This is a genomic window from Amycolatopsis sp. A1MSW2902, from assembly GCF_017312175.1.
Taxonomy (GTDB): Bacteria; Actinomycetota; Actinomycetes; order Mycobacteriales; family Pseudonocardiaceae; genus Amycolatopsis; species Amycolatopsis nivea.
Genome location: NZ_QJPO01000001.1, coordinates 6,105,381 through 6,220,201, shown reverse-complemented (window position 1 = coordinate 6,220,201; position 114,821 = coordinate 6,105,381). Strand labels below are relative to the sequence as shown.

At 69.5% G+C, this 114,821-nt stretch carries 104 protein-coding genes and 1 other RNA gene (2 of these 105 cut by a window edge); 71 read left to right on the top strand and 34 right to left on the bottom strand.

The window, feature by feature from the left end; all coding sequences use genetic code 11:
* The 6 genes from DMP23_RS28535 to DMP23_RS28510 form a co-directional block, all read left to right on the top strand.
* Positions 1-111, top strand: partial view of a hypothetical protein gene (locus DMP23_RS28535; RefSeq protein WP_037815868.1) — the 3' portion only. Its footprint begins 75 nt before the window's first position; only the last 111 of its 186 coding nucleotides appear in the window; the start codon falls outside the window, past its left edge; the stop codon is at positions 109-111.
* Between the two features lie 22 nt (positions 112-133).
* Complete coding sequence (locus DMP23_RS28530; RefSeq protein ID WP_037353298.1) at positions 134-694, top strand: PH domain-containing protein; 561 nt, start codon at positions 134-136, stop codon at positions 692-694.
* A 66-nt stretch (positions 695-760) separates the two neighbouring features.
* Entirely contained in the window at positions 761-1,624 is an 864-nt protein-coding gene (locus tag DMP23_RS28525; RefSeq protein ID WP_443111294.1) for a PHP domain-containing protein, read from the top strand.
* 1 nt (position 1,625) lies between these two features.
* Positions 1,626-2,255 (top strand): MarC family protein, encoded by a 630-nt coding sequence (locus DMP23_RS28520; RefSeq protein WP_009072963.1) that lies wholly within the window; start codon positions 1,626-1,628, stop codon positions 2,253-2,255.
* 71 nt (positions 2,256-2,326) lie between these two features.
* Positions 2,327-3,175 (top strand): RecB family exonuclease, encoded by an 849-nt coding sequence (locus tag DMP23_RS28515; protein ID WP_134734517.1) that lies wholly within the window; start codon positions 2,327-2,329, stop codon positions 3,173-3,175.
* A gap of 446 nt (positions 3,176-3,621) precedes the next feature.
* Entirely contained in the window at positions 3,622-4,083 is a 462-nt protein-coding gene (locus DMP23_RS28510; RefSeq protein WP_337823076.1) for a hypothetical protein, read from the top strand.
* 6 nt (positions 4,084-4,089) lie between these two features.
* Here the strand turns inward: DMP23_RS28510 and DMP23_RS28505 are convergent, their stop codons facing one another.
* Positions 4,090-5,268, bottom strand: a complete 1,179-nt coding sequence (locus DMP23_RS28505; RefSeq protein ID WP_337823075.1) for an Rv3212 family protein — start codon at positions 5,266-5,268, stop codon at positions 4,090-4,092.
* 1,181 nt (positions 5,269-6,449) lie between these two features.
* Positions 6,450-8,048, bottom strand: a complete 1,599-nt coding sequence (locus DMP23_RS28500) for a DEAD/DEAH box helicase (protein WP_337824457.1) — start codon at positions 8,046-8,048, stop codon at positions 6,450-6,452.
* 501 nt (positions 8,049-8,549) lie between these two features.
* On the opposite strand from DMP23_RS28500, the gene DMP23_RS28495 reads away from it, so the two are divergent.
* Together DMP23_RS28495 and DMP23_RS28490 are read left to right on the top strand one after the other, a co-directional pair.
* A complete protein-coding gene (locus tag DMP23_RS28495) occupies positions 8,550-9,230 on the top strand; it encodes a ferritin-like fold-containing protein (protein ID WP_199817816.1) in 681 nt (226 codons plus the stop codon).
* A gap of 103 nt (positions 9,231-9,333) precedes the next feature.
* Positions 9,334-9,564: a DUF3107 domain-containing protein gene (locus DMP23_RS28490; protein ID WP_009072973.1), complete on the top strand. Its 231-nt coding sequence runs from the start codon at positions 9,334-9,336 to the stop codon at positions 9,562-9,564.
* A gap of 62 nt (positions 9,565-9,626) precedes the next feature.
* On the opposite strand, the gene DMP23_RS28485 is transcribed toward DMP23_RS28490, so the two are convergent.
* Together DMP23_RS28485 and DMP23_RS28480 are read right to left on the bottom strand one after the other, a co-directional pair.
* Positions 9,627-9,947: a DUF4873 domain-containing protein gene (locus DMP23_RS28485; protein ID WP_037815862.1), complete on the bottom strand. Its 321-nt coding sequence runs from the start codon at positions 9,945-9,947 to the stop codon at positions 9,627-9,629.
* Positions 9,948-9,961: 14 nt separating this feature from the next.
* On the bottom strand, positions 9,962-10,747 hold the full coding sequence (locus DMP23_RS28480; protein ID WP_037815860.1) for a TetR/AcrR family transcriptional regulator: 786 nt from the start codon (positions 10,745-10,747) through the stop codon (positions 9,962-9,964).
* A gap of 116 nt (positions 10,748-10,863) precedes the next feature.
* Between DMP23_RS28480 and DMP23_RS28475 the strand changes: the two genes are divergently transcribed.
* The 3 genes from DMP23_RS28475 (at position 10,864) to DMP23_RS28465 (ending at position 14,390) form a co-directional block, all read left to right on the top strand.
* Positions 10,864-11,772, top strand: coding sequence for an AurF N-oxygenase family protein (locus tag DMP23_RS28475; protein WP_037816391.1), 909 nt, complete (start codon positions 10,864-10,866; stop codon positions 11,770-11,772).
* Positions 11,773-11,806: 34 nt separating this feature from the next.
* Positions 11,807-12,709 (top strand): alpha/beta fold hydrolase, encoded by a 903-nt coding sequence (locus DMP23_RS28470; protein WP_037815858.1) that lies wholly within the window; start codon positions 11,807-11,809, stop codon positions 12,707-12,709.
* A 100-nt stretch (positions 12,710-12,809) separates the two neighbouring features.
* Positions 12,810-14,390 carry a hypothetical protein gene (locus DMP23_RS28465; protein WP_051729139.1) on the top strand — a complete coding sequence of 527 codons (1,581 nt, stop codon included), beginning with the start codon at positions 12,810-12,812 and terminating at the stop codon, positions 14,388-14,390.
* A 1-nt stretch (position 14,391) separates the two neighbouring features.
* Here DMP23_RS28465 and DMP23_RS28460 read toward each other — a convergent pair whose 3' ends face one another.
* Positions 14,392-15,066, bottom strand: coding sequence for an alpha/beta fold hydrolase (locus DMP23_RS28460; protein ID WP_337823074.1), 675 nt, complete (start codon positions 15,064-15,066; stop codon positions 14,392-14,394).
* 5 nt (positions 15,067-15,071) lie between these two features.
* On the bottom strand, positions 15,072-15,695 hold the full coding sequence (locus DMP23_RS28455; RefSeq protein ID WP_009072985.1) for a TetR/AcrR family transcriptional regulator: 624 nt from the start codon (positions 15,693-15,695) through the stop codon (positions 15,072-15,074).
* An 81-nt stretch (positions 15,696-15,776) separates the two neighbouring features.
* Between DMP23_RS28455 and DMP23_RS28450 the strand changes: the two genes are divergently transcribed.
* The 11 genes from DMP23_RS28450 to DMP23_RS28400 all read left to right on the top strand — a co-directional run bounded on the left by DMP23_RS28450 (position 15,777) and on the right by DMP23_RS28400 (position 30,139).
* A complete protein-coding gene (locus tag DMP23_RS28450; RefSeq protein WP_443111293.1) occupies positions 15,777-16,790 on the top strand; it encodes an alpha/beta hydrolase in 1,014 nt (337 codons plus the stop codon).
* An 80-nt stretch (positions 16,791-16,870) separates the two neighbouring features.
* On the top strand, positions 16,871-18,043 hold the full coding sequence (locus DMP23_RS28445; RefSeq protein WP_337823072.1) for a DUF3152 domain-containing protein: 1,173 nt from the start codon (positions 16,871-16,873) through the stop codon (positions 18,041-18,043).
* Positions 18,044-18,141: 98 nt separating this feature from the next.
* A complete protein-coding gene (moeZ, locus tag DMP23_RS28440; RefSeq protein ID WP_037816386.1) occupies positions 18,142-19,323 on the top strand; it encodes an adenylyltransferase/sulfurtransferase MoeZ in 1,182 nt (393 codons plus the stop codon).
* Positions 19,324-19,820: 497 nt separating this feature from the next.
* Entirely contained in the window at positions 19,821-20,618 is a 798-nt protein-coding gene (locus DMP23_RS28435) for a TIGR02569 family protein (protein WP_043836923.1), read from the top strand.
* A 115-nt stretch (positions 20,619-20,733) separates the two neighbouring features.
* Entirely contained in the window at positions 20,734-22,770 is a 2,037-nt protein-coding gene (locus tag DMP23_RS28430) for a molybdopterin oxidoreductase family protein (protein ID WP_337823071.1), read from the top strand.
* Positions 22,767-24,191 carry an FAD-dependent oxidoreductase gene (locus tag DMP23_RS28425; RefSeq protein ID WP_337823070.1) on the top strand — a complete coding sequence of 475 codons (1,425 nt, stop codon included), beginning with the start codon at positions 22,767-22,769 and terminating at the stop codon, positions 24,189-24,191. Before DMP23_RS28430 ends, DMP23_RS28425 begins: the two co-directional genes overlap by 4 nt.
* A 26-nt stretch (positions 24,192-24,217) precedes the next feature.
* A complete protein-coding gene (locus DMP23_RS28420) occupies positions 24,218-25,555 on the top strand; it encodes a nitrate/nitrite transporter (protein ID WP_240690911.1) in 1,338 nt (445 codons plus the stop codon).
* 1 nt (position 25,556) lies between these two features.
* On the top strand, positions 25,557-28,061 hold the full coding sequence (nirB, locus tag DMP23_RS28415) for a nitrite reductase large subunit NirB (RefSeq protein WP_337823069.1): 2,505 nt from the start codon (positions 25,557-25,559) through the stop codon (positions 28,059-28,061).
* Positions 28,058-28,390, top strand: a complete 333-nt coding sequence (gene nirD, locus DMP23_RS28410) for a nitrite reductase small subunit NirD (protein ID WP_370318216.1) — start codon at positions 28,058-28,060, stop codon at positions 28,388-28,390. Before nirB ends, nirD begins: the two co-directional genes overlap by 4 nt.
* The gene (locus tag DMP23_RS28405; RefSeq protein ID WP_337823068.1) at positions 28,387-29,514 is read left to right on the top strand and encodes a uroporphyrinogen-III synthase; all 1,128 of its coding nucleotides are present in this window, start codon (positions 28,387-28,389) and stop codon (positions 29,512-29,514) included. The genes nirD and DMP23_RS28405 overlap by 4 nt, the downstream gene beginning before the upstream one ends.
* Before the next feature lie 10 nt (positions 29,515-29,524).
* The gene (locus tag DMP23_RS28400) at positions 29,525-30,139 is read left to right on the top strand and encodes a formylglycine-generating enzyme family protein (RefSeq protein ID WP_337823067.1); all 615 of its coding nucleotides are present in this window, start codon (positions 29,525-29,527) and stop codon (positions 30,137-30,139) included.
* On the opposite strand, the gene DMP23_RS28395 is transcribed toward DMP23_RS28400, so the two are convergent.
* From DMP23_RS28395 to DMP23_RS28385, 3 genes are read right to left on the bottom strand one after another with little or no spacing between them, the layout of a single operon-like run.
* On the bottom strand, positions 30,136-31,086 hold the full coding sequence (locus tag DMP23_RS28395; RefSeq protein ID WP_337823066.1) for a squalene cyclase: 951 nt from the start codon (positions 31,084-31,086) through the stop codon (positions 30,136-30,138). The genes DMP23_RS28400 and DMP23_RS28395 overlap by 4 nt on opposite strands.
* Positions 31,087-31,108: 22 nt before the next feature.
* Positions 31,109-32,227, bottom strand: coding sequence for a DNA glycosylase AlkZ-like family protein (locus DMP23_RS28390; protein WP_337823065.1), 1,119 nt, complete (start codon positions 32,225-32,227; stop codon positions 31,109-31,111).
* A gap of 11 nt (positions 32,228-32,238) precedes the next feature.
* Positions 32,239-32,634, bottom strand: coding sequence for a DUF3224 domain-containing protein (locus DMP23_RS28385; RefSeq protein ID WP_037815834.1), 396 nt, complete (start codon positions 32,632-32,634; stop codon positions 32,239-32,241).
* Positions 32,635-32,696: 62 nt separating this feature from the next.
* Between DMP23_RS28385 and DMP23_RS28380 the strand changes: the two genes are divergently transcribed.
* On the top strand, positions 32,697-33,674 hold the full coding sequence (locus DMP23_RS28380; RefSeq protein ID WP_037815832.1) for a helix-turn-helix transcriptional regulator: 978 nt from the start codon (positions 32,697-32,699) through the stop codon (positions 33,672-33,674).
* A gap of 95 nt (positions 33,675-33,769) precedes the next feature.
* Complete coding sequence (locus tag DMP23_RS28375; RefSeq protein ID WP_337823064.1) at positions 33,770-34,576, top strand: uroporphyrinogen-III synthase; 807 nt, start codon at positions 33,770-33,772, stop codon at positions 34,574-34,576.
* Here DMP23_RS28375 and DMP23_RS28370 read toward each other — a convergent pair.
* A complete protein-coding gene (locus DMP23_RS28370) occupies positions 34,573-35,394 on the bottom strand; it encodes a siderophore-interacting protein (RefSeq protein WP_337823063.1) in 822 nt (273 codons plus the stop codon). The genes DMP23_RS28375 and DMP23_RS28370 overlap by 4 nt on opposite strands.
* Positions 35,395-35,754: 360 nt before the next feature.
* Complete coding sequence (locus DMP23_RS28365; protein WP_037815828.1) at positions 35,755-36,084, bottom strand: MGMT family protein; 330 nt, start codon at positions 36,082-36,084, stop codon at positions 35,755-35,757.
* Between the two features lie 116 nt (positions 36,085-36,200).
* On the opposite strand from DMP23_RS28365, the gene DMP23_RS28360 reads away from it, so the two are divergent.
* Together DMP23_RS28360 and DMP23_RS28355 are read left to right on the top strand one after the other, a co-directional pair.
* Positions 36,201-39,374 (top strand): PD-(D/E)XK nuclease family protein, encoded by a 3,174-nt coding sequence (locus DMP23_RS28360; protein ID WP_037815825.1) that lies wholly within the window; start codon positions 36,201-36,203, stop codon positions 39,372-39,374.
* A complete protein-coding gene (locus DMP23_RS28355; RefSeq protein WP_337823062.1) occupies positions 39,371-42,751 on the top strand; it encodes an ATP-dependent helicase in 3,381 nt (1,126 codons plus the stop codon). The genes DMP23_RS28360 and DMP23_RS28355 overlap by 4 nt, the downstream gene beginning before the upstream one ends.
* A 3-nt stretch (positions 42,752-42,754) precedes the next feature.
* Here the strand turns inward: DMP23_RS28355 and DMP23_RS28350 are convergent, their stop codons facing one another.
* Positions 42,755-43,138, bottom strand: a complete 384-nt coding sequence (locus DMP23_RS28350) for a DoxX family protein (protein WP_337823061.1) — start codon at positions 43,136-43,138, stop codon at positions 42,755-42,757.
* 106 nt (positions 43,139-43,244) lie between these two features.
* On the opposite strand from DMP23_RS28350, the gene DMP23_RS28345 reads away from it, so the two are divergent.
* Together DMP23_RS28345 and DMP23_RS28340 are read left to right on the top strand one after the other, a co-directional pair.
* A complete protein-coding gene (locus DMP23_RS28345; RefSeq protein WP_337823060.1) occupies positions 43,245-44,327 on the top strand; it encodes a potassium channel family protein in 1,083 nt (360 codons plus the stop codon).
* A 470-nt stretch (positions 44,328-44,797) separates the two neighbouring features.
* On the top strand, positions 44,798-45,217 hold the full coding sequence (locus DMP23_RS28340; RefSeq protein ID WP_337823059.1) for a hypothetical protein: 420 nt from the start codon (positions 44,798-44,800) through the stop codon (positions 45,215-45,217).
* 76 nt (positions 45,218-45,293) lie between these two features.
* Here the strand turns inward: DMP23_RS28340 and DMP23_RS28335 are convergent, their stop codons facing one another.
* Positions 45,294-46,481, bottom strand: a complete 1,188-nt coding sequence (locus tag DMP23_RS28335; protein ID WP_240691545.1) for a neutral zinc metallopeptidase — start codon at positions 46,479-46,481, stop codon at positions 45,294-45,296.
* A gap of 628 nt (positions 46,482-47,109) precedes the next feature.
* Between DMP23_RS28335 and DMP23_RS28330 the strand changes: the two genes are divergently transcribed.
* From DMP23_RS28330 to DMP23_RS28310, 5 genes are read left to right on the top strand one after another with little or no spacing between them, the layout of a single operon-like run.
* Complete coding sequence (locus tag DMP23_RS28330; protein WP_337823058.1) at positions 47,110-48,249, top strand: hypothetical protein; 1,140 nt, start codon at positions 47,110-47,112, stop codon at positions 48,247-48,249.
* Complete coding sequence (locus DMP23_RS28325; RefSeq protein WP_275294102.1) at positions 48,243-48,878, top strand: DUF4129 domain-containing protein; 636 nt, start codon at positions 48,243-48,245, stop codon at positions 48,876-48,878. The genes DMP23_RS28330 and DMP23_RS28325 overlap by 7 nt, the downstream gene beginning before the upstream one ends.
* Entirely contained in the window at positions 48,875-50,014 is a 1,140-nt protein-coding gene (locus tag DMP23_RS28320; protein WP_337823057.1) for a DUF4350 domain-containing protein, read from the top strand. Before DMP23_RS28325 ends, DMP23_RS28320 begins: the two co-directional genes overlap by 4 nt.
* Before the next feature lie 11 nt (positions 50,015-50,025).
* Complete coding sequence (locus DMP23_RS28315; protein ID WP_106961395.1) at positions 50,026-50,976, top strand: AAA family ATPase; 951 nt, start codon at positions 50,026-50,028, stop codon at positions 50,974-50,976.
* Positions 50,977-52,257 (top strand): DUF58 domain-containing protein, encoded by a 1,281-nt coding sequence (locus DMP23_RS28310; RefSeq protein ID WP_037815810.1) that lies wholly within the window; start codon positions 50,977-50,979, stop codon positions 52,255-52,257. It abuts the gene before it with no gap.
* Between the two features lie 57 nt (positions 52,258-52,314).
* On the opposite strand, the gene DMP23_RS28305 is transcribed toward DMP23_RS28310, so the two are convergent.
* Complete coding sequence (locus DMP23_RS28305; RefSeq protein ID WP_037815808.1) at positions 52,315-53,319, bottom strand: stage II sporulation protein M; 1,005 nt, start codon at positions 53,317-53,319, stop codon at positions 52,315-52,317.
* A 51-nt stretch (positions 53,320-53,370) separates the two neighbouring features.
* Here DMP23_RS28305 and DMP23_RS28300 point away from each other — a divergent pair, with 51 nt between their 5' ends.
* The 12 genes from DMP23_RS28300 to DMP23_RS28245 all read left to right on the top strand — a co-directional run bounded on the left by DMP23_RS28300 (position 53,371) and on the right by DMP23_RS28245 (position 67,577).
* A complete protein-coding gene (locus tag DMP23_RS28300) occupies positions 53,371-54,219 on the top strand; it encodes an RDD family protein (RefSeq protein WP_337823056.1) in 849 nt (282 codons plus the stop codon).
* Positions 54,220-54,223: 4 nt separating this feature from the next.
* Positions 54,224-55,327: a hypothetical protein gene (locus DMP23_RS28295; protein ID WP_337823055.1), complete on the top strand. Its 1,104-nt coding sequence runs from the start codon at positions 54,224-54,226 to the stop codon at positions 55,325-55,327.
* The gene (locus DMP23_RS28290; protein ID WP_337823054.1) at positions 55,324-56,844 is read left to right on the top strand and encodes a DUF2207 family protein; all 1,521 of its coding nucleotides are present in this window, start codon (positions 55,324-55,326) and stop codon (positions 56,842-56,844) included. Before DMP23_RS28295 ends, DMP23_RS28290 begins: the two co-directional genes overlap by 4 nt.
* Before the next feature lie 9 nt (positions 56,845-56,853).
* Positions 56,854-58,146, top strand: coding sequence for a M16 family metallopeptidase (locus DMP23_RS28285; RefSeq protein ID WP_037815800.1), 1,293 nt, complete (start codon positions 56,854-56,856; stop codon positions 58,144-58,146).
* Positions 58,143-59,534: a M16 family metallopeptidase gene (locus DMP23_RS28280; protein WP_043834951.1), complete on the top strand. Its 1,392-nt coding sequence runs from the start codon at positions 58,143-58,145 to the stop codon at positions 59,532-59,534. Before DMP23_RS28285 ends, DMP23_RS28280 begins: the two co-directional genes overlap by 4 nt.
* Positions 59,534-60,541, top strand: a complete 1,008-nt coding sequence (gene nudC / locus DMP23_RS28275; protein ID WP_337823053.1) for an NAD(+) diphosphatase — start codon at positions 59,534-59,536, stop codon at positions 60,539-60,541. Before DMP23_RS28280 ends, nudC begins: the two co-directional genes overlap by 1 nt.
* Positions 60,542-60,866: 325 nt before the next feature.
* Entirely contained in the window at positions 60,867-62,063 is a 1,197-nt protein-coding gene (locus tag DMP23_RS28270) for an ROK family transcriptional regulator (RefSeq protein ID WP_037816374.1), read from the top strand.
* A gap of 25 nt (positions 62,064-62,088) precedes the next feature.
* Positions 62,089-63,465, top strand: a complete 1,377-nt coding sequence (locus DMP23_RS28265) for an extracellular solute-binding protein (protein ID WP_037815792.1) — start codon at positions 62,089-62,091, stop codon at positions 63,463-63,465.
* Complete coding sequence (locus tag DMP23_RS28260; protein ID WP_037815791.1) at positions 63,462-64,451, top strand: carbohydrate ABC transporter permease; 990 nt, start codon at positions 63,462-63,464, stop codon at positions 64,449-64,451. Before DMP23_RS28265 ends, DMP23_RS28260 begins: the two co-directional genes overlap by 4 nt.
* Complete coding sequence (locus DMP23_RS28255; protein WP_037815788.1) at positions 64,448-65,338, top strand: carbohydrate ABC transporter permease; 891 nt, start codon at positions 64,448-64,450, stop codon at positions 65,336-65,338. The genes DMP23_RS28260 and DMP23_RS28255 overlap by 4 nt, the downstream gene beginning before the upstream one ends.
* A complete protein-coding gene (locus DMP23_RS28250) occupies positions 65,335-66,600 on the top strand; it encodes a 6-phospho-beta-glucosidase (RefSeq protein WP_337823052.1) in 1,266 nt (421 codons plus the stop codon). The genes DMP23_RS28255 and DMP23_RS28250 overlap by 4 nt, the downstream gene beginning before the upstream one ends.
* A complete protein-coding gene (locus DMP23_RS28245; protein WP_337823051.1) occupies positions 66,597-67,577 on the top strand; it encodes an N-acetylglucosamine kinase in 981 nt (326 codons plus the stop codon). Before DMP23_RS28250 ends, DMP23_RS28245 begins: the two co-directional genes overlap by 4 nt.
* A gap of 40 nt (positions 67,578-67,617) precedes the next feature.
* Here DMP23_RS28245 and DMP23_RS28240 read toward each other — a convergent pair whose 3' ends face one another.
* The 4 genes from DMP23_RS28240 to DMP23_RS28225 form a co-directional block, all read right to left on the bottom strand.
* Positions 67,618-68,127 (bottom strand): SRPBCC domain-containing protein, encoded by a 510-nt coding sequence (locus DMP23_RS28240; RefSeq protein ID WP_238608479.1) that lies wholly within the window; start codon positions 68,125-68,127, stop codon positions 67,618-67,620.
* Positions 68,124-68,465: an ArsR/SmtB family transcription factor gene (locus tag DMP23_RS28235; RefSeq protein ID WP_037816373.1), complete on the bottom strand. Its 342-nt coding sequence runs from the start codon at positions 68,463-68,465 to the stop codon at positions 68,124-68,126. The genes DMP23_RS28240 and DMP23_RS28235 overlap by 4 nt, the downstream gene beginning before the upstream one ends.
* Before the next feature lie 94 nt (positions 68,466-68,559).
* Positions 68,560-69,927 carry a GntT/GntP/DsdX family permease gene (locus DMP23_RS28230; protein WP_337823050.1) on the bottom strand — a complete coding sequence of 456 codons (1,368 nt, stop codon included), beginning with the start codon at positions 69,925-69,927 and terminating at the stop codon, positions 68,560-68,562.
* Positions 69,924-70,418 carry a gluconokinase gene (locus DMP23_RS28225; protein ID WP_337823049.1) on the bottom strand — a complete coding sequence of 165 codons (495 nt, stop codon included), beginning with the start codon at positions 70,416-70,418 and terminating at the stop codon, positions 69,924-69,926. Before DMP23_RS28225 ends, DMP23_RS28230 begins: the two co-directional genes overlap by 4 nt.
* A gap of 126 nt (positions 70,419-70,544) precedes the next feature.
* Here DMP23_RS28225 and DMP23_RS28220 point away from each other — a divergent pair, with 126 nt between their 5' ends.
* Both DMP23_RS28220 and DMP23_RS28215 read left to right on the top strand, forming a co-directional pair.
* On the top strand, positions 70,545-71,228 hold the full coding sequence (locus tag DMP23_RS28220) for a FadR/GntR family transcriptional regulator (protein ID WP_037815780.1): 684 nt from the start codon (positions 70,545-70,547) through the stop codon (positions 71,226-71,228).
* A gap of 25 nt (positions 71,229-71,253) precedes the next feature.
* Positions 71,254-72,153, top strand: a complete 900-nt coding sequence (locus DMP23_RS28215) for a cobalamin biosynthesis protein CobD/CbiB (protein ID WP_337823048.1) — start codon at positions 71,254-71,256, stop codon at positions 72,151-72,153.
* A 4-nt stretch (positions 72,154-72,157) separates the two neighbouring features.
* Here DMP23_RS28215 and DMP23_RS28210 read toward each other — a convergent pair whose 3' ends face one another.
* The 3 genes from DMP23_RS28210 to DMP23_RS28200 form a co-directional block, all read right to left on the bottom strand.
* On the bottom strand, positions 72,158-72,766 hold the full coding sequence (locus DMP23_RS28210) for an FMN-binding negative transcriptional regulator (protein WP_337823047.1): 609 nt from the start codon (positions 72,764-72,766) through the stop codon (positions 72,158-72,160).
* Between the two features lie 67 nt (positions 72,767-72,833).
* Entirely contained in the window at positions 72,834-73,664 is an 831-nt protein-coding gene (locus DMP23_RS28205; protein ID WP_037815776.1) for an SURF1 family cytochrome oxidase biogenesis protein, read from the bottom strand.
* Positions 73,665-73,712: 48 nt separating this feature from the next.
* Complete coding sequence (locus DMP23_RS28200; protein WP_275294095.1) at positions 73,713-74,174, bottom strand: low molecular weight protein-tyrosine-phosphatase; 462 nt, start codon at positions 74,172-74,174, stop codon at positions 73,713-73,715.
* Between the two features lie 40 nt (positions 74,175-74,214).
* Here DMP23_RS28200 and DMP23_RS28195 point away from each other — a divergent pair, with 40 nt between their 5' ends.
* The 4 genes from DMP23_RS28195 (at position 74,215) to DMP23_RS28180 (ending at position 78,855) form a co-directional block, all read left to right on the top strand.
* Entirely contained in the window at positions 74,215-75,033 is an 819-nt protein-coding gene (locus tag DMP23_RS28195; RefSeq protein WP_336160864.1) for a Nif3-like dinuclear metal center hexameric protein, read from the top strand.
* Between the two features lie 17 nt (positions 75,034-75,050).
* Positions 75,051-75,788, top strand: coding sequence for a zinc ribbon domain-containing protein (locus DMP23_RS28190; RefSeq protein ID WP_037815771.1), 738 nt, complete (start codon positions 75,051-75,053; stop codon positions 75,786-75,788).
* On the top strand, positions 75,785-76,927 hold the full coding sequence (locus DMP23_RS28185) for a bifunctional RNase H/acid phosphatase (RefSeq protein ID WP_336160867.1): 1,143 nt from the start codon (positions 75,785-75,787) through the stop codon (positions 76,925-76,927). Before DMP23_RS28190 ends, DMP23_RS28185 begins: the two co-directional genes overlap by 4 nt.
* A gap of 182 nt (positions 76,928-77,109) precedes the next feature.
* Positions 77,110-78,855 (top strand): hypothetical protein, encoded by a 1,746-nt coding sequence (locus tag DMP23_RS28180; protein WP_337823046.1) that lies wholly within the window; start codon positions 77,110-77,112, stop codon positions 78,853-78,855.
* A gap of 220 nt (positions 78,856-79,075) precedes the next feature.
* Here DMP23_RS28180 and DMP23_RS28175 read toward each other — a convergent pair whose 3' ends face one another.
* Both DMP23_RS28175 and sfnG read right to left on the bottom strand, forming a co-directional pair.
* Positions 79,076-80,254, bottom strand: coding sequence for an SLC13 family permease (locus DMP23_RS28175; protein ID WP_134733930.1), 1,179 nt, complete (start codon positions 80,252-80,254; stop codon positions 79,076-79,078).
* Between the two features lie 77 nt (positions 80,255-80,331).
* Positions 80,332-81,462 carry a dimethylsulfone monooxygenase SfnG gene (gene sfnG / locus DMP23_RS28170; protein WP_337823045.1) on the bottom strand — a complete coding sequence of 377 codons (1,131 nt, stop codon included), beginning with the start codon at positions 81,460-81,462 and terminating at the stop codon, positions 80,332-80,334.
* 109 nt (positions 81,463-81,571) lie between these two features.
* Between sfnG and rnpB the strand changes: the two genes are divergently transcribed.
* From rnpB to DMP23_RS28130, 8 genes are all read left to right on the top strand, one after another.
* Positions 81,572-81,964: RNase P RNA component class A (gene rnpB / locus DMP23_RS28165), an RNA gene on the top strand.
* 22 nt (positions 81,965-81,986) lie between these two features.
* Positions 81,987-82,844, top strand: coding sequence for an SCO6745 family protein (locus DMP23_RS28160; protein ID WP_337823044.1), 858 nt, complete (start codon positions 81,987-81,989; stop codon positions 82,842-82,844).
* A gap of 470 nt (positions 82,845-83,314) precedes the next feature.
* On the top strand, positions 83,315-83,581 hold the full coding sequence (locus DMP23_RS28155; RefSeq protein ID WP_037815757.1) for a hypothetical protein: 267 nt from the start codon (positions 83,315-83,317) through the stop codon (positions 83,579-83,581).
* Positions 83,582-83,593: 12 nt separating this feature from the next.
* Positions 83,594-84,082, top strand: coding sequence for a hypothetical protein (locus DMP23_RS28150; RefSeq protein ID WP_037815755.1), 489 nt, complete (start codon positions 83,594-83,596; stop codon positions 84,080-84,082).
* 3 nt (positions 84,083-84,085) lie between these two features.
* Entirely contained in the window at positions 84,086-87,043 is a 2,958-nt protein-coding gene (locus DMP23_RS28145) for an ATP-binding protein (RefSeq protein WP_043834917.1), read from the top strand.
* A gap of 46 nt (positions 87,044-87,089) precedes the next feature.
* Positions 87,090-89,168, top strand: coding sequence for a magnesium transporter (locus DMP23_RS28140; protein ID WP_337823043.1), 2,079 nt, complete (start codon positions 87,090-87,092; stop codon positions 89,166-89,168).
* A gap of 3 nt (positions 89,169-89,171) precedes the next feature.
* Positions 89,172-89,771 carry a hypothetical protein gene (locus DMP23_RS28135; RefSeq protein ID WP_337823042.1) on the top strand — a complete coding sequence of 200 codons (600 nt, stop codon included), beginning with the start codon at positions 89,172-89,174 and terminating at the stop codon, positions 89,769-89,771.
* 2 nt (positions 89,772-89,773) lie between these two features.
* Positions 89,774-90,772 (top strand): C40 family peptidase, encoded by a 999-nt coding sequence (locus tag DMP23_RS28130; RefSeq protein ID WP_337823041.1) that lies wholly within the window; start codon positions 89,774-89,776, stop codon positions 90,770-90,772.
* A 1,695-nt stretch (positions 90,773-92,467) separates the two neighbouring features.
* On the opposite strand, the gene DMP23_RS28125 is transcribed toward DMP23_RS28130, so the two are convergent.
* Entirely contained in the window at positions 92,468-92,770 is a 303-nt protein-coding gene (locus DMP23_RS28125) for a hypothetical protein (RefSeq protein WP_337823040.1), read from the bottom strand.
* A 116-nt stretch (positions 92,771-92,886) separates the two neighbouring features.
* On the opposite strand from DMP23_RS28125, the gene DMP23_RS28120 reads away from it, so the two are divergent.
* Together DMP23_RS28120 and DMP23_RS28115 are read left to right on the top strand one after the other, a co-directional pair.
* Positions 92,887-93,171 (top strand): hypothetical protein, encoded by a 285-nt coding sequence (locus tag DMP23_RS28120; protein ID WP_337823039.1) that lies wholly within the window; start codon positions 92,887-92,889, stop codon positions 93,169-93,171.
* Positions 93,172-93,195: 24 nt separating this feature from the next.
* On the top strand, positions 93,196-93,393 hold the full coding sequence (locus tag DMP23_RS28115) for a hypothetical protein (protein WP_037815747.1): 198 nt from the start codon (positions 93,196-93,198) through the stop codon (positions 93,391-93,393).
* Between the two features lie 259 nt (positions 93,394-93,652).
* Here DMP23_RS28115 and DMP23_RS28110 read toward each other — a convergent pair whose 3' ends face one another.
* From DMP23_RS28110 to DMP23_RS28100, 3 genes are read right to left on the bottom strand one after another with little or no spacing between them, the layout of a single operon-like run.
* The gene (locus tag DMP23_RS28110) at positions 93,653-94,447 is read right to left on the bottom strand and encodes a hypothetical protein (protein ID WP_337823038.1); all 795 of its coding nucleotides are present in this window, start codon (positions 94,445-94,447) and stop codon (positions 93,653-93,655) included.
* The gene (locus tag DMP23_RS28105) at positions 94,444-95,589 is read right to left on the bottom strand and encodes an SMI1/KNR4 family protein (protein ID WP_337823037.1); all 1,146 of its coding nucleotides are present in this window, start codon (positions 95,587-95,589) and stop codon (positions 94,444-94,446) included. Before DMP23_RS28105 ends, DMP23_RS28110 begins: the two co-directional genes overlap by 4 nt.
* A 58-nt stretch (positions 95,590-95,647) precedes the next feature.
* Positions 95,648-96,607, bottom strand: a complete 960-nt coding sequence (locus DMP23_RS28100; RefSeq protein WP_337823036.1) for an ATP-binding protein — start codon at positions 96,605-96,607, stop codon at positions 95,648-95,650.
* A 113-nt stretch (positions 96,608-96,720) separates the two neighbouring features.
* Between DMP23_RS28100 and DMP23_RS28095 the strand changes: the two genes are divergently transcribed.
* Both DMP23_RS28095 and DMP23_RS28090 read left to right on the top strand, forming a co-directional pair.
* Positions 96,721-98,139: an RNB domain-containing ribonuclease gene (locus DMP23_RS28095; RefSeq protein WP_443111292.1), complete on the top strand. Its 1,419-nt coding sequence runs from the start codon at positions 96,721-96,723 to the stop codon at positions 98,137-98,139.
* On the top strand, positions 98,136-98,900 hold the full coding sequence (locus DMP23_RS28090) for a helical backbone metal receptor (RefSeq protein WP_337823035.1): 765 nt from the start codon (positions 98,136-98,138) through the stop codon (positions 98,898-98,900). Before DMP23_RS28095 ends, DMP23_RS28090 begins: the two co-directional genes overlap by 4 nt.
* Here DMP23_RS28090 and DMP23_RS28085 read toward each other — a convergent pair.
* Both DMP23_RS28085 and gabT read right to left on the bottom strand, forming a co-directional pair.
* On the bottom strand, positions 98,881-100,308 hold the full coding sequence (locus DMP23_RS28085; protein WP_134733916.1) for an aldehyde dehydrogenase family protein: 1,428 nt from the start codon (positions 100,306-100,308) through the stop codon (positions 98,881-98,883). The genes DMP23_RS28090 and DMP23_RS28085 overlap by 20 nt on opposite strands.
* Complete coding sequence (gabT, locus tag DMP23_RS28080) at positions 100,305-101,660, bottom strand: 4-aminobutyrate--2-oxoglutarate transaminase (protein WP_337823034.1); 1,356 nt, start codon at positions 101,658-101,660, stop codon at positions 100,305-100,307. Before gabT ends, DMP23_RS28085 begins: the two co-directional genes overlap by 4 nt.
* Positions 101,661-101,799: 139 nt before the next feature.
* On the opposite strand from gabT, the gene DMP23_RS28075 reads away from it, so the two are divergent.
* Positions 101,800-103,218, top strand: a complete 1,419-nt coding sequence (locus DMP23_RS28075) for a PucR family transcriptional regulator (protein ID WP_337823033.1) — start codon at positions 101,800-101,802, stop codon at positions 103,216-103,218.
* Here the strand turns inward: DMP23_RS28075 and DMP23_RS28070 are convergent.
* Complete coding sequence (locus DMP23_RS28070; protein ID WP_037816366.1) at positions 103,208-103,948, bottom strand: cache domain-containing protein; 741 nt, start codon at positions 103,946-103,948, stop codon at positions 103,208-103,210. The genes DMP23_RS28075 and DMP23_RS28070 overlap by 11 nt on opposite strands.
* A gap of 32 nt (positions 103,949-103,980) precedes the next feature.
* Positions 103,981-104,724, bottom strand: coding sequence for a FadR/GntR family transcriptional regulator (locus DMP23_RS28065; RefSeq protein WP_037815737.1), 744 nt, complete (start codon positions 104,722-104,724; stop codon positions 103,981-103,983).
* A gap of 113 nt (positions 104,725-104,837) precedes the next feature.
* On the opposite strand from DMP23_RS28065, the gene DMP23_RS28060 reads away from it, so the two are divergent.
* The 5 genes from DMP23_RS28060 (at position 104,838) to DMP23_RS28040 (ending at position 110,423) form a co-directional block, all read left to right on the top strand.
* Positions 104,838-106,253 carry a gamma-aminobutyraldehyde dehydrogenase gene (locus tag DMP23_RS28060; protein WP_037815736.1) on the top strand — a complete coding sequence of 472 codons (1,416 nt, stop codon included), beginning with the start codon at positions 104,838-104,840 and terminating at the stop codon, positions 106,251-106,253.
* A 32-nt stretch (positions 106,254-106,285) separates the two neighbouring features.
* Positions 106,286-107,362, top strand: coding sequence for an ABC transporter ATP-binding protein (locus tag DMP23_RS28055; RefSeq protein ID WP_037815734.1), 1,077 nt, complete (start codon positions 106,286-106,288; stop codon positions 107,360-107,362).
* Between the two features lie 26 nt (positions 107,363-107,388).
* Positions 107,389-108,597 carry an ABC transporter substrate-binding protein gene (locus DMP23_RS28050; RefSeq protein WP_037815733.1) on the top strand — a complete coding sequence of 403 codons (1,209 nt, stop codon included), beginning with the start codon at positions 107,389-107,391 and terminating at the stop codon, positions 108,595-108,597.
* Between the two features lie 125 nt (positions 108,598-108,722).
* Positions 108,723-109,604: an ABC transporter permease gene (locus DMP23_RS28045; RefSeq protein ID WP_037815731.1), complete on the top strand. Its 882-nt coding sequence runs from the start codon at positions 108,723-108,725 to the stop codon at positions 109,602-109,604.
* Between the two features lie 15 nt (positions 109,605-109,619).
* Complete coding sequence (locus tag DMP23_RS28040; protein ID WP_240016164.1) at positions 109,620-110,423, top strand: ABC transporter permease; 804 nt, start codon at positions 109,620-109,622, stop codon at positions 110,421-110,423.
* A gap of 57 nt (positions 110,424-110,480) precedes the next feature.
* Here DMP23_RS28040 and pip read toward each other — a convergent pair whose 3' ends face one another.
* Together pip and DMP23_RS28030 are read right to left on the bottom strand one after the other, a co-directional pair.
* Positions 110,481-111,419, bottom strand: coding sequence for a prolyl aminopeptidase (gene pip / locus DMP23_RS28035; protein WP_337823032.1), 939 nt, complete (start codon positions 111,417-111,419; stop codon positions 110,481-110,483).
* Between the two features lie 96 nt (positions 111,420-111,515).
* Complete coding sequence (locus DMP23_RS28030; RefSeq protein ID WP_043834894.1) at positions 111,516-112,490, bottom strand: right-handed parallel beta-helix repeat-containing protein; 975 nt, start codon at positions 112,488-112,490, stop codon at positions 111,516-111,518.
* A gap of 234 nt (positions 112,491-112,724) precedes the next feature.
* Here DMP23_RS28030 and DMP23_RS28025 point away from each other — a divergent pair, with 234 nt between their 5' ends.
* Both DMP23_RS28025 and DMP23_RS28020 read left to right on the top strand, forming a co-directional pair.
* The gene (locus tag DMP23_RS28025) at positions 112,725-113,681 is read left to right on the top strand and encodes an undecaprenyl-diphosphate phosphatase (RefSeq protein WP_337823031.1); all 957 of its coding nucleotides are present in this window, start codon (positions 112,725-112,727) and stop codon (positions 113,679-113,681) included.
* A 16-nt stretch (positions 113,682-113,697) separates the two neighbouring features.
* Positions 113,698-114,636, top strand: a complete 939-nt coding sequence (locus DMP23_RS28020; protein ID WP_107051102.1) for a cytochrome c oxidase assembly protein — start codon at positions 113,698-113,700, stop codon at positions 114,634-114,636.
* 32 nt (positions 114,637-114,668) lie between these two features.
* Here DMP23_RS28020 and panB read toward each other — a convergent pair whose 3' ends face one another.
* A protein-coding gene (panB, locus tag DMP23_RS28015; protein WP_337823030.1) for a 3-methyl-2-oxobutanoate hydroxymethyltransferase crosses the window boundary here: on the bottom strand, positions 114,669-114,821 show its 3' portion. It continues 738 nt past the right edge of the window; 153 of the gene's 891 nt are visible here — the last part of the coding sequence; the start codon falls outside the window, past its right edge; its stop codon occupies positions 114,669-114,671.

Below are 114,821 nucleotides of genomic sequence, written 5' to 3'. Positions count from 1 at the left end.
TTCGTGATCGCTCAGCCGGGCCATGCTGCTGGTCTTGTCAGCAACATTGTGGACTTCCTCCGCAGCTCGGCCGAATCGGTGATCACGTTCGTCAGCAACATCTTCCACTGACGACAGGGGATACCCTCGAACCATGTTCGCGCCACGCGACCCTGACGAGTACCTTCTCGACACCGAGCGGCGGGTCATCCGGATCCGCCGCCACTGGGCGGTGCTCCTCTGGGACACGTTCGAGGCAGCCGCGCTGCTGATCGTGTGCGTGCTGGTGTCGTATCTGCTGCCGCCCTCGCTGTGGGTGGTGCAGAACATCCTCTGGTACGTCGCGCTGGCGGTGGTGCTGCGGTTCGCCTACGTGATCATCGAGTGGTGGGTCGAACGGCTGGTCGTCACCGACAAACGGTTCGTGATGACCACCGGCGTCTTCACCACCAAGGTGCTGATGATGCCGATCAGCAAGGTCACCGACCTCACCTACCAGCGTTCGGCCTGGGGCCGGATGCTGGGCTACGGCACGATGGTCGTCGAATCGGCGGGCCAGATCCAGGCGCTGAACCGGATCGACTACCTGCCGCGGCCCGAGGAGTTCTACGACACGATCTCCGAGCTCGTGTTCGGCGACAAGCAGAAGCAGGCCGAACGGTTCTCGATGATCAAGGCGCAGCGCGCGGCGCGGGGCAAGAAGCCGGTCGGCTGACCTCGGGGCGCGTCGGCCCTGGTCCCGGTGCCGAGGTGACGCAGCGCATCGTCGAGAATGGGTCCGATGCGCATCGACCTGCACGCCCACTCCACGGCCTCCGACGGTACCGACAGCCCTGCCGAGCTCGTCGGCGCTGCCGCGCGTGCCGGTCTCGACGTCGTCGCGATCACCGACCACGACACCACCGCGGGCTGGGAACCGGCCGCCGAGGCCCTGCCCGCCGGCCTGACGCTGGTGCCGGGCGCGGAACTGTCGACGGTCTCGATCGACCCGGACACCGGTTACGAAATCAGCGTGCACCTGCTCGCGTACCTCTTCGACCCGGCCGCGCCCGCGATCGTCGCGGAACAGACGCGGCTGCGGATCGAACGGCGCACCCGGTTGCGGCGGATGGCCGAGCGGATGGCCGCCGACGGCCTCCCGGTCGACGCCGACGAGATCCTGGGCCTGCTGCCGGCGGACTCGCCCGCGGGGCGGCCGCACCTCGCGCAGGCGCTCGTCCGCGCCGGGCTGGTCAGCTCCGTCGACGAGGCGTTCAGCGACTATCTGCACAGCCGTCGCGGCTATTACGTCGCGCGCCGCGACACTCCGGTCGAGGACGCGATCGACATGGTGACCGCGGCAGGCGGGGTTACCGTGATCGCGCACCCCTTCGCCTTCAGCCGCGGCGCGACGATCAGCGAGGACACCCTGCGTGACCTGGCGGCGCGCGGGCTGACCGGCGTCGAGGTCAACCATCCCAACCACGATCCGGCCACCCGGGCGCGCACCCGGGAACTGGCCGACGAGCTGGGCCTGGTCCGCACCGGGTCCAGCGATTACCACGGCACGAACAAGACCATCGGGCTCGGCCAGGAGACGACCGAACCGGACCAGCTGGAGGAATTGGTGGGGCGGGCGACCGGCTTCCAAGTGGTGAAAGGCTGAGATGGCCGTCTCGGATTTCTTCGACGCGAAGCTCTTCATGAGCGCGACGATCACCCTCGTCGTGATCATGGACCCGCCGGGCACCGTGCCGGTGTTCCTGAGCCTGGTCGGCCGCAAGCCGATGGCGACGCGGGTGAAAGCGGCCCGGCAGGCGGTGCTGGTGTCGCTGCTGGTCATCTCGCTGTTCGCGGTGGCCGGGCAGGCGATCCTGGCGTATCTGGGCATCGGCATCCCGGCACTGCAGGGCGCGGGCGGCTTGCTGCTGTTGCTGATCGCGCTGCAATTGCTCACCAGCAACGCGGGCAGCAACGAGCCCGAGGCGGCCGAGGACGTCAACGTCGCCCTCGTCCCGCTCGGCACGCCCCTGCTGGCCGGTCCGGGCGCGATCGCGGCGACCATCGTGTTCGTCCGGCAGGCCGACGGGCACCTCGGCGCGTACATCGCGCTGGCGCTCGCGATCGTGACCGTGCATTTCGTGCTGTACACCTGCATGCGGTTCTCCGGCGTGGTCATCCGGCTGATCAAGGAAAGCGGCATCACGCTGCTGGCGAAGATCGCCGGCCTGCTGCTCGCCGCGATCGCCGTCGAGCTGGTCGCGAATTCGGTGCAGGGCTTCATCGCGGGCGGCTAGCCCACGCCGGAAAGTGTCGGTGGTGGTGCGTAGCGTGGGCGTCGATGGAAGGGGGCGGCGTGAAAGAACAGATGGGGTTCGACTTCGGCGTCGAGCAACCGCAGCGGCTCACCAAGGTCTCGCCCGCGCGGCTGAGCACCTTTGACGATTGCCCGCGCCGGTACCGGCTGGCTTATCTCGACCGGCCGACACCGCAGCGCACCGGGCCGTGGGCGCACAGCACGCTGGGCGCGGTGGTGCACAACGCGTTGCGGGCGCTTTTCGACCTGCCAGTGGCGAAACGGACGCCGCAGCGCGGGATCGCGCTGGTGGCCGAGCACTGGAAAGACGCGGGTTTCGCCGACGACGAGCAGGCCGCGCGCTACCGTGCGCGCGCGAAGGGCTGGGTCGCGGAGTACGTGGAGGACAACGACGTCAGCGACGACCCGGTCGGCCTGGAACGCTGGGTGTCCGCCCCGGTCAGCACCACCGGCGGCCGCCCGACGATGATCATCGAAGGCCGAGCCGACCGGATCGACCAGCGCGGCGGCGAACTGGTGATCGTGGACTACAAAACCGGCCGCCGAGCCCCGGACGAACACGAGGCCCGCGCGTCGCAAGCGCTGGCGATGTACGCCGTGGCGGCCACGCGCACGTTGCGCATGCCGTGCACGAAGGTCGAGCTGCACCATTTGCCGTCCGGCACGATCGCCGCGGCGGAACACACGCCGGAAACCTTGAAGCGCCACCTGGAACGCGCCGAGGAGACCGCGGGGGATTTGCGGTTGGCAGCAGATACCCTTGACGCAGGCGGCGACGGAGACACGTTGTTCCCCGCCCGCCCCGACCGCCGCTGCGCATGGTGCGACTTCCGCCCGAGCTGCGTGGCGGGACAGCAGACCGCCCCTGCCGCGCAACCGTGGGATTTGCTTGCGCCGTAGGGGGTTTCCCGAGACGTGGATTGGACCCGAGGATCGTGGCGTCACCGGACATCGAAAAACCGTCCCGCGGCGGGGCTGGTGCTGCGCATGGTTGCGACGCTGGCCGGGGCCGTGGAGTCGCGGGTGATGGGTCGGTTCACGGCGTAGCAAGGAAGGATTCTGCTGCTGTGTCGACGAATCTTGCCGCGGGATCTGGCGGGGTTCGTGACGGTCGTCGTGTCAAGGACGCCAGCTCGCATGCGGTCAGCACGGCGGGGAACGGCCGTGCGGACACGCGCGGTGCCGCGATGTCGCATGGTGGAAGCGATAGCGCGGCATGGGGCAGCGGTGTTGCGGCGGAGGATGCTGCTCTGACTGGTTCTGAGGCGAAGCGGACTGCGATGGCGTCGCGGAGTTCAGCGGCGGAGGGTGCTGCTCTGGCTGGTTCTGAGGTGAAGCGGGCTGCGATGGCGTCGCGGAGTTCGGCGGCGGAGGACAGCGCCGGGTTCGAGGTTATCCATGACTCGACCGCCGCCGATGGTCTTGTGCCTGGCGAGGATGCGGTTATCCATGAATCACCCGCGCGCGACGACGCGACCGGCGAAGACGAAGCGCCAGCCAAGGCGGCACCCGAGCGCCATGAGTCGTCACGCAAGCCGCGTGGGCGGTGGTGGCGTGGGTTCACCGGGTCGGTCGCCGCGGGCCTGGCGGTCCTGGCCCTCGGGGTGCTCGTGGTCGGCGTGTTGTGCCTCGTCAACGGAGCACCCGGGCCGGGCCCGCTCAAGCTGGTCGGGCATCCCGTCGCCGCGGTGATTGCGCTTGTGCTGCAACGGGTTGCCGACCGTCGCGTCGGGAAATTGGCGGTCGGGGCGGGGGCCGGGGTGCTGGTCGTCGCGGGAGTTGCGTTCAGTCTGTTGTGGTGGTTCTGAGGGAAGTCAGCGCAGGGCGGCGAGGGTCGGGCCGCGTTGTTCCAGCAGTACCGGGCCTAGTGCGGTGAGGCGGACTGGGCCCGTGTAGGCACCGCGGTCGATGCCGACTGTGCGCAGCGTTGCGCCGTTCATTTCGTTCAGCACGGCCAGGCCGCCGCGGATAGGCACTACCAACTGGGTCGCGAAGGTGATTCCCGGGCCGAGCGTGCCGTCGAGGGTCCAGCGCGGAGACAGGTCGTCTCGGGACAGGGCAACGGTTTTGGAGCCGGTGTACCAGTAGATCCCCGCGGCGGTGCGGGTCGTCGCCTCGGTGCCGCCGACTGGGTCGTTTGCGGTGTCCGCATCGGGGAGATCCATGGGGTAGGCGGCTTTTTGCGAACCGTCCGCGCCGTACACGACGTACAGCTTCTGGTCGGGCAGCAGCACGCCGGTGAGGTCGCCCGACATCGCGATGACCCGGGCTCGTTTGCCGGCCAGCAGGGCGGTGTAGGTGACCTTCGGTTCGTCCTCGTGCTCGGCGGTCGCCTTGTAGACGGTCAGGCGGTCCGTGCGATCGCCGGGGCAGCGTTCGATCACGCCGATTTTGTCGGCACCCGCTGCTACCGTGCCGTAAGTGCAGTTGGGGCGGGGTTGTTTGTTCGCGTTTTGCAGGAAGGGGACTTTGCCGTACTCCATGCTCTTCACGAGATCGTCGCGCCACGTGTCGAGGAGATGTTTGCCGGTCGTCGTGACGTGGCTGCCGTCGTTGATCAGGCGGGTGCCCAGTTCGGCGTCGCCGTTGCGCTGAGCAGTGATGCGGCCGGTGGCGGGGTCGAGCTGCGTGACCTCGCTGCAGCCCATGGACTTGTGGTACACCGCGTTCACCCGGCCCCACGCAGTGTCCACAGTGCACAGTTGCAGGTTTTCACGGGTGTAGTGCCAGCGGATCTGCCCGGTGAGCGGATCACGGCCGGCGACCTCGCTGCCGTCCGCGGTGGTGACGGTGTCGGACTGTCCGATCGGGATCGGCGTCGCGGAACTCGGGGCCTGCCACAACTGTGTCATCGACCCAGGCACGGAGGTCGGCGGCGCGGGGAGGGCATGCGGCGGATCGGCCAGCGCGCGGCTGGTGTGCAGATTGTCGCTGTTCACCGCGACGATCGCGGTGACCACCGCGACCACGACCACGATCGCCCCCGCGATCACCCGGTCCCGCCCCCGATTCCACGGCGAGCGACGGGCTTTACCCGGCGGCGCAACGGAATCCGCGGCGGCGGGCTGGCGGGGGAGGAGGTTTTCGGAACCGTAGGACTCGGCGGAGGTGCTGCTGACCCCGACGGGTTCGTCGGTGACGCGCGCGATCGGGCCGGTTTGCTCCTCGGGAGTGACCGGGGGGATCGCGGCGTGGGCACCTGCGGGGGAAGCCTTTTCGTGCGCAGGCTCGATCGGCTGCCCGGATTGCGAGCCTGGTGTGGCGGGAGTGTCTCCGGCCGGGCGGGAGGCTCCTGCGGGGGGCTGGTGAGGCTCGGCGGGAGCTTCGTCGGCGGCGTGTGCGGCGGAGTTTCCGGCGTGCGAGCCAGGAACGGCTGATGCTGCGGGAGTGTTTCCAGCAGCGCTGGAGACTGCAGAGGACCTGCGGGGCTCAGCGGGAGCTTCCTCGGCGGAGTCTCCGGGCTGTGTGCCGGGAGCGGTCGGTGCTGCGGGAGTGTTTCCGGCGGTGCTGGAGGGCCGGTGGGGTTCGGCGGGAGCTTCGTTGGCGGCGTGTGCGGCGGAGTTTCCGGGCTGTGTGCCGGGAGCGGCCGGTGCCGCGGAAGCGTTCCCGGCGGTACTGGAGGGCCGTTGGGGTTCGGCGGAAGGTTCGTCGGCGGCGTGCGCGGCGGTGTCTCCGGGCTGCGTGCCGGGAACGGCCGATGCCGCGGAAGCGTTTCCGGCAGCACCGGAGGGTCGATGGGGCTCGGCGGAAGGTTCGTCGGCATCACGCGCGACGGAGTCTCCAGGCTGCGAGCCAGGAGCAGTCGATGCGGAAGCGCTTCCAGCAGCACCAGAAACCGCCCCGGTAGAGCCCGCAAACGGCTCCTCTGCCGCGGCGGAAGCACCGTCGGCAGCGGAAGCGGCCGACTCCCCGGCCTGCGACCCCGAAGCGTCCCCACCAAAACCAGCGCCCGCAACAGCGGAATCCCCAGACAACGAAACGCCCCGCTCAGCAGAAGGCACCCCGCCCACCCCAACAGGGCCCTCGTCCGGGACGTGCTCCCCGGCCGGATTATCCGGCTGGGGGCGTTCGTCGGGATTCGCGGGAGTGCCCGCTACGTTCGATCCGGGTTCGGGGGGCGTTTCGTCGGTGCCGTTCCCGTGGTCGTTCACGTAACTGACTCCCGGTGTGTCGCTCAGTCTGCCGACGCAGGTGTATCAGATGCGGACGGACGACGGCGACGGCGGCGGCGTGCCGGGCGGTCTCCGGTTTCTCCGGAGTCGGACGTCGTCGCGGGGGTGGCGTTGCCCGCGGAGGTCGCCGGGCCGGTCGCGTCTGCTCCCGAGCGGGTGCGGCGGCGGGTCCGGGGGCGGTCTTCCTGCTGGTCAGAGGCAGTCGACGCGGCGTCGGCGGCTTCGATGGCCGCGGCGGAGCGGGCGCCGCCTCGGGTTCGTTTGCGCGGGGCGCGGTTGCGCTTGCGCGGGGCTTCCTCTTCCGCGGCGGGCGAGGAAGGACCACTACCACCGCGACGGCCTCGGCGTTTGCCGCCCAGGTCCTCTTCCTTCTCGGCGGACAGGCCGGCTCGCGTGCGCTTCGACAGCGGCAGGCGGCCCTTCGTGCCCTCCGGAATGCCCAGGTCGCTGTACAGGTGCGGCGACGACGAGTACGTCTCCACCGGCTCTGCCAGGTCGAGGTTCAGCGTGTCCGAGATCAGCTTCCAGCGCGGTTCCTCGTCCCAGTCGACGAGCGTGACCGCGACACCGGTGCGGCCCGCGCGGCCGGTGCGGCCGATGCGGTGCACGTAGGTCTTCTCGTCCTCCGGGCACTGGTAGTTGATCACGTGCGTGACGTCGTCGATGTCGATGCCGCGCGCCGCGACGTCCGTGGCGACCAGGACGTCGACCTTGCCCGAGCGGAACGCGCGCAGTGCCTGCTCGCGGGCGCCCTGGCCGAGGTCGCCGTGCACCGCGGCCGCGGCGAAACCGCGTTCCACCAGGTCGTCGGCGATCTTCTGCGCGGTGCGCTTGGTGCGGCTGAAGATCATCGTGAGCCCGCGGCCCTCGGCCTGCAGCGCCCGCGCGATCAGCTCGGTCTTGTCCATCGAGTGCGCCCGGTAGACGAACTGCGAGGTGCGCTCGTGGATCGCGCCCGCGTCGTTCTCCTCGGCCCGGATGTGCGTGGGCTGGTTCAGGAACGTGCGCGCGAGCGTGATGATCGGGCCCGGCATCGTGGCGGAGAACAGCATCGTCTGCCGCTCGTCCGGCACCATCCGGAGGATCCGCTCGATGTCCGGCAGGAAGCCGAGGTCCAGCATCTCGTCGGCCTCGTCCAGGACGAGCCCGCGGATCTTGCCCAGCACCAGGTGCTGCTGCTCGGCGAGGTCGAGAAGCCGTCCCGGCGTGCCGATGACGACGTCGACGCCCTTGCGCAGCGCCTCGATCTGCGGCTCGTACGGCCGCCCGCCGTAGATCGCCAGCGTGCGGATGCCGAGGTGCTTCCCGGCTCCCTTCAGGTCGTTCGCGACCTGGATGCACAGCTCGCGCGTCGGCACCACGACCAGCACCTGCGGGGTGCCGTCGCCGGGCACCTGCACGCGGTGCAGCAGCGGGACGCCGAAGCCCAGCGTCTTGCCCATGCCGGTGCGGGCCTGGCCGATGAGGTCGTCGCCGGCCATGGCGAGCGGCAGGGTGAGCGCCTGGATGGCGAACGTGTGCACGATGCCCGCTTCGGCGAGCGCTTTGACGATTTCCGGCTTCACACCGAAGGACTCGAACGTCGGCGCCTCTTCGGTCACCGGGGCACCGGCCTGCAGCGGGTGCGACGTGTCCAGCGCGGCCGGTCCGTTTTCGCTGTGCTCGAGAGCGACAGCGGCGGTGGCCTGCGCGGTTTCGGTCTGTTCGGTTGTGGACTGTTCTGCGGTCAGGGTGATCGCCTCTCTCGTGACCAGCGCGCACAGGCCGGTTGTCACTCGACACTCGACCGGGGGCCTGACTCACGCCGCGGCCTCGTCTGCGGAGGCCTGTGGCGCCGGAGCCGCCCTCCCGGGAATGCCGCTAGGAGGCGTGCACGCACACTTGCGGCGAACCCCGGCCGCCCTGGTGGCACCGGCCGTTCGCCTGGTTCCCGCCGCTGTCGGGGCCCTCGAAAAAGGGCGGTCCGGCGCGGCGAAGCTCTGTTTATCCGACCCCACTGTACCTGGTCAGGTGTTTTCCGGGGAATACCGGGAGCGGGCGGCGCGGCGTGGGATCGGTCTCTTCGCGGCGCGGGCCTGCGGTTCGGCGATACCCTCGTCGCCGTGACCGACCCCGCCGAAGCCGCGCCCGCAACTTCCCCGCCCGCGATCAGCGAAGGCGTCGTCGACCTGCTCGGCGTGATCGCCTACCTCGAACTGTCCGCGTTCGACCGGATGGCCGAGGACGCCCGCAGCGCGCCGACGCTGGCCGGCCGCGCCGCGCTCGCCTCGATGGCTGCCGCCGAGATCGGGCACCTCGACCTGCTGACGAAGCATCTCGCGGCGAACGGCGTCGCGGTCGAGGACGCGATGGCCCCGTTCGTGTCGCAAGTGGACGCCTGGCACGGCTCCACCCGGCCGAAGTCGTGGCTGGAGTCGCTGGTCAAGGCGTATGTCGGGGACGGGCTCGCGGCCGATCTCTACCGCGAGATCGCGAACTGGCTCGATCCGGAGACCAAGGACCTGGTGCTGACCGTGCTCGCAGACACCGGGCACTCCGCGTTCGCCGAACGCGAAGTCGCCGCCGGGATCAAAGCCGATCCGAAGGCCCGCGACAAGCTCGCGCTGTGGGGCCGCCGGCTGCTCGGCGAGGCGCTCACCCAGGCCCAGTACGTGGTGGCCGAGCGCGATGGCCTGGCCGAACTGATCGTCGCCGGGTCCGGCGATCTCGCGGGAATCGGCGCGCTGTTCCGCCGGTTGCAGCAAGGGCACACCAAGCGCATGCAGGCGCTGGGGCTGGGCTGAGCGAGTGGTCGCGAATCACCTGCTGGTCGCGCGCCACCGCGGCGGCCCGCTTCGGTTAGCCTTGCCGGGCGTAGTCACAACGAGTTTCCAGCGGAGGTCCCACGTGGAGGTCAAGATCGGCATCAAGGACACGCCGCGCGAGCTGGTGGTGTCCAGTGGCCAGACTCCCGAAGAGGTGGAGAAGCTGGTCGCCGAGGCGCTGACGGCCGGTGACGGGCTCTTCCGCCTCAACGACGAGAAGGGCCGCAAGTACCTGGTCCCGTCCGACCGCATCGCGTACGTCGAGATCGCCCCGTCCGACGTCCGCAAGGTCGGGTTCGGCGTCGGCGACTGATTCAGCCGTACACGCGAAAGGCCGCTCCGGAGCACAGCTTCCGGAGCGGCCTTTTTCGTGGTTCAGGCTGTTGCTTCTTCGACCTCGGCCAGCGTTTTCGGGACCGAGAACGGGGGCGTGGACGTGCCGGTGAGCCGGTAGCGGCCCCACGGATCCGGATCGGACAGCTCGCCCTCGGCCGTGTGCTCGCCGACCCGCACCTCGCACGCCTTCTTGCGCCCGCCGACCGCCTCGGCCAGCTTCGGGTTCGCGGCGACGCGGCCGTACCAGTGGTAGTACCCGTCGATCGGCTGGAAATAGCCGCGCAGATCGAGGTCCGCGGCGATCTCCGTGCCGTCGACGACCAGCGTCGCCGAGCCCGTGTAGCCGTCTTCGTCGCTCATCCGGGGTCCTCTCGTCAGCCGGCCTCGTCGCCGGCGGCGGTGTCGTTCTCGGTGCGTCCGAGCTGGACGACCTTGTTCTCCTCGAGCGGCAGGTTCGGGTCGATCACCACGCCTTGCTGGCGGGTGAGCCCGTCGATCGCCGCCCAGATGATCTGGGTGAGGTACTCGACCACCGAATCGCGGCCCATCGAGCGCCGGTCCAGCCACCATTCGCCGGTGCTCTGGACCATGCCGACGATGCCGTGCGCCCACGGTTCGGCCGCGCCGGAGTCCATGTTGAACATCCGCATGTAGTCGCCGAGCAGGGCGGTCAGCGCGGTCGCGATGACCTCCTTGTCCTCCGCGACGACGTCCGAATCGGTGGTTTTGCCCGGCAGTCCGCCGTGTGCCAGCAAGCGGTACAGGTTCGGGTGCTCTTCGATGACGCCGAAGAACGCGTCGAGCGCCATCCGGATCCGCGGCACCGGCGCGAGTTCCGCGTTGATCGCCGGGATCAGCCGTTCGAAAAGGATCTCCGTGCCGCGCTGGCCGAGTGCGACGTACAGGTCGGCCTTGTCCTCGAAATGCCGGTACAGCACGGGTTTCGTGACGCCCGCTTCCGCGGCGACGTCCTCCATGCCGAGGTCTGGACCGTGCGCGTCGAGCGCGCGCAGGGCCGCTTCGACGAACTCCGCGCGACGGGCGATGCGGTGCTTGCGCCAGCGATCGCGGCGCGCGTCCCCGGTGCTCGTTTCGGTGTCGGCCGCCTGCTTGCCGGACTGCTTGCTGGAGCGCTTGACACGTTCGATCACGGCGGTCATGCTACCAGAGGTAACTGTTACCACGGGTTACATGTTCTGGAGCACAGAGCCCGGGGCAACAGGCGGGACGCGGCTTCTCGATTCAACGGCGAGTCAGGCGCTGGAAGGGGCTGATGATGACGCGGACGCTCAAGGTGACCGACCGGGAGGCGACGGCACAGCGGTTGCTGAAGTCGGCGGCGAACAAGTTCTACGACCCGGACGTCGACATCGACTGGGACGCGCCGCTGGTCGAGGGCAAGCGGTACATCCTGCCGGAGCGCTCGTCGCTCTACGGCACCCCGCTGTGGGACCGGCTGAGCCCGGAACAGCGGATCGAGCTGGGCAAGCACGAGATGGCCAGCATCGCGACCACCGGGCTGTGGTTCGAGATCCTCCTGATGCAGATGCTGCTCAAGGAGGTCTACGCACAGGACCCGACGACGGCGCACGCGCAGTTCGCGCTCACCGAGATCGCCGACGAGTGCAGGCACTCCACGATGTTCGCCCGGATGTCCGCGCGGATCGGCTGCCCGACCTACGGCCCGGTGCCGGTGCTGCGGCAGTTCGCGAAACTGATGCCGACCATCTCCTACGGCCCGGCGCGCTACGGCGCGATCCTGGTCGCCGAGGAGGTGCTCGACCGGCTGCAACGCGAGCAGATGAACGACGACCAGATCCAGCCGCTGGTCCGGATGGTCAACCGGATCCACGTGCTGGAGGAGGCGCGGCACGTCACCTTCGCCCGCGAGGAAGTCACCCGCGGGATGGCGAAACTCGGCCGCGCGGAGGTCGCCTACCAGCAGTTCAGCATCGCGCTGATCTCGTACTTCGTGACGCGGGCGTTCATCAACCCGAACGTCTACAAGGCGGTCGGGATCCGGCCGCGCGAGGGCGTCGAGACGGCGCTGAACAACCCGCACTGGCGCGCGACGATCGCATGGGCGGGGGAGAAGATCATGCCGTTCCTGCAGGAATCCGGTCTGGTCGGGTTGCCAGGGAAACCGTTCTGGCGCAAGTCTTTCCTGTTGCCGGAGGGCAAATGACTACCGCCGACGTACTTTTTCCCGCGGAGGCGAAATGACTACCGTAGAACGGCTGCGCAATCCGGCTCGTGAGCACCGGTTCGTGACCAGTGACGGCTGTGCGCTGCACGTGGAACTGAGCGGCCCGGCCGATGCCGCGGTGACGCTGGTGCTGGTGCACGGCTGGACGCAGGACCACCGCACGTGGGACGGCGTCATGGACCACCTCGGCCCCGGCGTCCGGACGCTGCGCTACGACCTGCGCGGGCACGGCGGTTCCGCGCCCGCGACCAAGGAAACCGGCACGATTCCGCGGCTGGCCGACGATCTGGCCGAGCTGATCGCCGCGCGCGTGCCGTCGGGTCCGCTGGTGCTCGCCGGGCATTCGATGGGCGGCATGACCATGATGGCGCTGGCCGAACGGCATCCGGAACTGGTCCGGGACCGGGTGGTCGGCGCGGCGTTCGTGGCGACGTCCTCGGGGCAGATGGACCGGATCACGTTGGGGCTGCCCGGTATGGCGGGCCAGTTCTCCGCACGGTTCGAGCGCAGGCTGGCGAAAGCGTTGTCGCACCGCAAGGGCGAGCGGCTGCCGTTGAGCCCGGCGATGGTGCGTTCGGGCGCGCGGTTCCTCGTGTTCGGGGAGCACCCGCGCCGCGCGGACCTGCGGCTGGTCGCGGATCAGCTGTTGTGCGCGCATCCGGCGAGCCTCGGCGCGTTCCAGGACGCGATTTCGACGCACGACCGCCGCGTCGCGCTGGCGACCTTGCGCGGTACGCCGTCCGTGGTGCTGGCGGGGGAGAAGGACCGGCTTTGCCCGCTGCCGCACGCGAAAGTGATCGCGGACGAGCTGCCGGACGCGGAGTTTGTCCGTTTTCCCGGCGCCGGGCACATGTTGCCGCAGGAGCGCGCGGGCGAGGTCGCGAAACGCATCGGGGCGCTGCTGCGGGTTTCGTGACCCTTCGCGTTCGCGCTCGTACCTGTCTGTCGGCTGTTCCCGGCCGCTCGGCGCTGTCACGCTGGGTGGCTGGGATGTCGCCGACAGACAGGACGGGTGCATGGGCCAGCCGCTGAGCGCGCACGTCAACCGCAGCCTGATGGCGATTTCCCGGCGGGCGGAGAGCGTGGACCGGCACACGCTGGCCAAGACCTTCGTGGTGGCAGGGTCGTTTTCGGCGATGTTGCATTCGGCTGACCACCAGATCTTTTACGGCCGCCGCGGCACCGGGAAAACGCACGCCTTGCTGTATCTGGCCGATCTGGTCGAGGAAACGCACGATGTCGCGGTGTACCTGGATCTCCGCACGATCGGGTCCACCAGCGGGCTGTATGCGAATCAGCAGCTGCCAGTGTCGCTTCGAGGCACGCAGCTGCTGGTCGACACGCTGGAAGCGGTGCACGAACAGCTGCTGACCACGGCGATCGAGACGCAGGTGTCCGATCAAGGAGGCTTGCTGCAGGGCCTCGACGAGCTGACCGAGGCGGCGACGACGGTCGAGGTCGTCGGCAATGTCGAGCGGGAGACGACCGTCGGCGGTTCAGCCGAGCAGGCGACCAGCGCAGGGGCTTCGGCGTCCTGGGGACCGGGCGGTCCGCGCGGTCGGGTGACGATGTCGGGCAGCAGCCGGCAATCGGTGACGGCTTCGGATCGCTTGCGGCGCACCGGAACCGAGCATCACCAGGTCATTTTCGGGCCGCTCAGCCGGGCGCTGGCCCGGGTCACGGCCGCGTTGGCGCCGGCCCGGCTGTGGCTGCTGCTGGACGAGTGGAGTTCGATTCCCCTTGAACTGCAACCGTTGCTGGCGGATCTGCTGCGCCGCAGCGTGCTGCCGACGCGCGGGACGACGGTCAAGATCGCGGCGATCGAACGCCGGTCCCGGTTCCGCGAACCGGGCCGCGACGGCGATTACGTCGGCATCGAGGTCGGCGCGGACGCGGCCTCCGCGGTCAGCTTCGACGACGTGCTGCTGTTCGACCACGGCCGGACCCAGTCGAGACAGTTTTTCGCCGAACTCTTCCTCAATCACGTACGACCGCGGATGCCGATGACCGACGACCCGGCGGAATTCGTGGCCACGGCGTTCAGCCGCACCGCGTTTCCCGAACTCGTGCGCGCGGCAGAGGGCGTGCCCCGCGACGCGATCAACATCGCCGCGTTGGCCGCGCAGCACGCGAATACCGCGACGATCGGGATCCGGCACGTCCGGCAGGCCGCGCAAGATTGGTACCTGCGCGACAAATACGCCGCCATCGCCGGGAACGAACCGGCCTTGACGACGCTTCGCTGGCTGGTGGACGAGGTCGTCGGCCGGCGCCGCTCGCGTACTTTCCTGCTCGAGCACGCCAGCGGCGCGCACGACGAGACCATGCGCGATCTGCACGACGCCCGGCTCGTTCACCTGGTGCGGCGCGGGATCGTCAACCGCAAGCGGCCGGGAACGCTCTACGACGGGTTCGCCATCGACTACGGCTGTTACGTCGCCTTGTTGCCAGACAGCGAACAACCGTCGCGGCGAAGCAAATCCGACGCCTGGCTGACCGATCCGCACGGCGCGCTGCCGGACCATCTCGAACAGCTGCTGGTCGAACTGCCCGGAGCGGCGAGATCGGTGCCCCGCCAGCGAAAACCGCGCGAATGAGCTAGCGGAGCCGTTCGAGCGCGGCGACGGTGGCCGGGACGTCTTCCCAGATCGGCGAGTGCCCGGTCTCGACGGTGACGAGTTCGCTGTCCGGCAGGTGGTCGACGAGGTGCTGGGCGTCCGCGAGCGTGCGGGCGCGGTCGCGGATTCCGTGCAGCACCGTGACCGGGCAGCGGATCGCCGCGAGCCGCGGCGTGAGGTCCAGATCCCGTTGGCTCGTCAGGACTTCCAGCGCGGCTTCGGCCGGGACGCGGGCGGCATAGTCGAGCAGCTGAGTGCGCAGATCCGGCGGCAACGGCGCGGCGAAGGACCGGTCGAGGACGGCCGCGTGCAGGCCGGGACCCCATTCGGTGGCGATCGTGGCGAGGATCCGGTCGACGTCGCCGTGGCCGCGCATGTGCGCGCCGGTGTTCGCGAGCAGCAGCGCGGAAACCAGGTCCGGCCGGGTGGCGGCGACCGTCGCCGCGACGCAGCCGCCCGTGGAGTGCCCGATCAGGGTGACCGGGCCGCCGTGCTGTTCGATCCGGTCGGCGACGCGCGCCGCGATGTCCTCGATCCGCCACGGACCCGGTGCGGTCATCCAGTCGACCGCGTCCAGTCCATTGGGCAGCGCGGCCGCCAGCGGTGCGTAGATCAGCGGGCTGCACAACGTGCCCGGCACCGCGACCACGTGCACGGGCGTCAGTTGTCCTTGAGCGGGAAACCGCCGCCGATGCCGCGCCAGGCGAGGTTCGCGGTGAGCGCCACCGCGTCCTCGCGGCTCATCGACTGGTTGTGCTGCAGCCAGTAGCGCGCGCTGACCTGGCTCATCCCGACCAGGCCGACCGCCAGCAGGCGGGCCTTCTCCTCGTCCAGCCCGGCGTCGGAGGTGATCGTCTCGGTGATGGCCTCGACGCTCGCCGAGGTCGCGCGGTCCACCGCCTCCTGCACGGCGGGCTCGCCGCGGAGGTCGGATTCGAAGACCATGCGGAACGCGCCGGCGTCGTTGTTCACGAAGTCGAAGAACGCCCCGACCGTGGCCGGGACGCGCTGGCGGTTGTCCGTGGTGGAGTTCAGCGCGCCCTGCACGCGGCCGACGAGGTCGTCGACGTGGCTTTCCAGCAGCGCGATGTACAGGTCGAGCTTGCCGGGGAAGTGCTGGTAGAGGACCGGTTTGCTGACCCCGGCCTCCTCGGCGATCTCGTCCATCGCCGCCGCGTGGTAGCCGTGCTCGGCGAAGACGCGCTGCGCGGCCGTCAGCAACTGGGCCCGGCGCTCCGTCCGGGGCAACCGGACGCCTCGTTGCAGTCGCGCCATCTCCGTCATTCTTCCTCCGTCCGCAGCCTTCGCCGGGCGGGTTCACCACCGCGTGAAGTGAATCTGACATTACCCGTGGGTACGCCCGAAATGCCAAGGGTCAGGCATCCTGGAACGGTGACCACCACGACCTCCCGCCCCACCGCCGCGGCGGCGGTCCGCCCGCCGGTGACCCAGGTGCCATTGTCGACTACTCCCCTTCCGCCGCTCGACGGGGCGCTGCCTGCCTGGCCGGGAACGGTCGAGGACGGCCTCCACATCCGGCACACGCCCGGTCCCGACGGCACGCCCGCGGTGTACGTGCACGGGCTCGGCGGGTCGTCCACGAACTGGACCGACCTCGCCGCGCTGCTTGCCCCGACCGCGGCCGGGCAGGCCGTTGACCTGCCCGGATTCGGCTATTCGGAGCCCGCGGAAGGATTCGCCTACAGCCTCGACGACCACGCCGACGTCATCGCGAGCAGGCTGGAACGGCTCGGCGAGCCGGTGCACCTGCTCGGCAACTCGATGGGCGGCGCGATCTCGCTGCTGGTCGCGGCGCGGCGGCCGGAGCTGGTGAGAACTCTCACCCTGATTTCCCCGGCGATGCCGGACCGCCGCCCGGACCCGCGCAGGCTGTCCGATCCGCTGATGGCGCTGGCCTACCTCCCGGTGGTCGGGGCGCGGGTGCGCCGCCGGATGGCCGGGATGACCGCCCGCGAACGCGCCGCGCAGGTCATCAAGCTGTGCTTCCACGATCCGTCCCGCTTCCCGGACGCCCGGCTGGACGAACTGGTCGAGGAGCACGCCGCGCGCGCCGGGTTCCCGTGGGCGCTGGCCGCGATGGAGCGCAGCACGTTCGGCATCTTCCGGCGCTGGACCGCGCTCGGCGCCGCGTCGCTGTGGTCGGTCGCCAAACAGGTCCAGGCCCCGACGCTGGTCGTCTGGGGACTCCACGACCGGGTGATCTCGGTCAAGCGCGCGCTGCGGACCGCGCAGACGATTCCGCACGCCCGGATGCTGGTCCTCCCGCGCACCGGACACGTTGCGCAGATGGAACGTCCGCAGGTGGTGGCCAAGGCCGTGCTGGGTCTGTGGGAGGGCGCGGACAAGGGCTCCTGGTAGCCCGGACGGGGGACCGCGGATCGCCGGGGAGCCCGCCAGTCGCTGCCGGGAACGTCGCCGTCGTGTGGCACCCTGGGTCGGTGGACCGGCTGAAGCAGGACGCGCGAGCGAAGGACCGGCGGGACCCGACCGCCGGGTCGGCCCGGCGTTCAGCGTCCTCGGGGTCGGCGGGCTCCGGCGATGCGGAGGCCGACTCTCCGCGCGTCGGCCAGTACCGGCCCGCGCGCAAGCCCGCCCAGCGCGTAGGCGACGACCGGTACCGGCCGGGCGGACGCCGCACCAGCGCCGAGCCGCTCGCCGCCTCCTGGAAACCCAAGGACGGCGGCTCCGAGAAGCGCCCGGCGCCGAAGAAGAAGCAGTCACCGTTCGCGCGGTTCGTGAAGACCTACGGCTGGCGCGTGTACGCGCTGCCGATCCTGGCCGTGATCACCGTGCTGGTCGCGGTCAACACCGCCTCCGGCCCGTCCGACGCCGGGGTCGCCGGCAGCAGCGGCGAGGTCGCGTCCGGCGACACGTCCTCCGGCGCGATCGACGGCAGCGGCGGCATCCCGGAGAACCCCGCGCAGCCGGTGAACCTCAACGTGCCCACCGCCGACCTGCCCGCAGGCGGACCGTTCACGCAGACCGGCAAAGGCACCTGGCACGTCGTGCCGGGGTCCAGCGACGTCGTGGGCAAGGGCGGGAAGCTCTACACCTACACCGTCGAGGTCGAGGACGGCATCGATCCGTCGAGCTATGCGGGCGACGACAGCTTCGGCACCGCGGTGCAGGGCATTCTGTCCGATCCGCGCAGCTGGACCTGGAACGGCGAGATCCGGTTGCAGCGGGTCGACGCGAGCTATCCGAACCCGAGTTTCCGGGTGAGCCTCACCACGCCGGACACCACGCACCGGCCGGACGCGTGCGGGTTCCAGATCAAATTCGAGGCCTCGTGCTACCGGCGGAGCATGGGCCGGGTGCTGATCAACCTGTCCCGGTGGGTGCGCGGCGCGAAGGTCTACATGTCCGACATGACCGGGTACCGGCAGTACGCGATCAACCACGAGGTCGGGCACGCGCTGGGCAACAATCACGTGGGCTGCCCCGGAAACGACCAGCCGGCTCCGGTGATGATGCAGCAGTCGTTCGGCGTCGCCGACGACTACGTCGCGATGCTCAACAACATCCCCGGCGGCGACAAGGGCAAGGTCGCGGCGGACCATCGCGTGTGCAAGCCGAACGCGTGGCCGAACCCGACCCCGCCGGGCCAGTAACAACGTCCCACGATCTGAGAGCAGGGAAGTCTCCCTTGCGGGCGGGCGTTGAACATACTGGGATCGACTACGCGACCCGCGCGAGTATGGAGGACCCGATGTCAGACACGGCACTGCCGCCGCTCGTCGAGCCGGCAGCCGAGCTCACCAAGGAAGAGGTGGCCCGGTACAGCCGTCACCTGATCATCCCGGACGTCGGGGTGGTCGGGCAGAAGCGGTTGAAGAACGCGAAGGTCCTGGTCATCGGTGCGGGCGGCCTCGGAAGTCCGGCGCTGCTGTACCTGGCGGCCGCCGGCGTGGGCACGCTCGGCATCATCGACTTCGACGTCGTCGACGAATCCAACCTGCAGCGCCAGGTGATCCACGGCCAGTCCGACCTCGGCAAGCTCAAGGCCGCGTCGGCGCAGGAATCGATCGCCGAGATCAACCCGCTGGTGAAGGTGCACCTGCACACCGAGCGCCTGGAATCGGCGAACGCGCTGGAGATCTTCAACCAGTACGACCTGATCCTCGACGGCACGGACAACTTCGCCACGCGCTACCTGGTCAACGACGCGGCGGTGCTGGCCGGCAAGCCGTACGTGTGGGGTTCGATCTTCCGGTTCGAAGGCCAGGTGAGCGTCTTCTGGGAGGACGCCCCGAACGGCAAGGGCCTCAACTACCGGGACCTCTACCCCGAGCCGCCGCCCCCCGGCATGGTCCCGTCCTGCTCCGAAGGCGGCGTACTGGGCGTGCTGTGCGCGTCGATCGGCTCGATCATGGTGACCGAGGCGATCAAGCTCATCACCGGCATCGGAGAGCCGCTCCTCGGGCGGTTGATCTCCTATGACGCGCTGGAGATGAAGTACCGCGAGGTCAAGATCCGCAAGGACCCGGAGACCCCGAAGATCACCGAACTGATCGACTACGAAGCCTTCTGCGGCGTCGTGTCGGACGAAGCCGCCTCGGCCGCCTCGGGCAGCACGCTGACCCCCGCGGAACTGAAGGCCAAGTTCGACGCGGGCGAGGACTTCGCCCTGATCGACGTCCGCGAACCGCACGAGTACGAGATCGTGAACATCAAGGGCGCCACGCTGATCCCGAAGGACCGCATCCTGTCCGGCGAGGCATTGGCAGAGCTGCCGCAGGACAAGCCCATCGTCCTGCACTGCAAGTCCGGCGCCCGCTCGGCCGAGGCATTGGCCGCGCTGCACGCAGCGGGCTTCAAGGACGCCACCCACCTAGGCGGCGGAGTCCTGGCCTGGGCACGGCAGATCGACCCGAGCCTGCCGACTTACTGAGCACTGTTTGGCCGTGAAGGGCTCCTTGAGGGACTTCGATTCCCTGAAGGAGCCCTTCACGGCTTTTTTGGTGACGTGAGGGCCACCCTGAGGAACTCTGATTCCGTGAGGGTTCCCCTCACGACCAGCCGACGGTCCGTGAGGGACCCCTTCACGGACCTGGATTCCCTCAAGGAGCCCTTCACGGCCCGCCCGCCCCGTGCCCGCTCGGGATGCGCCCCAATGCCACATTGGTTGCGTCCCACGCACCGAACGCCACATTGGGTGCGTCAGATGCACCCAATGCCACATTGGGGCGCTAGCCCCACACTGCGAGAAACCGCCGCCGGTGCACTCAACTGTCGGTGCACCCACACCACCCCAGACCGTCAGCACAATCAAGCTTCGGGGTGCCCCACCGCACTCCCCAAGGCAATGTCGCCGCCAGGCGACGAGCCGACAGAGGACCAGCGAGTCTCCCCAGGAAACGCCCCCACCCCGGGGTAACCTCCCCCTTTGTGCGGTCAACCCTCGAACGCCCCTCCGAACGCGTCTGCAACGCGTTCGGCAGCGACGCCGACGCCATCACCCTCCTCCCGGACTCCGAAACCTGGCACGCCGGCGACGTGGTCTTCAAACGCGTCACCGACCGCTCCCAAGCCCTCTGGACCGCCCGAGCCCTGGACTTCGCCGAGGACCCCGGCCTCCGCATCGCCAAACCGGTCCGCTCACGAGACGGCCGCTGGATCGTCGGGGACTGGTCAGCCTGGCGCTACCTCCCCGGCACCGCCGAACACCGCTGTGACGAAGCGGTTCTCGCCGCGGTACGCCTCCACCGGACCACCGCAGACCTCCCGAGGCCGGACTTCCTTTCCGCCCGCGACGACATCGACGCGGTAGCCGACCGGATCGCCTGGGAAGAACTAGACCGCCCCCTGTCGGAGGAAAAAGGCGGCCGCTGGTTCGAAATCCTCGCCCCGGCCCGCCGTCCGATCAAGCTCCCGCACCAGGTCGCGCACGGCGAACTCCTGGCCGGCCTGCTCTTCGACGGTGACGAAGCTCCCGGCGTGGTCGATTTCGTCCCGTACTACCGCCCAGGCGAATGGGGTGCCGCGATCGCCGCGGTCGACTCGCTGATCTGGGGCGGCGCGACCGGAGCTCTCCTGGAGCGCTGGGCCCACCTCCCCGAATGGCCCCAGCTCCTGCTGCGCGCCATTCTCTTCCGCCTCGCCTCGCACGCACTCGACCCCAGGTCCACGAACGCCGCGTTGGACGGCCTGCGCGCGGCGGCCCGCGAGGTCAGCGCGATCCTCTGACTCACTGCGCGCCTCCGCCATGACGGCGGGCAATGTCAACTGCCCGAAACATTCCGGCACGTCGAGGTAACACAGCGTCCTTACCGTCGGGTCATCGCCGACCCGAGGAGCGCCTGTGCCGCACGTCGACACACATTGCCCGTACTGCGCCCTGCAGTGCGGGATGCGCCTGGATGAGACCCGGGTCACCCCAAGGAACTTCCCGGTCAACGCGGGTGGCCTGTGCCAGAAAGGCTGGACCGCCGGCGCCCTGCTGGAATCCGGCGCACGCCTGACCTCGCCGCTGCTCCGCCGAGACGGCGAACTGCAGCCGGTTTCCTGGGGCGAGGCACTGGATTTCGTCGCGGACCGACTGCTTGCCTCGCGCCGCGAACACGGTGCGGATTCGGTCGCCGTGTTCGGCGGCGGCGGGCTTACGAACGAAAAGGCTTACCTGCTCGGGAAATTCGCCCGGGTCGCGCTCGGAACGTCGCAAATCGACTACAACGGCCGATTCTGCATGTCCTCCGCCGCCGCGGCCGGGATGCGCGCATTCGGAGTGGACCGCGGACTCCCGTTCCCGGTAACCGATCTTGCGAACGCGGACGTCGTCCTCCTCGCCGGGGCGAACCCGGCCGAGACGATGCCGCCATTCATGCAGCATCTGGAAAGCGCGGAACTGATCGTCATCGACCCGCGCCGCACGCCGACCGCCGAGCGGGCCGCGCTGCACCTCGCGCCAGCGCCAGGAACGGATCTCGCACTGGCGTTGGGAATTCTCCACGCGGTCGTCGCCGAAGGACACCTGGACAAGTCCTATGTGGATCTTCGGACGTCCGGGTTCGACGAAATGTGGCGCATCGCCGCGACCTGGTGGCCGGAGCGGGTCGAGCGGGTCACCGGGGTCTCGGCCGCGGACCAGCGGCAGGCCGCGGAAATGCTCGCGCGGGCTGGCAACGCGTATGTGCTTACTGGGCGCGGGACCGAACAGCACGCGTCCGGAACCGCGACGGTCGGCGGGTGGATCAATCTCGCCCTCGCACTGGGCTTGCCCGGGCGTGCTGGATCTGGCTTCGGGTGTCTGACCGGACAAGGCAACGGCCAGGGCGGGCGCGAGCACGGGCAGAAAGCGGATCAACTGCCGGGCTATCGCAAGATCGACGACCCGGCGGCGCGTGCGCATGTTGCCCAGGTTTGGGGCGTACCAGCGGAAAGCTTGCCGGGACCGGGGCGTTCCGCGGTCGAGTTGCTCGACGCGCTGGGCGATTCAATCAAGGCCCTGTTGGTGTTCGGAAGCAATCCGGTGGTGTCGGCTCCGCGTTCGTCCCGGGTGCAGGAACGGTTGGCCGGACTGGATCTTCTCGTGGTGGCGGACTTCGTCCTCTCGGAAACCGCGGAGCTGGCCGACGTGGTGTTCCCGGTCCCGCAGTGGGCCGAAGAGGAGGGCACGTTGACCAACCTCGAGGGCCGAGTCCTCTTGCGGCAAAGGTCGATTGAGCCGTCGGACGGAGTACGCAGCGATCTGTCGCTGTTGCGGGATCTCGCAGTCCGAATTGGACAGCCTGCGGAAAGGTTTCCGGACGACGCGGTGGAGGTCTTCGAGGAGCTGCGAGTCGCGTCGAAGGGTGGAGCTGCGGACTACTCCGGGGTGACTTACCAACGGCTGCGTTCCGGGGAAGCATTGCACTGGCCGGTGCTGGACGAGACACACCCGGGCACGCCGCGAATGTTCCTCGACGGATTCGCGCACCCAGACGGCCGGGCACGGTTCGCCGAGGTTGACCACAGTGGACCCGCGGAACTGCCGGACGAGGTTTTTCCGTTGCAGGCGACGACCGGGCGGGTGTTGCAGCATTACCAGTCCGGTGCGCAGACTCGCCGAATCGCGGAGTTGACGGCGGTCGTGCCGGAGGCATTCGTCGAGGTGCATCCGGATACTGCGGCGCGGTCCGGGTTGGCCGACGGAGACCACGCGGTGGTGCGGTCGCGGCGCGGGGAGACCGTCGCGCTGGTGCGGTGTGTGCCGTCGATGCGGGCGGACCTCGTCTTCCTGCCGTTCCATTTTCCCGGTGCGGCGCGGGCGAATCTGGTGACCAACCCAGTGCTGGACCCGGTGAGCCGGATGCCGGAGTTCAAGGTGTGCGCGGTGTCGTTGGCGAGGGCGGAAGCATGAGCGCGCGGAACGTCGTCGTCATCGGATACGGGATGGCCGGGGCACGGCTCGCGGACGAGATTCGGCGGCGCGATCCGGAAGGCGACCGGGTACGGCTGACCGTGCTCGGCGAGGAGGCGCATCCGGCCTACAACCGGGTGCTGCTGTCCACTGTGGTCGCTGGCGGGATGAGCCCGGACACGGTGCGGCTGCACGATTCCGAGTGGGCCGCGCAGACGCGAGTCGATTTGCGGCTCGGAACGCGGGTGACGCGGATCGACCCGATGCGCCGAGTCGTCTGCACTGAAGACGTGGATTTCCCTTACGACGCAGTCGTCCTCGCGACCGGAGCCGCGCCCTGGCTGCCGCCGGTGGAAGGGCTCGAACTCGGACCGGAGGTCGTGGCGTTCCGCACGCTGGACGACTGCGCGCGCATCGTGGACGCCGCACGGCCAGGCGCGCCGGTCGCGGTGCTCGGCGGCGGGTTGCTTGGCTTGGAAGCCGCACGAGGGCTGGCCGGACGCGGAGCGAACGTGACGGTGGTGCATCCGCAGCCGCATGTGCTGGAACGGCAACTGGATTCCGGCGCCGGCCGGGTGCTGGCGCGGCGGTTGGCGGAGCTGGGCGTCACGTTCCGCTTCGAGGTGACGGCCGCCCGGCACCTGCCCGGAGACGGTCTCAAACTCGATGACGGCAGCTTCGTTCCCGCTGACCTGGTGGTCGTCGCGGCGGGAGTGCGCCCGGAGACGTCGCTCGCCGAAGCCGCCGGGCTCGCGGTGGACCGCGGAATCCTGGTGGACGATCTGCTCCGGACCAGCGACGGCCGGATCCACGCGCTGGGCGACTGCGCTCGACATCCGGGTGCGCCGCCGGGATTGGTGCAGCCCGCGTGGGAACAGGCCGCGGTGCTCGCGGACCTGCTCACCGGTTCGGACGCCACGGCACGCTATCGCGGCACCCGCACGGTGACCCGGCTCAAGGCCCGCGACATCGATCTCGCCGCGCTCGGCGAAACGCAGGTGACCAGCGAGGACGCCGCCGCCGAGGTCGTGACGTTCGACGATCCGTCCGGCGGCAGGTACGGCAAGCTCGTCGTCCGCGGCGACCGCGTGACCGGTGCGATCCTGCTCGGCCTGCCGGACGCGGCGGCGACCGTGACGCAACTGCACGACCGGGGCACGCCGGTCCCCGAAGACCGGCTCGCGGTGCTGCTCGGCCGTGCGCTGCCCGCGGGTGCGCCAACGGCGGCGAGCCCGGCGGATCTTCCTTCGTCCACAGTGATCTGCCGCTGCAACGCGGTGACCAAAGGCCGGCTGATCGAAGCCTGGCGGGGTGGCGCCACCGACGCTGCCGCACTCGCCCGCACCACCCGCGCCACCACGGGATGCGGCAGCTGCCGCGACACGGTCGGCGCGGTCGCGGACTGGCTGGCCGCGCAATGACCGCGCCCCGTAACGAGGAGGACGCCATGACCCGCCGTTGGATCGAGCACTGGGATCCCGAGGACGACGAGTTCTGGGAATCGACCGGCAAGCGCGTCGCCCGGCGCAATCTGTGGTTTTCCGTGTTCTCCGAGCACATCGGCTTCTCGATCTGGACACTGTGGTCGGTCGTGGTGCTGTTCATGGGCCCGGCCTACGGGTTCAGCGCGGCGGACAAATTCCTGCTCGTCTCCACCCCGACGGTGGTCGGCGCGATCATGCGGATCCCGTACACCTTCGCGGTGGCGCGCTTCGGCGGTCGCAATTGGACGGTCATCAGCGCGGTGCTGCTGCTCATTCCGACCGTGCTGACCGCCATCGTGCTGCACCCGGGTACCTCGCTGGGCACGTTCGTGCTGATGGCCGCGCTCGGCGGCGTCGGCGGCGGCAACTTCGCTTCGTCGATGACGAACATCAACACCTTCTATCCCGAACGGCACAAGGGCTGGGCACTCGGGTTGAACGCCGGCGGCGGAAACCTCGGTGTCGCGGTGATCCAGCTCGTCGGACTTCTCGTCATCGGCACCGCTGGTGCGACCGCGCCGCGATTGGTGCTCTACATCTACCTTCCCCTGATCGTCATCGCCGCCACCTGCGCCGCGTTGTTCATGGACAACTTGGCCAGCGTTCGCGGGGACACCAAAGCCATGCGCGAGGTAGTCCGTTATGGACACACCTGGGTCATGTCGCTGCTGTACGTCGGCACGTTCGGTTCCTTCATCGGCTACAGCTTCGCCTTCGGTTTGGTGCTGCAGAACCAGTTCGGCCGGTCACCGTTGCAGGCGGCCGCGGTGACGTTCCTCGGTCCGCTGCTGGGTTCGCTGTCGAGGCCGATCGGCGGGTGGCTGTCAGACCGCATCGGCGGCGGCCGCGTCACCTTCGCGACGTTCGGCGCGATGGCGTTGGCGACCGTGGTGCTGGTGCTGGCTTCCTCGGCGGACTCGCTGGCGACATTTACCGCCGCGTTCATCGTTTTGTTCGTGCTCACCGGAATCGGCAACGGATCGACGTACAAGATGATCCCGGCGATCTTCCAGGTCAAGGCGCGAGCAGCGATTCAGGCTGGTGCGGACGAGGCGACGGAATTGCGCAACGCGCGTCGACTGTCCGGTGCGTTGATCGGATTGGCCGGTGCGATCGGTGCGCTGGGCGGGTTGTTCATCAACCTCGCGTTCCGGCAGTCGTTCGCTGACGCGCACAGCGGCGTTCCGGCGTTCGTCGGTTTCTTGGTCTTCTACGCGGTGTGCGTGGGTGTGACGTGGTTCGGCTACTTGCGCAAGCCGGCGGTGCGCGCGCAGGTGGCGTTGGCAGGAGCGGAGGTCTGAAATGCCTACAGCGGTGGTTGCCGGGCACGGCATGGTCGCGCACCGGTTCGTGGAGGCACTTCGTGCGGCCGACAAGGCGGGCGAGTGGCGGGTCGTCGTCTTCGGCGAGGAGAACCGTCCCGCTTACGACCGGGTGGCGCTTACCTCCTATGTGGACAGTTGGGATCCGGCCGCGTTGGCGTTGCCGGGATCGGACTATGCGGACGATGACACGGTCGACCTTCGGCTCGGCGAAGTCGTCGTATCGGTGGATCGCGAAGCCAAGACGGTGACGACGGCTTCCGGACAGGTCGAGTCGTACGACTCGCTGGTGCTGGCGACTGGTTCGCGTCCGTTCGTGCCGCCGGTGCCGGGGCGGGATCTGCCGGGCGTGTTCGTGTACCGGACGATCGAAGACCTCGACGCGATTCGGGCCGCCGCAGAACGGCAGGGTCGCGGCCGTCGTGCAGCGATGGTGATCGGTGGCGGTCTCCTCGGTCTCGAGGCAGCGAAGGCATTGCGGGACATGGGGTTGTCGCCGCACGTGGTGGAGATGGCACCGCGGCTGATGCCATTGCAGGTCGACGATGGCGGCGGCGGTCTGTTGCGACGGCTGATCGCCGACCTTGACGTGACTGTCCACACCGGAACCTCGACGGATGCGATCGAGGCGGACGGTACGCGGTTGCTGGCTCGGTTGGGCAACGGCACGGAGTTGGACGTCGACCTGGTGGTCTTCTCCGCCGGGGTCCGTCCTCGGGACGACTTGGCTCGCGAGTCCGGTTTGGACGTTGGCGAGCGCGGCGGCGTGCTGGTCGACGCGACGTGCCGGACCAGCGATTCGTCGGTGTACGCGATCGGCGAGTGCGCGGCGGTCGAGGGCCGGGTGTACGGCATCGTCGCGCCGGGATACGCGATGGCTGAGGTGGTCGCGGCGCAGCTCGCCGGCACGACGGCGAGCTTCCCCGAACCGGACACCGCGACGAAGCTGAAGCTGATGGGCGTGGACGTCGCCAGCTTCGGCGACGCGCACGCCGTCACCGAAGGAGCGCTGGAAGTCGCGGTGAACGACGCCGTGGCCGGGACCTACAAGAAGCTCGTGGTGACCGACGACGGCCGGACGCTGCTCGGCGGGGTCCTGGTCGGCGACGCGGCGGAGTACAACACGCTGCGGGCGTTGGTCGGCCGTCCGCTGCCCGCCGACCCGGGCGCGTTGCTCGCCCCGGCCGGCGGCGGTGCGGCGGTCGGCGTGGACGCGTTGCCGGACGAGGCGCAGGTCTGTTCGTGCAACGGGGTTTCCAAGGGCGCGCTGACCCGGGCGATCACTGAGGACGGTTGTGATTCGGTCGGGAAGCTGAAGGCGTGCACGCGCGCGGGAACGTCATGCGGCTCGTGCGTGCCGATGCTGGCGAAGCTGCTGAACGCGTGCGGCGTCGAGCAGTCGAAGGCGTTGTGCGAACACTTCACGCAGTCTCGTGCGGAGCTGTTCGAGATCATCCGTGCGACGCAAATGACGACGTTCAGCGAGGTAGTGAGCCGGTACGGCACCGGGACGGGTTGTGCGGTTTGCAAGCCCGCGGTGGCGTCGATTCTGGCGACGCTGGGCAACGGGCACATTCTCGGCGGCGAGCAGGCGGCGCTACAGGACACGAACGACCGGTTCCTGGCGAACATGCAGCGCAACGGCAGCTATTCGGTGGTGCCGCGGATTCCCGGCGGCGAGATCACGCCGGAGAAACTGATGGTGATCGCTCAGGTCGCGCAGGATTTCGGGCTGTACACGAAGATCACCGGCGGACAGCGGATCGACCTGTTCGGGGCCACTGTGGACCAGCTGCCGGACATCTGGCGGCGACTGGTCGACGCGGGCTTCGAGTCCGGGCACGCGTACGGAAAGTCTTTGCGGACGGTCAAATCCTGTGTCGGATCGACCTGGTGCCGCTACGGGGTGCAGGACAGTGTGGGGCTGGCGATCGATCTGGAGCTGCGGTATCGCGGACTGCGGTCGCCGCACAAGATCAAGGCCGGAGTATCGGGTTGTGCGCGCGAATGCGCCGAAGCGCGCGGCAAGGACTTCGGCGTGATCGCCACCGAACACGGTTGGAACCTTTACGTCGGCGGCAATGGCGGAGCGACGCCGCGACACGCGGAACTGCTGGTGTCTGATGTGGACACCGAAACGCTGGTGCGCACGATTGACCGGTTCCTGATGTTCTATGTGCGCACGGCGGATCGGTTGCAGCGCACGGCACCGTGGATCGAGGAGCTCGACGGCGGGCTCGACCACCTGCGTGCGGTGATCGTGGACGACAGTCTCGGCATCTGCGAGGACCTGGACGCGGCGATGGCGAAACACATCGAGGGTTACACCGACGAATGGCGAGGAGTGTTGGAGGATCCGGACAAGCTGGCGCGGTTCAGTTCGTTCGTGAACGCGCCGGGGACGCCGGACCCGTCGATCTCGTTCCGTGCGGAGCGGGAGCAGAAGATCCCGGTGCTCCTGGGAGTTCCGGAGGTGCGGCGATGACCATGACTTCATCCTGGACCGCGGTGTGCGCGGCGGCGGAGATCCCGGAGTTCTCCGGAGCGGCGGCGCTGATCGACGGCCACCAGGTCGCGGTGTTCCACGCCGGAGACGGCTGGTACGCACTGTCCAATTGGGACCCGTGCAGCGGCGCGGCGGTGCTGTCGCGTGGGATCGTCGGCGACGCCGGGGGAGAGCCGGTGGTCGCGTCGCCGGTCTACAAGGAACGGTTCTCGCTTCGCAGCGGCGCGTGTCTCGACGCGGAAGGCGTTTCGGTGCCGGTGTATCCGGTTCGCGTACGGGACGGGGTGATCGAGGTGGGCTCGCCGTGACGGACGTCCGGCCGTTGGCCGGGTTCACGGTGGGAATCACGGCAGCGCGCCGAGCTGAAGAGCTGGGCGCGCTGCTTGTGCGCCAGGGTGCGGCCGTCCGGTACGGACCGGCGATCCGGATCGTGCCGCTGGCCGACGACACCGAATTGCACGCGGCGACGATGCGGTTGCTGGAATCCCCAGTGGACATCGTGGTCGCGACGACCGGGATCGGCTTCCGCGGCTGGATCGAGGCCGCGGAAGGCTGGGGTCTCGGCGAAAAGGTGCTGGACCATCTGTCGGACGCCTCGTTGCTCACTCGCGGTCCGAAGGCAGCCGGGGCGGTGCGCACGGCCGGGTTGGCGGAGGACTACTCACCCGCGTCGGAGAGCAGTGCGGAGCTGTTGCAGTACCTCACGCAGTCCGGAGTGGACGGACGACGGATCGCGTTGCAGTTGCACGGCGAGCCATTGCCGTACTTCGCGGAGACTCTTCGGCAGGCGGGTGCCGAGGTGATCGAGATCCCGGTGTACCGCTGGGTGGCTCCGGCTGATCCGGGGCCGCTGGACCGGCTGTTGGACGCGGTCCTGGAAGGCACGATCGACGCGTTGCCGTTCACGAGTGCGCCCGCTGCCGCGTCCACGGTCGCGATGGCGCGGCGGACCGGTCGGCTCGCTGCGTTGATCGAGGTGTTGAGCACCCGCGTGGTCGTGGCGTGCGTAGGCCCGATCGCGGCCGCGCCGCTCGCTTCGCTCGGCATTCCGACTGTCCAACCGAGACGGTCGCGGATCGGAGCGCTAGCGAGAACGGTCGCGGACGCCTTGGTCACCGCCTCGCCGACGCTGTATGCCGCCGGACATGTATTGCAGATCCGCGGGACCGGCGCGCTGGTGGACGGCGAATGGCGCGAGATCGCTCCGGCCCCGATGGCGCTTCTGCGTGCACTCGCGCGGCAGCCCGGCCGGGTGGTCGCGCGCCGGGAGTTGTCCACCGAGCTTCCGTCCGGCGGCGAGGCGCACGCGGTGGAGACGGCGATCGGGCGGTTGCGGACGTCTCTCGGCGGTGCCGGTGTGGTGCAGACGGTGGTCAAGCGCGGGTACCGGCTGGCAGTGAATCCCGGCGACACCCCAGCGTCGATCGGCTAGCCTCGGCACAGTGCGGATGGTCCCGATTCCGCCGGGAACGGTGACGCTCACCGACCGGCGGACAGAGCGAAGTTGGACAGTCGACGTGCCCGCTTTCGAGCTTGGCGCGTTCCCGGTCACCCAGGAGCAATACGACGGCGGCGATGGTCTCCCCGCCGTCGAGGTGTCCTGGTTGGACGCGGTGCGATTCTGCAACACTCTGTCCGAACGGGACGATCTGGCACCGGCGTATCGCCTTGACCGCGGAGAAGTGGCGTGGGACCGGTCCGCGTCCGGCTACCGGCTGCCTACTGAAGCCGAATGGGAACACGCCTGCCGCGCGGGAACCGAGGGACCGAGGTACGGCGACCTGGACGAGATCGCCTGGTACGAAGGAAACTCCGGCGGTCGGCTGCATCCGCCTGGCGAGAAACGTCCGAATGCCTGGGGTGTTCACGATCTGCTGGGCAACACGTGGGACTGGTGCTGGGATCTCTACGACCCGGCGGTCTACGGCGAGTACCGGGTGCTCAAGGGCGGCGGCTGGGCGGACGAGCACTGGAGCGTCCGGGTGTCGGTGCGTCGTCGGAGCCACCCGACGTTCCGGGTGGACGACGTCGGCTTTCGCGTCGCGAAGTCCAGTTAGGACTGCGCGGAGTCCCACCAGGACAGAATGCGGGTGCCGTACAACGTGAGCCACTTCGAAGGTTCGCCGGCCGGGACGTCGACCTCGAACCACATGTCGCCGGGCAATCGGCCGTCCTGCAGCCAAGTTCCGTCTGGTTGCCGGGCGGCGCGAACCCGTTCCACGGCGTCGGCGAGGCGCGGGTCGGGCGGAATGTCGTCCACGACGGCGGCTTCGCGGAAGTATTCGAGGGCGTTGATCGCGCTGTAGTGCCACCGCGTCGGGTACGCGAAGTGGTCGACCCAGGGTGCCACCTGTTCGCCGGTCGAAAGCCGATAGAGCAGACGACGCTTCAGCAGGTACTCCTCGCCGGCGCGGCGGGCGGCGTGGGTCTCGTCGGTACCGCCGGTCGCGATGTCGTAGGCGAGCAAGCCCTTCACCGCGTTCAGCGTCGAGTGGAAGGACGAGCGCTTCGAGTCCTCGACCCATTCGCAGTTCCAGCCGCCGTCGGCCATCTGGTGCTCGGTGAACCAGCGGGCGAGCCCGGAGACGTCGACGCCGAGCCAGCCGCCGTTCGCGATCGTCCAGGCGTTGATGCAGACGTCGACCTCGCCGCCCCAGTACGGTAAATCGTCGTATTCCCACCGGGAATTCTCCGCGAGCAATTCAGCGGTGCGATTGGCGCGCAAGACCGCGGGATCCATTCCCCATTCCCGCAGCATATTGAGCGACCACGTGGTGGCTGTCCACGGCTGCCCGGTATCGGGACCTGGCGTGAATTGCGCCGGGAAGTAAGCACCGCCCGCCCACTGACCGTCCGGGTCCTGCCGGGCGAGGAGCTGCGCGCCGAAGCCCTCGGTCGCGATCTTGTGCCGGGTGGCCGTCCAGACCTCGGGCGGCGCGTCCGCCAAGTCACGTTCGACCTGCCAGCGCAGCGCCGGGTCGGAGTCGAGCAGCCATTTCAGCACGTCAGAAACTGTAGCCCGCCGGTCAAGCCCAGGTCACGGAAAAGTCCTGGTAACCCCGCGCGGTCGCGGCGCGGGCCGCCTCGTCCTCGGCCGCCGCGCGGTCCGGGCGGCGGAGCGGATCGAATTCGGCCAGCGTGAAAGTCAGCCGTTTGCCGGACGCCTTCATCCGCCAAGTGCCCAGAATCTCGCCGTCGACCAAAAGCGCCCCCGGGCTGCCGAGAATTTTCCACACCTCTTTCGCCCGCGCTTTGTCCGGAACGAGGACGGCTTTGTCGCGGCCCTGCGTGTACGGATCGAGCGGCGGCAACAGGCGTACTCCGGCAGGCGACGGCGGGTTTTCCAGCGCGGCCAACCGGTCATTCGGGATGAAGGCCCGCCGACTGTCCACTTTGACCTCGGTGACCGCGGCAGGCCACGTCTCGTTGATGCACGTCTTCGCGGTGCCGACGAAACCGGCCGCGTCGCCCGGCGTCGCGGGTCCGTTGAAGCGCAAATACTGCTCAAGCACCCGCGAAACCGCCGCCGGAACCGGGCGGGTGGACATCCGTCCGCGACCCTCCAGCGGCGCGAGCGTCGCCGGACTCTGCCCGGCTTCGAGCCGCGTGCCGCCGTGGAGCGCAGCGACACGCATGAGCTGCTCGTGCACGTGGGTGGTATTGCAGGGACGGCACCAGCGGCTGAACGAGGGCGGCAACAACTTCGTGATTTCCCCGCTCACCGCGCCCTTGGTCATCGGCTTGGTGACCACCTTGCGGATCGCCCGCGCGGTGGTGAACACAATGTCCACTGGGGACTCCGCTGCCGCCTGGATGTCCTTCTTCTGCCACAACATCCGCGCCAGCGCGTCCGGATCGCCGATCGGCACCAAAGCGGCCGCCAGCTCCGGCAGATCCACGCGCCGGTGGAAATGCGGCGCGCCCCGGTGCGACCACACCAGGGCGAGCCGCTGATCGTCCACAAGAGACTCCGGCGTGACCGGATCCGGCATCCGGGCCGCCAGCGAGAGCAAAGCGGTGTCGCGCATGCTGTCCTGCAGACCCAGGTCCAGCAGCGGCAGGTCGTACGGATCGGCGACGGAGCGGTGCAGCCCCTGCTCGGCGATCCGGTACGCCAGCGCCTGTGCGCGCGACACCTCCAGCATCCCGGCCTCCTTCAGAGCGTGTAATCGAAGGTGTACGACACCGTCGGCTCGCCCAGTACGCCGTGCACTGTCCCGGAGCCGCCGATGCCGGCCAGCTCGCCGGTGCCGGAGCCCGGCACGACCTCGAATTTCGAGCTGATGCTCTTCGGGTCGAAGCTCCACTCCTGGCGGACGACGAACGTGCCGCGGCGGCCGTCGACAGTGCCCTCGAACCGGTCGTAGCCCGGCGACGTGGTCGCGCCGCCGTCGTAGCCCTCGCCCGGGTAGTACAGCAGGTAGTCGCCCGTGGCCGCACCCTGGATCACGCCCGAGTAGTCCATCGCGGCGTGCACGTACGCGACGCGCGGGCCGCCCTCCTCGCCGCTCGCCACGTGCTCTTCCCACTTCGTCATGCCAAACGTGTTCATGCCGCATACTCAATCACCTATACCTGCCATCTTGTGTCAGGTATTTCAGTCATACTTGCCACATGCGTGCCGGCCGTTTGCTCACCGTGCTTCTCCTGCTGCAGAACCGCGGCCGGATGACCGCCGAAGAACTGGCCGCTGAGCTGGAGGTTTCGGTCCGGACCGTGTACCGGGACATCGAGGCGCTGTCGGCCTCGGGCGTGCCGGTCTACGCCGACCGCGGCCGCAGCGGCGGCTACCAGCTCGTCGACGGCTACCGGACCCGGCTGACCGGGCTCAACGAGGACGAAGCCCAGTCGCTGGCGCTGGCCGGGCTCCCGGTGGCGGCCGCGGAGCTGGGGCTCGGCACGGTGCTCGCGGCGGCGCAGCTGAAGCTGTACGCCGCGTTGCCGCACGAGCTGCGAAGCCGCGCGGGCCGCGTCGCCGAACGCTTCTACCTCGATGTTCCCGGCTGGCATCGCGGCATCGAAAGCCTGCCGACCCTGTCCGCGGTCGCCGACGCGGTGTGGGCCGGGCGACGGGTCCGCGTTCGCTACGAACGATGGGGCCAGCGCGAGGTCGAGCGGGTGCTGGAGCCGCTCGGGCTGATCCTCAAAGCAGGCAACTGGTACCTCGCCGCCCGGTGCGAGGGGACCGATCGCACCTACCGGATTTCGCGCATCCACGAGCTGACCGACCTCGGCGAGGAGTTCGAGCGACCGGCGGAATTCGACCTCGCTCGTTACTGGCAGGAGTGGTCCGAGCAGTTCGAACGCCGGATGTACCCCCGAAAGGCGACAGTCCGCCTCTCGCCGAGGGCCCAAGCTCTCGTACCGTTCTACGCGGGCAGCGTCGGTGCCCGGGCGCTGCGCGAGGCAACCGCCGCCGGAGCGGAACCGGACAGCGACGGATGGTTGACAATCGACCTGCCGGTCGAACCGGGAGAAGCCGCGATCGGCGAACTGCTGCGGTTCGGGCCGCATCTGGAGGTGCTCGCGCCGGAGGGTCTGCGGACGGAACTGGCGGCGGCGATCCGGGAGATGGGGCAGGCGTATGAGTGAGTGCGGCGGGGTTCGGCTGGCTGCCCGCCTTCGCCGGAGACGGGACGAGCGGATGAGCGAGCTGATCGGGTTTTCGCAAGAGACGGGGCAAGCGAATGGGTGAGCTGGACGGCGTGCGGATCGGCGTCACGGCCGAGCGGCGCGCGGACGACCTGATCGGCGCGTTGCTCCGGCACGGCGCGGAAGTGCGGCACGCGCCGACGATCACGATCGTCCCGTTGGCCGACGATCCGGAACTGCGTCGCGGCACCGAAGCCGTGCTCGCCGCGCCGGTCGACCTCACCGCGGTCACCACCGGGGCCGGGTTCCGCGGCTGGCTCGACGCGGCCGAGGGCTGGGGACTTCGCGAGGCGCTGCTGGACGCACTGGCCGGGTCGCGCATCTTCGCGCGCGGGCCGAAAGCGGTCGGCGCGGTGCGGGGCGTCGGCCTGCGCGAGGAGTACGCCGCGCCCGGCGAGACCAACGACGAGCTGTTCGGCGCGCTCACCGAAGCCGGTGTCGAGGGTGCGCGCGTCGCGCTGCAACTGCACGGCGCGCCGCTGCCGGAGTTCACCGATCCGCTCGTCGCGGCCGGGGCGTCGGTGCTCGCCGTGCAGCCTTACCGCTGGCACACGCCGCCGGATGCGGAGCCGGTGTTCTCGTTGATCCGCGAAGTGCTGTCCGGAGAACTGGCCGCGTTGGTGTTCACCAGCGCCCCGGCGGCGACGAATTTCCTGACCCTCGCCGACGAATCCGGCCACGGCGCGGAGTTGCGCGAGACCCTGCGCGGTGGCACGGTCGTCTGCGCGTGCGTTGGTCCGGTGACCGCGGCACCGTTGGAGGCAGCCGGGATCAGCACGTTACAGCCGGAGCGTCAGCGGCTCGGCGCGTTGGTGAAGCTGGTGGTCGCGAAGCTCGGTTAGGACGCTTCGGCCTGCTGTCGTCCCGCAGCCTCTTCGCTGAGACCTTGTCGCCAGTAGCCGGTGAAGCAGATGGCTGTCTTGTCGAAGCCGCGCTCGCGGACAAGGTGTCGCCGAACGAGCTTCACGACGCCTGCTTCGCCGGAGACCCACGCGTACGGCGTGCCGTTAGGCAGCTCAGCCGCGCGTACGGCGTCTACGAGCGCTTCGCCGTGCGTACGCGCACCGCGGACCACCCAGTGCACCTCGACGACACCGTTGGTCTCGAAGGTCTGTCGCTCCGCACGGTCCGGAATCTCGACGTACACCGACGCGCGCGCCGACTGCGGCAACCGCTCGAGGATCCCGCCGATCGCCGGCAGCGCGGTTTCGTCGCCGACCAGCAGCTGCCACATCGTCCCGTCCGGCACGTCGTACAGCCCGTGCGGCCCGAGGAACGCCACCCGGCCGCCGACCTCCGCCTGCCCGGCCCACGTCGACGCCGGGCCGCCGCTCTCCTCGTGCAGCACGAAGTCGACGTCCACCTCGCCGGTCTCCGGACGCGCCGCGCGCACCGTGTACGTCCGCATCGGCGGCCGGACGTCGTCGGGCATCGCGAGGTACCGGCGATACCAGGACAGGACGTCGTCCTCGCCCACCTCGGCGGGCGGCAGGTGCGGCTCCTCGTCGCCGGGGAGGGGGAAGAACACCTTCACGTACGCGTCCGGCGCCGCCGGGCCCGCCGCCGCGAGCCCCGGGCAGTCGAAGGTGATCCGCGCCATGTGCGGAGTGACCCGCCGGACCGCGGTGACCCTGCCGGGGTGGTAAGTCAGGACGCTCATGAGGTGAGGCTAACCTAAAACAGGCGGGGCGGGCTATGGCCGGGGAGGATGGCGGACGCCACGGTTTGCCGGGTCCGGTGGCGTCGGTCGGGGTGCGGTCGTGGTCGGCGGGGCCAGGGTGTGGTGAGGCCACGGCGCTTTCCGGATTGGGAGGCGGCGTCGCTCAAGGGCACCGGGTGGTCGGCACGCCGAGGTGCGGGCCGTGGCGCGACGGCCCGGTCAAGTGCGGCCCGGACCACGCGGCGGGTTTCGGCAGAGGTCCGTGAAGGGCTCCTTGGGGGAATCAGAGTCCCTCGGGGCGTCCTTCACGGTCGTCAGTATCGCGGACGCCGCAGTGTCACCAGAAAGCTAAAGCCGTCTCTAGAACAAGCCGACCGGCTCGTCCTCCCCGGGCTCGTCACCGTCCGGGCGCCAGCGGTACTTCCGCAGGTCCACCTTGCCGCCGTCCGCGAGGACGCCCTCGGCGCGCAGTCGCTCCAGTTGTTCGTGCAGCAGATGCGGCGCGGGGGTCCCGTTCGCGCGGAGGATGCGGTGCCAGGGCAGGTCGTGGCCGTCCTCGGCGAGGGCGCGGCCGACCATGCGCGGAGAGGGAGCGCCGGAGAGCGCTGCGACGTCGCCGTACGTCGCGACTGTCCCCGCGGGTACGTCGGCGATGACTGCGCGTATCCGCTCGTGCAGTTCGTCGTTCATGACCCGGGGAATGATAGTCCCGCCGAGGGGTGTGCCGGTGCGCCACCCGGGTGAGCGGGCATGGTTCCATCGCTGATGTGCACGTGCGGAGAGCAGGGACTGGGCAGGCGCGGCTGGTGCGCCCGCCGGTCCCCGCCGCACCCACGTTCACCTGGGACGAGGACGCTCGACGGCTGCTGTCGGCGCCCGCGGGATTCCGCCGCGTGCTCGGCGGGCCGGGCACCGGGAAGACGGCGCTGCTCGCCACCGCCGCCGCGCGCCGGATCGCCGAGGGGGCGGATCCGGAGAGCGTGCTGCTGCTCACGACGTCCCGGCGGGCCGCCGACGCGCTGCGCGCCGACCTCACCCGGCGGCTCACGTCGGACCCGGATCAGGAGTCTCCGCTGCCGCGCACGGTGAGTGAACCGCTCGTGCGCACAGTGCATTCGTACGCGTTTTCCTTGCTGCGCCTGGAAGCTCGCGCCGAGGAACTGCCGCCGCCGCGGTTGCTGGCCGGGGCGGAGCAGGACGTCGTCGTGCGCGAACTGCTGGAGGGCGACCTGGAGGAGGGCGCGACCGGCTGGCCGGAGCAACTGCGTCCGGCGCTGACCGTGCCCGGGTTCGCCGAGGAGTTGCGCGACCTGCTGATGCGGGCGGCCGAACGCGGGCTCGGGCCGGAGGATCTGACTGAACTCGGGCATCGCCAGGACCGCGAGGAGTGGGTCGCGGCGGGGCACTTCTGGGCGCAGTACGAGGAGGTCACCCAGCTGCAGGGGGCGGGCGGCAACGCGCTCGGCCTGCCTGCCGCGCCCGCGCTGGACGCCGCGGAGCTGGTGACGTCGGCGTTGCTCGCGCTGGAGGACGACGAGGAATTGCGCGAACGCGAACGCGGCCGGGTCCGGCATTTGTTCGTGGACGACGCGCATCACCTGGATCCGTTGCAGGTTCAGCTGATCCGCACGATCGGGCACACCGCGGAGGAGTTCGTGGTGGCTGGCGATCCGGACCAGTCGGTGTTTTCCTTCCGCGGCGCGGACCCGAAACTGTTCGCCGATTCCGACAACGACGGCGACCGGACAGTCATGCTGACCACCTCGCACCGGCTCGCTCCGACGGTCCGGGCGGCGGTCGCGAAGCTCGGTGCTACGTTGCCGGGTGCCTCGCCGCATCGGAAGTTGGTTACCCCGCAAGGGAAACGCGGCGGCAAGGTGCGGGTGCGGCTGATGCCGACTCCGGCGGCGGAGGCCAGTTGGATCGCCGACCAGCTTCGGCGAGCGCATCTCGTTGACGGAGTCCCGTGGTCGGAGATGGCGGTGCTGGTCCGGTCTCCAGCACGGACTTTCCTTGTGCTGCAACGCGCCTTGCGCGCTGCTGGGGTGCCGATCGGTTCGGCCACTGAGGAATTGCCGCTGGCGAAGCATTCCGCGGTACGGCCGTTGCTGGCGGTGTTGCGGATCGCGGCGGAGCCGGAATTGCTGGACGTCGACATCGCGGAAATGTTGCTGTCCTCGTCGCTCGGCGGGGCGGATCCGTTGGCGTTGCGACGGTTGCGGCGCGGTCTTCGTCGGCTGGAGTTGGCTGGCGGCGGGCAGCGGTCCAGTGATGAATTGCTGGTGGAAGCGTTGCGGGGCGGGGATATTCTCGTCGGTCTCGCTGACAACGAGGCGTTGCCGGTTCGCCGGGTCGGCAAGCTGTTGAGCGTCACGCACCAGGCGGTGAGCCGCGGCGAAAGCGTCGAGCAGGTGCTGTGGGAGCTGTGGCAGGCGAGCGGGCTGCAGGAACGGTTGCTGCGTCTGGTGGATCGCGGCGGCTCTCTTGGTGCGCAGGCTGATCGCGACCTCGACGCCGTGGTGGCGTTGTTCGACGCGGCAGGCCGGTATGCCGATCGGTTGCCCAAGGCGAGCGTCGCGGCGTTCGCGGATTACCTGTCGTCGCAGAACATCGCGGGGGACACGCTCGCACCGGCGGCGATTCCGGGCGAAGGGGTTTCCCTGCTGACAGCGCACGCTTCGGCGGGTCGCGAGTGGACAGTGGTCGCGGTCGCCGGGGTGCAGGAGGGCGCGTGGCCGGATATGCGGCTGCGTGGCTCGTTGCTGGGTGTCGAGCGGCTGGTCGACCTGCTGTCCGGAGTGGACGAACACGACAAGGTGTCCGCTATCGCGCCGATCCTCGCCGAGGAGCGGCGGCTGTTCTACCTCGCGGCGAGCCGCGCGCGCCGGACGCTGCTGGTGACCGCGGTCGCCGGGGAAGACGAGCAGCCGTCCCGGTTCCTCGACGACCTTGAGGAGAACGGTGCCGACGACGGCATGCTCGACTCCCGGATGAAGCCGCCGGGCCGATCGCTCGTGCTGGCCGAATTGGTCGGCGAGCTGCGCGAGGTCGTGTGCGACGACAAGACGGATCCAGAACGCCGGAAGCGGGCGGCGAAACAACTCGCCCGGCTGGCCGCGGCTGGGGTTCCGGGGGCGCATCCGGACACTTGGTACGGATTGATGGAAGCGTCCACTGAGGACCCGGTGCACGGGCCCGGCGACCTCATGCGGATCTCGCCGTCCACTGTGGAGATCCTGGTGAAGTGTCCGCTTCGCTGGCTGATCGAGCGCCACGGCGGCAGCGATCCGGCGCAGCTGGCGGCGGTGACCGGAACTCTGGTGCACGGTTTGGCGCAGGCGATCGCGGGCGGCAGCACGGAGGAGCAGATCCAGGCCGCGCTGGACGAAGCGTGGGTGCGCGTCGACGCCGGCGCGCCGTGGTTCTCCCGGCGCGAACGGTCGCGGGTGGAGCAAATGCTGCGCAACTTCGTGTCGTGGCTGGAAAAATCGCGGCAGGAGCTGATCGAGGCCGGGGTCGAGCAGGACATCGAGGTCGAGTTGCCGATGGGCGACGAAGAAGTGCGCGTGCTGCTGCGCGGACGCGTCGACCGGGTCGAGATGGACAAGGACGGCCGTCCGGTGATCGTCGACATCAAGACCGGCAAGGTCCCGGTGTCCGGCGCGGACGCGGAGAAGCATCCGCAGCTCGCGGCGTACCAGCTGGCGGTGCTGCTGGGCGCGGTCGAGGGCAAGACGACGCCCGGCGGCGCGAAGCTCGTGTATGTCGCGAAGGGGAACAACAAAACCGGGGCCACCCAACGGGATCAGCCGCCGATGGACGAGGACAACGGGCGCGAGTGGCTGGAACTGGTGCGCTCGGCCGCGGCCGCCGCGGTCGGTCCGGATTACCAGGCGCACGAGAACGCCGACTGCGACCGGTGCCCGGCGCGTGGTTGCTGCCCGCTGCGTCCGGAAGGCCGTCAGGTGACCGGACCGTGAGCCCGGTGGTGATCGCCAATCCCGTTGGGCCCGCGGAAATCGCCGACGCACTGGGATTGCACCGGCCGACGCCCGAGCAGGCGACCGTGATCGCGTCGCCGGTCGAGCCGTCTCTGGTCGTCGCGGGCGCGGGCGCGGGGAAGACCGAAACCATGGCCGCGCGCGTGGTGTGGTTGGTGGCTAACGGAATCGTGAGCCCGGAACGCGTGCTCGGGCTGACCTTCACCCGGAAAGCCGCGCGTCAGCTCGGGGAGCGAGTGCGGGCGCGGTTGCGGCGGCTCGCCGGTTCGGGGCTGCTGGAGCGGATCGATCCGTCGGGCGCGTTGCGGGCCACTGTGGTCGCCGGTGAGCCGACGGTGCTGACTTATCACGCGTACGCCGGGCGTTTGCTTTCGGAGCATGGGTTGCGGCTTCCGGTGCAGCCTGGTGTCCGGTTGCTGTCGGAGACTTCGTCGTGGCAGCTGGCGCATCGAGTGGTGTCCACTTGGGACAATGACCTGGACACCGACCGCGTGCCGCCGACGGTCACCGCGCAGCTGCTCGCTTTGGCCGGGGAACTGGGCGAGCATCTGATCTCGACGGAGAAGCTCGGGCAATACACCGAGTGGCTGTGCGAGGTCATCGAGAATGCGCCACGCGCCAAAGGCCAGCGCGCGTCGCTGCCGGTGAAGCTGCAGGAAGTGCTGGCAGCGCAACGGTTCCGGCTGGCACTGCTGCCGCTGGTCGAGGATTATCATCGCCGCAAACGGGCGGAAGGTGCGCTCGACTTCGCGGATCAGATGTCTCTCGCGGCGCAGCTCGCCGACGGGTATCCGGCGGTGGTGGCGGGGGAGCGCGAGCGGTACGGGGCGGTGCTGCTGGACGAATACCAGGACACCGGGCACGCGCAACGAGTGTTGCTGCGGTCGTTGTTCGGCGGCGTTGAGCATGCGCCGATGCCGGTGACCGCGGTCGGCGACCCGGCGCAGGCGATTTACGGCTGGCGCGGCGCGAGCGCGGCGAACCTGCCCCGGTTCACCACGGACTTCCCGCGCCGTGGCGAGGAACGGCTCGAAACGGCGCACGAATTCGGGCTGCTTACCAGTTTCCGCAATCCGCCGGAAATCCTGGAACTGGCCAACGCGATTTCGGAACCGCTGCGGCAGCGCGGACTTGGCGTGGAACGGTTGCGGGCGCGGGACGGTGCCGGTCCGGCGGACATCGCGGTCGCGCTGTTGCCGGATGTGCGCGCGGAACGCGAATGGGTTGCTGACGCGATGGCCCAGCGCTGGCATGCGGAGAAAGAAGAATCCGGCAAGCCGCCGACCGCCGCGGTGCTGGTGCGCCGCCGGGCGGACATGGCGCCGATCGCGGCGGAAATGCGGATGCGCGGGCTGCCGGTGGAGGTCGTCGGCCTCGGCGGGTTGCTGGACGAACCTGAGGTCGCCGACCTCGTGTCCACCCTGCGGGTGCTCGCCGATCCGCTGGCCGGCAGCGCGGCCGCTCGATTGCTGACCGGTGCGCGCTGGCGGATCGCGGCGGCGGACGTCGCGGCGTTGTGGCGGCGGGCCAACGAACTCACCTCACCCGAGCCTCGGGTGAAGGAGGGCGAAGAGCCGGAACTAGTTGCCGAACGCGCGGAACAGGCCGGGCTGATCGACGCCGTCGACGAACCCGGTGCGCCTGAGCGGTATTCCGCGGAGGGCTACCGGCGAATTCGCCGTCTGGGCGCGGAATTGACCGCCTTGCGCCGTCGGTTGGATCAGTCGCTGCCGGAATTGGTGGCGGATGTCGAACGCACGATGCTGCTCGACGTTGAATCGCTCGCCCGACCTGGGTCAGCGGGTCGCGCGCATTTGGATGCTTTTGCCGAAGTCGTTACTGACTACGCGGAGACAGCGCCGACAGCGACTCTCTTGTCCTTTGTGGACTACCTGAACACCGCTGCGCACGCGGAAGACGGGCTAACACCTGGTGAGGTGCAGGTGGTTCCGGATCGCGTGCAGGTGCTCACCGTGCACTCCGCCAAGGGGCTGGAGTGGGAAGTGGTGGCGGTCCCGCATCTGGTCGCTGAGGTGTTCCCGGGCAAGCGTCGTTCGTCGTCGTGGTTGCGTACTTCTACCGCGCTGCCCGCGCATTTGCGCGGTGACGCGGCGGATCTGCCGAAGCTGCAGATCGCGGAAGGCTATGACCGCAAAGAAGTGCAGGAAGCGCTGGAACTGCACGAGGAAGGATTCGTCGCCCGCGAGGCCGACGAGGAACGACGGTTGTGCTACGTCGCGCTGACCCGTTCCGAGCGGGCGCTGCTCGTTTCCGGGCATTGGTGGAACGAAAGCAGTACGCGAGCCAAAGGGCCGTCGATCTTCCTCTCCGAAATCGCCGAGGTGATGAACGAGGCCGATCCGCCGCTGGGCGTGGTGGACGTCTGGGCCGAGGAACCGGAGGAGGGCGAGGAGAACCCGCTGGTCGCGGACTCTCGGACGGCGCAGTGGCCGGTGGATCCGCTGGGCGAGCGGCGGTCCGGCGTCGCCACCGGGGTGGATCTGCTGCTGGCGGAAATGGCGGCCCTGGAAGAGGAACCGGAGCCCGAACCGGAAGCCGAGCCGCTTCCGGCCGCTGACGACGACGAAATCCCGTTGCCGCCGGAACCCGAGGACGAAGAAGAATTCCTGCCGGACGACGAATACTTCGAAGACGACGAGGACGTCATCGATCCGGAAGACCCGGACGGCTGGGCTGCCGACACCGACGTCCTTCTCGCCGAACGCGCCCGCTCGCAGTCCACGGTGGACCGCGTTGCGCTGCCCGCACAGCTGAGTGTGAGCCAGTTGGTGGACCTGGCGTCCGATGCGGACGCTCTGGCGCAACGCCTGCGCCGCCCGCTTCCGTTGCCGCCCAATACTTTCGCTCGCCGCGGCACCGCGTTCCACAGCTGGCTGGAGCAACGGTTCTCCGGCGACCGGCTGCTGGAGATCGACGACCTCCCGGGCGCGGCCGACGTCGGCGAAGCACCGGACACCGATTTCGAAGCCCTGCAAGAAGCTTTCGAGAACAGCGAATGGGCCGACCGGGTCCCGGTCGCCGTGGAGGTGCCGTTCTCCGCGGACGTCGAAGGCATTACCTTGCGCGGCCGGATGGACGCGGTGTACGCGGATCCGGACGGCGGCTGGACTGTCGTGGACTGGAAGACCGGCTCCGTCCCGTCCGAAGAACGGCTGCCGGCCTTGGCTATTCAGCTCGGTGCGTACCGATTGGCATGGGCCGCGCTGAAGAAAGTGCCGGTGGAACGGGTGCGTGCGGCCTTCCACTATGTCCGGCATGGACACACGCTGCGCCCGGCCGACCTGCTGGACGCGGAAGGCCTGCGCGCCTTGCTGCGCAACGTTCCGCAGGAATAGAAGCTAGGCCCGATCCCGGACGGTCAACGCCCAGTTCACCAACGGCCATTGCAGCGGCAGCCGAAGCCACGCCACCGCGCGGTCGCGGGCCGGGCGACCGCGCCGCTGATAATCCAACGCCATTTTCACATTCCCCGGAAACACCCCGACGAACAGCAGCGCCGCCGCCAATCCGCCGAGCCGGCGCGTGCGCGGCATCGCGATCCCGGCGGCGACGGTCAGCTCGGCGACGCCCGACGCGTACGTCCAGGTGCGCCGGTCATCGGGCAATTCCTTCGGGACCAGCGCGTCGAACTGCTTCGGCCGGGCGAAGTGCAGGACGCCCGCCCCGGCGAGGACGGCGGCGAGAAGAAGCGCTGGACGTTGCGACGCGCGAGGCTCGGACATGCGGCAAGCCTGCCACAGCATGATCGCCGCGACGGGTGTGCGGGTGCTCCGATTGGGTTATCCTCCCGGCTGTGAGTGACGCCGAACGCGCGCGGGGAGCCGGTGCATGAAGGCCTTGAAACGGCTGCCCCTCAACGTCCGGTTGAACGACCGGCCCGACCACGAGCTCGTCGGCGTGATCCGGATGCCGGAGCTGACCGTCAGCCCGATGCGGTCGATCGTCAAGCGGATCATCGGGGCGATGCTGGCGCTGCTGGCGACGGTGCTGATCGTCTATCTCGACCGGGGCGGCTACCGCGACGCGAACGGCGACGGCCTTTCCCTTCTCGACTCGCTTTATTACGCGACAGTTTCCCTCTCGACCACCGGCTACGGCGACATCGCTCCGGCCACCGCGTCCGCGCGGCTGGTGAACGTCATCGTGATCACGCCGCTGCGGGTGCTCTTCCTCATCGTACTCGTCGGGACCACCCTGGAAGTGCTCACCGAGCGCTCCCGGCAGGCGTTCAAAATCCAGAAGTGGAGGACGAAGGTGCGTGACCACACCGTCGTCGTCGGTTTCGGCACGAAGGGCCGCTCGGCGGTCAACGCGCTGCTCGGCGACGAGGAGGTGCAGGCCAACCGCGTCGTGGTCGTCGACACCGACCAGCAGGCGCTGGACGCGGCGAGCGCGCTCGGCCTCGTCACCGTGCACGGCTCGGCGACCAGGGCGGACGTCCTGCGCGTCGCGGGCGTGCAGCACGCACGGGCCGTAGTGGTCGCGCCGAACCGCGACGACACCGCCGTGCTGGTCACCCTCACCGCGCGCGAGCTGGCCCCGAAGGCGCACATCGTGGCGTCGGTGCGCGAGGCGGAGAACGTGCACCTGCTGAAGCAGTCCGGGGCCAACCAGGTCGTGGTGTCGAGCGAGACCGCCGGGCGGCTGCTCGGGATGGCGACATCCACTCCGCTTGTAGTGGACATGGTCGAGGACCTGCTGACCCCGGAATCCGGGCTGGCGATCGCCGAGCGAGGCATCGAACCAAGCGAGGAAGGCGGCTCGCCCCGGCACCTGGCGGACACGGTGCTCGGCGTGGTGCGCGACGGGGTGCTTTACCGGGTGGACGCTCCGCAGGCGGACGCGCTGGAGCCGGGGGACCGGCTGCTGTACGTCAAGAAGGTCACGCAGGTGGATCACATCGAGCGGTGAGGTGCGGTGGGCTCGCTGGGGTTCGGTTGGGTTCGGGGCGGGGGCCGCGTTGGGTGCGTGGGACGCAACCAATGCCGCTTTGGGTGCTTCATCCATGCGCCGCCGCCGCAACGGAATGCGCTGTGTGAGAGGCACGCAACGCGGCATGGGGCGCTCGCGCGGGCGAGCCGGGGCGGAGACGAGGCTCACCGCCCCGCGCCAGGGCAGAGGCGAGGGCCGACCGGCGCCAGGTAGCGGCGCGAGGGCCGAGCGGGCTGGGTGGCGGCGAGGTCTGGCCGGAGCCGGGTAGTGGCAAGGGCCGCCCCCGAGTCGGGTGGCGGCGAGCATCCACCGGGAGTGACGGACGCGACCTCGCCCGGGGTCCCCCGTGCGCGGGCACCTCACTGGGTTTTGCCCCCGGCATCTGGAAGCATGGCGTCGTGCAGGTTTCCGACCCCCCGCATAAAAGCGCGGTCAAGCGGTGGCTTCAGGTGGGCATCCCGGTCGCGGTCGGGGTGCTCGTCGTGGTCCTGGTGTGGCTCGCCGGTCCGGGGATGCTCGGCATCCACGCGAAGTCTCCTGGCGCGCCGGTGGACGCCCAGGTCACCAAGGCCGTCGACTGTTCCGTTCCTGGGGCGGCCGAATCGGTCTCGTTCCAGCTCGGCGGCAAACCGCGGCAGGGCACCCTCGACAGTTGCGGGCACGGGAAGGACGAGCATCTCCAGGTGCTGGTCCCGGACGACGCCCCGGCGGACGGGATCGTCTCCGTCACCATGCCGGACACCTCGGCGGGTGCGCAGGACCTCCGCGCGCCGATCGCGCTGGCGCTGCTGGTGTTCGTCTGCTTCTGCGGCGGGATGTACGCGTACCTGGTGATCCGCGGTCCGGGCAAGCTCGCGCTGCTCAGCTGACGCGGCCCGGAGTGCGGGAAACCACTACGCCCGTAGTGCTCGGCCGCGAACCACTACGGACGTAGTGGCTGCCGGGTCAGCTGACGTCCGACGAGGAAGCGGCGAAGGTGTTGCAGTCCGCGATCCGGTTGTCCTTCGCCCCGGCGCGCCACCACTGCGCGTAGTGCGCGTTGGTGCCGTGGTCGTGGCTGCGGGAAGTGTTGTCCCCGCGGGTTTCCTGGTCGTTCCAAGCCTTGTTGTACATGTCGCGGGTGATCGTGCCGCCGCGGTCGACGTGCGCGCCCAGGAACATTCCGGAGAAGCACTGCGCTTGGAGTTCTTTGCGGCGCGACATCTCGAGGCCCTCGGGGCTGTTCTGCCCGGCGGCGTAGATCTTCTGCCACGCGGCGTCCATGATGCCCGCGACTTCCTGCACGTGGTGGCCGTACTCGTGCGCGAACAAGGCCAGGTAGACGCCGGGATTGTTGCCGTACTGGTCGGTCTGCAGGCCCTTGAACGGAACGTACAGATTGTTCTCGCAGTAGTACGCCGCGGTGGCGATGCCGACCTGGATGGTGCCGCATTCGGTGTCGAAGCTCGGGCCGGTCGGGAAGTGCAGCGCGGGCGGCGTGAACGGCAGGTTGTAGGACTCGAGGAACGGGCCCCACGCCGCGTCGAGGCATTTGCTCGCGGCGGTGAAGAAGGCTTCGGCGCCGTCCTGCGTGCTCGTCCACGGCGGGAGGTTGCAGACGCGGTTCTGCAGGCCGGCGTTGGGATCCTGCAGGATCGGGTGGTCGGCCAGCTTGAGGATCTTGTGCGGGCCGGCGCTGGTCGAGGTGCTCGGGCTTTCCGATGGACTGCTCGGCGAGCTCGAAGGGGCGGACGAGCCGCTGGTCGGCGGCAGTTCGTAGGCGGACGACGGCGACGGCGGCGCGGCCTGGTAGCCGGCGTTGCTCGGCCCCGACCCGCGGTTCAGCGAAACGATCGCCACGACGCCCAGCGCCAGCACCGCGACCGCGCCGAGGCACAGCCCGACGATCAGCCCGGTCGGCTTGCGCGGCGGCACCGGATAGGACGGCGGCGGCTGCTGCCACGGCGGCCCCTGCGGCGGCGGGCCCTGAAACGGCGGTTGCTGCCCCTGGTACGGACCCTGCCCAGGCTGGGCCTGGTAGCCGCCTTGCGCCTGGCCCGGGTACTGGCCCGGCGGCACCGGTCCTTGACCCGGCACCGGCGGGGGTTGAACGGTCCCGCGTGGCGGCACCTGGCCGTAGGGCGGTTGCGTCATCAGGGCAGTCCCGGTGGGTCTCGGCGCGGGCCGGGCGTCCCCCGGCTTGCCGTTCAGCATATCGGGGGACGCCCGGCCCGCCGCAGCACTTCGCCGGACTGGCTTCCCGTCCGGACGTCCCCCCAGGTCTGGCCGGGTGCGGACGGCTCTGGAAGAGTGACGGCAGCAACCGCAAGGGCCGTGCAGACGAGGGGCTCCGATGACAAATTCACCCGGTGCGCCCGGGCCGGGGGACGACACGCCTACGCCGAGCCGGGGCTTCGCCGCTCCCGATCCGGACGCGTCCGCCGCCACCCCGCCGGAGACCGGCGAAACGGACACCTCGTCCGCGCCGTCCGGCACGAGCGCCGGAATTTCGTCGTCCGCCAGCGAAAACGCCGCTTCGACCGGGACGAATCCGGCTGCCGGGACGAACCAGACCGGCGCGGATTCTTCGGCTGGCAGCGAAAATCCCGCTGGTGCGACGCCGCAGTCGAGTGGCTCGAGTGGCTCGGTCCGCGGGAGTTCGCCTTCGGTCGGTGAGAATCCGGCGCCGTCGCAGCCGGGCTGGGTGAGCCCGGGTGGCGCGACGCCGCAGTCGAGCGGTGGAAGCTCTGCTGGCGCGACATCTCAGCCGAGTGGCGAAAGCGTGACTTCGCAGCCGAGCGGCGAAAGCTCCGGCGCGACCCCGGAGCCGGGCAGCGAGACCTCGGCCGGATCGGCTTCGTCCCCCGGCGCGACCCCGTCGCAGCCCGGTGCGTTCCCGCCGCCCGGCGGGACTCCGCCTCCGGCAGGCGGCGCACAGTGGCAATCCCCGGGCCAGCAACCGCTTCCGCAGTACCCGGGCGGCGGCTACGGCCGTCCCGGTGCGGGCTGGGGGCCGAACGGGCTGGGCAAACCGGGCGTGATCGCGTTGCGTCCGTTGAACGTCGGCGACATCCTCGACGGCGCGATCACCGCGATCCGCCGGTATCCGCTGCTGATCCTCGGGGTGTCCGCGGTCGTCGCCGTGATCTCGGCGGGGCTGAACCTCGTCGCGTCGCTGTGGCTGGTTCCCGATTTCAACCGGGTCGCCCAGCTCGGCCCAGCCGCGACTCAGCAACAGCAGCTCGACGCGGCCTACAGCTTGCTCGGCTCGGCGCTCACCTCGCTGCTGCCCGTGCTGGTGATCTCCATGCTGACGCAGACTTTCCTCACCGGCTTCCTCACCGTGGTGATGGGCAAGGCGGTGCTCGGCCGTCCGGTCGACTTCGGCTCGGCGATGCGCGAAGCCGCGCCGCGTCTGCTGCCGCTGCTGGCGGTCACCGTCCTGTACACGTTGGCCACGATGGTCGCGGCGGTGTTCTGCCTGATCCCGGCCGTGCTGCCGTACGTGTTCTGGTCGCTCGCCGGTCCGGCGCTGGTGCTGGAACGCGGCACCATCGGGCAGGCGTTCACGCGGTCGCGGCAGCTCGTGGCCGGGATGTTCTGGCGGGTGTTCGGGGTGCTGCTGCTGGCGGCCGTGATCAGCTGGCTGATCTCGGCGATCATCGGCATTCCGTTCAGCCTCGGCTCGGGCGCGTTCAGCGGCATCTTCGACCCGCAGGCGACCCTGCCGACGGTGACGACCGGCGGCCTGGTGCTGCAGTCGGTGGGCAAGGTGATCGCGGAGACGATCGTCATGCCGTTCACCGCGCTGGTCACCGTGGTGCTCTACATCGACCAGCGGATGCGCCGCGAGGGCATGGACATCGAACTGGCCAGGGCGGCGGGCATTCAGCCGCCGCAACCGCCGCGGCAGGCGTGGTGATCGGCTTCCTCGCCGACGTCCCGGTCGACATCGACCGGGACCCCGCCCGGCTGCGGGCGATCCAGGAACTCACCGATCCCGGTTACGCGGCCGCGCGGCCGGGGGTGCTCGAACGGTTCTGGCAATGGCTCGGACAGCGGATTTCCGAGCTGTTCGACGCGTTGTCCGGAGTGCCCGGCGGCCCGCTCGGCCTGCTGCTGGTGGTGGCGCTGCTGATCGTGCTGATCGTGGTCGTGCGGCTGCGGGTCGGCAAGGTCGGCCGGGCGGCGAAAACCTCCGGCGAGGTGTTCAGCGGGCGGCGGCGAACGGCGGACGAGTACCGGAAAGCCGCCGAGGAGGCCGCTGCTCGCGGCGATTTCTCCGACGCGGTGCGGGATCGGTTCCGCGCGCTGGTGCGGGGAATGGAAGAACGCGCGCTGCTGGACGTCCGTTCCGGCCGGACCGCCGACGAGGCCGTAGCCGAAGCCGGGAGGTTCCTGCCGGACCTGGCCGTTGATCTCATCGCCGCCGCGCGGCAATTCGACGACGTGCACTACGGCGGACGGCCGGGCACCGAATCCGGCTACCGCACATTGTCCGAATTGGACGATCGCGTCCGGCGTGCCCGACCGGTTCTGGCGGACGCATGAGCACGGCTGTTTCGCCGGACCTGCGCCGAATCTGGCGCGGTGCCTGGGTTCCGCTCGCGCTGCTCCTGCTGATCGTGATCATCGCACTGGCCATTGTGCTCAGTCGTGGCAAACAGACCAGCGGCGAGTTCGACCCCGGTTCCTACGAACCGCGCGGAAGTCACGCGCTCGCGCATTTGCTGGAGCAGCAAGGCGTTCAGATCCGCGCCGCGCATTCGCTTGCCGAAGCGCGCGAGGCCGCCGACGGCGGAACCCTGCTGATCACCAACCCGCAGTTGGTGCCCGCGAACGGGTTGGCCGATCTGCGCCGCCGGGTCGCGCACCTCGTGCTCGTCGCGCCCGGCTCGACCGCGCTGGACATGGCTGCGCCGACTGTTTCCTCGGCGGGGGCGGGAGACATCCGTACGCTGCAACCGGATTGCACGGTCGGCGCGGCGGTGAGCGCGGGTTCGGTCACGCTCGGCGGACGCCATTACCGCACGGACGACAAGACTGCGCGCGCCTGCTATCGCGACGGCGGTGAACCGACTTTCGTGCAACTGGCCGACCGGACTGGCACCGTGACCGTGCTCGGCTCGGCGGAAGCGTTCACCAACGACCAGATCGCCAAGGAAGGCAACGCGGCGTTCGGCATGCGGCTGCTGGGCGATCACCGGCAGCTGATCTGGTACGTACCGTCCACAGAGGACCCCGCGCTGGACAGCGATAAGAAGCCGTTCGTCGACCTGATCCCGCCGGGCTGGCGATACGGCGCGCTGACCGTAGGGATCGCGATCGTCCTGTTCGCACTGTGGCGCGCGCGACGGCTCGGGCCGGTGGTGCGGGAACCGCTGCCGGTGGTCGTGCGGTCGGCGGAAACGGCGGAGGGCCGGGCCCGGCTGTACCGGCGGGGCGGCGCGACCGGGCACGCGGCGGAAACCTTGCGCGAGGCGGCCCGGACGCGGCTGCGAAAGAGACTGGGATTGCCGCGCGATGCCGGTCCGCCCGCGGTGGTGGAGACGGTGAGCGCGCGGACCGGCCGGGCGCCGAACGAGGTCGGGGCGGTGCTGTACGGCCCGTCGCCGTCCGACGAGGCGGCGCTGGTGCGGCTGGCGGACGAATTGGACGCGGTGGAACGAGAGGTGGAGCGTTCTTGAGTACCGAACAGATGCAGGACGCGCGGGCGGCCCTGATCGCGTTGCGCACCGAGGTCGGGAAGGCCGTGGTCGGCAACGACGCGGCCGTCACCGGGCTCATCCTCGCGTTGCTCTGCCGGGGGCATGTGCTGCTGGAAGGCGTTCCCGGCGTCGCGAAAACGTTGCTGGTGCGGGCGTTGGCGGCGTCGCTGGACCTGAAGACGACACGCGTGCAGTTCACGCCGGACCTGATGCCGGGCGACGTCACCGGGTCCATTGTGTACGACGCGCACAGCGGCGAGTTCTCGTTCCGTGAGGGCCCGGTCTTCACGAATCTGCTGCTGGCCGACGAAATCAACCGGACGCCGCCGAAGACGCAGTCGTCGCTGCTGGAGGCGATGGAGGAACGGCAGGTGTCGATCGACGGCACCTCGCGTCCGCTGCCGGATCCGTTCGTCGTGGTCGCGACGCAGAACCCGGTGGAGTACGAGGGCACCTACCCGTTGCCCGAGGCGCAGCTGGACCGGTTCCTGCTGAAGCTGACCATGCCGGCTCCGTCGCGCGAGGACGAAATCGGCATTCTTTGGCGGCACGCACAGGGTTTCGACCCGCGTGACCTCGCCGCCGCGGGCGTCCGTCCGGTCGCCGGCGCGGCGGATCTCGCTGCCGCTCGGGAAGCGGTCGCGAAGGTGACCGTCGGCCCGGAAGTGATTGGCTACGTCGTCGACCTCTGCCGTGCGACGCGGGAACTTCCGGCCGTGCGCATCGGCGTTTCTCCGCGTGGCGCAACGGCTTTGCTCGCCGTGACGCGTGCGTGGGCGTGGCTGTCCGGCCGGGATTACGCGACGCCGGACGACGTCAAGGCGCTCGCCCGTCCCGCGCTCCGGCACCGGCTCGACGTGCGGCCCGAAGCCGAACTCGAAGGCGTGACCGCGGACGGCGTCCTCGACCGGGTGCTGGCCTCTGTGCCGGTGCCGCGCTAAATGGCCGTCACCGGGCGGCTCGGGCTGCTGGCGCTCCTGGGGGCGCTGGTGGTCGGGCTGCTGTTCCCGTCCGGCACCGGCGTCGCGGTCGTGGTCGCGGTGCTGCTGGTGCTGGTCGTCGTGGACCTCGTCCTCGCCGGGAGTGTGCGAGCGCTGCGGTTTTCGCGCAGCGGTACCACTTCCGTCCGGCTGGGGGAGCCCGCGGAGGTCACGCTGACCGTCACGAATCCCGGCGGACGCACCGTTCGTGGTTCGCTGCGGGATGCCTGGCCGCCGAGCGCCGGTGCCGACGACCGGCACCCGCTCGCGGTTCCTTCCGGTGAACGGCGTGCTCTCGTTACCCCGCTGCTGCCGACCCGCCGCGGCGACCGTATTGCGGCCCGGGTGACCGTGCGTGCGGTAGGCCCGCTGGGGCTGGCCGCGCGGCAGGGTTCGCACGAGGTGCCGTGGACGGTCCGCGTGTTGCCGCCGTTTCACAGCCGTAAGCATTTGCCTTCGCGGCTGGCTCGGCTGCAGCAGCTGGACGGTCGCAACGCGGTGCTGATTCGGGGCCAGGGAACGGAATTCGACTCGCTGCGCGAATACGTCATCGGCGACGACGTCCGGTCGATCGACTGGCGTGCGACGGCACGCGCGTCGGATGTGATGGTGCGGACGTGGCGTCCGGAACGCGACCGGCAGGTCGTTCTGGTGCTGGACACTGGCCGCGTTTCGGCGGGCCGGGTCGGCGACGCGCCCCGCTTGGACGCGGCGATGGATGCGGCGCTTTTGCTAGCCGCGCTGGCTTCGCGCGCGGGGGACCGGGTCGATCTGGTGGCTTACGACCGGCGGGTGCAGGCTTCGGTGCCGAACGCGTCGACGCCGTCTTTGGTGAACGCGTTGGCGACGATTGAACCGTCACTGGTCGAGACGGACGCGCGGGGCATGGTGGCGGAAGTGCTGCGCCGGACCCGTCGGCGGGCCTTGGTGGTGCTGCTGACTGGGTTGGAACCGGCACCGTTGCAGGAGGGGCTGTTCCCGGTGCTGGGGTCGTTGACCGCACGGCACGAGGTGCTGGTGGCTTCGGTGGCGGACCCGCGGGTCGCGGAAATGGCGGCTTCGCGGGGTTCCGCGGAGGCGGTTTACGACGCGGCCGCGGCTGAGCGGGCGTTGGCGGACCGGGAGTCCTCGGTGGCATGGCTGACCCGGCACGGGGTCGGGGTGGTGGACGCGGTGCCGGAGGAACTTCCGCCTGCGCTCGCCGACCGCTACTTGGCCCTGAAAGCCGCAGGCCGGTTGTAGGTCCGTGAAGGGCTCCTTGAGGGAATCTAGGTCCCTCAAGGAGCCCTTCACGGACTTCTACCCAGCTTCGGGAAGCGCGTCCCCGGCAGCCCGCCGGTCCACGTCCCCGGTTTCGCCGCCCAGCGCGGCTCGGCGTCCCAGCGTGAACACGTACGTCAGGAACAGCAGCTCCACCACCGCCCCAATGCCAATGCGCAGCCACGTCGGCCAGCCCGACGGCGTCACGAACGCCTCGATCACACCCGACACCAGCAGCACGCACGCCAGTCCCAGCGCCATCACCACCACCGAACGGCCCTGTTCGGCCAGCGCCGCGCTGCGCGACCGGCGGCCCGGATCCACCACTGTCCAGCCGAGTTTCAGTCCGGTCCCGGCCGCGATGAACACCGCCGTCAGTTCCAGCAGGCCGTGCGGCAGGAGCAGGCCCAGCAGGACATCGCCGCGGCCAGCTGAGGACATCAGGCCGATCGCGACCCCGGCGTTGAGCGAGTTCATCCACAGCGCGGCGATCACCGGCAGGCCGAGCGCGACGCCCAGGAACAGGCACGTCGCCGCGACCCACGCGTTGTTCGTCCACACTTTCGCCGCGAACGACGCCGCTGGGCCGTTCGAGTAGTACGTCTCGTATTGGCCGCCGGGCGCGGTCATCGCCTTCACCTCGTCCGGCGAGACCAGCGACGCGCGCACCTGCGGGTCGCCCGCGATCCACACGCCCAGCACCGCCATCACCGCGACCGACAGCAGCGCCGCCGGGATCCACCAGCGGCGGCTCAGGTACACCGCCGCCGGGAAGCGGTGGGTGAAGAAGAGCCCGACCTCGCGCCACGCCGGGCTGTGCGAACCGGCGACCGCTGAACGGCCGCGCGCGACCAGTGCCGACAGCCTCGCCAGCAGGGCCGGGTCGGGTGCGGTCGAGCGGATCATCGACAGATGCGTCGCCGCCCGCTGATAGAGCGTGACCAGCTCGTCGGCCTCTTGACCAGTCAGCCTGCGCCGTCCGGCCAGTTCGCCGAGCCTGCTCCACTCCGCGCTGTGCGCCGCGACGAACACGTCGACGTCCACCGGCCACCTCCTCTCCCGCCAGGATAGAGGCAGGCGCTCTACGCTGGCCTCGTGCAGGAAGAGTCCGATCTCGTCACCGGTGAGGCCGTCGTCCTCGACCTGCGGGTGGCGAAGCTCGCCAGCCGCGCGGTCGCGATGCTGCTCGACGTCCTCGTCCAGGCCGCGTTGCTGCTGCTCGTGCTCGTCGCGCTGATGCTGACCGCGGGGTCGTTCGACTCGGCGCTCACCGTCGCGCTGATGCTGACCGTGTTCGTGCTGGTGGTGATCGGCTATCCGGTGCTGTTCGAAACGCTCAGCCGCGGCCGTTCGCTCGGCAAACTCGCGCTCGGCCTGCGCGTGGTGCGCCTCGACGGCGGCCCGATCAGCTTCCGGCACGCGCTGACCCGCGCGCTCGCCGGCTTCTTCGTCGACTTCTGGGCGCTCGGCTTCCTCGGCGCGGTGGCCGTCATCGTGTCGCTGACGTCGTCGAACGGCCGGCGCGTCGGCGACTACCTCGCGGGCACCCTGGTGATCCGCGAACGCGTGCCGCAATCCGCGCAGGCGATTCTCGCGGTGCCGCCCGGCCTGGAGGCGTGGGCCGCGCACTTCGATCTCAGCGGCCTCACCGACGACCTCGCCATGGCCGCCCGTCAGTACCTCGGCCGCTACCACGAACTGCGCCCGGAAGCGGCCGCGTCGCTCGGTTTCGGCCTGGCGCAGCAGGTTTCCGCGGCGATCGGGGTGCCGATGCCGTACGGGATGCCGCCGTGGGTCTTCCTCACCGCGGTGCTGGCCGAACGCCGCAACCGCGACCACGCCCGGCTCGCGCCGATGCACTACGGCCCGCCCGCCGCCGCTCCTCCGCCGGTCCAGCCTCCGGCACCGCCGAAATCCGACAACCCCTTCACCCCGCCGAGCTGAGGACATGCTCGCCGACGACGTCACCGTCACCACCGCGCAGGACGGTCAGCTCACGGTCATCGAGCGCATCGTCACCGACGCCCCAGCCGTCCACCGCATCGCCGAACGCGTACCGGTCACCGACGACGAGGACCGGCTTTATTCGATCACCGATCTGCAGGTCTCCGGTGCCGCTGCCGCCGACGGAACGACGGTCACGGTCACCGGGCCGGCGACCGTGAAGTACACAGTGGACGGTGCGGTCGCCGCTGGACAGGTCCGCTTTCAGCTCACCGGGGGCTGGGATCGGACGGTCGATCGGGTCACGGCCGCCTTCAATGGGCCGGAAGTGTCCACTGCGGACTGTTACGCCGGTCAGCCGGGGTCGTCTCGGCAATGCACGTTCTCCGAACTCCGAAGCGGGGGAGCGCATGCTGAACAGAACGTTCTGCGCCAAGGGGAACGGATCGATCTGGCAGTCCAAACCGGACCGTTGCCGGACAACGCCCGCTTTGTCCCGACTGGACCGCTGGCTGTTTTCGCGCCAGGACTTCCGACCGTCCTCAGTGGTCTCGCGTTAGTGCTCTACCTGCTCGTCGGTGCCAGTGTGCTGCGTCGCCGCACCAGGCCGCGCGGCGAACTCGACCTCACCGGCACGGTCCTCGACCTCGTCGCTCGCGGTCATCTGCACATCGCCGACGGACAGGTCAGCCATGGCGAAGCCGATCCGCTCACGCCGTTCGAGCAAGCGGTCAAGACGGCCTTCCCGCCGGGTCCGCTCGCTGCCGCGCGGCCGGATCAGGATGAGCTGCGCGCCCTTCTCGACGCCGAAGCGCATCGCCAAGGCTGGTTGTCCGCGAGGCAACCGCTCGTCCGCTGGGCCGCGCTCATCCTTGCCGCTGCGGGCATCGTGACGACCGTCGTCCTCGCCCTCACCGTCGGCGAGGCGCTGATCGGCGTCGCGCTCCTGATCGCTGGAATCGCCACCTTCGCCGCCGCTCCGCTGGTGCAAACCCGCCGTGGCCGCGCGTTGGGGACTCCGGCCGGACGAGGCGAATCACCGTTGGCGGCAGAGATCAACGCGATCCAAGCCATGGCCGAACGACGCTCGGCGGTGTCCGCGCAATGAAACTCGCCGCGCTGCTGTTGATCCCGTTCCTCTCCGCGACACCCGCTGCGGCGCAAGATCAGCCGTCGCTGCCCGGCTTGCCGCAGAGCGTCGAAGTGGCCCTGAAGGTCCAGCGCGACGGCAGCCTCTCCGTCACCGAGGCAGTCTCGGTGCCGCGCGACACCTCGATGACCCGCACCATTCCGTTGCGCGCCAACGATCGCGTGCTCGGCATCCGCGACATCAGCATCGAAGGCGCGGGCAACGCCGAATCCGGCAACGACCAAGTGATCTTCTATCTGCGTGGCGGAACGTCCGTGCTCCGGTACACAGTGGACGGTGCGGTCGGCACGAGCCTCGGCGTCGAGCACGTGACCTGGGACGTCGCGGGCGGCTGGGACACCCGGCTCGAACTGGTCCGCGCGACCTTCGCCGCGCCCGCCATCCCGGACGCGCTCAGCTGCCTCGCCGGTCCGCCCGGTTCGACGACCCGCTGTGGTGCCGCGCAGATCGACCACTCCGGCCTGACCCGCGTCTCGGTGCCGAAACTAGAGCCCGGCTCCCGCGTGCAGCTGACCGCCGAACTCCCCGGCGGCACCGTCGCCGCAACCGAGAAGCTCATCCCCAGCGGCCCCTTCGCCGCGACCGCGTCAGTGTGGTGGGCCTGGCTGGCCTTCGCCGTCCTGTCGATCGCCGGTGCCGTCGCGGTGTACGTACGCCGCCGACGCGACCAACAGCCCGGCCGCGCCACCCCTGTACAGCTCCTCGACAACGGCCGCTTCTCTTCGCCGGACGGCGTGCTCCCCGGACACGTAGGACTGCTTCTCGCCGGACGCGTCAGCTCTGTCGACCTAGCCGCGACAGTGCTGGACCTATGCGTCCGTAACTACCTATGGGTCAGCGAAGAAGGCCCGCGCAACTGGGTCCTCGTACGCCGCAACCCACCCGACGAACACCTCACCGCCTTCGAGCGCGCGGTGTACACAGCCACCGTGCCCGGCGAAGCCGCGACGCTCGCCGAAGTCCGCGAAGCAGGCGTACGCGAACTAGCCGCCGACACGGTCCGTCGCGGCTGGCGCTCCCCGAAGCGACTGTCGAAGATCGGCCCGCGGCTATGTGGGTACGGCGTCTTCCTCACCGTCCTGCTGGCCTTCACCGTCGGTTACGCACAACTCGGGTTGGTGCTTCTCGCCACCGGCATCGTGGTGACGGCAGCCGCGCGTCTCCTGCCGGAGCGGACGAAGGCCGGACTGGACCTCCGAGACCGCCTTCTCGGCCTTAACGCACAGCTGCGCACGATGGAAGCGCCGGACGACGAACTGCTCGGCTCTCGTGCGCTCCCGTACGCGTACGCGCTGGGGGAAGCAGACGCTTGGCTAGTTAACGCTTGTTCGCTGTCGGCGTACTGGTACGGCAGCTCCGGCGAGGACGCCGTGCCGTTGGCGCGGACCAGCGGATTCGTGACCGCGCTGACCGTCGCGTTCGAGGGCGCGAGGGACCTCCGACCGGACGAGCCGAAGACGCCCGCGCCTGCGTAGGGTGGAGGCATGGCCGATCCCGAGCTCTTCCGTTTCACGATCGACAACGGTCTGCGCGTGGTGCTCGCTCCTGACCCGACCGCGCCGGTGGTCGGGGTCAGCGTGCACTACGACGTGGGCTTCCGCTCCGAGCCGGAGGGGTTGACCGGTTTCGCGCACCTCTTCGAGCACCTGATGTTCCAGGGCAGCGAAAGCCTGGAGAAACTGGCGCACTTCCGGCACGTGCAGTCCAGCGGCGGCACCTTCAACGGTTCCACGCACCCGGACTACACCGACTACTACGAGGTGCTGCCCGCCGCGGCGCTGGAACGCGCGCTGTTCCTCGAGGCCGACCGGATGCGCGCGCCGAAGCTGACCGCGGAGAACCTGGCGAACCAGATCGAGGTCGTCAAGGAGGAAATCCGGCTGAACGTGCGCAACCGGCCGTACGGCGGATTCCCGTGGATCCTGCTGCCGCCGGTGCTGTACTCCACCTTCGCCAACGCGCACGACGGCTACGGCGCCTTCGAAGACCTCGAGGGCGCGACGCTGGACGACTGCGCCGCCTTCTTCGACACCTTCTACTCGCCGGCCAACGCGGTGCTGACCGTCGCGGGCGACTTCGAGGTGGAAGAGGCGAAGGCGCTGGTCCAGAAGCACTTCGGCGACGTCCCGCACCGGCCGGCCCCGGTCCGTCCGTCGTTCTCCGAGCCGCTGCCCACCACGCAGCTGAACGGCGAGCACACCGACCCGCACGCGCCGCTGCCCGCGCTGGCCGTCGGCTACCGGATGCCGGACCCGATCAACGACCTCGACGGCTACCTCGCGTACCTGGTGCTGGCGGGCGTGCTCACCGACGGTGACGGCTCGCGGCTGCAGCAGCGGCTGGTGCACGTCGAACCGCTGGTGGTCGACGTCGGCGCGGGCGCCGGGCTCTTCGGCCCGTTCGAGGCGCGCGATCCGGACACGTTCACCATCACCGCGATCCACCCGCCGGACGTGCCGCGCGAGCGCGTGCTGGCCGCGCTGGACGAGGAGCTGGAGAAGCTCGCGTCCACGCCGCCGGACGACCAGGAACTGAAGAAGGTCACCGCGCGCTGGGCGGCGAGCCTGCACGCGGAGCACGACCGGCTCGTGTCGCGCACCCTGGCGCTCGGCGCGTTCGAACTGCTCTACGGCGACGCGTCGCTGGTCTACCAGCTCGCCGACCGCCTGTCCGCGGTCTCCGGCGAGGCTGTGTCGGCGGCGGCGAAGGCGCTGCGCCCGGACGCGCGCGCCGTGCTCGTCGTGAAGCCCGCAAGCACCGAAGGGACGGAACAGTGACCTCGGCTGAACAGGTCAAAGCCGCACACCGCAGCGCCGAGGAGATCGGCCGCACCGCCGCCGGACCGCGTCCGCTGCCCGCGCTGGGGCACCAGCGCGCCGCCGCGGATCTGTCCCATGTGGACACCACGCTGTCCAACGGGCTGCGCGTGCTCGCGGTGCGCAAGGCGAGCGTCCCGATGGTCGAACTGCGGCTGTGGATCCCGTTCGCGGGCGAGGACCGGATGCACGCGGCCACCGCCGAGGTGCTCGCGGAAACCGTGCTCACCGGCACCGCGCGGCGCGACCGGGTGGAGATCGACGCCGAGGTCGCGCTGATCGGCGGCGACCTCAACGCGGGCGTGGACCCGGAGCGGCTGTACTTCGGCGGCACCGCGCTGTCCGACGGCCTGCCGACGCTGCTGGACGTGCTCGGCGACGTGCTCACCGGAGCCACGTACGGCGACGCGGAGGTCGCGCGCGAGCGGGAGCGGCTGATCGAGCGCATCGCGGTGTCGCGGACGCAGCCGCGCACCATCGCGCGCGAAGCACTGCAGAAGCACCGGTACGGCGACCACCCGGCGACCCGCGAGGTCCCGCAGGCCGAGGACGTCGCCGAGGTGACCCCCGAGCAGGTGCGTGCGCTGCACAACGCTTCGGTGCTGCCGCGCGGTGCGGTGCTCGTGCTGGTCGGAGACCTTGACCCGCAAGAGGTTCCGGCCGAACTGGAGCGCGCGCTCGGCGGCTGGAAGTCGGACCGTTCGGCCGTGGTGCTGCCACCGCTGCCCGCGCTGACCGGCGGCAACGTCCTGCTGGTTCCGCGCGCCGGCGCGGTGCAGTCGCAGATCCGGCTGTCCGCGCAGACGGTGCCGCGCGTCGACCCGCGGTACCCGGCGCTGCAGCTGGCGAACCTGGCGTTCGGCGGGTACTTCTCCTCGCGGCTGGTGGAAAACATCCGCGAGGACAAGGGATACACCTACGGCGCGCACTCGGGCTTCGAGTTCACCGGCGACACGGCAGTGGTCAATGTGGACGCGGACACCGCCAACGAGGTCACCGCGGCGGCGTACCTGGAAACCCGCTACGAGCTGTTCCGGCTCGGCACCGTGCCGCCGACGGCCGAAGAGGTCGAATCGGTGCGGCAGTACGCGATGGGCTCGCTCGTCACCGGCACGTCGTCGCAGGGCGGGCTCGCCGGGCAGCTGATGGCGCTGGCGTCGAACGGCCTCGGCATCGAATGGCTGCAGAGCCACCCGGAGCGGCTCGCGGCGGTCACCGCGGAGCAGGTCGCCGAAGCCGCGGCGGAGTTCTTCGCGCCGGGGCGGTTCACCGGAGTCGTGGTCGGCGACGCGGACCTGCTCGCGCCGAAGCTGGCCGCGCTCGGAGTTTCCACCAGCGAGAAGGACTGATGAGCGTTCCGTTCGAACTAGGGGCACTGCCGACCCTGTCGCGTTCCACAGTGGACCGGCAGGAAACCTTGCGCACCAACCCGGAGCGGCTCGCCGCGAAATGGTCGGAAGCCCGCGTGGTGCTGCTCGACGACACCGGCCGCACGCCGGTCCTCGAGGGCGGCTCATCGCTGGCCACCCGCAAGGCGATGGACTTCGGCACCGAACCGCCCGCCGACGCGGTGTTCCTCGGCGAGTGGGAGGACGTCGACTACTGGTCGCTGCCCGGCTCCGTCGAGGGCGACGTCGACAGCGTCCGGCTGGCGGGCAGCTGGGGCGTGATCGAAGAGGTCCCGCGCGCCAACGGCGAGCTGTGGGTCGAACTGCGCGGCTACGGCGAGCAGCTGGACGACACGTCGGCCGGGCTGTTCACCACCGCGCAGGCGCTGCGCCACTGGCGGCGGCAGTCGCGCTTCTGCACCCGCGACGGCTCGCCGACGCAGCTGATCCAGTTCGGCTGGGCCAGCCGCTGCGAAGCCAAGGGACACGAGGAATACCCGCGCACCGACCCGGCGGTGATCTGCCTGGTGCACGACCTCGACGGCGTCAACGGTTCGCACGTGCTGCTCGCGCGCCAGCCGATCTGGCCGCCGGACCGGTACTCGGTGCTCGCCGGATTCGTGGAGGCGGGGGAGTCCCTGGAGGGCTGCGTCGTCCGCGAAATCCGCGAGGAGGCCGGGATCGAGGTCGGGGACGTGCGGTATCTCGGCAGCCAGCCGTGGCCGTTCCCGCGCTCGATCATGCTGGGCTTCACCGCGCGCGCGGACCGCAACGCGCCGCTGGTCCCGGCCGAGGGCGAGATCGAGGAAGCGCTGTGGGTGTCCCGTGAGGACGTCCGGGCCGCGTTCCGCAACGCCGGAACCGGAGTGCCGACGCCGATCGCCGGTGGCGCGTCGAATCTGCTGCTGCCGGGGAACTCGTCGATCGCCCGCGTGATGTTGAAAGCGTGGGCGGAAGCCGAGGAGTAACTCTCCCGCGATGCGAGCCTCTGGGCCTCGTGAGCGGCGACGCCGGTTCTAACCGGTCTAGCCACTCACGAGGCCCAGTTGCGTTGCGGCCTCCCCGCCCCGGACCACGCCCTGCCCGCGGTCCGCCTCGGCCAACCCTGCGCGTTCGCCTGGTCACCCTGCGCCCAGCGCGGACATCCCGCGGTATCAAGCCGTTACCGCGCTGTTTCCCGAGCCCATTGACGCCGTGTGGCCGCGCTCACTACAGTCCCGGAAAACCGTCTGTAAAGTTTCCTAATAAAGGAGCAGCCAGGTGCGAGCCGGCAGTCCGCGAACGTTGCGCGAGATGAACGACCGCGCGGCGATCGAGGCGTTGCTGCGGAACGGGCCGCTCACGCGGGCCGAGCTGGAGGCCGCCATCGGGTTGTCCAAACCCGCCACCGCGCAGCTGCTCACCCGGCTTGAGCAGGACAATCTCGTCGGCAAAGCCGGGGAGCGCGCCGGCGGCGGACGCGGGCCGCGCGCCCAGCTGTGGGCGGTCAACGGGGCCCTCGCGCACGTCGCGGCCGTCGACCTCACCCCGCGGGTCGCGGACTTCGTGGTCGCCGACGTCGCCGGGGCAGTGCTCGCCGAGTACCGCGTGCAGCTTCCGGTGGCCGAGGACGCCGACGTCGTCGGCTCGTTCGGGCAGGCGCTGCGCCGGGTCACCAAGGCCGCGGGCATGCAGCTCGACGATCTGGCCAATGTGGTCATCGGCGCGCAGGGCGCGTTCGACCCGCGCACCGGATTGCTGTCCTCGGCCCCGCACATCCCGGGCTGGCTCGGATTCAACGTGCCGAAGCGGCTGAGCGACGAACTCGGCGTGACGGTCAAGATCGAAAACGACGTAAACCTTGTCGCCGTTGAGGAAATGACCGTCGGCAACGCGCAGGACGTCGACGACTTCGTGCTGGTGTGGCTGTCCGAGGGCGTCGGCGGTGCGGTCGTCATCGGACGGCGGCTGCTGCGCGGCGCGACTGGTGGCGGCGGCGAGATCGACTGGATGCGCGTTCCCGATCCGGCCACTGTGGACACTGGCGACAGCTGGCCCTCGGCCGGAGCCCGATACGGCAACCTGGTCGACTCGTCCGCGATCGTCCGGCTCGCCAAGGCGCACGGCATCTCCGCGGACAGCGGATGGGACGCCGTCACCCAGGCGCGACGCGTTGCTCACCAAGGGTTCCTGGACGATCTCGCGCGGCGCGTCGCCAGCGGGGTCGCCAGCCTCGTCGCGGTCGCCGACCCGCAGCTCATCCTGCTGTGCGGCGAGACCAGCCGCGCCGGCGGCGACGAGTTCGCCGGGATCGTCGCGGAAAAACTGCACGAACTTGTCCTGCCGCGCACGCCGGTCGGCGTCGCTTCGGTGCAGGGCAACGCGGTGCGCGCCGGTGCGCTGCAATCCGCGCTCGCCACCGCCCGTGAGGACGTCTTCGGCGTCGTCACCCCCACGCTCCTCGGGCCGCGTCGGTCCGCCGGAGAGCAAGCCCCGTCCCCGACCGAGTAGACCCACCCGATGGACAGGAGGGTTCATGTCCGCTCCCACCCGCATCCGGGGTCTCGCGCGCAAGCGCGGATCCCTGGTGCTCAGCGCTCTCGCGGCGAGCACGCTGCTGGCGACCGCCGCGTGCGGCGCCGCCGCGCCCGCAGGCGGCGGTGACGCCGCGGCCCCGCCGAACAAGGACGACAAGCTCACCATCACCGTCTACAGCAAGTTCACCGACCGCGAGTACGGCGTGGTCACGAAGGCGCTGGACAAGCTCAAGGCGAAGTTCCCCAACATCACCATCAAGCACGAGGGGAACCAGGACGACGACAAGCTCACCCAGTCGATCCGCGGCGGCAACCCGCCGGACGTGGCGATCTCGTTCTACACCGACAACCTCGGCGCGTGGTGCTCGACCGGCAGCTTCCAGGACCTGAAGCCCTACCTCGAGCGCGACAAGATCGACCTCGAGCAGATCCCGCAGGCGGTCCGCGACTACACGTCGTACCAGGGCAAGCGGTGCGCGATGCCGATGCTCGCCGACGTGTACGGATTCTTCTACAACAAGACGCAGTTCGCGGCCAAGGGCATCGCCGGCCCGCCGAAGAACACCACCGAACTGTTCGAGGACGTCAAGAAGCTCACCGAGTTCAACCCGGACGGTTCGATCAAGACCGCGGGCTTCCTGCCGTCGATGCCGTTCTACGCCAACCAGGCGCAGTACTGGGCGCCGAACTTCGGGGCCAAGTTCATGGGCCCGGACGGGAAATCGTCGCTCGCTTCCAGCCCCGGCTGGAAGGAGATGTTCCAGTTCCAGAAGAAGCTCATCGACTTCTACGGCGGGCACGAGAAGGTCGAGAAGTTCAAGGCCGGCCTCGGTGACGAATACTCGAAGGACAACGGTTTCCAGACCGGCAAGCTTTCGATGATCTACGACGGCGAATTCCGCACCGCGTTCATCAAGGACCAGGTGCCCTCGCTCGACTACGGCACCGCGCCCGCGCCGGTGCTCGACAGCCTGGCCGGCCAGTACGGCGGCGGGTTCGGCACCGGCACGATCATCGCGATCCCGAAGGGCGCGAAGAACCCCGGCGCGGCGTGGGAGCTGATCAAGCAGGCCTCGCTCGACACCGACACCCTCGTCGAGATGGCCAACGGCCTGAACAACGTGCCCAGCACGAAGGATTCGCTGAACTCGCCGAACCTGAAGATGCCGCCGCAGTTCAAGACCTTCACCGACATCTACAACAGCGGCAAGCTGGTCGCCAACCCGACGACGCCGATCGGCGACGCGTTCCTCAAGGCGGTCAACGACTTCGCCGAGAAGTGGCAGGCCGGGTCGGTGCCTGATCTGGACGCGGGCCTCAAGAAGGTCGACGCGCAGATCAACGACGAACTGGCGCAGAAGGGCGCCGGCGGATGACCACGCTGACCGCAGCGGAAACCGGAACCCCCTCCGCGCCGAACCAGGCGCGGCGGGGGTCTCCCCGGGCCAAGCGCAGGCGCACGGTGTTCTGGTTCATGGCGCCGGCGACCATCGGGTTCCTCATCTTCTTCGCCTACCCGCTCGGCGCGACGCTGTTCTACTCGTTCACCCGCTACGACCTGATCAACCCTCCGCAGTGGATCGGGTTCGACAACTACGTGCGCATGTTCACCAGCGAGCCGCTGGTGAAAACCGCCGCGTACAACACGTTGTGGCTGGTGATCATCCTGACCGTCTGCCGGGTGCTGTTCTCGCTCGGCGTCGCGTCGGTGATTTCGCGGCTGAAGTCGGGCGTCGGCATCGTCCGCACGCTCTGCTACCTGCCCGCGCTCGCCCCGCCGGCGGCCGCGACGCTCGCGTTCGTCTTCGTGTTCAACCCGGAATTCGGTCCGGTGAACCGGTTCCTGCGGTTCGTGGGCATCGACGGCGGATTGTGGTTCAACAGCCCGGAAATGTCGAAGCCCGCGCTGACCCTGCTCGCGCTGTGGGGTTCGGGCGAGCTGATGATCATCATCCTGGCCGCGTTGCTGGACGTCCCGCAGGAGCAGTACGAGGCCGCGGAACTCGACGGGGCCGGCCCGGTGCGCCGGTTCTGGCACGTGACGCTGCCGTCGATCTCGCCGGTGCTGCTGTTCGGCGTGGTCAACTCGATGATCTACGCACTGCAGTTCTTCACCCAGGCGATCGTCGCGGCTTCCGCGTCAGCGGGTACGGCGGATGTCGCGGGCAACTCGAAATTGATCGGTGCGCCGGAAAACTCGACGCTGACGTATCCGATCTGGCTGTACGTGCAGGGTTTCCGGTACTTCAACATGGGTTACGCGGCGGCGATGGCCGTGCTGCTGTTCCTGGTTTCCGCGGGCTTCACCTGGATTCTCGTGCGGCAGATGCGTAAGACGCAACATCAGGAGGACGGAGCATGACGACGCTTTCGGCACCGCCGCGTCCGGCTCCTCCGGTGCATCCGCGGGAGAAGTTCAAGCGGCGCTGGGACAAGAAACTGTCCTTTGTGGCCACGCACGCGGTCGGCATCGCGCTCGGCGTGATCTTCATGCTGCCGTTGCTGTTCGTCTTCCTCACCTCGGTGATGAAGAGCGACCAGGCGATGACGTCGAGCCTGTGGCCCACCGAATGGCATTTCGAGAACTTCGTCGAGGTGTTCCGGAAGGCTCCGTTGCTGGAGTACTTCGGCAACAGCTTCCTGTATTCGGCGCTGGCGACGATCGGGGCGCTGGTGTCGGCGATCCCGGCGGCGTACGGGCTCGCGAAACTGCGGTGGCGCGGGCAGAACCTGTGCTTCATGCTCGTCGTGGTCGCGATGATGCTGCCGCCGCAGGTCACCGTCGTCCCGCTGTACGACCTGTGGGTGCGGCTCGGGTTCACCGGCACGCTGGTGCCGCTCATCGTGCCGTACTTCTTCTTCGACGCCTTCTCGATCTTCCTGCTGCGGCAGTTCTTCCTCACCATTCCGAAGGACTACCTGGAAGCGGCGAAGATCGACGGCTGCAACGAGTTCCGGGTGCTCACGCGGGTGCTGATCCCGATGGCGAAGCCGGGGATCGCGGCCACCGCGATGTTCTGCTTCCTGTTCACCTGGAACGACTATTTCGGCCCGCTGCTCTACACGGGCGAGAACAAAGACAACTGGCCGCTTTCACTGGCGATCGCGTCCTTCCGAGGCATGCACCACGTCGAATGGAACCTCACGATGGCCGCCACCGCGCTGATCATGCTGCCGGTGATCGTGCTGTTCGTGTTCGCGCAGAAGTCGTTCGTCAAGGGCATCACGTTCACGGGAGTCAAGGGATGAAACTGGCAGTGGTCGGCGGTGGGTCCACCTACACGCCGGAGCTGATCGACGGCATCGCCGGACGGCGGGCCTCGCTCGACGTCGACGAGATCGTGCTGATCGACCCGGACGCCTACCGGGTCGAGGCGGTCGGCGATTTCAGCCAGCGGCTGCTGAACCACGCGGGACATTCGGCCCGCGTGCGCACGACGGCGAACCTGGAGGAAGGCGTCGACGGCGCGTCGGCGGTTCTTATCCAGCTGCGCGTCGGCGGTCAGAAGGCACGCGCGTCGGACGAGACGTTCCCGCACATGTGCGGTTGTGTCGGCCAGGAGACGACCGGTGCGGGCGGCCTGGCGAAGGCGCTGCGCACGGTGCCGGTGGTGCTCGACATCGCCGAGCGGGTGCGCAAGGTCGCCGGTGACGACACCTGGATCGTCAACTTCACCAACCCGGTCGGCATCGTCACCCGCGCGCTGTTGCAGGAAGGGCACCGCGCGGTCGGCCTGTGCAACGTCGCGATCAACCTGCAGCGCAAGTTCGCGAAGCTGCTCGGCGCTTCGACCGGCGATGTCAAGCTGGTCCACACTGGACTGAACCACCTGAGCTGGGAACGCGGCGTCCTGGTCGACGGCGTCGACCGGCTGCCGGAACTCCTGGCCCAGCACGCGGAATACCTCCGCGAGGAGGTCAGCGTTCCGGTCGAGTGGATGCAGCGGATGCAGGCGGTGCCGTCGTACTACCTCAAGTACTACTACTCGCACGACGCGCAGGTCGCGAAGCAGCAGACCGAACGTCCGCGCGCCGAGGTGGTCAGCGACGTCGAGGAAGAACTGCTGAAGATCTACCTCGACCCGGAGCAGGTCACGAAGCCGGAATCGCTGGAGAAGCGCGGCGGTGCCTACTACTCGGAGGCAGCGGTGCAGCTCGTGCACGCGCTCACTTCGGGCGACGCCGCCGAGGAGCACGTGGTGAACGTCCGCAACAACGGCACGTTCGATTTCCTCCCGGACGACGCGGTGATCGAGGTTTCGTCCACTGTGGATTCCGCGGGCGCGACGCCGATCCAGCAGTCTCCGGTGGACCTGCGGTTCGCCGGGCTGATCGCCGGGGTCACGGCGTACGAGTACCTGGCTCTGGACGCCGCGATCAAGGGCGGCCGGGACCGGGTCGCGGACGCGCTGCTCGCGCATCCGCTGGTCGGCCAGTACGCCAAGGCGGACCAGCTCGCGGACGAACTCGTCGCACGCAACCGGGATTTCCTGCCCTGGGCGCGGGCATGAGCGACACCGTCGTCGCGATCGACGGGGGGAACAGCAAGACCGAGGTGCTGGTGGTTTCGCGGGACGGCGTCGTGCTCGGCGCTTCCCGCGGCCCCGGCGTTTCTCCCCAGCGGGTCGGAGTCGACGGATGCGTTGCCGCGCTTGAGGAATTTGTCCAGGAAGCCCTCCGCTCCGGCGGCTTGCCCGCTGAACCGCCGTTCGCCGTGCACACCTCGGCGTATCTGGCGGGCCTCGACTTCCCCCGGGAAGAAGCGGCACTGCACAAGGCTCTGTCGGCGCGCGGGTGGAGTTCCACTTTGGACGTCGGAAACGACGTGCTCGCGCTGCTGAGGGCGGGAAGCTCCGACGGCACCGGGGTAGCGGTGGTATGCGGTGCCGGGATCAACGGCGCTGGCTTCGCCCCGGACGGCCGATCCTACCGTTTTCCCGCGCTGGGCAAGGTTTCTGGCGACTGGGGCGGCGGCTACCGGCTAGGTGAGGAAGCCCTGTGGTGGGCCGTCCGCGCCGAGGACGGTCGTGGTCCGCGGACTGCGCTGGAATCGGCGGTCGCGGAGTACTACGGTGCTTCGACGCTGCTGGATGTGGTGCAGGGATTGCACTTCGAGGAGATCGACGCCGCCTCGATCCACGGCCTCTGCCCGCTGCTGTTCGAGGTGGCCGCGGCTGGCGACGAGGTCGCGCAGGACGTGGTGACGCGGTTCGCCGAGGAAGTGAGCCTGCTGGTGGCCGCGATCATGCGCCGCCTGGGCCTCACGACGTCGGCCCCGGAGGTCATCCTCGGCGGCGGGGTGCTGACTGGCGTCGGCGCGTCCGTGATCGCGGACATCGAACGCCGCTGCTTGAAGGTGGCGCCGCGGGCGCAGGTGCGCGTGGTGGAGGTGAACCCGGTGGTCGGTGCTGCGCTGTTCGGTTTGGACAAGATCGGGGCTTCCGACTCCGCGAAGGCTGCGTTGAAGGCCGCGACGCAACGCGCGTGAGTTTGGGGTGGCTGCCCGAAAGCAGCCACCCCTTCCTCGCTCAGGCGGTGAGGTTCTTGCCCGTCTCGAGCACGGACTTCAGGTCGGACAGGACCCACGCCCAGCCGCCGCCCGCGTTCTCGCCGGGACCGGCGTTGATGTCCTCGTGCTGACCGGACACGAGCGCCGCATGGTTCGGCGCGCCGGTGACGTCGTGGGTGACGGTGAGCCGGGTGCCGGCGGTCTGGGTTTCCTCGATGTCGTAGGTGAGCGTGGTGTACGGCTCGGCCACGAGGCTCGGGTCCATCTGCAGTTTCCAGGTGATCACCAGCTTGCGCGGCGGATCGACCTCGAGCACTTCGCCGTCGAGAAGATCGTTGGTGACGCCCAAATCGATGAACTCCTGAGTCGGCCTGGCGCGGTGCTTGCCGCCGCGCCTGAGGTCGAACTCGGCCAGGCCGGTGTAGCCGTACTTCGCGGTCCATTCCGGCTTGGTGACGGCGTCCCACACCGCCTGCGGGGAGGCCTTGATGTAGACGCGGTTGACCAGCACGGTCGTGGTGTCGCTCATGGTCCGGGCTCCTTCTGGGATTCTTCGGCTTCGAGCTGGGCCTTGAGGTCCAGCAGCGCCGCGGTGTGGTGTGCGGTGTACTTGTCGATCCAGCGGTCGTGGATCTGGCGGATCGGGACCGGGTTCAGGAAATGCCGTTTCTCCCGGCCCTCCTTGCGCGAGACGACCAGCTCGGCCTCCTCGAGCAGCTTGAGGTGTTTCATCACCCCGAACCGGGTCATGTCCACTTCGGACTCCAGCTCGGTGAGCGTGCGGCCGTCGCGCTCGTAGAGCAGGTCGAGCAGGAACCGGCGGGTCGGATCCGCCAGAGCCTTGAAAACCAGGTCCTCGTCGGGCACGCACCGAGAATAGGTGACCAAAAGGTCACATGTCAACCAGAAGAACGGCCGCTGGGCTTCCAACGAGGGAAACCCAGCGGCCGGAGGGGGAGCGCTAAAGCAACGCGCCCAGCGGCAGGATCAACGCGATCGCCACCACCGAGATCACCGTTTCCATCACCGACCAGCTCTTCAGCGTCTGGCCGACCGACATCCCGAAGTACTCCTTGACCAGCCAGAACCCGGCGTCGTTCAGGTGCGAGAAGAAGAGCGACCCGGCACCGATGGCCAGCACCAGCAGTGCGTTGTGCGTCGGGTCCAGCGTCGCGGCCAGCGGGGCGACGATGCCCGCCGCGGAGACGGTCGCGACCGTGGCCGAGCCCGTCGCCAGGCGGATCGCCACCGCGACCAGCCAGCCGAGCAGCAGCGGGGACAGGTCCGCGCCCTTGGAGAGGCTGGTGATCACGTCGCCGACCCCGGCGTCCACGAGGGTCTGCTTGAACCCGCCGCCCGCGGCCACGATCAGCACGATCCCGGCGATCGGGCCGAGGGAATCGCCGATGATCGACGAGAGACGTTCCCGGTTCAGCCGTGCCGGGCGGCCCAGCACGACCATGCCGACGAGGACCGCCAGGAGCAGTGCGACGAGCGGGTCGCCGATGAAGTCCAGGACGCGACGGGTCGGGTTTCCCTTGTCCGCCAAGATGTCCGCGAGCGCCTTGGCCAGCATCAGGACCACCGGCAGCAGCACCGTGGCCAGCGTCGCGAAGAAGCTCGGGCGGTGCTTTTCGTCGGTGCCCTCGGATTCGGGGACCAGCCGGGCGGGCGGAGCGGCGTCGGGCACCATCTTGGCGGCGAGGCGGCCGAACAGCGGGCCGGCGATGATCACCGTGGGAATGCCGACCAGCAGGCCCAGCCCCAGGGTGAGGCCGACGTTGGCGTTCAGCGAACCGGCGGCGGCCAGCGGGCCGGGGTGCGGCGGGATCAGGCCGTGCAGCACCGACAGACCGGCCAGCGCCGGAATTCCCAGCAGCAGCACCGGTTTCCCGCTGCGCTTGGCGACCAGCAGCACCACCGGGATCAGCATCACGAGGCCGATCTCGAAGAACATCGGCAACCCGATCAGCGCGGCCACCAGCGCCATCGCCCACGGCAGCCCCGGACCGCGAACCCGGCCGAGCACGGTGTCGACGATCCGGTCCGCGCCGCCGGAATCGGCGAGCAGTTTGCCCAGCATCGCCCCGAACGCGATCAGCACGCCGACGGACGCGACGGTGCTGCCAACGCCGTTCGTGAAGCTCTTCAGCAGTTTGTCGATCGGCATCCCGGCGACCAGGCCGAGCACGCCGGAGCCCAGCGTGAGTGCGAGCAGCGGATGCAGTTTCACCTTGCTGATCAGCACCACGATCACGGCGATGGCCAGCACCGTGGCGACGATCAGGCGGGTGTCGTGGCCGGTCCAGCCGGCGGCGAGGGCGGTCATGCGCGCTCCTGGAACGCTTTCAGCGCCGACGCGACGAGGTCGGCGGGCGGGCGGCTGATGTCGAAGGTCGCTCCCGGCTCGTCCGCTTCCAGCGGTTCGAGGTCGGCGAGCTGGGAATCGAGCAGCGAGACCGGCATGAAGTGGCCGCTGCGGGTCTTCATCCGCTCGGCGAGCAGGTCGCGCGAGCCTTGCAGGTGCAGGAACCACACGTCCCCGCCGCCGCGCAGCACGTCGCGGTAGCGCCGTTTCAGCGCGGACGAGCTGACCACGGCACCGTTTTCATGATGCTTGGCGATCCACTCCGCGATCGCGGCGAGCCACGGAGCCCGGTCCTCGTCGTTCAGCGGGTGCCCGGCGGTCATCTTCTCGATGTTCGCTCGCGGGTGGAAGGTGTCTGCCTCGGCGTACACGGTCCCGAGCTCCTTCGCGAGCGCCGTGCCGACTGTCGTCTTGCCCGAGCCCGATACGCCCATCACCACGATGACCGTCATGCGCACCTCCCACGTCTTTGTGCCCTGGAGAGTCAAACTCAAAAGTACTACTTAATCAAGAAGAAGTAGTACTTAATCGAGTCAGAGGGTTAGGTTGAGCCGGTGGGGAATGATCGGCACAAGGACATGCTCGACGAGCTCGGCGCGGCCATCGCGAGCGGCGAGCTGGCTCCGGGCGCGGTGCTGCGCTCGGAGGAGCTGCAGGAGCGGTACGGGGCGTCGCGGACGGTCGCCCGCGAGGTGGTCCGGGTCCTCGAGACGATGGGGTTGACCAGCAGCCGCCGCCGCGTCGGGGTCACCGTCCGCGAGCCGGCCGAGTGGAACCACTATGACCCGAGGCTGATCCGCTGGCAGCTCGACGGAGCCGACCGGCCGACCGCGCTGCGCACGCTGACCGAGCTGCGTTCGGCCGTCGAACCGTGCGCCGCGCGGTTCGCCGCGCTCCGGGCGACCCCGGAGGAACGCGGACGGCTGCGCGCGCTGGCGGTGCATCTCCAGCGCACGGCGCGGGCCCGCGACCTGGACGCCTTCCTCGGCCACGACGTCGCTTTCCACGATCTGCTGCTGTCCGCGTCGCGGAATCCGATGTTCGCGCAGCTGTCCTCAGTGGTCGCCGAAGTGCTCGCCGGCCGCACCGGGCACGGCCTGATGCCGGACGAACCGCAGCCCGAGGCGGTCGCGCTGCACGTCGAGGTCGCCGAAGCGATCGACCTCGCCGACGCGGCTCGCGCCGAACGCGCGATGCGCGACATCGTGGAGCAGGCACGCGAGGAAATCGCCGCCGCGGTGTCGAGTAATCTCGGCGACTGAATCGTCCACGTTCGGGGGGCTACAGGTGAGCGCGGCGCGCGCGATCGGCTTGATTCTCGGTTTGGCCGCAGACGGGGCACTTGGCGACCCGCGGCGACGTCCGCCGGTCACCGCCTTCCGGCAGGTCGTCGCCGCCACGGGGGCGCGACGCGTGGCAGGCTTGGGAATCGCGGGCGCGGCAGTCGCGGCCGGAGTGCTGGTCGAGCGGACCGGCCGCCGCAGCCCGGTGCTGCAAGCGACGACGACGGCAGTGGCGACCTGGGCGGTCGTCGGCGCGGCCGGGCTGGCGACGCAGGGCACGGAGCTCGCTCGCGATCTCGAGGAAGGCCGTCTCGAACCCGCGCGCGACACACTGTCCGAACTGGACCCGCGCGTCACAGACAGCCTCAGCACGATCGGGCTTTCCCGTGCGTCGGTGGAAACTCTGGCCGAGAACACGTCCGAAGTGGTCGTCACGCCGCTGCTGTGGGGTGCGGTCGCGGGCGTGCCCGGGCTGCTCGCGGCGCGGACGATCGGTTTGCTGCGCCGGCTGCTTCCCGGGCACTGGGTCCTCGACCGGCTCGACGAACTCGTGCACCTCCTGCCGACCCGGGTGGCGGCTGCGTTGACGGTTCTCGGCGCGCCGGTCGTCGGTGGTTCGGCGGGCGGCGCGTGGCGGGCTTGGCGGCGCGACACGATCGCGCATCCGAGCCCGAACGCGGGCCGGGTCGAGGCGGCTTTCGCCGGGGCACTGGAGATCCGCGTCGGCGGGCGGACCGAGTACCCGCAGGGGGTCGTGGAGCTGCCGGTGCTTGGGGTCGGCCGGAATCCGGACGCCGGGCACGTGACGCGCGCGGTGGAGCTGTCCCGGGTGGTCGGCTGGCTGGCCGCGGGAACGTCCGTGCTCGTGGCGGTACTGACCGGGGTGCGCCGCCGAAACCCTTGAGCCGTCAGGGTTTCAGATGCGCGATGGCTTCCGCGTCGTTGAAACCGTCCCGTTCGGACAGCAGTGCGCCGATCCGCTGCCGGTCTTCGGATTTCTTGTTCCCGCCGTACTTGAACTTGGCCCGCACCTCGGTCACCGTCAGCTCGATGCCGCGAATCCCAGGCAGCAGCCGCCGATCCGGAGCGTCCACAGCGGACACCGGGGTGCGCTTGCCGTCCGGTTCGAAATGCGCCAGCTGGTGGTTCAGCAGCGCTGCCTTCTCCTCGGGATCGTCGATGACCCGGACGTCGCAGGCCAGCTGCACGCTCGCGTAGTACGAAGTCGGCACGCCGAGCGCGGGATCGTCGGCGGTGTTCCAGTCCGAGCGGATGTAGGTGTAGTCGCCGGTCACCGTCAGCAGGGCGCGCGGGTGTTCCTCCAGCAGCGGCCACACCGGGTTCGGCCGGGCGAGGTGCAGGCGGACGGTCGCGTCGCCGTCGAAGACGAAGTGCGTCGGCACCACCACGGGGAGATCGCGGCCGCGGCCGCCGGCGACCAATTCGCCGAAATCGTGTCCGGCGAGCCATTCCCGCCATTCGTTCTCGTCCGCGGCGTCCCAGGGGTGGATCAGCATGCCGTCAGTATCAGCGCCGCAAGTGGCCCCGACAAAGAGCCATTTTCCCGAGAAACGACCAGGCCACTTAGGCGGTCGGCGTGTACTCGTCCTCGTCTTCGGCGAGCATCTCCGCGACGGACTTGCGCCGGCCGCGCTGCGGGCGCTCGGTCGTCAGCGCGCCGCCCGGACGCAGTTCGCGGATCGTGAAGTACAGCCAGCCCAGCAACGCCATCGTGCCGAACGCCAGCCACTGCAGCGCGTACGAGAAGTACGGGCCCGATTCGAGCTGCGGCAGCGGCAGCGGGCTGAGCACGCCGGGCTGGTTCTGGTCGAGCTGGAAGTACCCGGGCCGGATCGTGAGGCCGGAAGACTTCGCCACCACGCGCGAGTCGACGGTGTAGCTCTGCAGCTTCCCGTTCGTCGACGCGTCGGCGAACGCGTCGCGGTTCTTCGGGTCCGTCTCGTCGCTTCGCACGCGCGCGACGACCGTCACCTGTCCGCCCGGCGCTGCCGCGTACGGAAGCACGCCGGAGTCACTGCTGAGCCCCACGTAGCCGCGGTCGATCAGGTACACAGTGCCGTCGGTGGCGCGAAGCGGCGTGAGGACCTCGTACGCGCCTTGGCCCTGCACAGTGCGCAGCCGCGCGACAACCTCGGCCGAAGGCAGGTACGTGCCGGTGATCGTCACGAGGTGCCACTCGGTGTTCTTGTCCGGCTTCGTCCCGGGCGGCAACAGCTGCGCCGCGGGCGCGGGTTTCGCGGTGAACGACGTGGTCAGCGCGTTGTTCTGGGTGACCTGCTCGTTGTCGCGGCGGAACTGCCACGGGGCCAGCAGCGTGTAACAGCAGATGGCGAAGGTGAACACCACCACTGTCAACGCCAGCCATCCCGGCCGGAGCAGAAACCGCAACCGCACCCCTCTACGGTAGGCCGTCGCGTTCCGTGCGCGCACCCGGACCGGACGTCACGCCTGTTCGCGGACCCAGTCGAGCAGTCCCGGCACGCTCCGCTCGATCATCCCTAGCACGTCGTCGAAGCCGTCGTCGCCGCCGTAATACGGGTCCGGCACCTCGGCGCCTTCCGGAGCGGACGGGTCGAACGAACGCAGCAACCGCACCCGCGAAGGGTCCTCGACGCGCGACTGCAGGAAGCCCAGGTGGCTCTCGTCGGCGGCGAGCAGCAGGTCGGCTTCGAGGTCCTCGTCGCTGACCTCGGCCGCGATGTGCTGGGTGGGGTAGCCGTGCGCCTTCAACGTGGCGCGCGCCCGCCGGTCGGCCGCCTCGCCGACGTGCCACGGACCGGTACCCGCGCTGGACACGTGCACGGCGTCCGAGAGACCCGCGTCGGCGAGCTTCTTGCGGAAGACGAGTTCCGCCATGGGGGAGCGGCAGATGTTCCCGGAGCAGACAAACACCAGCTTGGGCATGGTCCGCAGTCTTCCAGAGCGACCGTGCGAGGATCCCCGGGTGCCTGCATTAGCCGAGATCATCGCCGTCCTCGAACGCAGTTACCCGCCCCGGCTGGCGGAAAGCTGGGACGCGGTCGGGCTCGTCTGCGGAGACCCGGCCGAGGACGTCCGCCGCGTGCTCTTCTGCGTCGACCCGGTCGAGGAGACGCTTGCCGAGGCCGAGGAGATCGGCGCGCAGTTGATCGTCGCGCACCATCCGCTGCTGTTGCGCGGCGTGCACGGCGTCCCCGCCGACACCGCCAAGGGCTCGCTCGTGCACCGCATGATCCGCGGCGGTATCGCGCTCTACTGCGCGCACACCAACGCCGATTCGGCCGACCCCGGCGTGTCCGACGCGCTCGCGCAAGCCATCGGTCTCGAGGTCGACCGGCCGCTCGACCCGCACGAACCCGGCGGCGCCACCGGGATCGGCCGCATCGGGCACCTGCCCGCCGCGGAGCCGTTCGCGCAGTTCGTCCAGCGGGTCGCGGACGCGTTGCCGGCCACCGTGCCCGGCGTGCTCGGCGCCGGAGACGCAGACCGGCTGATTCGCACGGTCGCGGTGTCCGGCGGCGCAGGCGACTCGTATTTGGCGAAGGCGACGGCCGAGGGCGTCGACGCGTACGTGACCGCGGATTTGCGCCACCATCCCGCCGGCGAACACCTCGCGTCCGCCGGAACCGTGCCCGCGCTGGTCGGCTTGACGCACTGGGCCAGCGAGTGGCCGTGGTGCGGACAGGCCTCGGCCCTTGTCGGCGCGGCCTTTGCGGGTACCGTCGAAGCTCACGTCTCCACGCGGTGCACCGACCCGTGGACCATCCGCGCTACCGCCCAGTAACTAAATCAGGGAGCACAGTGAAGGCCGACCCCGCCGTCCAGCGTCAGCTGCTCGAACTCGCGAAGGTGGACGCCGAGCTTTCGCGCGTCGCGCACCGCCGCCGCACTCTGCCCGAGCTCGCCGAGATCGAGGCCGGGGAGAAGACCGTCCGGGAGAAACGCGACGCGCTGGTGTCCGTCGAGACCGCGACGTCCGACCTCGACCGGGAGATCGCCCGGCAGGAGAAAGAGGTCGAATCGGTCCGGGCGCGCGAGGACCGCGACCGCAAGCTGATGGAATCCGGTTCGGTCGGGGCCAAGCAGATGACCGACATCGAGCACGAACTGCAGACGCTCGGCCGCCGCAAGGGCGCGCTCGAGGACGACCTGCTGGAGCTGATGGAGCAGCGCGAGGCGCTGGGCCTGGACGCGCAGCGCACGAGCGCCGAGGTCGACAAGGCGACGCAGGCGGTCGAGGCCGCCGCGGCCCGCCGCGACGAGGCGTTCAAGGACCTCGACACCACCGAGGCCCGGCGCAAGGAGGACCGCGCGAAGCTGCTGCCGCGGTTCCCGGAGCCGCTGCTCAAGCTGTACACCCGCGTCTACGACCACAAGGGCATCGGCGCGGCGCTGCTGCGGGCCCGCCGGTGCGGCGCCTGCCAGCTCGAACTCGACCGCAACACCATCTCCGAGATCAAGGCCGCGGCCGAGGACAGCGTCGTGCAGTGCGACAACTGCGGCGCGATCCTGGTCCGCACGCTGGAGTCGGGGCTGTGACCGAACGGGCGATCGTCGAGGCCGACGGCGGGTCCCGGGGCAACCCGGGCCCGGCGGGCTACGGCGCGGTCGTGAAGGACGCGGCGACCGGCGAGGTGCTCGCCGAACGCCACGAATACCTCGGCATCGCGACGAACAACGTCGCGGAGTACTCCGGGCTCGTCGCCGGGCTGGCCGCGGCCGCCGAACTCGGAGTGTCCATTGTGGACGTCCGGATGGATTCGAAGCTCGTGGTCGAGCAGATGTCCGGGCGCTGGAAGATCAAGCACGCCGCGCTGCAGCCGCTCGCCGCGCAGGCGCGCGAGATCGCGGCGGGTTTCGAGCGGGTCGGCTACACCTGGATCCCGCGCGCGGAGAACTCGCACGCGGACCGGCTCGCGAACGTCGCCATGGACAGCGCCGGGTCCGGCGCGACCTCGCCCGCCCCGGTCGCCGAGACGCGGTCCCGGGCGAAGGTCACCGAACCGGACCGGGTGTCCCCGGCGGGCTGGACCGGGGCCCTCGGCACGCCCACCAAACTGCTCCTGCTGCGCCACGGCCAGACCGAGATGTCGGTCGACCGCCGCTACTCCGGGCGCGGCGACGTCCCGCTCACCGAGCACGGCCGGGGCCAGGCCGCCGCGGCCGCCAAACGGCTGGCCGCGATGCCCGGTCTGATCGGCGAGGACGGCGAACCGGCACCGATCGTTTCGTCGCCGCTGATCCGCACCAAGCAGACCGCGCAGGCCGTCGCCGACGCGCTCGGCGGCCGGGTCGAAACCCACCCCGGGCTCATCGAGACCGACTTCGGCGAATGGGAGGGCCTCACCTTCGGCGAGGCCGCCCAGCGGGACCCGGAACTGCACCGCTGCTGGCTGAGCGATTCCTCCTGCCCGCCGCCCGGCGGCGAGAGCTTCGACGCGGTCCACGAGCGGGTCGGCAAGGCACGCCGCGACCTGGTCGAGCAGTACGACGGGCGCACGGTGCTCGTGGTCAGCCACGTGACGCCGATCAAGACCCTGCTGCGGATGGGGCTCGACGCCGGGCCGTCGCTGCTGTTCCGGCTGCACCTCGACCTGGCGTCGCTGTCGATCGTCGAGTTCTACCCGGACGGCAACGCCTCGGTCCGGTTGGTGAACGACATCTCGCATCTGTCCTGAACCGGACAAATGTGAGACAGGTCACGGTCGGGGATGACGTGTGAAACGCCCCGGATGAGGTATTGGCTAGAGTGCGGTGTCGACCGCGGCGCCGCGGCGCAGGTCCCGGCCGGGACTTCAAGGGGGGCGCAGGCTCGTGCGTTTCTTCGGCAGCATCCGCAAGTGGAAACAGTGACGAGGACATGACGGCTAGCGCACTCACCGCAGTATCCGGGCCCGACCTGCCGGGGGAGAAGACGACCGACCCGCCCGCGCGGTTCAAGCTCAGCTGGCTGGCGTCGACGCTGGCGGTGCTGGCCGGCGTGGCCGCGGTCGCCTGGCACGCCACCCGCTACGGGCACTGGATCGTCGACGACGCGGCCATCACGTTCTCCTACTCGCGCAGCGTCGCCGAAGGCCTCGGCCCGGTGCTGGCCCCGGGCGCGCCGCCGGTGGAGGGCTTCTCCGACCCGACCTGGATGATCCTGCTGGCGCTGGGCAAGGTCGTCGGCCTGTTCGACAAGGGCCTGCTGTTCGGCATCCCGGACTACGTGCTGTTCCCCAAGCTGCTCGGCCTGTTCTTCGCCGCGGGCATCCTGGTGCTGTGCCACCTGGTGGCCCGCCAGGTGTTCCGCAGGCACGCGTGGGCGATCACGCTGGCCACCGGTCTCGCGCTGGCGGCGATCCCGTCGTTCGTGATCTGGGTGGTCTCCGGCCTCGAGAACTCGCTGTTCGCGTTCTTCACCACCGCGCTGGCCGCGCTGCTGTTCACCGCGCTGCGCAAGGAAAACTCGCTGTCGTTCAAGGTCGCGATCGTCGCCGGCGTGCTCGTCGCCGCGGCCGCGCTGACCCGGCCGGAAGGCCTGATCTACGCCAGCGCGTACCCGATCGTCCTGCTGTTCGGCGTGAAGCGCGAAGGATTCTGGCCCAGCTTCCGGTCCGCGCTGGTGTCCATCGCGGCGTTCGCTGTGCTGTTCGGCGGCTACGTCGTCTGGCGCTACACGGAATTCCACCGGCTGCTGGCCAACCCGTCGGTCGCCAAGAAGCAGGGCCTGCCGACGTTCGCCTCGATCATCCGGCCGCACCAGCTGGTGGAGTACGCGGGCATCGCGCTGACGCTCGTGCTGGTCGCCGTGGTCGTGTGGGCGCTGCTCAAGGCTCCGTGGCGGCGTCCGCTGATCGGGCTGGTCACGCCGCTCGTGCTCGGCGTGATCGCGTACGGCGTGATGGTCCCGGACTGGATGGCCCAGTACCGCTTCGCGACGCCGGTGTGGGTGCTTGGCGCGTTGTGCGGCGTCATGGCCTTCGCCGAGCTGCTGCGTTCCCTGCCGAAGGTGCCGTTGAAGGCGGTCGCCGCCCTCGTGCTGGTGGCCGCGGCGGTCCCGTCGGCGATCGGTTTCGTGCACCACGACGAGGAATTCGTCAAAAGCCCGACCGTGCCGGCGTGCCTGATCGCCGACCGCTTCGGCCGCGGCTTCAACACGTACGCGGACATGCTCGGCCTCCAGCACGCGTCGCTGCTGCTGCCGGACCTCGGCGGCTCGTCGATGACCAGCCGGCTCGAACTGGTCGACATGGCCGGACTCGTGAACGCCCCGATCGCGGACCTCACGCACAAGGAAGACATCGCCGGCCTGCGCGACTACGTGTTCGACACGGTCAAGCCGACCTTCATCCACTCGTGGGGCCCGTGGGCGGACGGCAACGAGATCAGCATCGACCCGCGCATCGACCGCGACTACGTCCCGATCCTCGTGTACCCCGGCCCGGGCAAACGCCAGGGCGACTTCGTCCGCAAGGACGCGGTAACCGACCCGGCGAAGCTCGCGGCGGTTCAGCACTACGCACAGGTGACGATGATGTCCGTCGAGGCACAGCGGTTCGGCAGCGGCCTCGAGGACTGCGGCCCGACGTTGTCGCGGGGGAGCACGATCCCGCCTCGGGGTTAGAGGGCCAGCCATAGCGCGCACGTCGCCGCTGCCAATGACAGCGGCGTCGTGAGTGCGCCGAGCTTGAGGTCGCGCATCGGTGGATGCTGCCCGTGCCGGATGACGACACGTCGCCGCAGGAGTGTCGTGTGCGAATTGCGAGTCGCGATGGTCGGTGTTGAGGCGCAGCGTTTCGGCGACGGTCTCGACGGTGTGGTCCCGGCATTGTTGCGTCGCTCGGCTAAAGCACCAGCCATAGCGCGCACGTCGCCGCTGCCAATGACAGCGGCGTCGTGAGCGCACCAAGCTTCAGAAACTCCCCCACCGGCGGATGCTCCCCGTGCCGGACCACCACCCGTCGCCACAGCAGCGTCGCCAGTGAACCGAGGTACGTCGCGTTCGGGCCGATGTTCACGCCCAGCAGCACGGCGAGCAGTACGCCCTGATTCGGGTGCGGGCCGAGCACAGACAGCAGGATCAGCGTCGCGGGCAGGTTGTTGACGACGTTCGCCAGCAAAGCCGCGACACCCGCGGCGAGCAGGAGCTCGGGCAGCCCGGCGGTCGTCGGCAGCAGAGTGCGCAGCAGGCCGCCGAGGACATGCTCGTCGACCGCTTCCACCACCACCGCCAGGGCGAGCACGAAGAGCACCAGCAGCGGAGACGCTTCGGCGACCACCTGCCAAGGCCGGATCTTCCGCTCCGCCAACGCTTTCGCGGCCAGGACGAGCGCAGTCAGCGCGGCGATCCAGACCGGCTCGACGTGCACCAGCTGTCCGGTAGCGAAGCCGACCAGCATGACCGCCAGCACGACCAGGGTGAAGACCGGCGCTTCCCGATGTTCGGGTTGCCGGGTGCTGGCCGGTTCCCGCAGGTCCTTGCGGAAGAACCAGGCGAACGCAGCTAACTCCACGGCGAGCGTGACCAGCCAGGGCAACGCCATCAGCGCGGTAAACCCGGCGAAGGTGAGGCCGGAAGCGGTGAAGGCGAGCAGGTTCGTCAGGTTCGAGACAGGGAACAGCGTGGACGCCGAGTTGGCCAAGTGCGCGCACGCGTAGACATGCGGCCGCGCGGTGAGTTTCAGTTCGGCGGCTGTGGCGAGGACGACCGGGGTCAGCAGGACGACAGTCGCGTCAAGGCTGAGCACGGCGGTGACGATCGCTGCCGCGGCGAAGGTGAGCAGCAGGAGCCGAGGTTGCCGGCCGCGGCAGATTTCGGCTAGTTCGGCGCCGAGCCAGGTGAAGACGCCTTCCGCCGCGGCGAGGTGGCTGACCAGCAGGATCGCTGCGAGAAAGCCCATCGTCGGCAGCATCTGGACGACCCGTTCGCCCGCTTCGTGCGGCGAGGTCAGGCCGAGCGCGAGGACGACACCGGCGGCGGGGACCGCGAAGACAGCTTCCGGCAGGCCGCGCGGACGCGCCATGGCGAACCAGAGCGTTCCGGCCAGAAGCAGCAGGGACAGGGGACCGTTCACCCCCGAACGCTAGCCGCCGCGAAACCTCAGATCCCCGCCGGTTCCGGCACTCCCGCGCCGCGGTCCAGCACCCGCTCCTTCTCCCGGATCACCGGCAGCACCTCCCGGCCGAAGTGCTCGACGTCCTCCAGATAGTGCAGGAAACCGAGCAGCAACAGGTTCGCGCCGCGCTTTTTGTACTCGATCGCCCGGTCCGCGATCTGTTCCGGCGTGCCGATCAAGCCGGTCCGGAATCCGTCGTTGTACTGCACCAGGTCGGCGAACTCCGAATCCGCCCACATGCCCTTGGTGTCCGAAGTGGACTTCCCGGCCTGTTTGACCGCCGAGCGGAATCCTTCGACGGCAGGCACGTTCGCCTTCGCCACGATCTCCCGCAGCACCTCGCGCGCCTCGGCTTCGGTTTCGCGGGCGATCACGAACCCGTTGAGGCCGAACCGCACCGCGTGGTCGTTCTCCGCGGCGTACCCGCGCACCTCGTCGACCTGCTCGCTGAACCCGGCGAAATCCTTGCCATTGCTGAAGTACCAGTCCGAGACGCGACCGGCCAGCTTGCGTGCCGCGGTGGAGTTGCCGCCCTGGAAGACCTCCGGATGCGGCCGGCCCGGCCCGGCGACCGGTTTGGGTTTGATGTCGAAATCGTGGATCCGGTAGAAGTCGCCGCCGAACTCGGCGTGGTCGTCGGTCCACAATTCCTTGAGCACGCGGATGAACTCCTCCGAGCGGCGGTAGCGCTCGTCGTGTTCGAGCCACGGCTGCCCGAGACCGGTGAACTCGTCTTTGAACCAGCCGCTGACCACGTTCACCGCGGCCCGGCCGCCGGAGATGACGTCCGCGCTGGCGATGAACTTCGCGAGCACGCCGGGCTGCCACAGTCCGGGATGGACGGCCGCGATGACCTTCAGCCGCTGCGTCGCGAGCAGCAGCGCCAGGCTGAAACCAGTGGATTCGTGCTGATAGGCGGCACCGTAGCTGGCGGTGTAGCGGACCTGAGTGAGCGCGTATTCGAAGCCGTTGTTCTCGGCGAGCACGGCCAGTTCGCGGTTGTACTCGTAGCCCCAGTCGGTGCGCTGTTCGATGTCGCTGGTGACCAGGCCGCCGCTCACATTCGGGACCCAGTAAGCGAATTTCAGAGGTTCCTGCGGTTCAAGTGAGGTCATGCCGGGAGTGAAACAGCGGCCGGGCGCCGGGCCAAGCGCGTCCACGCGGTGGAATGTGCCAGCCGGTGCCCGGGGCCGCGCGGCCTCCCGGGTACGCTGTTTCGGCGGACGAGCTGGCAGGACGGTCGCGGCCCGGGTTCTCCCGGTCCGAGGAAAGTCCGGACTCCGCAGGGCAGGGTGGTTGCTAACGGCAACCCGGGGTGACCCGCGGGACAGTGCCACAGAAAACAGACCGCCCCCGTCTCGCGACGGGGGTAAGGGTGAAACGGTGGTGTAAGAGACCACCAGCATCCCGGGTGACCGGGATGGCTCGGTAAACCCCACCCGGAGCAAGGCCAAGAGGGAGTTCGCTCCTGCGCAGGCGATCGAGGGCGGCCCGCCCGATGCCTGCGGGTAGGCCGCTGGAGCCTGCCGGCGACGGCAGGCCGAGATGGATGACCGTCGCCCGGTCCGCCGCGAGGCGGCCCGGGAACAGGATCCGGCTTACATGCCAGCTCGTCCGCCCGATCGCTACGATCGGGCGCATGGGTCAAGCCGTCGCCGCCGCTGTCGCCTTCCGGACCACCTTCGACGCTCTGCACGCTCCCGTCTACTTCGCGCCAGAGACCCAGGAGCGGCTCGCCGCCGCCGGGCTCAAACCGGGGTCGATGACCTACTTCGCCAGCCGCGCCGCGGCGATGGGCGCGGTCGGGCCGGGCACGGTCACCGCCACCTTCTACAGCTTCAGCCCCAGCCTGATCGCCCACTTCGTCCCGCGCGTCTGGACGATCGCCACCCCCGAAACCGTGCTGGAAGCCCGGCTCGCCGCCGTCGACGACATCTACCGCCGGCTGTTCGGCGACGAGACGCTCGCGTCCGCCGAGGTCGCCGAAGCTGCCGAGCTCGCCCGGGAGGCCACCGAGGGCTGCCGTCCCGAAGGCCGTCCGCTCTACGCCGCGCACGCGGACCTGGACTGGCCCGAACAACCGCACCTCGCCCTCTGGCACGCGGTCACCCTGCTGCGCGAGCACCGCGGAGACGGGCACGTCGCGGCGCTGACCACGAATGGCCTGCCCGGCCTCGAAGCGCTGGTCACGCACAGCGCGACCACGAACCGCACCCCGCCGGACACCGCCAAGCGCACCCGCGGCTGGAGCGACGAGGAGTGGGACGCGGCCGCGGCCCGGCTGACCGCCGACGGAATCCTCGACGCCGGCGGCGCGCTCACCGAACGCGGACTCGAGCTGCGCGAACGCGTCGAGACGGCGACGAACGCGGCGGCGCGGGGCCCGTGGCAGCACCTCGGCGAGGAGAAGACGGCCCGGCTGGAGCAGCTGTGCGCTCCGCTCAGCCGCCGGGTGATCGAAGCGGGCGCGATCCCGAGCGCGGCGTTCCGGCCCTGATCCGCGAGACGGTCCGGAACTGCCCGGGATCACGCTTTGTAGTGAACAAATGCGCACATCGGACGCGATGGTGACCGTTATCGCATCGGAGAGTGATCAATTCCAGATTGTTTTCCAATCCGGTTGTCACTCACCGGACTCGCGGCGGAACGCCGATCGGGGCATGCCACACTGGTGCCTGCCCGACACGCCGGTCCGGGGCGCACCGAGAGTGAGCGCCGCACGTTTCGCGGAGCCGCACCGCCGGAAGACTGCGCAATCCGGGTGGCTTGGGTTATTCCGGAGCACCCTTGCCACGATGATGGAGGGCGAGGAATCCTGACCATCGGACCGCAGTACCCGCCCATTGACCACAAGTCGACATCTACGCAGCGCGCTTTGACCATTACCCCTTGTAACGCCATGATGGTGTTCGTAGCTTCGCCGAAGCCAGAACAGCGCGGCGCCCGCCGTGCACCGGGAGTATCGCGATGACCAGCATGACCGCCCTCGAGACGTTTGTGGCCGAAGGGCTCAGCACCGGCAACGTCCGGACCTGGCTGCTCGACAACATCATCCCGCTCGTGCTCCTCGCGGTGGCGCTGCTGCTGCTGTGGCTCGGCGGCGGCAAGGGCGACAACGCGGGGGTCATGCGGCGGCTCGCCGGCGTGGTCATCGCGCTCGCGATCATCGGACTCGCGGTCAGCGGCGCGGGCGTGAACGTGGGCCAGTGGATCGCCGGCCTGTTCACCGGCTGAGGCGGAGCAGGCGTGCGGATCAGGACCGATGACGAGGTGTACCGGGTCGATGCCGTCTGGCTCGGCCCGCCGAAGGCGACTTTTCCCTGGCGAGCCCGCTACGTGGCATGGCTCGTCGGCATTCCGGTCTTCCTGGTCGTGCTCACCGTGGAGCGGTGGGTCGGCTGGAGTTTCGGGTTTTTCTCCACGGCGTGGGCGTTCGTGGCCACGATCGTGATCACCAGGCTGATCACCGCCAAGATCAGCCACGAGCGCCCGCTGGGCGCGGTGATCGCGATGATGGGCCAGGAACTGCGCGCGCCGAGAGAACGGACCTCGGGCGCGGGCGGCGCGGTCAGCGCGAGCCGGGTCCGGGTGCGGGCGGAGCGCCCGCTGCCGAAGCACAAGAGAAGGCGGCAATACCAGCACCGCGACCCGCGTCGCGGTGCCGGCACGAGTGCCGGGAAACAGGGAGCACCACGAGCGCGCCGGAGCCGCCCCGCGGCTCGGGCCGGGAGGTAGTCGTTGTTCGGTCGCGGCGGAAGCCGAGGGAAGCGGGAGCAAGACGTCCCTGCCGGTGCGTGGAACACGCCCCCGCAGGGCCGTCCGCCGTCCGGCGGCAGCAAGTCCGGCGGCAAGGGCCGCAGGCTGCCCGGTGAGCAGGCGATACCGGCGTACACGCCGTCGATCGCCGCGCGCAGCATCGACGGGCATCTGCTGCGCACCGGGTACGAGGTGTACGCCTGGTACCGGCTCGCGCCGCAGCGCTGGTCGTTCCGTTCCGATTCGCAGCGCCGCGACCTGATCGCGGCCATCGCGGGCCAGTACGCCGAACTGCAGGGCCGCTGGCTGCACCTGCGCGTCACGAACCGGCCGTACCCGATCCGGATGTGGGCCGAGGCGCACGTGCACAACGCGGTCGGCAGGCCGAACGACGTGCCGGGCGCGCTGTCGTTCGACGACTACCTGATCGGCGAGCAGCAGCAGCTGATGGGCCGTTCGATGGCGGAAAAAGAGGTCTACCTCGGCGTCCAGGTGCAGACCCGGCGCATGGTGGACCGCGCGGTCGAACGCGCCGCGCCGGTGCTGCGCCGCATCCTGCCCGAGGCGGTCGACGCCGAACTGGCCGCGCTCGACTCCGAGATCGAGCACCTCGACCAGGTCATCGGCAGCGCCGGGCTGGAAGGCCGTCCGGTGCACGCCGAGGAGATGTCCTGGCTGATGCACCGCTCGTGCTCGCTCGGCCTGCCCGCGCCGCGGAACATGCCCGCGGTGCCGGGCGCGGCGTGGGAGCCCGAAGACCTCGCCAGCTTCACCGATGCGGCTGATTTCCACGCCGACCCGTACGCGCCCACGGTCACCGTGCGCGGCCGCACCGGGTCCAACGCCGGCGTGTCGCGGCATCTCGCGGTGCTCACCGTCGGCCAGATGCACGGGCTGCAGATCCCCGAGGTCGACGACCCGTGGATCCAGCACGCGGACCGGCTGCCCGCGGCGGTCGAGGTGTCCGCGCGGATCTACGTGCGGCGGCCGGAAGAGGTGTCCGGCGAACTGCAGCGGCAGATGAACAAGGTCCGCTCGCAGGTCAAGCACTACACCGACGAGCACGAGCTGGAGCCGCCGCAGTCGCTGGCCCGGCAAGCGGGCCGGGTGCTTGAGATCGACGACGAGATGACGTCGGGCTTCACCGCGCTGGCCACGCGCGTGCGGTCGTGGTGGCGCCTGGCGGTGTCCGGTCCGACCGAGCGCGACGCGCTGCGGCTGGCCCAGCAGCTGCTCGACCTGTACAAGCCGAAGATCGCCATCGAACACCCGGAAGCGCAGTACGCGATGGCCCGGGAGTTCATCCCGGGCGAGCCGCTCGCTTCCGGCGCGTACATGCGCCGCGGTTCGGTGGTGTGGACGGCTTCGGCGGTGCCCACCGCGACCGCGGAGGTCGGCGACCGGCGCGGCATCCTGCTCGGCGAAACGGTCACCGCGACGCGGCGGCCGGTGGCCTGGGACCCGTGGATGGCACAGGAAATCCGCGACGGATCGGGGCTCACCGCGATGGTCGCCGGCCTGGGCGGCGGCAAGTCGTTCCTCGGCGGTGGCATCGTCTACAAAACGCTGCGGGCCGGGGCGCACTGGACGATCCTCGACCCGTCCGGCCCGCTGTCGCGGCTGTGCGACCTGCCGGAGATCCGCCCGTACGCGCGGCCGATCAACCTGCTCAACGCCCAGCCGGGCATCCTCAACCCGTACCGGGTGGTCGCCGATCCGCTGATCGAGCACTTCATGGACGAGGAGGACCCGGAACGCTCGTGGCGGCGCGAAAAGGCGCTGGCCGGGGCGACCCGGCGGCGGCTCGTGCTCGACGTGCTCACCGGCGTGCTGCCGTACGAGGTGTCGCGGATGGCGCAGACCCGGATCGTGCTGCTGCGCGCGGTCCGCGCGGTCGGCGGCCGGTTCGACGCCGACCCGGGCCAGGTCATCGACGCGCTGCGGCGGGATTCGAGCGAGCACCACGAGCACGCGGTCGTGGTCGCGGACTTCCTGGACGAAATGCGCGAGCGGATGGCGCTGCTGATCCCGGAAACCGACGCGGACCCGTACTCCGAGACCCGCGACGACCGGATGACCGTGCTGACCATGGCGGGGCTGACCCTGCCGAAGGACGGCGTGCCGCGCGAGTACTGGACCGACGCCGAATCGCTCGGCGTGGAAATGCTGAACCTCGCGGCCTGGCTGACCCAGCGGTCGGTGTACGAGAAGCCGAAGGAACTGCGCAAGGGCGTCTGGATCGACGAGGCGTTCTTCCTGTCCGAGGTGCCGACCGGGCGCGTGCTGATGAACCGGTTCGCGCGCGACTCGCGGAAGTGGAACGTCCGGGTGCTGCTGTCGTCGCAGATCCCGGCGGACTTCCTGAAGATCCAGGGTTTCGTGGCGCTGCTGGACTCGGTGTTCGTCGGTCGCCTCGACGACGACGACGCCCAGGCCGACGCGCTGCGGCTGCTGAAGGTGCCGGTCGGCGTGGGCTACGAGCAGGTCGTCGCCGCGCTCGGCCGCCGCCCCGGCGCCCAGCGCGGGCTCGAACGCGACATGGAGCCCCGGCAGTTCATCTTCGGCGACGGCGCCGGCGGCGTGGAACGCATCCGCGTCGACTTCTCCGGCCCGCATCTCGACCCGTTGCGCGCGGTCATGGACACCACCCCGGGTTCGCCCGACGCGCGCAGCAAACCCGGCAGCGAACTCGTGGTACCGCACGAGGACGAGGCCAAGCCGTACGTCCCCGCCCCACCGGAGGACGACGAGCTGGAACACGACTTCGAACTCCAAGCGGAACTCGAGGTCGGTCTCGCCGACGAGCAGCTGCTGGGCTCGCCGGACCCGCTCGCGTCCGAGACCGGCGAGGTGGAGGGTGCAGTGCGCAACGGACGGCAGGAGGACCGGCACGCCCGCGCCGGCGGCAAGGGCGGCGGAACCGGCAGGGATGCCGCATGACCCCCGGTGATCCGGGCCGGCCCGCGCCGGCCGTGAGGAGGCCTGCGTGAACACCGTCTTCACGCTGGCGTTCGTCCTCGCGTTCGCCGCCGGCTGGCACGCGCTCCGCAAACGCGTCAAGGAAGGCCCCAAGCCGGGCGGCCGCCGCCCCAGCAGGCGCGCGTCACTGCTGGCGGTGGTGGCGGTGATCGGGCTGCAGACGGTGCTGTTCGCCCCGTCGGCCAACGCGGCGGCTTGCGGGGAATCACCGAACCCGGAGCGTCCGGGGGCGGGCATGGTCGGCGCGCTCGATCCGCCGGAGGGACACGGCGAGCCGCAAAGCGCCTACATCGACTACAGCTACGCGGGCATGGTCTGGAACACCTACCAGACCAACTGCACCGCGCTTTCCGCCATCGCGTCCCCCAGTTCGACCATCGACACCTGGGCCGGGAACCAGCTGTTCAACGTCGGCAAGAACATCGTCGGCGCCACGAACTCGCTGCACTACACCGTCCTCGAGGGCGGGCTGCTGAACCCGATCTACAACGCGGTCAAATCGGGTGCGGAAAAGGTCTACAACAACATCTACACGCAGCTGTTCGGCCTGGTCGCGCTGATCTTGTCGATCATGTTGTTCCGCAACATCTGGCGCGGCGACCTCGCCGGGGTCAGCAAGCGGGCGCTCTACGCGATGGCCGGGGTCTGGCTGGCGGCGTCTTCGCTGGCGATGCTGCGATATTTCGATCCGATCGACAAAGCGATCGTCCAGACCACCACCAACATCCAAGCGGGATTCGTCGATTCGTCGCAGGACCGGATCGTGCGCGACATCCTGCCCACGGACCTGCACAACCAGGTCGTCTACGACAACTGGCTGCGCGGCGAGTTCGGCTCGCCCACCGCTCCGCAGGCCCAGCAATACGGCAGGCCGCTGCTGGACGCGCAGGCGTTCACCCGCGACCAGCTGGTGAACGGCGACGACGGCAAGCAGAACGTCGTCGACGCCAAGAAGGCCGCCTTCAAGGACATCTCCACCAAACTCGGCCCCGCCACCGGCTACTTCACCGGCGAGGCGGGCGGCCGCACCGGCGCCGGGTTCCTCGCGCTGGGCCAGAGCCTCGTCTACTCGCTCTTCCAGCTGCTGGCCAAGGCGTCCGTGCTGCTCGCGCAGGTGCTGATCCGCCTGTTCGCGCTCACCGCGCCGCTGATCGGCCTGGTCGCGCTGCTGAACCCGGAGATCCTGCGCCGCGTGCTCAAGGTCGCCGGCGGCATCGCGTTCAACCTGGTCGTGCTGTCGGTGCTGGCCGGCGTGCACGCGCTGCTGCTGCAGGCGATCTTCGCCGCGGGCGACGGGCTCAACCTGCTCACCAAGATGGTCCTCGCCGGGCTCATCACGGTGCTGCTGTTCCTCGTCGGGCGCCCGGTGCGGCGGCTGTGGCAGATGGTCGAGATGTCGGTGAGCATGGTCGGCGGCGCGGTGCCGTCGCCGGGCGGCGGGCTGTTCTCCCGGTTCCGCCGGAAGAACGAGCCGACGCCGCAGGACCAGTTCTGGCAGAACGTCCGCGACACCGACGACGTCGTGGACGGCGAGCAGCGCGGCCCGATCGGCGCGACCGTCGGCGGCGGCCGGTACCGGCCCGAGGCGGCGGTTTTCGCCAGCTCGCAGCGGCTCGACAACGGCTCCCGGGCGGCCCGTCCCGCCGCGGCCTGGTCCGGTGCTCCGTGGCCGGGCGCGGTCGGTCCCGCGCAGTCCGCCGCGGGCGCGTTGCCCTCGGGTGGCGGAGGCGGTGCGCCGGCGTTCGGCCAGTACCACCCGGTCGCCGGTGCGCCCGGCGACTACGTGATGGCGGGCGCGCGGTGGCCGGTCAAGGAAAGCCGCCAGGTCGACACGTCCCCGGTCGCCGACCGGCGGTGGAGCGACGAACCGGAACCGGTGGTCGTCCCGTCGCGGATGAGCGCGCCGGATCGCGGCTACTCGGCTCCGGCGCCGGACCAGCCGGGCTTCACCGTGCCGACGCAGGGCATCCGGGCGCAGCCGCGCCGGGTGGATCCGGAGGTCGTGGCCGGGAAACCGGTGTTCGTGCTGTACCGCCCGTCGCGCGGCATCGAGGTCCGCGACACCGACCAGGTCATGGGGCGGTGACCGATGCCGATCCGCACCAACCGCGGCCGGACCGCCGTCTACCGCCGCCTGTGGGGGTTCCCGCTCCGCTCGCCCCGGCATCTCGTGGGCACGCTGGTGTTCCTCGCCGTGGTGATCACCGCGCTGGGCGTCGGCCTGCCCAAACTCCTGGGCAAACCGGCGTCCGCGCATCCGGGAACGGCTCCGCCGAACTCGTCGGCCGGGCCGCACACCGGCGTCGCGGCCCCGGTGCCGAGCACGGAAACCCTGCCGACCCGGCTGTCGCAGCCGCTGGTCACCCCGTCGTCGGCGGTGCCGAACCCGCAGGCGCTGAGCATTGCTAAGCAGTGGGCGACGGCGTGGGTGCACCATCCGGCGGGCATCTCGAACGCCGACTGGCTCAACGGGATGCGCGCGCTCACCACCGACGAGTACCTCCCGATTATGTCCACTGTGGACCCCGCGAACATCCCGGCGACCAAGGTCACCGGCGATCCGACGGTCGCGCAGTCCTACTCCAGTTCGGTCAAGGTCGTGGTCCCCACCGACGGTCCGAAACTCAGCATCACCGTGGTCAAAACCGCGGCGGGATGGCGAGTGTCGGACTATGACCAGGCGAGCTGACCGTGAAGCTGGCCATTCTCGTCTCGGTGGTGATCGCCGCCGTTTTCGCCACGGTGCTCACCACCAACGTCGTGCAGAAGGCGGTGACCGACCAGCAGCAGGCGGCGGCCGGCGGGGTCGCGCTGACCTCGTGCGACGCCGCGATCGGCCCCAGCCAGCCCGGCCAGCCGGAGCAGGGCGGGGCGGACGCCGCGGAACTCGACCAGGAGTCGCGCAACACGGTTTCGCTGATCATCTCGATCGGCAAGCAGCGCAGCCTCGCGCCGCGGGCGTGGCAGGTCGCGATCCAGGCCGGGATGACCGAATCGCGGCTGCACAACGTGAACTACGGCGACCGCGATTCGCTCGGCATCTTCCAGATGCGCCCGTCGATGAACTGGGGCAGCGCCGCCCAGGTCACCGACCCGAACTACGCGATCAACAAATTCTTCGACGTCCTGCTCGGCGTCCCGGACTGGGAAAACCTGCGCCCCGGCGACGCCGCGCAGCGGGTCGAGCGGTCCGGCTTCCCGGACCGGTACCACCGCTGGGAGGCCATGGCGGCCGCGCTGGTGCAGAACATGGGCCAGATCGCCGACGTGGTGGGCTGCGGGCAGGGCATGGGAGCCGCGCTGCCGCCGAGCCAGGCCGCGGCGCAGGCGATCAAGTTCGCGCTCGGCGAGCAGGGCAAGCCTTACATCTGGGGCGCGACCGGCCCGGATTCGTATGACTGTTCCGGCCTGATGCTGCGCGCCTACGAGTCGGCGGGCGTGATCCTGCCGCGCGTGTCGAAGGACCAGTACAAGGCGGGCGCGATGCTGCCGGTGCGCGACGCGCAGCCCGGCGACCTGATTTTCCTCGCCACCGACCCGGCCGACCCGACGACCATCCACCACGTCGCGATGTACCTGGGAGACGGCAAGATCGTCGAGGCCCAGCAGACCGGCGTGCCGGTGCACGTGCGCCCGTTCTCGTTCGACGAGCACGAAGTCGTGCCGCAGGCGGTGCGCCCCGGCGTCTAGCATGGGTGCGGGAGGCACCGGCTCTTGACCCGCGGGTTGCCCAGTACCGCGGGTCCGGATTCACCCCGAAGTCGCGGCCTGTCCACGAGCACGTGGCCGCGCGCTGGCAGAGGATGGCACACGTGGCACGGAAATTCGGCAAGCGAGGCAAGGCCGGCCAAAGCGAGCCCCAGGACCCGGCGGCGCTGTTCGGCGCACCGCAGCCGCCGCGCCAGTCCGCGCACCCCGCGTCCAGCACCCCGTTGGCGGACCTGCTGAACCAGGGAATGCCCGGCGTCGACGGCGGGTACGTCGTCCTGCCGCGTTCCCTGGCCGAGGGCATGTCGCTCCCGTGGCAACAGCAGATGGCGGCTTTGCTGGCCCAGTTCCACGCCGAACACGCACGGTTGTCGTGGCCGGTGTACCGGGTGGTCCCGTCCCGCTACGAGCGCTTGGTGGATCTCGACGAGGAGCAGCTCGCGGAGGCGGGCTACCTGGTGGAGATGGACGCCGAGGGCGAGATGGTCTACCGGGAACGGAGCGGCCGGAAGGTCCAGGACCCCGATCGGACGACGGTGCTGGTGTCCTGCCTGGACCCGATCCCGCGCCCGGCTGCCGCTGGCCCGGTGCCTTCAGGCGAGGCGCCCCCGGTAGGCCCGCTGGCCGCGGCGGTACCGATGAACATCGGACCGGCCCCGGTTTGGCGCTCGTCGGCACCTCAGGGGCCGGTGGGGGATGAATCGCCGACTAAGTCCGCTCCGGCAGGGGCTGTACGCCCTTCAGACGCTCATGGGGGTTCGGCCCCGGTTCCTGCCGCGGCGGAACAGGCCGTTCCGCCCGCTGAGCGGGTCACGGAAGCTGCTGGTCCGGAGACGGTTGCTGCGGACGAGACATCCCAGCCCAGCCCTGCTGCCGAGGCCGCCGCTCCGCCTGCCGCCCCGGCTTCGCCTGCTGCTCCGCCGGTGCCGCCGCCCGACACCAGCGTGCCGTCCTCGATGCCGCCACCCGCGCAACCTGCGGTCAATCCGCAGTTGCAGGCGAGGCAGGCGTGGCAGCCGAAGCCGTACGTGCACGAGCCACGTCAGCCTGCCCGCCCGGCGGAACCGTTGCCGCAGCAGGGGAATCCGGTGGTTCCGCCACACGGTCGACATGAGGCCGCTCCCGGGTGGCATGGACAGAACCCGGCGGTACAGCAAAGTCAGATTCCGCAGCCCGGGGCGCAGCAGTATGGCGCGGGTTCGCCCCCCGCACCCGCGACCCCGCCGATGCCTGCGCCGCAACCCCCGGCCCAGCCAGCTGCGCAACAGCCGGTTACTCCGCCCACGTCCGGTGGGTCGCAACCGGCTTCGCAGCAGCCGCCTACGGCCACACCTAACACGGAGTCGGTGAACCCGCCCGCAGCTAGTGCTGCGCAACCGGTTCCGCCCGCGATGCAGCAGCCTGCTCCTCCCGCGCCCAGCGCGGAGTCGACGAATCCGCCTGCGCCTGGTGCGTCGCAACCGGTTCCGCCCGCGAGCGATCCGGTTCCTGCCGCACCCGGCGCGGAGTCGGCGACCCCGCCCGCGCCTACTGCACCGCAGCAGCCGCCGACAGCTCCTGTCGCGCCCAGCGCGGAGGCAGCGACTCCGCCCGCGCCTGGTGCCTCGCAACCGACTTCGCCTGCGAGCGATCCGGCTCCTGCTCCACCCAGCGCTAACTCGGCGACCCCGCCCGCGCCTACTGCACCGCAGCAGCCGCCGACGGCTCCTGCCGCACCCGGCTCCGAATCGGCAAACTCGCCCGCTTCTGCTGCACCGCCACCGGTGGAGCACCAGCCTGCTCCCGCCGTGCCCGGCGCGGAGTCGGCGAACTCGCCCGCGTCTGCTGCACCGCCACCGCACCAGCCGCCGACAGCTCCTCCCGTGCCCAGCGCGGAGTCAGCGAATCCGTCCGCGCCTGCTGCACCGCAGCAGCCCCCGACTGCTCCTCCCGCACCCGCGGAGTCGGCGAACCCGCCTGCCCCTTCCGCACCGCAACCACCTGGGAATCCTCCTGCCCAGCCGCCGCAAGCACCTTCCGCCTCGGGTGCTCCGTTCCAGCTTCCGCAGCCCAGCGGTCGCCGTCGGGCGGTTGAGACTGGGCCGGACGGGCGGCCCTTGCCTGTCTTCCCTGGGCAGGAGACCGGCACCTCCACGCCGCCGCCGGTGCGGCCGTATCGGGATGAGTTGCCGGTGTTTCCGGGCAAGGAGTCGGCCGTACCGCCGGTTCCGGATTACGGTGCTTCCTCCCCGGCGGACGACGCCGCGATCCCGCCTCGCGGCATTCCGGTCGGGGATCCTCGCGGGTGGTTCGACGAGCATCCCGACCACGAGGACGACGGTCCGGCCGACTTCGGGCCCACCGGGCAGCCCACGGAGGTTCCGTTCCGCTGGCGCAAGTGAGCGGGCAGATGTCAGGCTGAACCCATGTCTGACGACCCGAACCCGGACCAGGGCTGGTACTACAACACCCGCACCCACGAAGTCGAGCACCTGGAACGCAGCCGCGGAGTCGACCTCCTCGGCCCGTACCCGGACGAGGCCACGGCCCGCCGTGCGCTCGACATCGCCCGCGAACGCACCCGGCAAGCCGACGCGGCGGACCGGTCTTGGGATGGCGACTGACTGGGCTGGTCAGGCGGGGTAAAGCGGTTTGGTGCGCGGCTGCCGCCATAGGTGCGGCAGGCAGTCGGAGTCCGCGATGTGGAAGCGGCTAATGCACCCGGCAAGCCGACGCCGACCGTGCCTGGGTGGCGGCTGACCGGGCGGTCAGTCGGAGTAGAACGGTTGCCCCCACAGTTGCAGCAGGCAGCCGGAGGCCGCAGTGCGGATGCGGCTAACGCACCCGGCAAGCCGACGCCGCCGACCGTGACTGACTGGGCGGTCAGGCAGGGTAGCGCGGTTTAGTTCGCGGCTGCCCCCACAACTGCAGCAGACAGCCGGAATCCGCGGTGTGGAAGCGGAGCCGGTAGTCGCCGTGTCCGGCGGGCAGCGGCGGCAACTCCCGTTCCTGTCCGGCCAGTTCGCGCAGGACGACGTGGCCGGAATGAAAGCGGCAGCTCAGCTCCGCGATCCGGGCATAGGACCGGTCGGGGCCCGGATCCGCGGGGCAGAGCACCACGGTCAACGGGAGTTCGCCGTCGTGGATCGGGGGCCAGAAGAGTGCCGCGCCGGGGACCGCGTCGATCAGGTTTGCGGATTCGGCGGACGGCGGTACCGGCAGGATGTCGCCGAGCGAACGGCCTCGGTCTAGCAGCATGAACTGCCCTGCCCGGACGCGCAGGAGAAAATCGAGGCGCGTGGTCGCGGGCCGGTACGGGGCGAAGTCCTCGGGGATGCCGTCGGGGAAACCGTTCGAGGCAAGGAATTCAATGAACTGGGCGTCGGTCACCTGCCGGGTGCGCTCGGCGAGGCCGGGGACGTCTCCTGGCTCCGGCCGTTCGTATCTGCTGACGACCGCGATCTGGCCGGGGCCTTCGGGCAAGGGGCCTTGCCATTGGCTTATCGACACGGTCCCGCAGGTTCGGCAGGCGTCCCGCCTGATGCAGATGGTCCGGCCGGACGCGTCGGTCTGGGTTTCGGTCGCTTCCAGGGCGAAGTCGGGGAAGTCGTGCGGGCTGCCGCAGGCGCGCAGGATGTGTTCCATCGCGACGTCTTCCCGGGTCGGGACAGGTCTCATCGGTCACCTCGCGGTCGGGTCAGCAGGGCGCGGCCGCGCTCGGGGGTGAGTGTCGAGGCCAGCGCCGGGTCGGCGAGCAGCGCGACCGGGGCGATGTGGTCGGCGTTTCGCGGCCGCCAGTGCTCCATCGCCGCCCGCACGGCCCGCCACAAGGCGTCCGCGTCGCCTGCATGGTCGTCCAGGGCCTTCCTGACCAGCTGATCGAACGCTGGCTCGCCGAAGTTCGGGCCGTCCCGCCGAAGCCGGGCTTGGCCCTCGCCGATGGCGAGCTGGATCTCCGGGCGTTCGCCGATCATCGCCGTCTGCAGTACCGAGTGGCGGTAGTTCGTCGCGGACCGAGCGTGCTCGGCGAACAGCCACGGCAGGAATTCCTCGGTGAACAGCGGATCGGCGAAAAAGCCTTCTGGCGCCTGATGCAGCAGCCTGCTGAACGACTGGCTGGCCTGATACTCCCGGCCGAGAAGCAGGTCTAACTGGACGAGCAGGATCGTGGCCCGGTCGCGGCCGAATTCCTCGGCCTGAGCGAGAACCGCCGAGGCAGCGTCGGCATCGCCGGCGAGCGCGTCGAGCCTGGCCTGTTCGACCTTGGCGTCCCACGAGTCGCGAGTTTCGCCTTCCGGACGGCGCATCTGGTGGAACTCGGCGTACAGGCTCTCCATCAACGCGGTGAACGACGCGAACCGGGTGGGCGGTTCAGCCATCCAGGAGAACAAGCTGTACGCCGCCCACTCGCCGGACTCGTCGACGTCGCCCGGGTCGAGGAACAGGATCCCGGCGTCGGCCTCGAGCGAGATCAGCAGTCCCCGGCTGAACTTGTTGCTCTCGGCCGGTTCCTCCTCGGAGAGTTCTTCCCAGCCCTCCCAGTACGGCTCGATGTCCCGCAGCCAGCCGAGAGTGGCGGTGTCCCGCATGCGCCAGACGAACGATCCGGCGTCGCGCCAGCCGTCTGTCGTCAGCAGGAAATCCCGGTAGGACGGCGGCAGCGGCAGACCCAATCGTGCCTCTGCCGCCGCGACCGCCTCCTCGCTCGCCGGGGCGAAGCCGAGCCATCGATCGCGCAGCACCTGCGGGTCGAGATCGGCGGGCTCGGAGCTCTGGATCCACTCCGCGCTCCACCGGGACAGCCAGGGTTTCCAGTCCATGCGCGGCATTATGGCGGCGCGGCTCCGGCCCCGGTGGCGGATTCGGCGAGGTGTGCGGTTACCCCATCACCAAGGCCGGATCCAGTACGAATTCCGGATCCACCTGCTCCGCCAGATCCGTTCCCGCGCGTCCGTTCCCCCAGGCCTGCGCGTTCCGCAGGTGGAACTCCACGCCCTGGCGCTGGTACCGGGCCCAGTCGCGCGGCGTCGTGTCCACCAGGTCCTGCATCGCGGCCAGCGTCGCCAGGTTGCGCGGTTCCAGTTCGCCGATCGGCCGGGTCGTGCCGCGTTCGGCGGCCCGGACGTGGCCGGACGTCGTCATCCAGCCCAGCAGTGCCGAACCCAGCTGCTCGGTCAGGAAGTCGACGTCGTCGCCGTCGGTGACCTTGTTCCCGATCGCGACCAGGTGAACCCCGAAGTCCCGCGCGTGATCCGCGTACTGACGGTAAACACCAACGCTGCGCAGGGTCGGTTCGCACACCAGGAACGTCACGTCGAAGCGCGTGAACAGACCCGAGGCGAACGCGTCGGCACCCGCGGTCATGTCCATCACGACGTACTCGTCCGTGTCGTCGACCAGGTGGTTCAGCAGCAGTTCGGCCGCGCCGACCTTCGAGTGGTAGCAGGCCACGCCGAGGTCGTCCTCGTCGAACTGGCCGGTGACGCCCAGCCGGACGCCGCCGAGCGGGCGGAAGCAGGCGTCGAAGATCGGGTTGTCCTCGAACGGCCGCACGAGCCGCGAGCCGCGGCCGGGCGGGGTGGTTTTGATCATCGCGTCGGCCGACGGGATCCGCGGGTTGTCGCCGCGCAGGTACTCCTTGATCAGCGGCATGTTGTCGCCGAGCGTCGGCCACGCCAGCGCCTGCTCCTCGGTCGCGCCGAGGGCGACCGCCAGGTGCTGGTTGATGTCGGCGTCGATCGCCAGCACCGGTTTGCCCGCAGCGGCCACATAAGAGACGAACAGCGACGAGAGCGTGGTTTTCCCGCTGCCGCCCTTGCCGACGAACGCGATCTTCACCGATCCGGCCCCTTCTGAAAATGAAGACGATTATCAATGCCAGGCAGGTTACACCCGCCCGGCCCGCGCCCGAACGGGCGATCACCGGCGGTTCGGCGGGATAGTGTTGGACCGTGCCGCCACTCGTGCTGAGGACACCAGCGTCGGGAGGGGACTTCGGTCGTCTCCGGACGGAGTTCGCGCTGCCGGAGTCGTTCGGGCCCGCGGTGCTCGCGGAGGCCGAAACGGCGGTGCTCGATCCGCTCGCGTCGGCGGGCGGCCGCGAGGACGCCACCGACCTGCCGTTCGTCACGATCGATCCGCCCGGGTCCAAGGACCTCGACCAGGCGATGGTGATCGAGCGGCGCGGCAGCGGCTTCCGGGTGCAGTACGCGATCGCGGACCTGGCGGCGTTCGTCCCGCCGGGCGGGGCGCTCGATCACGAGGCGCGGCGGCGCGGCCAGACGCTGTATCTCCCGGACGGCAACGTCCCGCTGCACCCGCCGGTGCTGTCCGAGGGCGCGGCCAGCCTGCTGCCGGGCGAGGTGCGGCCGGCGGTGCTGTGGACGATCGACGTCGACGAGGCCGGCGAAATCGTCGCCACCCGGGTTCGGCGGGCGCTGGTGCGGTCGACCGAGCAACTGGACTACGAGGGCGTGCAAGCCTCGCTGGACGCGGGACGGCCGCATCCCTCGGTGGCGGCGCTGCCGGAACTCGGCCGGTTGCGGCGGAGTCTCGCGGTGCGGCGCGGGGCGGTCGAGTTGCAGCTGCCGGAGCAGGAAATCAGCGGCGACGTCGACGGAGGCTGGATTCTCGCGCGCCGCCCGCGGACGGTCGTCGACGCGTGGAATGCCGAAATCTCTTTGCTGACCGGGATGGCCGCGGCGCGGATCATGATCGACGCCGGGATCGGGGTGCTGCGGACGCTGCCGTCCCCGGAGCCGGACGCGGTGGAATGGCTGCGCCGGTCGGCGACGGTGGTCGGGCTGGCTTGGCCGGTCGAGCTGACGGTGTCCGAGTTCCTGTCCACTTTGGACCCCGGACAGCCCGCGTCGATGGCGTTGTACGCGGACACCACGCGGCTGTTGCGCGGCGCGGGGTACACGGCCTTCGCCGGGGAATTGCCCGCGGTTACGACGCACGCGGGGATCGGCGGGGCATACGCGCACGTCACGGCACCGATTCGACGGCTGGTCGACCGGTTCGGCACCGAGGTGTGCCTGGCGGTGACAGCCGGACGCGAGGTGCCGGACTGGGTGCGCGAGGCGTTGTCCGAGGTACCGGCGTACATGTCCGCTTCGGACAGTCTGGCCGCACGGGTTGAGCGCGCGTGCATAGATCAGGTCGAAGCGTGGGTACTCGCAGAGCATGTCGGTCACGAGTTCACGGCGGTGGTGCTGCGCGCGGACGAGACGCGCGCGGAGATCCTGGTCGAGAACCCGCCGGTGATGGCGAAGTGCTCCGGCGAGAAGTTCCCCGAGGGCGAGCGGATCGCGGTGCGGCTGACCGAAGTGGACGTCGAGCAGCGGAAGGTGTCGTTCGAACGGGTATGAGGAACGCGGAACTGGTCGATGATCTCGGCGAGCCGGTACCGATCGAGGGCTCGCCGCGGCGCGTGGTGTCGCTGGTGCCGTCGCTGACCGAAGCGGTCGAGGCGAGCGCGCCGGGACGGCTGGTCGGGGCGACGGACTACTGCACGCATCCGGCGGATCTGGACGTGGAACGGGTCGGCGGGTCGAAGTACCCGAAACTCGACCGGGTGCTGGCGCTCGAACCGGATCTGGTGCTGGCGAACTCCGAGGAGAACCGGCCGGAGGACGTGGAAACCCTGCGTGCCAACGGGATCCCGGTGTTCGTCATGGCCGCGGCGGAGTCGGTGCCCGCCGCGCTGGGATCGCTGCGGCGGATTTTCGGCCAGGTGTACGGCATCGACGAACCGGAATGGCTCGACACCGCGGACGAGCTATGGCGCGAAGTGGCACCGGTGCGCCACCGTGCGGTGATTCCGGTGTGGCGCAAGCCGTGGATCGTGCTGGGCCGCGACACCTTCGCCGGAGACGTGCTGCGCCGGGTCGGGGTCGAGAATGTCTACTCAGGACACTTCGAGCGCTATCCCCGGCCCGCGCTGGAAGAACTCCAGAAGACCGGGGCCGACCTGGTCGTACTGCCCGACGAGCCGTACGAGTTCACCCAGGACGACGGCCCCGGCTTCTTCCCGGAGATGCGCCCGGTACTGATTTCCGGGCGCTACCTCACGTGGTACGGCCCGTCTCTCGTGGACGCCTACGCGGCGCTCAGAGAGTCAGTCCGGTAAGGACAGTCACGCGCTCCTCGGTGAAGTCCGCCATCGCCGCCGCCGGGCCTTCCCGGCCGACACCGGAGTCCTTCACGCCGCCGTAAGGCATCTGGTCGGCACGGAAGCTCGGCACGTCGCCGACCAGCACGCCGCCGACCTTGAGCCGCGCCGACACGTCGAACGCGGTCGGCAGGTCGCGGGTGAACACGCCGGTCTGCAAACCGAAGCGGGACGCGTTGATCCGCTCGACTCCGTCGTCCACAGAGGACACCCGGACCAGCGAGACCACCGGGCCGAACACCTCGTCCGCCATCACCGAAACGTCCTCGGGAACCTCGGAGAGCACAGTCGGCTCCACCGTCGCGCCCGAACGGCCGCCGCCGGCCAGCAGCTTGGCACCGGCGACAACCGCGTCGGTGACCCAGGTTTCGACTCGCGACGCGGCGGCTTCGTTGACCAGCGGGCCCACGTCGACGCCGTCCTCGCGCGGGTTTCCGGTGCGCAGCGCGGCGACCTGCTCCAGCACCTTCTTCTGCAGCTCGTCGTAGACGTCGGTGTGCGCGTACACGCGCTGCACCGAAATGCACGACTGTCCCGCCTGGTACATGGCGAACGTCGCGATCCTCTGCGCGGCGAAGTCCAGATCAGTCCAATCCGGACAGACCAGCACCGCGCCGTTGCCGCCGAGTTCCAGCGCGACGTGCTTGCGCGGCACGCTGTCGCGGATCGCCCAGCCGACCGGTACCGAACCGGTGAACGACACGACCGGCAGTCGCGGGTCCTTGACCAGTTCGGCGGTCGCCTCGTTGCCCAGCGGCAGGATCGACCAGCTGCCCGCCGGAAGAGCGGTCTCGGCAAGGATTTCGCCGAGCAGGAGCGCGGTCAGCGGCGTCGCCGGGGCCGGCTTGAGCACGATCGGCGCGCCGACCGCGATCGCCGGGGCGACCTTGTGCGCCACCAGGTTCAGCGGGAAGTTGAACGGCGTGATGCCCAGCACCGGACCGCGCGGCACGCGCCGGACGAGCGCGAGCCGTCCGGTGCCGCCCGGGTCGGTGTCGAGGCGCTGCAGGTCGCCGGAGAACCGACGGGCCTCCTCGGACGCCCAGCGGAACGTCGACACCGCACGGCCGACCTCGCCGCGTGACCACTTCAGCGGCTTGCCCGATTCGGCGGTGATCAGCTGCGCGATCTCCTCCGTCCGCTCGGAAAGCCGCCGCGAGATGTGGTCGAGCGCGCCCGCGCGGACGTGCGCGGGCAGCGTCGCGTACTCGTCGGCGACGTCCGCCGCGGCCTGCACCGCGGTCTCCACTTCGGACGGTCCGGGCACGTAGTGCGAACCGGCTTCGGAGCCGTCGAACGAATGCCGGACGACGGTCGTTTCGCTGCTGGTTACCGGCTTTCCGGCCACCCAGAACGGGAAAGTCACTTGCGGGCCTCCGTGGCGATCGCGTACTCGAGAACGGCGAGGCCTTCGTCGAGCAACTCGTTGGACAGGGACAGCGGGGGGAGCAGCCGGACGACGTTGCCGTACGTGCCGCAGGTCAGCACCACGACGCCTTGTGCGTGGCAGGCGGCGGCGATGCGCTTGGTGAGGTCGGCGTCGGGCTCGTTCGTGCCCGGCTTGACGAACTCGGCCGCCAGCATCGCGCCACGCCCGCGCACGTCGCCGATAACGCCGGTTTCCTCGGCCAGCGCCCGAAGCCGCGGCAGCACCAGTTCCTCGATGCGCTTCGCGGAACCCGTCAGGCCTTCGCCCCGCATCGTCTCGATCGCTCCCAGCGCCGCGGCGCACGCGATCGGGTTGCCGCCGTAGGTGCCGCCGAGCCCGCCCGGGCCGACCGCGTCGAGCAGGTCCGCGCGCCCGGTCACCGCGGCGAGCGGCAGGCCGCCCGCGATGCCCTTGGCCGTGCAGACCAGGTCTGGGACGACGTCCTCGTGCTCCGAGGCGAACCAGTTGCCGGTGCGGCAGAAACCGGTCTGCACCTCGTCGGCGACGAACACGATGCCGTTCGCCTTGCACCACGACGAAATCGCGGGCAGGAAACCGGGTGCCGGCTCGATGAACCCGCCCTCGCCCTGGATCGGTTCGAGCACGACGGCCGCGACCTGGTCGCCGCCGATCTGCTTCTCGATCCGATCGATCGCCTGCCGCGCGGCCTCCGGGCCGGCGAGCCCGTCGCGGTACGGGTACGAGCCCGGCACGCGGTACACCTCGGGCGCGAACGGGCCGAAACCGTGCTTGTAGGGCACCGACTTCGCGGTCATGCCCATGGTCAGGTTGGTGCGGCCGTGGTAGGCGTGGTCGAACACCACGACGGCCTGGCGACCGGTGGCGGTGCGGGCGATCTTCACCGCGTTCTCGACCGCTTCCGCGCCGGAGTTGAACAGCACCGACTTCTTCGCGTGGTCGCCCGGCGTCAGCTCGGCCAGCGCCTCGCACACCTCCACGTAACCCTCGTACGGGGTCACCATGAAACAGGTGTGGGTGAACAGCGCCGCCTGTTCGCGCACCCGGTCGACCACCTCGGGCGCGGAATGCCCGACGCTCGTCACCGCGATCCCGGAACCGAAGTCGATCAGCACGTTGCCGTCGGCGTCGGTGAGCAGGCCGCCGCTGGCGGAGGTGATGTAGGCGGGCAGCGTCGACGCGACCCCGGCGGCGACCGCGTTCGCGCGGCGCTCCTGCAGCGCGCGGGAGACGGGCCCGGGGATCTCGGTCTGCAGCCTGCGCTGCCGGGGTGCCGGAGCCTGCGGCTCGGCGGCGGTGCTGGTGGTCACGGCGCTCCTACGTCGCGGTCGTGCGTGCCGGTGAGGACCGGCGTTCACGAGCTTCGGGTGGGTCGCCCTCAGGATGGGGCCTGCGCCGCTCGCCGTCAGCTGGCCGTTCTGTCCAACTTGACGTCTACAATTGGCCGTTATGGCACTCACCCTGCGGGCGCTGGCCGCCGAACCTGCGCTCGGCCTGCGCGTGGTCGCGGGCGAGGCCGGGCTGGACCGGCCGATCGGCTGGGTGCACCCCACCGAGCTGACCGACCCGCAGGTCTTCCTCGAAGGCGGCGAACTGCTGCTCACGACCGGTCTGACGCTCTACAGCGCGACCTACGCGCCCTACATCCGGCGGCTGGTCGACGCAGACGTCGCCGGGCTCGGGTTCGGCGTCGGGCTGAGCCACGCGAAGGTGCCGGACGCGTTGGTGGCCGTCGCCGACGAAGTCGGGTTGCCGGTGCTGGAGGTGCCGCGGAAGACGCCGTTCATCGCGATCACGCGCGCGGTCTCCCGGTCGGTCGCGGCTGACGAGTACGCCGCGACAGTGCGGATCGGCCGCGCCCAGCAGGAACTGACCCGTACCGCGGTCGGGCGCAGCGGTGCCGGGGGAGTGGTGCGTCGGCTCGCGCGGCTCATCGACGGCTGGGTTGTGCTGTACGACTCCGCCGGACGCGTGCGCGAGGCGTCGTCGGCCAAAGCGCGCAGCGTCGAACTGGACGTCACCAGTCTTCGCGCGGGCACGCGCGTGGTGTCTCATGGCGACGACGAGGTTGTCATCCAGACTCTGCATACGCGGGGTGCGCTGGCGGTCGGTACTGCGGAACCGTTGGACAGCACCGGACAGCACATCGTCAACACGGCTGTCTCACTGCTTTCCCTTGCCTTGGAACAAGATCGCGCACAGCGGCTCTCGCTGTCCCAGCTGCACACCGGCGTGCTGGAGCTACTTGCCGCCGGACACGACGAGCTCGCCCGCGAGGTGGTACCGGATCTCCCGGCAGAACCATGGACGGTGCTGGCGGTAAAGGGGAGCAAGGCAGCCCGGAACACGCTGTACGAGCGGCTGGAAACCCTTGCCGGGCAGGTTTTCGCCGCGCATCGCGGGGATAAGCTGATCGTGCTGGCGGAGAACGACGAGGTGACCGCGATCGTCGGGGAAACCGGAGAATTCCACAGTGGACTGTCCACAGGAGATTTTCCAACCGCGTTGAGGCAGGCGGAAGAAGCGGCCGAGGCAGCTCAGGCCCAGCGCGTGCCGCTGCTGCGCTACGCCGATCACGCCGGGGCCGGGTTGCTCGGCTTGATCGATCAGCAAGCCGCGCAAGCCTTTTCCGACCAGCTGCTCGCGCCGGTACGGGAGTTCGACCGGACCGGCCGCGGCGACCTGGAACTGTCGCTGCGCTGCTGGCTCGAGCACCACGGCCACTGGGACCTCGCCGCGACAAAGCTCGGCGTGCACCGGCACACCTTGCGCAACCGGGTCACCAAAGCCGCCGAGTTGCTGGGCCGGGACCTCGACGCGCCGGGCGTCCGCGCGGAACTGTGGTTCGCGCTGCAGATCAGGTCGTGACCAGCAGCGTGATCGGGGAATCCCCGCACCGCCGCAACGTCATCCCGCCCGGCGCCGTATACGGTTCCGCGCCGGATGCCCACCAGGCAGGAACGTCGATCTCGCGCACCAGCGACCCGGTCGCCTTCCGCACGCTGTTCGACACGATCACTCGCCCCTGCGCGTTGAGCAACGCGGCGGTCCGGCCGAGCGCGCGCAGCCGGCGACTCACCGTGCGCTCGAACTCGCGCACATACACGTCCGCACCAACGACTCCGGCGAATTCCTCACCGCGCGTGACGGGAATGGTGAAGGTGAGCGTGTACTCGTCGGTGCAGAGATAGTCCACGTACGGCCCATTGACATGCCGCCGCCCGCTGTCGCGCGGGACGGTGAACCAGGATTGCCGCGTGTAGTCGAGAAAATTGGGGCTCTCCGGGTCGAGGCTGATGAACAGCTGTTCCGGAGCCCCGTCGTCGGCGCGGCAGGAGGTCCACCATTCGAAGCCGAGTTCTTGATCGGCAAGGACATTCGGCGCGCTCACGAAGCCCGCGCCGACCACGAGGCCGCCGAGCGCCTCGATGACCTGCGGCCGGATCGTGTGCAGCGCATCGGCGGACAGCTCGCCGGATTCGGCGAGCAGCGTCTCGGCGGCGGCCAGAACCGGTTTCAGGCGCGCGAAAATCTCCTCGACGAGGGAGGAAACCTGGGTCACTACCTCTTCGCCGGTCAGCGTGCGGGTGTCGGGCACGATGCTCACCTCGTGATGCGGGTCATCGGAGCTTACGGCGTTTCGAGGGTCAGGTGCAGATCTGCGAGCCGATCAAGCGCGCCGAGAAGGTGCTCTTCGGTCAAGGCGCGCGCCCGATCGCCGTCGGCCGAGGCGATCGCCGAGACGATCGCCTGGTGCTCAGCGTAAGACCCGCGGCAGGTTTCCTTGTCGCCGAGGGGCGCCCAGAGCAATACGCCGTGTTCGCTCTGCAGCTGAACTTCCTGGTTGGTGAGCCGAGGGGACTGTGCGGCGGCGGCGACTTCGAGGTGGAAGTGCCGTTCCGCGCGGGTCGCGTCGGGGCCGCTCGCGCCGAGGAGGTCTTCCGCGGTGAGCCGCAGCCGTTCGAGATCTTCGGGAGTGCTGCGTTCCGCGGCGAGTTTCGCCGCCGAGCCCGCGACGGCGAGGTAGTGGTCGCCGAAGTCGCGAAGTTCAGCCATTGAGACCAATCGCAGGCGTTCGGCCCACGAACTCTGCGCGGGCCAGTCCGGGGTGCGCACGAAGCTGCCGCCGCCGCGTCCGCGCCGCGTTTCGACGAGACCCTGCTGCCGCAGCACCGCGAGCGCCTCGCGCACGGTGACCGTGGAGACGCGGAACTGCGCGGCGAGTTCGGCCTCGCTCGGCAACTGCTCGGCGTCGTCGAGGAGACCGAGCGTGATGGCGTCGAACAGCCGCGCCGCGACCGCCTCCGCGCGCCCCACCTGTTCCAGCGGGGCGAACATCGCCAGTCGTGCGCTGTTCGACATCTCCTTGCGCATCGTTGGTCCACCCGTCTCGGCATCCGTTGGAGCCAATCCTGCCCCAGGGCCTTGTCATTTGAAATATGGAGTTATATGTTTCATCCTGCCACGGAGAGTCAGGAGGCGCACGCGTGCAGGAGTTGAAGCACTACGTCGGCGGGACCTACGTCGACTCGCTGTCCGGAAAGGTCGCGGAAATCGTCGACCCGGTTACCGGCCGTGCGTACTGCACCGCGCCGGTGGCCGGCGCCGAGGACGTGGACCGCGCGCTGAAGGTCGCCGCGGAAGCGTTCGAAAGCTGGCGCGAGACCACCCCGGCGCAGCGGCAGCTCGCACTGCTGAAGATCGCCGACGCGCTCGAGGCGCGCGGCGAGGAGATCATCCGCGTCGAAGCGCAGGACACCGGCAAGCCGTTCGCGCTGACCATGGAGGAGGAGCTGCCCGCGGTCATCGACCAGGTGCGCTTCTTCGCCGGTGCCGCGCGCGTGCTCGAAGGCCGTTCGGCCGGCGAGTACATGGAAGGCCACACGTCGTTCATCCGCCGCGAGCCGGTCGGCGTCTGCGCGCAGGTGACGCCCTGGAACTACCCGCTGATGATGGCGATCTGGAAGATCGCGCCCGCGCTCGCCGCGGGCAACACCATCGTGCTCAAGCCGTCCGACACCACCCCCGCCTCGACGCTGCTGCTCGCCGAGATCTGCGGCGAGCACCTGCCCGCGGGCGTGTTCAACGTGATCTGCGGCGACCGCGACACCGGACGGGCGTTGGTGGAGCACGACATTCCGGCGATGGTGTCGATCACCGGCTCGGTGCGAGCGGGCATCGAGGTCGCCGGTTCGGCGGCGCACGACGTCAAGCGCGTGCACCTCGAGCTGGGCGGCAAGGCCCCGGTGATCGTGTTCCCGGACGCCGACCTCGAAGCCGCCGCCGAAGCCATTGCCGCGGCCGGGTATTTCAACGCGGGCCAGGACTGCACCGCCGCGACTCGCGTGCTGGTGCACGACGACGTGCACGACACGTTCGTCAACGCGCTCGCCCGCCAGGCCGAGGCGAACAAGACCGGCACGGGCGAGGACGTCGCCTTCGGCCCGCTCAACAACGCCGCGCAGCTGGAAAAGGTCGCCGGTTTCGTCGACCGGCTGCCGGAGCACGCGACTGTCCACTGTGGAGGACGGCGGTCCGGCGACGAGGGCTACTTCTACGAGGCCACCGTGGTTTCCGGACTCCAGCAGGACGACGAGATCATCCAGAACGAGGTCTTCGGCCCGGTCATCACGGTCCAGCGGTTCACTGAGGACGACGAGGCGCTCAAGCACGCCAACGGGGTTCCCTACGGCCTCGCCTCCTCGGTGTGGACCAAGGACCACCAGCGAGCCATGAAGTTCTCGGCGAAACTCGACTTCGGTTGCGTGTGGATCAACACGCACATTCCGCTCGTGGCCGAGATGCCGCACGGCGGGTTCAAGCGGTCCGGCTACGGCAAGGACCTCTCGCTGTACGGCCTCGAGGACTACACCCGCGTCAAGCACGTGATGAGTGCGCTGTAGCCGTCGTGACCAGATCCATCGGAAGGCCTGTCATGCCCCATCAAGCCCCCGCCGAGACCCGGCCGCCGGGAAGGCGTCCGCAGACCGGACAGCCGGCGATCCGGCTCACCGGACTGGAAAAGCACTTCGACAAGGTGCGCGCCGTGGACGGGGTCGACCTCGACATCCCGCCCGGCGAGTTCTTCTCGATGCTCGGCCCGTCCGGTTCCGGCAAGACCACCGTGCTGCGGATGATCGCCGGGTTCGAACTGCCCACCGCGGGCACGATCGAACTCGAAGGCAAGGACGTCAGCCAACTGGCTCCGTTCGACCGCGACGTGAACACGGTTTTCCAGGACTACGCGCTCTTCCCGCACATGACGGTGCAGCAGAACGTGGAGTACGGCCTGAAAGTCAAGCGGGTCGCGAAAGCCGAACGCCGCGACCGGGCGAAGGAAGCCCTGCGCACGGTGCGGCTGGAGGACTACGGCGACCGCAAACCGTCGCAGATGTCCGGTGGACAGCGGCAGCGCGTAGCACTTGCGCGCGCTCTAGTGAATCGCCCGAAAGTGTTGCTTTTGGACGAACCCCTTGGCGCACTTGACCTCAAGCTGCGCCAGACCATGCAGGTCGAGCTCAAGCAGATCCAGCGCGAGGTCGGCATCACCTTCGTCTTCGTCACCCACGATCAGGACGAGGCGCTCACGATGAGCGACCGGATCGCCGTGTTCAACGCGGGCCGCATCGAACAGGTCGGTACTCCGGTCGAGGTGTACGAACGCCCGGCAACTGCTTTCGTGGCAGGGTTTGTGGGCACATCGAACCTGCTCAGCGGGCGCAGCGCGGAGGCGGTGATCGGCAGGCCGGGCGTGTACAGCATCCGGCCGGAGAAGATCCGCATCGACGGCGATCTCGCGTCTCCGGCGGGCCCCGGCGAGACCTCCGCGACCGGTTCGGTGACGGATGTCGTTTATGCCGGGTCGACAGTGCGCTACGCTGTCGCGCTCGATGCCGGGGGCCAATTGTCCGTTGTCCGCCAGAACACCAGCGAGCCGACCGAGTTCGCCGACGGTCGCGTTCGCCTGCGCTGGCGCCGCGAACACAGTTTCCGGGTCCCCGAAGCCGGCTAGTTCCTCACGGGAAGGTTTCTCTCGCTATGAAGAACAGGAAGACGCTGCTCGCAGGGCTGTGCGGCGTGAGCCTCCTGCTCGCTGCCTGCGGCACCTCGGGCTCCGACTCCAAAGCGGGGTCGGCGCCGGGCGCACAGGGCTTCACGCCGCCGAAGCTGAACGCGCTGACGCAACTCGGCCAGCCGGAAGGCCAGCTGAACGTGCTGGCGTGGCCCGGTTACGCGGAAAACGGCTCGAACGACCCGAAGGTCAACTGGGTCACGCCGTTCGAGCAGCAGACCGGATGCAAGGTCAACGTCAAGCCGTTCGGCACCTCCGACGAGGCCGTGACGCTGATGAAGACCGGGCAGTACGACGTGGTTTCCGCGTCCGGCGACGCCTCGCTGCGGCTGGTCGCCTCGGGCGACGTCGAGCCGGTCAACACCGCGCTCGTGCCGAACTACAACGACATCTACCCGTTCCTCAAGAACAAGTCGTGGAACAGCGTCAACAACGTCGCCTACGGCATCCCGCACGGCTGGGGCGCGAACGTCCTGGCCTACCGCACCGACAAGGTGCAGCCGGAGCCGAAGTCGTGGTCGCCGATGTTCGACGAGAAGTCGCAGTTCAAGGGCAAGGTCATCGCCTACGACTCGCCGATCTACATCGCCGACGCCGCGCTGTACCTGATGGCGCACCAGCCCGACCTCGGCATCAAGAACCCGTACGCCCTGGACGACAAGCAGTTCAAGGCCGCCACGGACCTGCTCAAGAAGCAGCGCCCGCTGGTCGAGGAGTACTGGTCGGACTACCTCAAGGAAACGCAGTCGCTCAAGAGCGGCGACGGCGTGATCGGCACGGCCTGGCAGGTGACGGTGAACCTCGCGAAGAGCGAGGGCGCGCCGATCGCGGCCACGGTGCCGAGCGAGGGTGCGACCGGCTGGTCGGACACCTGGATGGTGTCCGCGAAGTCGCAGCACAAGACGTGTGCGTACAAGTGGATGGACTACATCACGAGCCCGAAGGTGAACGCCCAGGTCGCCGAGTACTTCGGTGAGGCCCCGGCGAACTCCAAGGCCTGTGCGGAGTTCAAGGACAAGTCGCTGTGCGACACCTACCACGCCAACGACGCCGCGTACGCCGCCAAGATCCAGTACTGGACCACGCCGATCCCGCAGTGCCTCGACGGCCGCACGGACGTCAAGTGCAAGGACTACGGCGACTGGACCCGGGCCTGGACCGAGATCAAGGGTTGACCGACCCTCGCGGACGCCGGTACCCACCGCGCCGGCGTCCGTGAGCCCGCCGGGGGTTGCGGGCCCTCCCCAATGTTCCCGCAGCCCCCGGCTTTTCTCCCTTCCGCACCCGAAAGCGCTAAGACATGACCGCCGTGAGCCCGCCGAGTCACCGCATCTCGGCTTTCTTCCACCGCAAACCCCAGCTGCGCCTCGGACTTCTCCTCACCGCGCCGATGCTCTGGCTCGGCCTGGCCTACCTCGGCGCGCTCGCCGCCCTCTTCATCACGGCCTTCTGGTCCACCGACGTCTTCACCGGCAAGGTGGTCACCGACTGGTCCTTCGACAACTTTGTCACTCTTTTCAGTGATTCTGTTTATCGCACGATCACGTTCCGCACTGTCGGCATCGCGCTGCTGGTGACCGTGATCGACGCGGTGATCGCGTTCCCGATGGCGTTCGCCATGGCCAAACTCGCGTCCCCGCGGGCCCAGCGGCTGCTGGTGATCATGGTGATGACGCCGCTGTGGGCGAGCTACCTGGTGAAGGCCTACGCGTGGCGGACCCTGTTGTCCGGCAACGGGGTGCTGAACTGGCTGCTGGACCCGCTCGGCCTCTCCGGGCCGGGATACGGCGTCACCGCGACCGTGATCACGCTGTCCTACCTCTGGCTCCCGTACATGATCCTGCCGATCTACGCGGGCCTGGAAAAGCTTCCGACGTCCCTGGTGGACGCTTCCGGCGACCTCGGCGCGAAATCGTTCCGCACGTTCCGTTCGGTGATCCTGCCGCTGACGTTCCCGGCGATCGTCGCGGGTTCGATCTTCACCTTCTCGCTGTCGCTCGGCGACTACATCGCGGTGAAGATCGTCGGCGGCACCTCGCAGATGCTCGGCAACGTCGTGTACGACAACATCGGCGCGGCCAACAACCTGCCGTTCGCCGCGACCGTCGCGACGGTTCCGGTCGTCATCATGCTCGTCTACCTGGCCGCGGTGCGTCGCACCGGTGCGCTGGACAACCTCTAGGAGACCGCCGTGCGGATGTCGAAACCCGCCCGGGTGCTGTTGTGGACCGCGCTCGGCATCGGATTCGCGGTGATCTATTTCCCGCTGCTGGTGGTCCTGCTGAACTCGGTGAACGCCGACACCACGTTCGGCTGGCCGCCCAAGAGCTTCACCCTGGAATGGTGGGGCAGGGCGATCACCAACGAGGGCGCCCTGCACGCCTTGTGGACCAGCGTCATCGCCGGGCTCTCGGCGACCGCGATCGCTTTGGTGCTCGGCACGATGGCCGCGTTCGCGCTGCAGAAGTACCGGTTCTTCGGCCGGAACTCGTTGTCGCTGCTGGTGATCCTGCCGATCGCGCTGCCCGGCATCGTCACCGGCATCGCGCTGAACAACGCGTTCCGGACGATCTTCGGCCTTGACCTCGGGCTGATGACGGCGATCGTCGCGCACGCCACGTTCTGCATCGTGGTGGTGTTCAACAACGTCGTCGCCCGGTTGCGCCGGATGGGCGGGAATCTCGAAGAAGCGTCCATGGATCTCGGCGCGGACGGCATGACGACGTTCCGCCTGGTGACGTTCCCGATGCTGCGATCCGCGTTGCTGGCAGGAGGTTTGCTCGCCTTCGCGCTGTCGTTCGACGAGATCATCGTGACGACTTTTACGCTCGGCACCGGCATGGAAACGCTGCCGATCTGGATCTACAACAACCTGTTCCGGCCGAACCAGGCCCCGGTGGTCAACGTGGTCGCGGCGGTGCTGATCATCGTCTCGACGGTGCCGGTGTATCTGGCGCAGCGGCTTTCCGGCGGCGACAGCTCCAGCGGCGGCCGGATCTAGCTCCGAGGTCCGTGAAGGGCTCCTTGCGGGAATCCCGCAAGGAGCCCTTTCGCGCTTTTACCGGAAGCTGTCGGTGGCCTCGCGGAGAGCGGCGAGGATGCCCGGGTCGGTGACGGCGTGTCCCGCGGATTCGGTGAGCTTCAGCGTTGAGCCGGGCCAGGCGCGGTGGAGCTGATACGCCGTGATGGGCGGGCACACCGCGTCGTAACGCCCCTGCACCAGCACGCCCGGGATCCCGGCGAGCTTCCCTGCGTCGCGAATCAGCTGGCCTTCTTCGAGCCACGCGCCATGCCGGAAGTAGTGCACCGCAAGGCGAGCGAACGTCAGCGCGAACTGCGGATTCGCGTATTGGTTCACAAAGGACTGTTGCGGCAGCAACGCCACCGTCGCGCCTTCCCAGACGCTCCAAGCGATCGCGGCCCGTTCACGCACCGCGCGGTCGGGGGAGTGGAGCAGTTCCGCGTACCCGGCGAGCGGATCGTCCACATTGTCCAGTGGCTCCAGGAAAGCGTCCCACTCCGCGGGGAAGAGATTCGCCGCGCCACCGCGGTAAAGCCAGTCCAGTTCCCGCTGCCGCACGGTGAAAATCCCGCGCAGCACCATCTCGGACACGCGCGACGGATGGGTTTCCGCATACGCCAGGGCAAGCGTCGAGCCCCACGACCCGCCGAACAGCTGCCAGCGTTCGATGTTCAGCCGTTCGCGCAGCAGCTCCATGTCGGACACCAAGTGCCACAACGTGTTCGCCGACAGGTCGTCGCCCGCGTTGGGCGTGCTGCGGCCGGCGCCGCGCTGGTCGAACAGGATGATCCGGTACGCCTCGGGGTCGAAGTGCCGCCGGGTCATCGGGGCGATGCCGCTCCCGGGCCCGCCGTGCAGCACCACCACCGGTTTCCCCTGCGGGTTCCCGGCCTCCTGGCAGTAGATCCGGTGCCTGTCGCCGACGTCCAGCATTCCGTCGGCGCGCACCGGGATCGGCGGGTAGAGCTCGTCCATACCGGGCACTCTTCCCGAAAGCTCCCGGCATCTCAAAAGCAGGGTGGGGGCCCGCCCCCGCCGCCGGGCTGAGCGGGCCCCCGTCTGTGATCGCGGTCAGCAGCCTGGTGTCGCGGCTACGTTCGCGAAGCCCTTCCCGGCGTTCGTCACCTTGTTGCTGGCGCAGACCTTGTTCCCGGTGGCCGCCTTGACCACGTAGAAACCGTAGGCCGAGGGCGCCTGCACGTCCGCGGTGTTGTCCGAGAAGGTGTTGTTCTGGCCCCAGCCGTCGAGCTGCACGTGGACCTCGAACGACCCGTAGGTCGCGTCGTGCACGAAGACCTTGCTGCCCTTGTTGCCGGTGACCAGGTACCCGTTGCCCTTCACGTCGACCCAGCTGTCGGCGTAGTTCTCGCCGCTCTGCCCGGTGCCGTCGAAGGTGTTGCCGCGCAGTTCGCCGCCGGTGGTGCCTTCCTTGACGTCGATCGACTCCGCGCGCACATTCGGCCCGATCTTGTTGCCGATCGCCTTGTTGCGGTCGCTGTGATCGGGCTGCCCGTCCGGCCAGTTGCTCTTGGCCGAACCGAAGTAGATGCCCTCGCCGAAACCGCCGTTTTCCTTGCCGGTGTCGGAGATTTCGGAGTTCTGCACGACGTTGTCGCTGCTGCCGTGCTGGAAGTGGATGCCCTCGTTGCCGATGCCGGTCACCTTGAGCCCGTCGACCAGCGTGTGGTTGACGCCGAGCGCCATCACGCCCTTCTGGCCGCCGGTGACGGTGAACCCGGACAGCGTCCAGTAGCTGCCGGTCAGCTCGATGGTGCGGCCGCCGGACGCCTGCACGACCGCGCTGCGCGGGCCGGTGAGCGTGATGCGCCCGTTCGCGGTGCCGCTGGCGGCGGCCTTGAAGTTGCCGGTGTAGGTGGTGTTCGCGGCCAGCTGGATCGTGGTGCCCGGCTTGGCCGAGGCCAGCGCCGTCTTCAGCTCGGCGGAGTTCTTGACCGGGACGGTCCCGGCGGACGCCGCGGGCGTGGCGAGTGCGAGCAGTGCTGCGGCTCCGGCAGTGGCTGCCAGAACTCGGTCGCGGACGCGCATTCCAACCCTCCTCGTCGAGGCTCGATGACTTCGGATGCGGCGTGCGCTCACGCTAAGACATCGAGAGAACGCTGGTCAAGTACATGATTGATGTTCATGGATGTGAACGGGATGAACAAAGCGTGGCCGGAAAGTGTCGGCTGCGTCTGTTCCCGCCCGGCTTGCTCGGAGTTAACCCGATCCTCGGTAGCTTTTCCGCGGAATGCCCGAACTGCGGCGAGAAAGGCTTCGTGAATGTCCGCGGTCAGCTACCTCGAGTCCATTGTCGTCGGCGCTTTGCAAGGCGTGTCGGAATTGTTTCCGGTGTCCAGTCTCGGGCACAGCGTCCTGTTGCCCGCGCTCGTCGGCGGAAGCTGGGGACGCGACCTGAGCATCGGGAAGGATTCGCCGTATCTCGCCGTGCTGGTGGCGATGCACGTCGCCACCGCGATCGCGCTGATCCTCTTCTTCCGGCGCGACTGGGTGCGCATCGTCGCCGGCCTGTGGACGTCGGTCCGCGATCGCGAGGTCCGCACGGCCGACCAGCGGCTCGCGTGGCTGCTCATCCTCGCCACGATCCCGGTCGGGATCGCCGGGCTGCTGCTGGAAAGCCTGCTGCGCGACGTCCTCGGCAAACCGGTGCCGTCGGCGATCTTCCTCGCGCTCAACGGCGGCGTGCTCTACGCGGCGGAGAAGTTCTCCCGGAAGCCCAAGCCGGAGGTCGCGCGGGTCGCGCGCGAGGAGGAGACGATCGACTTCAGCGCCGAGGAGACGATGGTGATGCGCGCGGTGACCGTCGACGAGGCCACCGACCTCCGGCTGTCCAAACTGAGCGTGAAAGAGGCCGTGCTCATCGGTTCGGCGCAGATTTTGGCTCTGTTGCCCGGAATCAGCCGCTCCGGCATCACCATGGTGGCCGGTCTGCGGCGCGGGCTCGACCACGAGGACGCCGCCCGGTTCGCCTGGCTGCTGGCGACCCCGGTGATCCTCGCCGCGGGTGCGCTGAAGATGCCGTCGCTGTTCACGCCGGAGAACAAGCCGTCGCTCGGGCCGGCGTTGGTGGGCAGCGTGGTCGCGTTCGCGGCGTCCTACATTTCTGTCCGTTTTCTGACGAAATACTTTGAAACGCGCACCTTGACCCCCTTCGCCATCTACTGCGCGGTCGCCGGAATCGGCAGCCTGATCTTCTTCACGGTGTCAGGGGCGGCGTAAGGCGCAATTTTGCCGGGTGCACACTGAACGCATCGAAATCGTGCCTGACCTGCCACCGCTGAGCGGATCGACGTTGTTGACGGCCTGGACCTTCGACGTCCCGGCCGTGCTCGTCGCGCTCGCGCTCGGCGTCGGATACGTGGCCGCGGCCCGCCGTCAGGAGTGGAGCGCCGGGCGGACCACAGCGTTCCTCGCCGGGCTGGCCACGCTCGTCCTCGTCACGTGCTCGTTCCTCGGCGTGTACGACACGACGCTGTTCTGGGTACGTGCCACGCAGAACACCGTGCTCCTGATGGTCACGCCACTGCTTCTCGCGCTAGGCGCGCCCGTGACGCTGCTGATGCGCACCGCGCCGCCGAAGCTCGCCACGTGGCTGCGTACGCACGGCCGTGGCCGCTTCGCGCAGTTCATCACCTTCCCGCTGTGCGTCACCGTGGTGCTGATCGCGCCGTTCCTGCTGATCTACCTGACGCCGCTGTACGAGCTTTCGCTCGACTCAGCGGTCGTCGGCGGCCTCGTACGCGTAGCGCTCGTATTGGCCGGCTTCCTGTACTTCTACAGCCGCGTGCAGCTCGATCCGACGCCGCGCAACGGCTCGCACCTGGTGTCGGTGTGGATCTCGTTCACCGAAGTGGTGTTCGACGGCGCGCTCGGCCTCGTGCTGTGGCTCGGTCCGCTGCTCGCGCCCGCGCACTACGACGCGGTGCACCGCGACTGGGGACCGGACCGGCGCACGGACCAGATCATCGGCGCGGGCGTGCTGTGGATCGGCGGCGACGTCGCCGGGCTGCCGTTCGTCGGCGCGCTCTTCATCAGGTGGGCCCGCGACGACGAAAAACGGGCGAAACGGCTCGACCGGAAACTGGACGAGGAGGCAGCGGCAGGCGAGGCACCGGCGAAGGGATTGTGGTGGGAGAACGATCCGGAACTCGCCGAACGGTTCCGCCGCTCGTGAGTGCCGGCTCGCACCGGCACTCACGAGGCAGCTCAGTGGAACGCGTGCTCAGGCGCCGGGAATTCGCCGCGCCGGACGTCCTCGGCGAACGCCGTCGCGGCGTTTTGCAGCACCCCGGCGACGTCGGCGTACCGCTTCACGAACCGCGGTGCCTTGCCGCGGCGCAGCCCGGCCATGTCCTGCCA

Bases quoted from the DNA above. Each gene is read 5' to 3' on its own strand.
- DMP23_RS28450 (WP_443111293.1), top strand. From the start codon at position 15,777: ATGCCAAGGGTCAGGCATCCTGGAACGGTGACCACCACGACCTCCCGC.
- DMP23_RS28515 (WP_134734517.1), top strand. From the start codon at position 2,327: ATGGGGTTCGACTTCGGCGTCGAGCAACCGCAGCGGCTCACCAAGGTC.
- DMP23_RS28225 (WP_337823049.1), bottom strand. From the start codon at position 70,418: ATGACGGTCATCGTGGTGATGGGCGTATCGGGCTCGGGCAAGACGACA.
- DMP23_RS28175 (WP_134733930.1), bottom strand. From the start codon at position 80,254: ATGGCGCGTCCGCGCGGCCTGCCGGAAGCTGTCTTCGCGGTCCCCGCC.
- DMP23_RS28350 (WP_337823061.1), bottom strand. From the start codon at position 43,138: ATGTCCGAGCCTCGCGCGTCGCAACGTCCAGCGCTTCTTCTCGCCGCC.
- DMP23_RS28385 (WP_037815834.1), bottom strand. From the start codon at position 32,634: ATGAACACGTTTGGCATGACGAAGTGGGAAGAGCACGTGGCGAGCGGC.
- DMP23_RS28470 (WP_037815858.1), top strand. From the start codon at position 11,807: ATGACTACCGTAGAACGGCTGCGCAATCCGGCTCGTGAGCACCGGTTC.
- DMP23_RS28250 (WP_337823052.1), top strand. From the start codon at position 65,335: ATGAAACTGGCAGTGGTCGGCGGTGGGTCCACCTACACGCCGGAGCTG.
- DMP23_RS28115 (WP_037815747.1), top strand. From the start codon at position 93,196: ATGTCTGACGACCCGAACCCGGACCAGGGCTGGTACTACAACACCCGC.
- nudC (WP_337823053.1), top strand. From the start codon at position 59,534: ATGAGCGTTCCGTTCGAACTAGGGGCACTGCCGACCCTGTCGCGTTCC.
- DMP23_RS28255 (WP_037815788.1), top strand. From the start codon at position 64,448: ATGACGACGCTTTCGGCACCGCCGCGTCCGGCTCCTCCGGTGCATCCG.
- DMP23_RS28135 (WP_337823042.1), top strand. From the start codon at position 89,172: ATGCCGATCCGCACCAACCGCGGCCGGACCGCCGTCTACCGCCGCCTG.
- DMP23_RS28110 (WP_337823038.1), bottom strand. From the start codon at position 94,447: ATGAGACCTGTCCCGACCCGGGAAGACGTCGCGATGGAACACATCCTG.
- DMP23_RS28475 (WP_037816391.1), top strand. From the start codon at position 10,864: ATGACGCGGACGCTCAAGGTGACCGACCGGGAGGCGACGGCACAGCGG.
- DMP23_RS28335 (WP_240691545.1), bottom strand. From the start codon at position 46,481: ATGACGCAACCGCCCTACGGCCAGGTGCCGCCACGCGGGACCGTTCAA.
- DMP23_RS28040 (WP_240016164.1), top strand. From the start codon at position 109,620: ATGTCGAAACCCGCCCGGGTGCTGTTGTGGACCGCGCTCGGCATCGGA.
- DMP23_RS28155 (WP_037815757.1), top strand. From the start codon at position 83,315: ATGACCAGCATGACCGCCCTCGAGACGTTTGTGGCCGAAGGGCTCAGC.
- DMP23_RS28105 (WP_337823037.1), bottom strand. From the start codon at position 95,589: ATGGACTGGAAACCCTGGCTGTCCCGGTGGAGCGCGGAGTGGATCCAG.
- DMP23_RS28370 (WP_337823063.1), bottom strand. From the start codon at position 35,394: ATGAGCGTCCTGACTTACCACCCCGGCAGGGTCACCGCGGTCCGGCGG.
- DMP23_RS28045 (WP_037815731.1), top strand. From the start codon at position 108,723: ATGACCGCCGTGAGCCCGCCGAGTCACCGCATCTCGGCTTTCTTCCAC.
- DMP23_RS28480 (WP_037815860.1), bottom strand. From the start codon at position 10,747: ATGACCGCCGTGATCGAACGTGTCAAGCGCTCCAGCAAGCAGTCCGGC.
- nirD (WP_370318216.1), top strand. From the start codon at position 28,058: ATGACCATGACTTCATCCTGGACCGCGGTGTGCGCGGCGGCGGAGATC.
- moeZ (WP_037816386.1), top strand. From the start codon at position 18,142: ATGTCAGACACGGCACTGCCGCCGCTCGTCGAGCCGGCAGCCGAGCTC.
- DMP23_RS28285 (WP_037815800.1), top strand. From the start codon at position 56,854: ATGGCCGATCCCGAGCTCTTCCGTTTCACGATCGACAACGGTCTGCGC.
- DMP23_RS28315 (WP_106961395.1), top strand. From the start codon at position 50,026: ATGCAGGACGCGCGGGCGGCCCTGATCGCGTTGCGCACCGAGGTCGGG.
- DMP23_RS28420 (WP_240690911.1), top strand. From the start codon at position 24,218: ATGACCCGCCGTTGGATCGAGCACTGGGATCCCGAGGACGACGAGTTC.
- DMP23_RS28065 (WP_037815737.1), bottom strand. From the start codon at position 104,724: ATGCGCAAGGAGATGTCGAACAGCGCACGACTGGCGATGTTCGCCCCG.
- DMP23_RS28210 (WP_337823047.1), bottom strand. From the start codon at position 72,766: ATGCTGATCCACCCCTGGGACGCCGCGGACGAGAACGAATGGCGGGAA.
- DMP23_RS28240 (WP_238608479.1), bottom strand. From the start codon at position 68,127: ATGAGCGACACCACGACCGTGCTGGTCAACCGCGTCTACATCAAGGCC.
- DMP23_RS28160 (WP_337823044.1), top strand. From the start codon at position 81,987: ATGGGTCAAGCCGTCGCCGCCGCTGTCGCCTTCCGGACCACCTTCGAC.
- DMP23_RS28050 (WP_037815733.1), top strand. From the start codon at position 107,389: ATGAAGAACAGGAAGACGCTGCTCGCAGGGCTGTGCGGCGTGAGCCTC.
- DMP23_RS28230 (WP_337823050.1), bottom strand. From the start codon at position 69,927: ATGACCGCCCTCGCCGCCGGCTGGACCGGCCACGACACCCGCCTGATC.
- DMP23_RS28075 (WP_337823033.1), top strand. From the start codon at position 101,800: ATGGCACTCACCCTGCGGGCGCTGGCCGCCGAACCTGCGCTCGGCCTG.
- DMP23_RS28425 (WP_337823070.1), top strand. From the start codon at position 22,767: ATGAGCGCGCGGAACGTCGTCGTCATCGGATACGGGATGGCCGGGGCA.
- DMP23_RS28245 (WP_337823051.1), top strand. From the start codon at position 66,597: ATGAGCGACACCGTCGTCGCGATCGACGGGGGGAACAGCAAGACCGAG.
- DMP23_RS28260 (WP_037815791.1), top strand. From the start codon at position 63,462: ATGACCACGCTGACCGCAGCGGAAACCGGAACCCCCTCCGCGCCGAAC.
- DMP23_RS28455 (WP_009072985.1), bottom strand. From the start codon at position 15,695: ATGACGGAGATGGCGCGACTGCAACGAGGCGTCCGGTTGCCCCGGACG.
- DMP23_RS28380 (WP_037815832.1), top strand. From the start codon at position 32,697: ATGCGTGCCGGCCGTTTGCTCACCGTGCTTCTCCTGCTGCAGAACCGC.
- DMP23_RS28530 (WP_037353298.1), top strand. From the start codon at position 134: ATGTTCGCGCCACGCGACCCTGACGAGTACCTTCTCGACACCGAGCGG.
- DMP23_RS28265 (WP_037815792.1), top strand. From the start codon at position 62,089: ATGTCCGCTCCCACCCGCATCCGGGGTCTCGCGCGCAAGCGCGGATCC.
- nirB (WP_337823069.1), top strand. From the start codon at position 25,557: ATGCCTACAGCGGTGGTTGCCGGGCACGGCATGGTCGCGCACCGGTTC.
- DMP23_RS28025 (WP_337823031.1), top strand. From the start codon at position 112,725: ATGTCCGCGGTCAGCTACCTCGAGTCCATTGTCGTCGGCGCTTTGCAA.
- DMP23_RS28525 (WP_443111294.1), top strand. From the start codon at position 761: ATGCGCATCGACCTGCACGCCCACTCCACGGCCTCCGACGGTACCGAC.
- DMP23_RS28365 (WP_037815828.1), bottom strand. From the start codon at position 36,084: ATGAACGACGAACTGCACGAGCGGATACGCGCAGTCATCGCCGACGTA.
- DMP23_RS28055 (WP_037815734.1), top strand. From the start codon at position 106,286: ATGCCCCATCAAGCCCCCGCCGAGACCCGGCCGCCGGGAAGGCGTCCG.
- DMP23_RS28295 (WP_337823055.1), top strand. From the start codon at position 54,224: ATGCTCGCCGACGACGTCACCGTCACCACCGCGCAGGACGGTCAGCTC.
- sfnG (WP_337823045.1), bottom strand. From the start codon at position 81,462: ATGACCTCACTTGAACCGCAGGAACCTCTGAAATTCGCTTACTGGGTC.
- pip (WP_337823032.1), bottom strand. From the start codon at position 111,419: ATGGACGAGCTCTACCCGCCGATCCCGGTGCGCGCCGACGGAATGCTG.
- DMP23_RS28180 (WP_337823046.1), top strand. From the start codon at position 77,110: ATGACGGCTAGCGCACTCACCGCAGTATCCGGGCCCGACCTGCCGGGG.
- DMP23_RS28390 (WP_337823065.1), bottom strand. From the start codon at position 32,227: ATGCTGGAGGTGTCGCGCGCACAGGCGCTGGCGTACCGGATCGCCGAG.
- DMP23_RS28520 (WP_009072963.1), top strand. From the start codon at position 1,626: ATGGCCGTCTCGGATTTCTTCGACGCGAAGCTCTTCATGAGCGCGACG.
- DMP23_RS28220 (WP_037815780.1), top strand. From the start codon at position 70,545: ATGCTCGACGAGCTCGGCGCGGCCATCGCGAGCGGCGAGCTGGCTCCG.
- DMP23_RS28030 (WP_043834894.1), bottom strand. From the start codon at position 112,490: ATGCGCGTCCGCGACCGAGTTCTGGCAGCCACTGCCGGAGCCGCAGCA.
- DMP23_RS28270 (WP_037816374.1), top strand. From the start codon at position 60,867: ATGAACGACCGCGCGGCGATCGAGGCGTTGCTGCGGAACGGGCCGCTC.
- DMP23_RS28485 (WP_037815862.1), bottom strand. From the start codon at position 9,947: ATGAGCGACGAAGACGGCTACACGGGCTCGGCGACGCTGGTCGTCGAC.
- DMP23_RS28310 (WP_037815810.1), top strand. From the start codon at position 50,977: ATGGCCGTCACCGGGCGGCTCGGGCTGCTGGCGCTCCTGGGGGCGCTG.
- DMP23_RS28320 (WP_337823057.1), top strand. From the start codon at position 48,875: ATGAGCACGGCTGTTTCGCCGGACCTGCGCCGAATCTGGCGCGGTGCC.
- DMP23_RS28345 (WP_337823060.1), top strand. From the start codon at position 43,245: ATGAAGGCCTTGAAACGGCTGCCCCTCAACGTCCGGTTGAACGACCGG.
- DMP23_RS28510 (WP_337823076.1), top strand. From the start codon at position 3,622: ATGGCGTCGCGGAGTTCGGCGGCGGAGGACAGCGCCGGGTTCGAGGTT.
- DMP23_RS28200 (WP_275294095.1), bottom strand. From the start codon at position 74,174: ATGCCCAAGCTGGTGTTTGTCTGCTCCGGGAACATCTGCCGCTCCCCC.
- DMP23_RS28375 (WP_337823064.1), top strand. From the start codon at position 33,770: ATGGGTGAGCTGGACGGCGTGCGGATCGGCGTCACGGCCGAGCGGCGC.
- DMP23_RS28090 (WP_337823035.1), top strand. From the start codon at position 98,136: ATGAGGAACGCGGAACTGGTCGATGATCTCGGCGAGCCGGTACCGATC.
- DMP23_RS28465 (WP_051729139.1), top strand. From the start codon at position 12,810: ATGGGCCAGCCGCTGAGCGCGCACGTCAACCGCAGCCTGATGGCGATT.
- DMP23_RS28290 (WP_337823054.1), top strand. From the start codon at position 55,324: ATGAAACTCGCCGCGCTGCTGTTGATCCCGTTCCTCTCCGCGACACCC.